General features: G+C 46.1%; 110 protein-coding genes and 2 tRNA genes (2 of these 112 running past the window's edge). 17 read left to right on the forward strand and 95 right to left on the reverse strand.

All coding sequences use genetic code 11. The annotated features are described in order from the left end of the window. The 3 genes in view from DVG79_RS08675 to DVG79_RS08685 are tightly spaced (at most 59 nt apart) and all read right to left on the reverse strand, a layout consistent with a single transcriptional unit that may run on beyond the window. Positions 1-392 carry the 5' end (the start) of a type II secretion system F family protein gene (locus DVG79_RS08675; RefSeq protein ID WP_114596364.1) on the reverse strand. 535 nt of this gene lie to the left of the window's left edge, so 392 of the gene's 927 nt are visible here — the first part of the coding sequence; its start codon is at positions 390-392; the stop codon falls past the left edge of the window. 29 nt (positions 393-421) lie between these two features. After that, complete coding sequence (locus tag DVG79_RS08680) at positions 422-1,264, reverse strand: ATPase, T2SS/T4P/T4SS family (RefSeq protein WP_114596365.1); 843 nt, start codon at positions 1,262-1,264, stop codon at positions 422-424. A gap of 59 nt (positions 1,265-1,323) precedes the next feature. Then, complete coding sequence (locus DVG79_RS08685) at positions 1,324-1,710, reverse strand: Spx/MgsR family RNA polymerase-binding regulatory protein (protein WP_012369783.1); 387 nt, start codon at positions 1,708-1,710, stop codon at positions 1,324-1,326. A gap of 225 nt (positions 1,711-1,935) precedes the next feature. On the opposite strand from DVG79_RS08685, the gene DVG79_RS08690 reads away from it, so the two are divergent. After that, the gene (locus tag DVG79_RS08690; RefSeq protein ID WP_012369782.1) at positions 1,936-2,199 is read left to right on the forward strand and encodes a DUF2626 family protein; all 264 of its coding nucleotides are present in this window, start codon (positions 1,936-1,938) and stop codon (positions 2,197-2,199) included. Positions 2,200-2,251: 52 nt separating this feature from the next. Here the strand turns inward: DVG79_RS08690 and DVG79_RS08695 are convergent, their stop codons facing one another. After that, on the reverse strand, positions 2,252-2,869 hold the full coding sequence (locus DVG79_RS08695; protein WP_114596366.1) for an MBL fold metallo-hydrolase: 618 nt from the start codon (positions 2,867-2,869) through the stop codon (positions 2,252-2,254). Between the two features lie 165 nt (positions 2,870-3,034). Between DVG79_RS08695 and DVG79_RS08700 the strand changes: the two genes are divergently transcribed. Continuing rightward, entirely contained in the window at positions 3,035-3,214 is a 180-nt protein-coding gene (locus DVG79_RS08700) for a DUF2759 domain-containing protein (protein WP_012369780.1), read from the forward strand. Positions 3,215-3,321: 107 nt separating this feature from the next. On the opposite strand, the gene DVG79_RS08705 is transcribed toward DVG79_RS08700, so the two are convergent. The 22 genes from DVG79_RS08705 to DVG79_RS08810 all read right to left on the reverse strand — a co-directional run bounded on the left by DVG79_RS08705 (position 3,322) and on the right by DVG79_RS08810 (position 25,538). Next, the gene (locus DVG79_RS08705) at positions 3,322-5,247 is read right to left on the reverse strand and encodes an LTA synthase family protein (protein ID WP_114596367.1); all 1,926 of its coding nucleotides are present in this window, start codon (positions 5,245-5,247) and stop codon (positions 3,322-3,324) included. A 219-nt stretch (positions 5,248-5,466) separates the two neighbouring features. Continuing rightward, positions 5,467-6,423: an ROK family glucokinase gene (locus DVG79_RS08710; RefSeq protein WP_114596368.1), complete on the reverse strand. Its 957-nt coding sequence runs from the start codon at positions 6,421-6,423 to the stop codon at positions 5,467-5,469. A 77-nt stretch (positions 6,424-6,500) separates the two neighbouring features. Next, positions 6,501-6,698: a YqgQ family protein gene (locus DVG79_RS08715; protein WP_012369777.1), complete on the reverse strand. Its 198-nt coding sequence runs from the start codon at positions 6,696-6,698 to the stop codon at positions 6,501-6,503. After that, on the reverse strand, positions 6,682-7,719 hold the full coding sequence (locus DVG79_RS08720) for a M42 family metallopeptidase (protein ID WP_114596369.1): 1,038 nt from the start codon (positions 7,717-7,719) through the stop codon (positions 6,682-6,684). The genes DVG79_RS08715 and DVG79_RS08720 overlap by 17 nt, the downstream gene beginning before the upstream one ends. A 201-nt stretch (positions 7,720-7,920) precedes the next feature. After that, complete coding sequence (locus DVG79_RS08725; RefSeq protein WP_114596370.1) at positions 7,921-8,430, reverse strand: GNAT family N-acetyltransferase; 510 nt, start codon at positions 8,428-8,430, stop codon at positions 7,921-7,923. A gap of 192 nt (positions 8,431-8,622) precedes the next feature. Next, positions 8,623-9,576 carry an L-lactate dehydrogenase gene (locus DVG79_RS08730; protein ID WP_114596371.1) on the reverse strand — a complete coding sequence of 318 codons (954 nt, stop codon included), beginning with the start codon at positions 9,574-9,576 and terminating at the stop codon, positions 8,623-8,625. Between the two features lie 167 nt (positions 9,577-9,743). Continuing rightward, complete coding sequence (locus DVG79_RS08735; RefSeq protein ID WP_114596372.1) at positions 9,744-10,523, reverse strand: DUF92 domain-containing protein; 780 nt, start codon at positions 10,521-10,523, stop codon at positions 9,744-9,746. Continuing rightward, a complete protein-coding gene (locus DVG79_RS08740) occupies positions 10,514-11,062 on the reverse strand; it encodes a 5-formyltetrahydrofolate cyclo-ligase (protein WP_114596373.1) in 549 nt (182 codons plus the stop codon). Before DVG79_RS08740 ends, DVG79_RS08735 begins: the two co-directional genes overlap by 10 nt. 61 nt (positions 11,063-11,123) lie before the next feature. Next, a complete protein-coding gene (rpmG, locus tag DVG79_RS08745; RefSeq protein ID WP_012369771.1) occupies positions 11,124-11,273 on the reverse strand; it encodes a 50S ribosomal protein L33 in 150 nt (49 codons plus the stop codon). A gap of 104 nt (positions 11,274-11,377) precedes the next feature. Further along, positions 11,378-13,561, reverse strand: a complete 2,184-nt coding sequence (locus DVG79_RS08750) for a 1,4-alpha-glucan branching protein domain-containing protein (protein WP_114596374.1) — start codon at positions 13,559-13,561, stop codon at positions 11,378-11,380. A gap of 39 nt (positions 13,562-13,600) precedes the next feature. Then, entirely contained in the window at positions 13,601-14,338 is a 738-nt protein-coding gene (locus DVG79_RS08755; protein WP_114596375.1) for a DUF4912 domain-containing protein, read from the reverse strand. Between the two features lie 106 nt (positions 14,339-14,444). Next, a complete protein-coding gene (gene phoU, locus DVG79_RS08760; protein ID WP_114596376.1) occupies positions 14,445-15,107 on the reverse strand; it encodes a phosphate signaling complex protein PhoU in 663 nt (220 codons plus the stop codon). 17 nt (positions 15,108-15,124) lie between these two features. After that, complete coding sequence (gene pstB, locus DVG79_RS08765; protein ID WP_051524104.1) at positions 15,125-15,901, reverse strand: phosphate ABC transporter ATP-binding protein PstB; 777 nt, start codon at positions 15,899-15,901, stop codon at positions 15,125-15,127. 100 nt (positions 15,902-16,001) lie between these two features. Continuing rightward, positions 16,002-16,910, reverse strand: a complete 909-nt coding sequence (gene pstA / locus DVG79_RS08770; protein ID WP_114596377.1) for a phosphate ABC transporter permease PstA — start codon at positions 16,908-16,910, stop codon at positions 16,002-16,004. Position 16,911: 1 nt separating this feature from the next. After that, positions 16,912-17,853, reverse strand: coding sequence for a phosphate ABC transporter permease subunit PstC (gene pstC / locus DVG79_RS08775; RefSeq protein WP_114596378.1), 942 nt, complete (start codon positions 17,851-17,853; stop codon positions 16,912-16,914). Positions 17,854-17,947: 94 nt separating this feature from the next. Continuing rightward, positions 17,948-18,892, reverse strand: coding sequence for a PstS family phosphate ABC transporter substrate-binding protein (locus DVG79_RS08780; RefSeq protein ID WP_114596379.1), 945 nt, complete (start codon positions 18,890-18,892; stop codon positions 17,948-17,950). 224 nt (positions 18,893-19,116) lie between these two features. After that, a complete protein-coding gene (locus tag DVG79_RS08785; protein ID WP_114596380.1) occupies positions 19,117-21,189 on the reverse strand; it encodes a peptidoglycan D,D-transpeptidase FtsI family protein in 2,073 nt (690 codons plus the stop codon). A 138-nt stretch (positions 21,190-21,327) separates the two neighbouring features. Next, positions 21,328-21,936 carry a superoxide dismutase gene (locus tag DVG79_RS08790; RefSeq protein WP_114596381.1) on the reverse strand — a complete coding sequence of 203 codons (609 nt, stop codon included), beginning with the start codon at positions 21,934-21,936 and terminating at the stop codon, positions 21,328-21,330. Between the two features lie 93 nt (positions 21,937-22,029). Next, entirely contained in the window at positions 22,030-23,490 is a 1,461-nt protein-coding gene (locus DVG79_RS08795) for an alpha-amylase (RefSeq protein ID WP_114596382.1), read from the reverse strand. Between the two features lie 129 nt (positions 23,491-23,619). Next, positions 23,620-23,693, reverse strand: a tRNA-Ile gene (locus DVG79_RS08800). An 11-nt stretch (positions 23,694-23,704) separates the two neighbouring features. Then, a tRNA-Met gene (locus DVG79_RS08805) sits at positions 23,705-23,778 on the reverse strand. A gap of 119 nt (positions 23,779-23,897) precedes the next feature. Then, positions 23,898-25,538: a Na/Pi cotransporter family protein gene (locus DVG79_RS08810; protein WP_114596383.1), complete on the reverse strand. Its 1,641-nt coding sequence runs from the start codon at positions 25,536-25,538 to the stop codon at positions 23,898-23,900. A gap of 211 nt (positions 25,539-25,749) precedes the next feature. Between DVG79_RS08810 and DVG79_RS08815 the strand changes: the two genes are divergently transcribed. From DVG79_RS08815 to DVG79_RS08825, 3 genes are all read left to right on the forward strand, one after another. Continuing rightward, positions 25,750-26,232 carry a hypothetical protein gene (locus DVG79_RS08815; protein WP_114596384.1) on the forward strand — a complete coding sequence of 161 codons (483 nt, stop codon included), beginning with the start codon at positions 25,750-25,752 and terminating at the stop codon, positions 26,230-26,232. A gap of 191 nt (positions 26,233-26,423) precedes the next feature. After that, positions 26,424-27,533: a flavodoxin-dependent (E)-4-hydroxy-3-methylbut-2-enyl-diphosphate synthase gene (gene ispG, locus DVG79_RS08820; protein ID WP_114596385.1), complete on the forward strand. Its 1,110-nt coding sequence runs from the start codon at positions 26,424-26,426 to the stop codon at positions 27,531-27,533. Between the two features lie 100 nt (positions 27,534-27,633). Continuing rightward, positions 27,634-28,203, forward strand: coding sequence for a 5' nucleotidase, NT5C type (locus DVG79_RS08825; RefSeq protein WP_114596386.1), 570 nt, complete (start codon positions 27,634-27,636; stop codon positions 28,201-28,203). A 22-nt stretch (positions 28,204-28,225) separates the two neighbouring features. On the opposite strand, the gene DVG79_RS08830 is transcribed toward DVG79_RS08825, so the two are convergent. Both DVG79_RS08830 and DVG79_RS08835 read right to left on the reverse strand, forming a co-directional pair. Further along, complete coding sequence (locus tag DVG79_RS08830; protein WP_114596387.1) at positions 28,226-30,070, reverse strand: EAL domain-containing protein; 1,845 nt, start codon at positions 30,068-30,070, stop codon at positions 28,226-28,228. Positions 30,071-30,218: 148 nt separating this feature from the next. After that, complete coding sequence (locus DVG79_RS08835) at positions 30,219-31,661, reverse strand: NAD(P)H-hydrate dehydratase (protein WP_114596388.1); 1,443 nt, start codon at positions 31,659-31,661, stop codon at positions 30,219-30,221. A 139-nt stretch (positions 31,662-31,800) separates the two neighbouring features. On the opposite strand from DVG79_RS08835, the gene tnpB reads away from it, so the two are divergent. Then, positions 31,801-32,973: an IS200/IS605 family element RNA-guided endonuclease TnpB gene (gene tnpB / locus DVG79_RS08840; protein ID WP_114596579.1), complete on the forward strand. Its 1,173-nt coding sequence runs from the start codon at positions 31,801-31,803 to the stop codon at positions 32,971-32,973. A 196-nt stretch (positions 32,974-33,169) separates the two neighbouring features. Here tnpB and DVG79_RS08845 read toward each other — a convergent pair whose 3' ends face one another. Genes DVG79_RS08845 through DVG79_RS08855 form a run of 3 tightly spaced genes read right to left on the reverse strand, consistent with a single transcriptional unit; the run spans position 33,170 to position 35,197 of the window. Continuing rightward, positions 33,170-33,592 (reverse strand): Fur family transcriptional regulator, encoded by a 423-nt coding sequence (locus DVG79_RS08845; protein WP_114596389.1) that lies wholly within the window; start codon positions 33,590-33,592, stop codon positions 33,170-33,172. After that, positions 33,564-34,433 carry a metal ABC transporter permease gene (locus DVG79_RS08850; RefSeq protein WP_114596390.1) on the reverse strand — a complete coding sequence of 290 codons (870 nt, stop codon included), beginning with the start codon at positions 34,431-34,433 and terminating at the stop codon, positions 33,564-33,566. Before DVG79_RS08850 ends, DVG79_RS08845 begins: the two co-directional genes overlap by 29 nt. Further along, positions 34,430-35,197 carry a metal ABC transporter ATP-binding protein gene (locus DVG79_RS08855; protein ID WP_114596391.1) on the reverse strand — a complete coding sequence of 256 codons (768 nt, stop codon included), beginning with the start codon at positions 35,195-35,197 and terminating at the stop codon, positions 34,430-34,432. The genes DVG79_RS08850 and DVG79_RS08855 overlap by 4 nt, the downstream gene beginning before the upstream one ends. Before the next feature lie 222 nt (positions 35,198-35,419). Between DVG79_RS08855 and DVG79_RS08860 the strand changes: the two genes are divergently transcribed. The 3 genes from DVG79_RS08860 (at position 35,420) to DVG79_RS08870 (ending at position 39,369) form a co-directional block, all read left to right on the forward strand. Continuing rightward, complete coding sequence (locus tag DVG79_RS08860) at positions 35,420-36,964, forward strand: Ppx/GppA family phosphatase (RefSeq protein WP_114596392.1); 1,545 nt, start codon at positions 35,420-35,422, stop codon at positions 36,962-36,964. Continuing rightward, positions 36,961-39,120: an RNA degradosome polyphosphate kinase gene (locus DVG79_RS08865; RefSeq protein ID WP_114596393.1), complete on the forward strand. Its 2,160-nt coding sequence runs from the start codon at positions 36,961-36,963 to the stop codon at positions 39,118-39,120. Before DVG79_RS08860 ends, DVG79_RS08865 begins: the two co-directional genes overlap by 4 nt. A 75-nt stretch (positions 39,121-39,195) precedes the next feature. Next, positions 39,196-39,369 (forward strand): XapX domain-containing protein, encoded by a 174-nt coding sequence (locus DVG79_RS08870; protein WP_012369749.1) that lies wholly within the window; start codon positions 39,196-39,198, stop codon positions 39,367-39,369. Positions 39,370-39,440: 71 nt separating this feature from the next. Here the strand turns inward: DVG79_RS08870 and DVG79_RS08875 are convergent, their stop codons facing one another. From DVG79_RS08875 to DVG79_RS08910, 8 genes are all read right to left on the reverse strand, one after another. Beyond that, the gene (locus tag DVG79_RS08875) at positions 39,441-39,623 is read right to left on the reverse strand and encodes a FeoB-associated Cys-rich membrane protein (RefSeq protein ID WP_114596394.1); all 183 of its coding nucleotides are present in this window, start codon (positions 39,621-39,623) and stop codon (positions 39,441-39,443) included. A gap of 15 nt (positions 39,624-39,638) precedes the next feature. After that, on the reverse strand, positions 39,639-41,621 hold the full coding sequence (gene feoB, locus DVG79_RS08880; RefSeq protein ID WP_114596395.1) for a ferrous iron transport protein B: 1,983 nt from the start codon (positions 41,619-41,621) through the stop codon (positions 39,639-39,641). After that, positions 41,618-41,854: a FeoA family protein gene (locus tag DVG79_RS08885; protein WP_026828966.1), complete on the reverse strand. Its 237-nt coding sequence runs from the start codon at positions 41,852-41,854 to the stop codon at positions 41,618-41,620. Before DVG79_RS08885 ends, feoB begins: the two co-directional genes overlap by 4 nt. A 113-nt stretch (positions 41,855-41,967) precedes the next feature. Then, positions 41,968-42,594, reverse strand: a complete 627-nt coding sequence (locus DVG79_RS08890) for a hypothetical protein (protein WP_114596396.1) — start codon at positions 42,592-42,594, stop codon at positions 41,968-41,970. Positions 42,595-42,614: 20 nt separating this feature from the next. Beyond that, entirely contained in the window at positions 42,615-43,514 is a 900-nt protein-coding gene (locus DVG79_RS08895) for a deoxyribonuclease IV (protein WP_114596397.1), read from the reverse strand. A gap of 141 nt (positions 43,515-43,655) precedes the next feature. Then, positions 43,656-45,008 carry a DEAD/DEAH box helicase gene (locus DVG79_RS08900; protein ID WP_026828969.1) on the reverse strand — a complete coding sequence of 451 codons (1,353 nt, stop codon included), beginning with the start codon at positions 45,006-45,008 and terminating at the stop codon, positions 43,656-43,658. A gap of 68 nt (positions 45,009-45,076) precedes the next feature. Continuing rightward, positions 45,077-46,030 carry a sugar ABC transporter substrate-binding protein gene (locus tag DVG79_RS08905; protein ID WP_114596398.1) on the reverse strand — a complete coding sequence of 318 codons (954 nt, stop codon included), beginning with the start codon at positions 46,028-46,030 and terminating at the stop codon, positions 45,077-45,079. Further along, positions 46,027-47,790, reverse strand: coding sequence for a sensor histidine kinase (locus DVG79_RS08910; RefSeq protein ID WP_114596399.1), 1,764 nt, complete (start codon positions 47,788-47,790; stop codon positions 46,027-46,029). Before DVG79_RS08910 ends, DVG79_RS08905 begins: the two co-directional genes overlap by 4 nt. A gap of 144 nt (positions 47,791-47,934) precedes the next feature. On the opposite strand from DVG79_RS08910, the gene DVG79_RS08915 reads away from it, so the two are divergent. Next, positions 47,935-48,882: a 4-hydroxy-3-methylbut-2-enyl diphosphate reductase gene (locus DVG79_RS08915; protein ID WP_114596400.1), complete on the forward strand. Its 948-nt coding sequence runs from the start codon at positions 47,935-47,937 to the stop codon at positions 48,880-48,882. A 44-nt stretch (positions 48,883-48,926) separates the two neighbouring features. On the opposite strand, the gene DVG79_RS08920 is transcribed toward DVG79_RS08915, so the two are convergent. The 21 genes from DVG79_RS08920 to rpsU form a co-directional block, all read right to left on the reverse strand. Then, positions 48,927-50,042: a Nif3-like dinuclear metal center hexameric protein gene (locus tag DVG79_RS08920; protein WP_114596401.1), complete on the reverse strand. Its 1,116-nt coding sequence runs from the start codon at positions 50,040-50,042 to the stop codon at positions 48,927-48,929. Beyond that, positions 50,042-50,758 carry a tRNA (adenine(22)-N(1))-methyltransferase gene (locus DVG79_RS08925; protein WP_114596402.1) on the reverse strand — a complete coding sequence of 239 codons (717 nt, stop codon included), beginning with the start codon at positions 50,756-50,758 and terminating at the stop codon, positions 50,042-50,044. Before DVG79_RS08925 ends, DVG79_RS08920 begins: the two co-directional genes overlap by 1 nt. Positions 50,759-50,886: 128 nt before the next feature. Beyond that, on the reverse strand, positions 50,887-51,228 hold the full coding sequence (gene cccA, locus DVG79_RS08930) for a cytochrome c550 (protein ID WP_026828975.1): 342 nt from the start codon (positions 51,226-51,228) through the stop codon (positions 50,887-50,889). A 153-nt stretch (positions 51,229-51,381) separates the two neighbouring features. After that, the gene (gene rpoD, locus DVG79_RS08935; RefSeq protein ID WP_012369736.1) at positions 51,382-52,467 is read right to left on the reverse strand and encodes an RNA polymerase sigma factor RpoD; all 1,086 of its coding nucleotides are present in this window, start codon (positions 52,465-52,467) and stop codon (positions 51,382-51,384) included. A 34-nt stretch (positions 52,468-52,501) separates the two neighbouring features. Then, entirely contained in the window at positions 52,502-54,295 is a 1,794-nt protein-coding gene (gene dnaG / locus DVG79_RS08940) for a DNA primase (protein ID WP_114596403.1), read from the reverse strand. 137 nt (positions 54,296-54,432) lie between these two features. Beyond that, on the reverse strand, positions 54,433-55,242 hold the full coding sequence (locus DVG79_RS08945) for a pyruvate, water dikinase regulatory protein (RefSeq protein ID WP_026828977.1): 810 nt from the start codon (positions 55,240-55,242) through the stop codon (positions 54,433-54,435). 14 nt (positions 55,243-55,256) lie between these two features. Next, positions 55,257-55,886 carry a transcriptional regulator CcpN gene (gene ccpN, locus DVG79_RS08950; RefSeq protein ID WP_114596404.1) on the reverse strand — a complete coding sequence of 210 codons (630 nt, stop codon included), beginning with the start codon at positions 55,884-55,886 and terminating at the stop codon, positions 55,257-55,259. Positions 55,887-55,905: 19 nt separating this feature from the next. Beyond that, on the reverse strand, positions 55,906-57,966 hold the full coding sequence (gene glyS, locus DVG79_RS08955; RefSeq protein ID WP_114596405.1) for a glycine--tRNA ligase subunit beta: 2,061 nt from the start codon (positions 57,964-57,966) through the stop codon (positions 55,906-55,908). Beyond that, entirely contained in the window at positions 57,959-58,849 is an 891-nt protein-coding gene (gene glyQ / locus DVG79_RS08960) for a glycine--tRNA ligase subunit alpha (RefSeq protein ID WP_012369731.1), read from the reverse strand. The genes glyS and glyQ overlap by 8 nt, the downstream gene beginning before the upstream one ends. A 286-nt stretch (positions 58,850-59,135) precedes the next feature. Beyond that, positions 59,136-59,885 carry a DNA repair protein RecO gene (recO, locus tag DVG79_RS08965; protein ID WP_114596406.1) on the reverse strand — a complete coding sequence of 250 codons (750 nt, stop codon included), beginning with the start codon at positions 59,883-59,885 and terminating at the stop codon, positions 59,136-59,138. A gap of 3 nt (positions 59,886-59,888) precedes the next feature. Beyond that, positions 59,889-60,797, reverse strand: coding sequence for a GTPase Era (era, locus tag DVG79_RS08970; protein WP_012369729.1), 909 nt, complete (start codon positions 60,795-60,797; stop codon positions 59,889-59,891). Further along, on the reverse strand, positions 60,790-61,188 hold the full coding sequence (locus DVG79_RS08975) for a cytidine deaminase (RefSeq protein WP_114596407.1): 399 nt from the start codon (positions 61,186-61,188) through the stop codon (positions 60,790-60,792). The genes era and DVG79_RS08975 overlap by 8 nt, the downstream gene beginning before the upstream one ends. 50 nt (positions 61,189-61,238) lie before the next feature. Further along, on the reverse strand, positions 61,239-61,589 hold the full coding sequence (locus tag DVG79_RS08980; protein WP_114596408.1) for a diacylglycerol kinase family protein: 351 nt from the start codon (positions 61,587-61,589) through the stop codon (positions 61,239-61,241). Then, on the reverse strand, positions 61,586-62,062 hold the full coding sequence (gene ybeY, locus DVG79_RS08985; RefSeq protein WP_114596409.1) for an rRNA maturation RNase YbeY: 477 nt from the start codon (positions 62,060-62,062) through the stop codon (positions 61,586-61,588). The genes DVG79_RS08980 and ybeY overlap by 4 nt, the downstream gene beginning before the upstream one ends. Further along, a complete protein-coding gene (locus DVG79_RS08990) occupies positions 62,059-64,116 on the reverse strand; it encodes an HD family phosphohydrolase (RefSeq protein WP_114596410.1) in 2,058 nt (685 codons plus the stop codon). The genes ybeY and DVG79_RS08990 overlap by 4 nt, the downstream gene beginning before the upstream one ends. A gap of 41 nt (positions 64,117-64,157) precedes the next feature. Continuing rightward, a complete protein-coding gene (locus DVG79_RS08995; protein ID WP_114596411.1) occupies positions 64,158-65,120 on the reverse strand; it encodes a PhoH family protein in 963 nt (320 codons plus the stop codon). A gap of 219 nt (positions 65,121-65,339) precedes the next feature. Beyond that, positions 65,340-65,810: a hypothetical protein gene (locus DVG79_RS09000; RefSeq protein ID WP_114596412.1), complete on the reverse strand. Its 471-nt coding sequence runs from the start codon at positions 65,808-65,810 to the stop codon at positions 65,340-65,342. 13 nt (positions 65,811-65,823) lie between these two features. Then, positions 65,824-66,807 (reverse strand): flotillin-like protein FloA, encoded by a 984-nt coding sequence (gene floA, locus DVG79_RS09005; RefSeq protein ID WP_071498508.1) that lies wholly within the window; start codon positions 66,805-66,807, stop codon positions 65,824-65,826. Continuing rightward, entirely contained in the window at positions 66,804-67,313 is a 510-nt protein-coding gene (locus DVG79_RS09010; protein WP_114596413.1) for an NfeD family protein, read from the reverse strand. Before DVG79_RS09010 ends, floA begins: the two co-directional genes overlap by 4 nt. Before the next feature lie 193 nt (positions 67,314-67,506). Continuing rightward, positions 67,507-67,953 (reverse strand): GatB/YqeY domain-containing protein, encoded by a 447-nt coding sequence (locus DVG79_RS09015; RefSeq protein ID WP_026828988.1) that lies wholly within the window; start codon positions 67,951-67,953, stop codon positions 67,507-67,509. A gap of 21 nt (positions 67,954-67,974) precedes the next feature. Beyond that, positions 67,975-68,148 carry a 30S ribosomal protein S21 gene (gene rpsU, locus DVG79_RS09020; RefSeq protein ID WP_012369719.1) on the reverse strand — a complete coding sequence of 58 codons (174 nt, stop codon included), beginning with the start codon at positions 68,146-68,148 and terminating at the stop codon, positions 67,975-67,977. A 308-nt stretch (positions 68,149-68,456) separates the two neighbouring features. On the opposite strand from rpsU, the gene DVG79_RS09025 reads away from it, so the two are divergent. Further along, the gene (locus DVG79_RS09025; protein ID WP_114596414.1) at positions 68,457-69,710 is read left to right on the forward strand and encodes a dicarboxylate/amino acid:cation symporter; all 1,254 of its coding nucleotides are present in this window, start codon (positions 68,457-68,459) and stop codon (positions 69,708-69,710) included. Between the two features lie 67 nt (positions 69,711-69,777). Here DVG79_RS09025 and pulA read toward each other — a convergent pair whose 3' ends face one another. From pulA to DVG79_RS09090, 13 genes are all read right to left on the reverse strand, one after another. After that, on the reverse strand, positions 69,778-72,690 hold the full coding sequence (gene pulA, locus DVG79_RS09030; RefSeq protein WP_114596415.1) for a type I pullulanase: 2,913 nt from the start codon (positions 72,688-72,690) through the stop codon (positions 69,778-69,780). A 169-nt stretch (positions 72,691-72,859) separates the two neighbouring features. Beyond that, complete coding sequence (locus tag DVG79_RS09035; RefSeq protein ID WP_026828991.1) at positions 72,860-73,792, reverse strand: LCP family protein; 933 nt, start codon at positions 73,790-73,792, stop codon at positions 72,860-72,862. Positions 73,793-73,803: 11 nt separating this feature from the next. After that, positions 73,804-74,985 carry a DHHW family protein gene (locus tag DVG79_RS09040; protein ID WP_114596416.1) on the reverse strand — a complete coding sequence of 394 codons (1,182 nt, stop codon included), beginning with the start codon at positions 74,983-74,985 and terminating at the stop codon, positions 73,804-73,806. A 15-nt stretch (positions 74,986-75,000) separates the two neighbouring features. After that, entirely contained in the window at positions 75,001-76,389 is a 1,389-nt protein-coding gene (locus DVG79_RS09045; protein WP_026828993.1) for an MBOAT family O-acyltransferase, read from the reverse strand. Continuing rightward, the gene (locus DVG79_RS09050; protein WP_114596417.1) at positions 76,379-76,873 is read right to left on the reverse strand and encodes a hypothetical protein; all 495 of its coding nucleotides are present in this window, start codon (positions 76,871-76,873) and stop codon (positions 76,379-76,381) included. Before DVG79_RS09050 ends, DVG79_RS09045 begins: the two co-directional genes overlap by 11 nt. After that, positions 76,870-77,979 (reverse strand): non-hydrolyzing UDP-N-acetylglucosamine 2-epimerase, encoded by a 1,110-nt coding sequence (gene wecB, locus DVG79_RS09055; protein WP_369835030.1) that lies wholly within the window; start codon positions 77,977-77,979, stop codon positions 76,870-76,872. The genes DVG79_RS09050 and wecB overlap by 4 nt, the downstream gene beginning before the upstream one ends. A gap of 14 nt (positions 77,980-77,993) precedes the next feature. Continuing rightward, entirely contained in the window at positions 77,994-78,824 is an 831-nt protein-coding gene (locus tag DVG79_RS09060; protein WP_114596419.1) for an ABC transporter ATP-binding protein, read from the reverse strand. Positions 78,825-78,835: 11 nt separating this feature from the next. Continuing rightward, the gene (locus DVG79_RS09065; protein ID WP_114596420.1) at positions 78,836-79,636 is read right to left on the reverse strand and encodes an ABC transporter permease; all 801 of its coding nucleotides are present in this window, start codon (positions 79,634-79,636) and stop codon (positions 78,836-78,838) included. Then, complete coding sequence (locus tag DVG79_RS09070; protein WP_114596421.1) at positions 79,633-80,925, reverse strand: nucleotide sugar dehydrogenase; 1,293 nt, start codon at positions 80,923-80,925, stop codon at positions 79,633-79,635. The genes DVG79_RS09065 and DVG79_RS09070 overlap by 4 nt, the downstream gene beginning before the upstream one ends. Before the next feature lie 302 nt (positions 80,926-81,227). Continuing rightward, positions 81,228-82,466, reverse strand: coding sequence for a glycosyltransferase (locus DVG79_RS09075; RefSeq protein ID WP_114596422.1), 1,239 nt, complete (start codon positions 82,464-82,466; stop codon positions 81,228-81,230). Then, positions 82,463-83,785, reverse strand: a complete 1,323-nt coding sequence (locus DVG79_RS09080; RefSeq protein ID WP_233494564.1) for a glycosyltransferase family 4 protein — start codon at positions 83,783-83,785, stop codon at positions 82,463-82,465. The genes DVG79_RS09075 and DVG79_RS09080 overlap by 4 nt, the downstream gene beginning before the upstream one ends. After that, positions 83,680-84,681, reverse strand: coding sequence for a methyltransferase domain-containing protein (locus tag DVG79_RS09085; protein ID WP_114596423.1), 1,002 nt, complete (start codon positions 84,679-84,681; stop codon positions 83,680-83,682). The genes DVG79_RS09080 and DVG79_RS09085 overlap by 106 nt, the downstream gene beginning before the upstream one ends. Continuing rightward, positions 84,681-87,323, reverse strand: a complete 2,643-nt coding sequence (locus DVG79_RS09090; protein ID WP_114596424.1) for a glycosyltransferase — start codon at positions 87,321-87,323, stop codon at positions 84,681-84,683. Before DVG79_RS09090 ends, DVG79_RS09085 begins: the two co-directional genes overlap by 1 nt. A gap of 274 nt (positions 87,324-87,597) precedes the next feature. On the opposite strand from DVG79_RS09090, the gene DVG79_RS16185 reads away from it, so the two are divergent. Continuing rightward, positions 87,598-87,759, forward strand: a complete 162-nt coding sequence (locus DVG79_RS16185; RefSeq protein WP_165871660.1) for a hypothetical protein — start codon at positions 87,598-87,600, stop codon at positions 87,757-87,759. A 68-nt stretch (positions 87,760-87,827) separates the two neighbouring features. Here the strand turns inward: DVG79_RS16185 and DVG79_RS09100 are convergent, their stop codons facing one another. Further along, on the reverse strand, positions 87,828-88,820 hold the full coding sequence (locus DVG79_RS09100) for an NADP-dependent oxidoreductase (RefSeq protein ID WP_114596426.1): 993 nt from the start codon (positions 88,818-88,820) through the stop codon (positions 87,828-87,830). Positions 88,821-89,010: 190 nt separating this feature from the next. Between DVG79_RS09100 and DVG79_RS09105 the strand changes: the two genes are divergently transcribed. Further along, positions 89,011-90,072 carry a PTS sugar transporter subunit IIC gene (locus DVG79_RS09105; RefSeq protein WP_114596427.1) on the forward strand — a complete coding sequence of 354 codons (1,062 nt, stop codon included), beginning with the start codon at positions 89,011-89,013 and terminating at the stop codon, positions 90,070-90,072. A 49-nt stretch (positions 90,073-90,121) separates the two neighbouring features. Here DVG79_RS09105 and DVG79_RS09110 read toward each other — a convergent pair whose 3' ends face one another. From DVG79_RS09110 to DVG79_RS09120, 3 genes are all read right to left on the reverse strand, one after another. Continuing rightward, positions 90,122-90,748 carry an HAD family hydrolase gene (locus DVG79_RS09110; RefSeq protein ID WP_114596428.1) on the reverse strand — a complete coding sequence of 209 codons (627 nt, stop codon included), beginning with the start codon at positions 90,746-90,748 and terminating at the stop codon, positions 90,122-90,124. A 12-nt stretch (positions 90,749-90,760) separates the two neighbouring features. Continuing rightward, a complete protein-coding gene (locus DVG79_RS09115; RefSeq protein ID WP_114596429.1) occupies positions 90,761-91,345 on the reverse strand; it encodes a DedA family protein in 585 nt (194 codons plus the stop codon). Positions 91,346-91,489: 144 nt separating this feature from the next. After that, positions 91,490-91,924: a YkvA family protein gene (locus tag DVG79_RS09120; RefSeq protein ID WP_026829007.1), complete on the reverse strand. Its 435-nt coding sequence runs from the start codon at positions 91,922-91,924 to the stop codon at positions 91,490-91,492. Between the two features lie 168 nt (positions 91,925-92,092). Between DVG79_RS09120 and DVG79_RS09125 the strand changes: the two genes are divergently transcribed. After that, positions 92,093-92,842 (forward strand): SDR family NAD(P)-dependent oxidoreductase, encoded by a 750-nt coding sequence (locus tag DVG79_RS09125; RefSeq protein WP_114596430.1) that lies wholly within the window; start codon positions 92,093-92,095, stop codon positions 92,840-92,842. 320 nt (positions 92,843-93,162) lie between these two features. After that, positions 93,163-94,419, forward strand: coding sequence for a murein hydrolase activator EnvC family protein (locus DVG79_RS09130; RefSeq protein WP_114596431.1), 1,257 nt, complete (start codon positions 93,163-93,165; stop codon positions 94,417-94,419). Positions 94,420-94,488: 69 nt separating this feature from the next. On the opposite strand, the gene DVG79_RS09135 is transcribed toward DVG79_RS09130, so the two are convergent. The 15 genes from DVG79_RS09135 to lepA all read right to left on the reverse strand — a co-directional run bounded on the left by DVG79_RS09135 (position 94,489) and on the right by lepA (position 111,839). Then, positions 94,489-96,138, reverse strand: a complete 1,650-nt coding sequence (locus DVG79_RS09135; protein ID WP_114596432.1) for a methyl-accepting chemotaxis protein — start codon at positions 96,136-96,138, stop codon at positions 94,489-94,491. Beyond that, entirely contained in the window at positions 96,135-97,112 is a 978-nt protein-coding gene (locus tag DVG79_RS09140) for a BMP family lipoprotein (RefSeq protein ID WP_114596433.1), read from the reverse strand. Before DVG79_RS09140 ends, DVG79_RS09135 begins: the two co-directional genes overlap by 4 nt. A gap of 153 nt (positions 97,113-97,265) precedes the next feature. After that, on the reverse strand, positions 97,266-97,931 hold the full coding sequence (gene deoC / locus DVG79_RS09145) for a deoxyribose-phosphate aldolase (protein WP_012369694.1): 666 nt from the start codon (positions 97,929-97,931) through the stop codon (positions 97,266-97,268). A gap of 76 nt (positions 97,932-98,007) precedes the next feature. After that, positions 98,008-98,892, reverse strand: coding sequence for an EamA family transporter RarD (gene rarD / locus DVG79_RS09150; RefSeq protein WP_114596434.1), 885 nt, complete (start codon positions 98,890-98,892; stop codon positions 98,008-98,010). A 22-nt stretch (positions 98,893-98,914) separates the two neighbouring features. Then, entirely contained in the window at positions 98,915-99,790 is an 876-nt protein-coding gene (rarD, locus tag DVG79_RS09155) for an EamA family transporter RarD (protein WP_114596435.1), read from the reverse strand. Between the two features lie 58 nt (positions 99,791-99,848). Then, a complete protein-coding gene (gene rluF, locus DVG79_RS09160) occupies positions 99,849-100,544 on the reverse strand; it encodes a 23S rRNA pseudouridine(2604) synthase RluF (protein WP_114596436.1) in 696 nt (231 codons plus the stop codon). A 125-nt stretch (positions 100,545-100,669) separates the two neighbouring features. Further along, positions 100,670-102,004, reverse strand: coding sequence for a tRNA (N(6)-L-threonylcarbamoyladenosine(37)-C(2))-methylthiotransferase MtaB (mtaB, locus tag DVG79_RS09165; protein WP_114596437.1), 1,335 nt, complete (start codon positions 102,002-102,004; stop codon positions 100,670-100,672). Positions 102,005-102,009: 5 nt separating this feature from the next. Beyond that, complete coding sequence (locus DVG79_RS09170; protein WP_114596438.1) at positions 102,010-102,756, reverse strand: 16S rRNA (uracil(1498)-N(3))-methyltransferase; 747 nt, start codon at positions 102,754-102,756, stop codon at positions 102,010-102,012. 4 nt (positions 102,757-102,760) lie between these two features. Then, positions 102,761-103,708 (reverse strand): 50S ribosomal protein L11 methyltransferase, encoded by a 948-nt coding sequence (gene prmA / locus DVG79_RS09175; RefSeq protein ID WP_114596439.1) that lies wholly within the window; start codon positions 103,706-103,708, stop codon positions 102,761-102,763. Between the two features lie 23 nt (positions 103,709-103,731). Continuing rightward, positions 103,732-104,838, reverse strand: coding sequence for a molecular chaperone DnaJ (gene dnaJ, locus DVG79_RS09180; RefSeq protein WP_012369687.1), 1,107 nt, complete (start codon positions 104,836-104,838; stop codon positions 103,732-103,734). Between the two features lie 133 nt (positions 104,839-104,971). Continuing rightward, entirely contained in the window at positions 104,972-106,798 is a 1,827-nt protein-coding gene (gene dnaK / locus DVG79_RS09185) for a molecular chaperone DnaK (protein WP_012369686.1), read from the reverse strand. A 55-nt stretch (positions 106,799-106,853) separates the two neighbouring features. Next, positions 106,854-107,420 (reverse strand): nucleotide exchange factor GrpE, encoded by a 567-nt coding sequence (grpE, locus tag DVG79_RS09190; RefSeq protein WP_114596440.1) that lies wholly within the window; start codon positions 107,418-107,420, stop codon positions 106,854-106,856. A gap of 24 nt (positions 107,421-107,444) precedes the next feature. Then, complete coding sequence (hrcA, locus tag DVG79_RS09195; RefSeq protein WP_026829021.1) at positions 107,445-108,482, reverse strand: heat-inducible transcriptional repressor HrcA; 1,038 nt, start codon at positions 108,480-108,482, stop codon at positions 107,445-107,447. A 317-nt stretch (positions 108,483-108,799) separates the two neighbouring features. Then, on the reverse strand, positions 108,800-109,948 hold the full coding sequence (hemW, locus tag DVG79_RS09200) for a radical SAM family heme chaperone HemW (protein ID WP_114596441.1): 1,149 nt from the start codon (positions 109,946-109,948) through the stop codon (positions 108,800-108,802). 67 nt (positions 109,949-110,015) lie between these two features. Next, entirely contained in the window at positions 110,016-111,839 is a 1,824-nt protein-coding gene (gene lepA, locus DVG79_RS09205) for a translation elongation factor 4 (protein WP_114596442.1), read from the reverse strand. Between the two features lie 233 nt (positions 111,840-112,072). On the opposite strand from lepA, the gene rpsT reads away from it, so the two are divergent. Then, positions 112,073-112,333: a 30S ribosomal protein S20 gene (gene rpsT, locus DVG79_RS09210; RefSeq protein WP_012369681.1), complete on the forward strand. Its 261-nt coding sequence runs from the start codon at positions 112,073-112,075 to the stop codon at positions 112,331-112,333. Positions 112,334-112,444: 111 nt separating this feature from the next. Here the strand turns inward: rpsT and DVG79_RS09215 are convergent, their stop codons facing one another. Then, the gene (locus DVG79_RS09215) at positions 112,445-112,876 is read right to left on the reverse strand and encodes a GNAT family N-acetyltransferase (protein ID WP_114596443.1); all 432 of its coding nucleotides are present in this window, start codon (positions 112,874-112,876) and stop codon (positions 112,445-112,447) included. A gap of 12 nt (positions 112,877-112,888) precedes the next feature. Beyond that, complete coding sequence (gene holA / locus DVG79_RS09220; protein WP_114596444.1) at positions 112,889-113,890, reverse strand: DNA polymerase III subunit delta; 1,002 nt, start codon at positions 113,888-113,890, stop codon at positions 112,889-112,891. Between the two features lie 102 nt (positions 113,891-113,992). Here holA and DVG79_RS09225 point away from each other — a divergent pair, with 102 nt between their 5' ends. Further along, positions 113,993-114,154, forward strand: coding sequence for a YqzM family protein (locus DVG79_RS09225; protein ID WP_012369678.1), 162 nt, complete (start codon positions 113,993-113,995; stop codon positions 114,152-114,154). Positions 114,155-114,189: 35 nt separating this feature from the next. Here DVG79_RS09225 and DVG79_RS09230 read toward each other — a convergent pair whose 3' ends face one another. Continuing rightward, positions 114,190-115,343, reverse strand: partial view of a DNA internalization-related competence protein ComEC/Rec2 gene (locus DVG79_RS09230; protein WP_233494565.1) — the 3' portion only. Its footprint extends 928 nt past the window's final position; 1,154 of the gene's 2,082 nt are visible here — the last part of the coding sequence; its start codon lies off the right edge, out of view; it ends in the stop codon at positions 114,190-114,192.

Here is a 115,343-nt window from a genome sequence, read left to right on the forward strand (position 1 = left end):
GAAGGATGAAGGAGGGGGCGGACGAATAGCGGTAAGGTAGCCGGATTCGACATCTCCAATAAGGAAGGAAACACATAAAGGGCATAAAACATGAACAGTAGCAACAGACTGGCTGCCAAGACAATCGGATAACGGGCCATCTTCCAAAATTTCTTTTTCATCTGGCTTTCGAGTTCAAGTAACCGAATGACTTGTCGTAAAATCATCAACGGACGTTCCGTCTGATCTCCTACTGTAAGTAATTGTTGTAACGCTGTCGGCAATTTTAACGGTTCAAGGGAAAAAGAGAGTCGATTGCCTTGTTGCAGTCGGTCTTGAATCTCATGAATCACCGGAATGAGTAACGGATCTTCAAAACGGACCAATATATCCAGTGCCTCTTTTGTCGAGATTCCTTTAGATAAGAGACGATGAAATCGATTTAAGAACCGACATTTACTAGCGCTTGTAAGTTTTCGACGGTACAGCGAACGTCTCCCTCCTCCCGGTACAAGTGGATGATTTTTTTACAGACGGACAATTCTTCATTCGTTACTCCTAACGTTCTTAATCGCAACAAGGCCTCTTCAATCGACCCTGCATGCAAGGTAAACAAAACGACATGACCGCTCAATGCCGCATTAATCGTCAACCGTGCCGCCTCGGCTGTTCTCACTTCGCCGAAAGCAATCCAGTCTGGGTCGGCCCGGAGAATTTCTTCAAAACAACGGGTTGCGTCAAAACCAGCCTTTGCATTTAACTCCAGTTGTAAAATCCCTGGTACGCTACATTCGATTGGATCCTCGACCGAAATGATCCTCTTCCCTTCCATTGAGGCCATTAATGAGTACAACATCGTCGTCTTCCCTGCGCCTGTCGTTCCGGAAATGATGATGCATCCATGTGTTTGCTGTTTTAACCAGATCAAATCCTGTTCGGGATCGAGCAAGCTTGCCGCAACCTCATCCGAAACAACCGCCCGATAAAAACGCCAGGACATGGCATCACCATATCGACTCGGTAAGATGGAGACACGCATCCCGCTCTCATCAAGAGGATAGAGACCACTTTGAGGGATTCGTTCATTTTGCTCCTTTAAGTTGGCTTCATAACGAATGTGACTGACAATCGTCCGATACTGTTCAATTGATATCGAGGATTGTTCTTCCAACCCTCCATTCGCCCGACAAATGACTTGAGCCGACCGGTCACCCGGAATAAAGTGGACATCGGTCGCACCCACTGCTTCAAATTGATGAATCAATCGACTGATCTCTTTTCTCAATCCAACACCTCCTTATTCAGAAAATACAAAAAAAAAGAAGCCGAAACAAATCGGCTTCTTTAAGATACTTGAGCAATAATTCGGTTTTTACGTTTCGCAAGTGTTTCGAGTCCTGGTTTATCATACCCGATTACAAGTTGTTTCCCGTCAGTAATGATTGGGCGACGCAATAATTTAGGATTGTCACTCATCAAGCGAAGCAATTCGCTTAGTTTCATGTCATCAACATCGATTCCTAAATCTTTAAAGGCCTGACTGCGCGTCGCCAGTAAACTTTCGATTCCATCCGTTGAAAGTTTTAGTAATTCCATCAATTCATCTACTGTTGGAGCATTTCTGAACAGATGACGTTCCTCTACATCAACATGTTCCTCTTTTAACCATGATTTCGTTTTACGACAAGATGTACAGCTTGGATATGTGAAAAATATCAACTCATTCGCCATTATTGCTCCTCCTCTCAAAATCTACGCTTCTCATTACAGAAACTATACCATGCCCTTTTCTTTTTGTACACCTTTTGTACAACTATTGTATAAGTTTTTTTCAAACTTCATCTTTTGTTCACAGTTATTCCTTAACAAACACTAGAACATGATGGACGGATGATTGTTTGCTTGGTAAAATAAGTACGTATATTGACTATCTGTCGGATTTAGGGGGTTATATGAATGGGGAGAATGTACCGCGTACTCGGATTTTGGACTGGAATCATTGCAGTCATGGCATTTATCGGCGCTCTAGGTGGAGATGCTAGCTCAAGTGAACATACGGATTCATTTTTAGTTATGGGCTTCGTCTTCTTGGCACAAACAGTATTCTTTGCAGCATTAGGCTATCTTCGCCTAACTGAAAAAACGTATGTCTACATTTTTGCAGCGTACTTAACAGTATTCTTTATCGTCTTCACGTATTGGTCCAATTTCCAAATGTGAACAAAAAAGCCCCTCGCCTTCGAATGAAGACGAGGGGCTTTTTTCTATTTCCTTAAAAAAATGGATTGTGTTTGATTTCCTGCCGTAACGTCGTTTCCGGTCCGTGCCCCGGATAAAACATCGTATCGTGTGGAATCTCTGCAATGACACGATCGATGGACCGCGTCAGTACTTCTTGATCGCCGCCTTCGAGATCAGTTCGACCGACACTGCGCTTGAAAATCAAATCACCTGCAAAGGCGACCTGCTCTTTTTTAAAATAAAACGTGACACTGCCCGGTGAATGCCCCGGTGTTTCCATGACATGAAACTGGAATGGTCCAATTTCCAACGGACCGCTTGCCAGTAACTGTTCGGCCGGTTTTACCTTTAAAGGCGGCATATTGAACTTGATGGACCCGTTGAGGTTCGGATTCGATAACCATTTCATTTCCTTTGGATGAATATAGGCAGGTGCAGACGTAAAACGTCGCAACATATCTACACCACCAATATGATCAAAATGAGCATGCGTCAAAAGGATTGCTTCGACCTTTGCTCCACGCTTTTCAATTTCGTCGAAAAAACGCATATCTTCAGTCCCCGGATCAATGACGAGGCATTTCCCGTCTTTAAAAAGAAGATAACCGTTTTCCGAAGCCATACCTGAAGTAATACTTACGATTTCCATCTCATCAAACTCCTTTGTTGATATTCTTCTCTACTATACACGAAATTGTCGAAAGTTCGTCGTCCCCCCTCTCGACTTTATTCGCTCAGTCGGCTAAACTAAAAAGTGAGATTTAAGTGAAATCTTCGTGAACTTCATAACGTGATTTTTAAGGGGGAGTACGTCATGCATTTGGATCAACCAATCGGTTGGCTTTTCTTTATCGTTGCACTCGTCGGTGTTTGGGCCGTCTTGCGTTCACTTAAGAAACGTCAAATGTTTCCACTCGTATTTGCTGGACTGACTGTAATCTTATTCGGTTGGTTTGGTATTGCGACATTGATTTTCGGCGGAATTCCGTCATAATCATGTTTTACAAAAAAAGTCGGCTTTCCACAACGGAAAGCCGGCTTTTTTTGTCCGCATCTCTCCAAAAAAACGGGAACGATTTAATATCGTCCCCGCCTTTTTGGTTATTTAGAGGTTTGTAAGAAACGCAACAAGTCGCCATAAATGATTTTATCCGATAAACCTAGTTCTTTCTCAGATTGTTTGACAGACTCTTTACAGATTGCGCCGTCTTTCTCATCTGTGACTTCTTCACCGGTTTTACGGTCATAACATGTCTCTTGTGTGTAGACTGTCTTATCAGTTACGACAGAACCGTCTCGGAACAACGCATAATCTTTATGTTCTTTCGAGAACAGATCCGTTCCGAACAATACTTCATCCTTGAAGTTGTAACCAAGCAGATTTAACAATGTTGGCTTGATGTCAATTTGACTTGCGACATCATCATGTTTGACACCTTTGTCTTGTCCAGGCAAGTGGATGACAAACGGTACACGTTGCAATTGAGCAACATCATACGGTGTTAATTCATCTTTTTTCAACAATTCTGCCATCGCAGCATTGTGATTCGTCGAGATTCCGTAATGATCGCCGTACAGCATGAAAATCGTATCATCCCATGTGCCGTCTTTCTTTAGTCCTTCGATAAACTTACCGAGTGCCATGTCTTGGTATGCGAGTGCTTGAACATAATGATTTAATGTCGTCGAACTCGTTTCAAGTGGTGGTACGAGCTCATCTTCCGGTTTCGGCATTTCGAACGGATAATGGTTCGTCAACGTAATGAATTTCGAGTAGAACGGGCGCGGAAGATCTTTTAGCATCGGTAACGATTGCTCAAAGAACTTGTCGTCCAGTAATCCCCACTCTGTTAAATCTTCCGGATTACCTAAATCATAATCAGTTTCCGAGAAGAAACGGTCGACTCCGAAACTGTTGTACACGATATCCCGGTTCCAGAATGATTTGTTGTTTGCATGGAACACAGCTGAATAATAGCCGTCTTCTTTTAACATTTCAGGTGTGGCACGGAATTCATTTTCTCCATTTGTAAAGAATGCTGATCCGCGACCAAGTGGATAAATCGAGTTTTCCAAGATAAACTCGGCATCCGAAGTTTTCCCCTGTCCTGTATTGTGATAGAAATTATCCCAATAGTGCGAGTCTTTGATCAGTTTATTGAGGTTCGGTGTGACTTCCTGCCCGTTCGGTGCTTTTAAACCGACAGCAAACGATTGAGCCGACTCAAATGAAACGACGATGACGTTTTTCCCTTTGTACTTCCCAAACATCGCCGGATTTGGTGTAGCATACTTTGAATCTGCAAAGTTTTGAACTTCAGAAAGCTCAGAACTGTCGGCCATTGCCTTTTGCGCTGATGTTTTCGATTGAATCAACGCATCGTACATATGGAAGTTAAACGTTCCGATATTTTTGACGAGCAGTTCGCGGTCAAACGCACGTGTTAGTAATTCTGGGCGTTCTGTTTCCGCAAGTGCCAAGTTTCCTAAGAATACAGCTGTTGCTGCAACGAAAGCGAGAATCGCACGTCCACGCGAAGCGATATTTTTCGACATATCCATTTTCCGTAAGAAGAACGGAAGAATCAATAAGTCGCCGACAATCAGAAGATCCGCCCATGATAACAAAGAACCGAGCGACGCTGAAACCGTCTCTGCATTCGATGTTTGGAACAGAACCGGTAATGTCAGGTAATCATTAAAGAAACGGAAGAAAATGATATCCGCATACAGGACGAGTGTCGCCACGACAAGGGTCCCGTAGATGAACCATTTTTGAACGTTCCCACGGAAGAAGAAACTGAATCCAAACATAAACAGTGCCGAACTGATTGGGTTAATCAGTAAGATGAATGCCTGTGCCGAGTTGGTGACCGGCACATTGAAAAAGAGCGTATACGCTAAATATGTTTTTAACCAAATCAGAAGTGTCGCAATCCAAAAGAGCTTGTGCTCCTTATATGTGCTGCGTACACCTTGACCCACCTTTAGCCGCATACGCGACCAGATGCTTGAGTCTTGCTGCATAAAAACCTGCCTCCTAATATACGTGTGTCCTTTTTAATCGAACTTTTACACGTCTTACATGTCATATTCTATTTATACCCGTATCACGTGAAAATTTTACGCTTACTTTTACAAAAATGCAACCGGAATCCGGTCGATACTTTACAATCACATACTTTTATTACGTATGTAAACAAAAAAAGATTCGATTTCTCGAATCTTCTAGAAAAAATCAGATGATTACTTTTTTAAAAACATCTGCTTAGCTAGCCATGCGCAACCAATGACCCCGGCATCGTTACCAAGTTCCGCGATTTTGAAGGTCGTTGATCCAAAGACACGAGGTAAAGCAAATCGTTCAAATGATTCCTTCAAAGGAGTCATCAATGCATCTCCGGCTTTTGAAACACCGCCGCCGATGACGATGATTTCGGGATTAAAGCTGTTTGCCAAATTCGAAATGGCAAGTCCAAGATGGAATGTCACTTCTTCGACAACTTCTGTCGCTACCGCATCCCCTTGCGAATAGGCTTCAAATACATCTTTTGCCGTAACCGCTTTGATATTATTCAAAGAAGTATTTTGTCCTTTTCGTTTTTCAAGACCCAGTCGGGCGACACCCGTTGCAGAAGCAATCGTTTCCAAACAACCTTTACGGCCGCAACCACACATGACGCCACCTTCCGGCAACATCGTGATATGACCGATTTCACCGGCCATACCGACTGTTCCGTGAACGATTTGTCCGTTGGTGATTAAGCCACCACCAACGCCTGTCCCCAGTGTCACGGCAAGCAGCTCTGTCGCTCCGCTCCCTGCCCCTTTCCACATCTCACCGATTGCCGCTGCATTCGCGTCGTTTTCAATCACAGCCGGCAATCCCGTTAAACGTTCAAACTCTCCGACGAGTTCAAAATTGTTCCAACCGATATTGACCGCTTTTTCGACGACACCCGTATTAAAGTCGATGAATCCCGGCGCACCGATTCCAGCGCCGACAAAGTCTTCGACCCGCTTGTTGCTTTGCTGACATTTTTCAAAGAAAGAACGAGCGATGTCTCCAGGAATTTGTTCGCCATCATTTAAGATGACCGTTTCAATTTCCCATTTTTCTACGATGATTCCTTGTAAATCTAGAATCGCCATCTTGACCGTCGTTCCACCGATATCTACACCCAGTAACCACTTCATCGTCATAGCTCCCTCATGATAAAAGATTCTTCCCTTTTATTTTAGCCGATTCATCCGCTTGTGCAAAGGGTTGCACAAGCTTTTCATGATTTTCTCGATTGTTGTAGTTCGTATGCTAAAATCACTTTTGCGGAATCGTATTGTTTTTTTTCCAGTACACCTGCCTGCTCCAGTTCATCCAGTTCAAGCATCATCATCGCAATATCCGATTCCCGGTCACCGAGGTATACGATCGTTCCATATGATTTGAGCAATTGCTGGACATCATAAAGTGTTTTCATCGTTCATCGGCTCCTTTACAAATACATCGAGTAGATCGTATGTGGCTTGAAGAGATGTTTCGTGTGTCCGTTCGTAAGAATGACTCGATTCAATCCCGGGACCGAGTAGTCCGTGTCGGACGTCATGTCCGGCATGGACGGCCGCTGAAGCATCCGAACTGTAATAGGGATAGATATCCACTTTGTACGGGATCGTATGCTGTTGCGCTAAACGTGTGAACTGATGACGTAACGCAAGATCGTACGGACCTGAACCATCTTTCGCACAAATTGATACGGTGTACTCATCCGAATGTTGTCCTTCTCCGAGTGCTCCCATATCAACTGCGATGTATTCGGCGACATCTTCTGAAAAACCAGCATTTCCTCCAAAGCCGACTTCTTCATAATTGGAGATGAGAATATGGACAGGATGTGGCAGCGTCAAGGTTTTCCATTTTTTGACGAGCTCCAGTAATAAAGCGACGGACGCTTTGTCATCAAGGTGACGTGATTTGACGAATCCTGTCTCAGTGTGGACGAATCGCGGATCGAACGTCACGATATCCCCTACTTCAATTCCGGCAACCCGTGTTTCTTCTGCCGTCGTCGACCGGATGTCGAGTCGGACCTCGATATTGGTCGCACTCCGTTCTTCTGTATTCGTCACACGTGACGTGTGGACACTTGAATGATGGAAGACAATCGTTCCGGAAACCGTCTGTCCGTCCATCTTATGAACTAAACAGTTTTCCCCCTCGATTGCTGTCCACGCATAGCCGCCAAGCTGCGAAAGACTGAGACGACCGGTTGGTAAGATTTCCTTCACCATCGCCCCTAACGTATCGACATGTGCTGTCAGTAACCGAATCCGCGACGACTTCCCCGGCAACATGGCAAGCAAAGCCCCTTTCTCTAATTTTTTATATGTAATCCCTTCTTCTTTGAACCGGTTTTCTACATATGTAAGTGCATGAACGGTGAATCCCGTCGGACTAGGAATCTCCACTAAGTCACGAATCGTCTGAACAACTGCCTGCATGTGTGTCACTCCTTTTTTCGAATGTTTTTTCCCTCTATAATGATACCAAAAGATGGAACGGGCGGGTACTCATTCACTGCCTCGATTGCCTTCCTGCTCAATAAAAAAAGTCGTAGATTCAATTTACATTGACTCTACGACTTTTCATACGTCTAATCTTCCCTTCGAACCAACGCTCAAAAGGAATTGATTCATCCTCCATCAGACGTATTTTTTCATCCAGATATCATCGCGGTATGTTCCATCTTCCAGTTTAACGGAGTCCGGATCTTCCGCATATACTTCAAAGCCCAGTGATTCATACAGATTCTGAGCGGCCTCGTTTCCGGAAAGCACTGCCAGGATGACTTGTTCGACATCAGGAAGTTGTTTTGCCTCTTCAATCAACGCTTCCATTAGAGCACGTCCTGTTCCGCCTCGATAATCCGGTGACACATATACACCAGAAATCATCGCTTTATGCGACTCACGTGATAATTCGTACGGCTTGACCTGACCAAATCCAAATAACTTTTCACCGTCAAATATTCCGAGCCATACTTCATCCGAATCCGGATCGCCTTCCAGCCCTTCTTGAACATCTTTAATTGGTGTTTGTTGTTCATCATCAAACGAATGACCAAACGCATCTGGATGATTTTTTAATCCTTCCAGTCGAAGACTCCAATACTGTTCTGCATCTTCTTTCGTTAACTTCCGAAATGTATACATGACTGTCTTTCTCCCCTTTATGCGTTTTTACTATTAGACAATATGACATGAGAAACTCTTCTATCCTTTACATAACCTTTTTCTAGTAAAATAAAACCTAGTTTAATCCGGAATTTTCAGCACAAAAAAAATCACTCCTTTTCGACTTGTCGAAAAAGAATGATTTGTTCGCTTCAGGCGGTCGGCTCAATCTTAACGGAGAACAGGTTCCATCGTTTGACGCAACACTTCTGCTGAATGATGGAATTTTTTAAGTTCTTCTTCCGTTAAGGAAACCTCGATGATTTCCCGGACGCCTTGGCGGTTGATGATGGCGGGTACACCGATATGGATACCGGAAATCCCGTACTGTCCGTCGACATGTGCTCCGACCGTCAAGAGACAGTTCTCATTTCCGAGAATCGCCCGGACGATCCGGACAAGTCCGAGACCAATCGCATAATAGGTCGCCCCTTTCCGTTCGATGATGTGATATGCTGCGTCCCGGACATTGATATAAATTTGATCAAGATCCGCTTGAGAGTAACGATCATCTTCCGCTAATAATTCATCAATCGTTTTACCATAGATCCGCGAGTTGCTCCAGGCTGCAAATTCCGTGTCCCCGTGCTCTCCAAGAATATAGGCATGTGCGTTACGGGAATCGATATGGAAGTATTCACCGAGCATTTGACGCAAACGGGCGGTATCGAGAACCGTACCTGATCCAAAGACACGGGATTTTGGAAGACCGGAATATTTCCATGCCAGATGGGCCATGATGTCAACCGGATTAGAGGCCACGACGATGATGCCGTCAAAACCGGATTCCATGATTTGACGCACCATTTCTTTCATGATCAATGCATTTTTAGCAACAAGATCGAGTCGGGTTTCACCCGGTTTTTGTGGCGCCCCTGCCGTGATGACGATCACTTCCGCATCTTTACAGTCTGCGTAATCCCCTGCCCAGATACGCATCGGAGAAGAACTGAACGGTGTCCCGTGATTTAAGTCCATCGCTTCGCCCTCTGCTTTGGCTTTATTCACATCGATGATCACCAATTCTTCACACAATCCTGCTGTTGACATCTGATAGGCAAAACTTGAACCGACCGCCCCCGCACCAATTAACGCTACACGTGTCACTTTCGCATGTAATTCCATCCTTTATATCCACCCTTCTGAAGGTAATTTAAAAGTTTGTTAACTATCTCACAATTAGATTGTAACATCTTTCACAAAGTTTGAGTATTTATGAAACCGTTCACATCTTGTCTAATTTGTGTCAATAATATCCTAACATAAGGAAAAGCGACATCTTCCATTTCCACTTACCACATTCGATCCACAATAAAACCAATCATTCCGGCGGATGTACTCGACAAAAAGTTGACTCCGTCATTCCCAAGCCATTTCCACCCCTTTATATAAAGAGTCGGTTGATTGTGGTGAAGACGTTTTTCTGTTTCTTTGAGGCAAACCACACATCGAAATTTCCGCTGAACCGTCCCGCCGAACAATGTATCAAACAAACTTCCCATGATGCCGCCTAACGTCACCAACAACCAGATGTCCGTCGATAAGTCGAACAGGAGATCGCCTGCTGTCGCTATGAACAAGGCGCCGACAATCGTTGCGGTCGTCCCAAGGATTGAAATTGCGCCGCTCGTTCCAGCCGGTACACGCCGTCCCGTTAAGAGAAAAGGATCTTTTTTTGACAAAGGACCAATTTCAGAAGCCCATGTGTCGGCATTTGACGCAGCCAGTACGATCAAAAATAAGACAAGAAACGATGTGTGTTCTGTCCAGAGAAATCCTATCGAAGCCAACGCTGCGATCCCTCCGTTCGCAAGAACCTGCCAGCCGTCACGCGGTCCGTCTTTTTCGACGATTTGATTCACCGACTGTTTTCTTCGTTTCCCAAGTTTCGACAACAGACTGGAACTGCCGAAAAAAAGCAATAACATCAGAAGCCCGGGGTAACCGAATCCGGACAGGACAAGCGCCCCGACGACAAGCGTCCAGATACTGCCGCTGATGGTCAGCAAACGCAGCCGGTATCCGATATAGCCGAGGAAAAAACAAAATACGACACCGTATATTACCGACATACGATGACCTTAGTCTCGGTTACGATTTTCTGGACCGGTTGATCAAACGGTTCCACCTCAAAATCAGAAACGAGCTGACAGTCAAACGTAACCGCTACCGTATGCCCTGGGTAATCAGTCAATACCCGGTCATAAAAACCGCCGCCCCACCCTACACGGTAGCCTTGACGTGTGAACGCCCGTCCCGGAACAAGGCAAAGGTCCACTGCACTCAAAGACCTCTCTACCGCCCGGTCATCCGGTTCCCGAATACCCATCTTTGTTTCGATTAACGGACTGTTCGGTAAGTATTCAAAAAATCGCATCTCCTGTTGCATGACTTTCGGAATGATAACCTGTTTCCCCAGTTGCCAGGCTTTTAAAATAATCGGATCTGTCGCACATTCGTTGCGAAAGGAAAGTGTGACAGCAATCGATTGAGCATTTTTCCACTCCGGTAAAGCGAACAGATGATCATAAATCTGCTGTTCTTTTTGTTCACGATGCTCTAACTGATTTAACTGCTCGGTAATAAATCGCCGGATTTCCTGTTTTTCCATCTTGCGAATCCCCCTTATTCAACAAAAAAGCCATCACACAAGGTGACGGCTTCCATCTCAATTATTTTACTTCACGGTGAAGTGTGTGCTTACGGAGACGTGGGTTGTATTTCTTCAACTCAAGACGCTCTGGGTTGTTACGCTTGTTCTTCTTAGTGATATAAGTACGGTCACCAGTTTCAGTGCAAGCCAAAGTAATTTTAACGCGCATGGGATTCCCTCCTATCTAGCTCTCGATGTATCAAGTATTTTTGCTTTACATAAGGTTAAGCATACTCAAGTATCGTACCAAGAAAGGAAGTGAATTGCAACTGTTCATCCGTTCTTTTTTGGATTCATTACATGCTGGTATGGATTTTCAAGGTCCACCTGGAATGTACGCAGTTCTTTTGCGACATGATAATCATGTTCGATCCCGTTTCTCGCTTCTTCCCGCTCGAGATAAATGACGTCTGAATGACGTAATGCTTCTCCTTCGAGTCGCTTGATTGCTACGACAAGTCCACCTGTTCCTGACGGAGAACGTTCGCTTTCCAAGTCATACACATTGCTGACAAGTGGTAAGCCATTCATTTCAGCAAAGGATTGAGCCGCTGAAGCCGTCTCCATATTAAAGTTATGAACAAGCCGGAACTCGACGATCTTATTCAATGCCTGTGCTTGACGCAAGACTGCCAGATTTAAGCCGGCCAATTGATTATATGTCTGAACGAGCGGTAGACCGTTGACCTCGACCTGATAGACATGCACGCCGTCTTGATGCTCGTAACCGGCTGTCCCTGATGTAATGACATAAACATTTTCACCAGATGCAGCTAATCGTTTCGCATATTCCGCAACGGGACGGTTCGGATCATCGTATTGCGTCGTCACAAGTAAAATAGCTTCGCTGTTCCACGATGCCTCACGTTGAACGGCCACATAATAATCGTGCGGTGTCAGGAAGACATCCGGTTCAATATCTGTATCGGCGAGGAACGGATATTCTGCATACCGTTCTTCTAGCCAATCAAGTGTCAGCTCTTGTGCATCGAGACGACGTTCCGTTTCTTCAAATCGTTTAATATGTTCACGGAACCGGTTCGCTGCATATTGTGCCGTCGTCTGTCCATCGAGAATAAACGGCCAGTCACTTGAGACAGCAAGCAGATACTCACGAATCAATTGACGTTTGGCTTTCACAGTCAATTCATCCTGATGACGATTACGGGCAACGACGCCTGCCAATCGTTTTTCAAGTTGATGTAAGTGACGGATCATCCAATCGTTGCGTTCATTGATCCAAACATCAGCATAACCTTTGCGTCCCCACGTTCCCATCGCAATGTGAACCGTTTCGATATCCTGGAAGTGGCGTTCTAAGAACATCGCCGGAGAAATCGACTCAATCCCGTAATCTTCGAATCGTTCCATCGTTTTTCCGAGGAAGTCCGGACCTTCGAACCACCAATGTCCAAATAACTCGGCATCGAACGGTGCCGTCACGAGGAATGGCGGAAAATCTTGTCCGCTCTGCTCATCTAAATGGTTGGCAAGTGCTTCCGCAAAATCAGTCGCATGGACATCTGTCCGTTTCCAAGCCCAATCCCGGACATAATATTCTTTTTGATCCGACTCGCCCGTCACCCGGTGAAGTTTTAATCCTGTATCGTAACGAAGCCCTTCCGGATGCATGAATTCGGCGATTTGATCCCATTCGCGGTCATATGCAAGGTCGCGGTAAAACTCACGATAATCCGGATGCCCGGGATAACCGATGACCGAACTCCAAATCCGTCCCGAGATGATTTGATCACGCGGGAACAGGGCAACACCATGCGGTGAATAGACAGGTGCCCCGATCCCGTGTTTTGGGGCAGGATCCGCGTTCAGGATCGAATGTTCGTCAACAAACGTATACCGGATTCCTTCCTCGTACATGATTTTATCAAGACCTGGCGTATAGGCACATTCAGGCATCCAAAGACCGGTCGGACGATAGCCGTAATGGCGTTCGAAACAGTTTAATCCGGTTTGGATTTCAGAACGTGCTGCTTGTTCCGACAACATGTGCGGACTGAATCCGTGTGTCGCGGTACATGTCATCAACTCAAGATACCCTTGTTCTTTATAATGTCGGAAGGCACTGTTTAAGTTCCGGCCCCAATGCTCAAATGTCACTTTTAAGTCGTGGTACCGTTCTTTATAAAAGAGTAAGGCATCACGTTCCTCATTCACTAAATCGCGTTGTAACTCCTGTTCAATCAATCGTAACGTATCGTCCAGGTGCTCCACATAACGATCTTGGATGAGTGAATCTGCTAACATCTCAATGACCGGTGGTGAGATACTGATTGTCCAACCAAGCGGACGCTCCAGACGATCGATTTCCCACAATAGTGGAATATACGTTTCGGAGATGGCTTCGTACATCCATCTCTCTTCTAGACGATGGGCTTCCTGATGTCGGATGTATGGTAAATGGGCATGTAAAACTAATGAAAAATAACCTTTGCGCATGTCTGTTCTTCCTCTCCTTCTGCTTTCTATCTATTATCTTCAGCGAACGCGATCAAAATAAGAATACGGACGTAAGACCTCGACCCATTCCGGTTGTTCCAGTTCTCCATATTGCCAATGAGCAACGACCTCTGCAAAACGTCCGTCTACGACAGGCTCGTCTCGTGGTGTCTCGATTGGTTTTGAGCGGAGGACAGGCAGAAAATCTCCGTCGATGGTTTGAATACCCCATTCGATGATGTATGTAGTGTTCGGCATCAACGGACGGACAAACCATGTATTCGTCATTTCCGGCAATTCAAATTGATACGAACGATTCGCTTCACCTTTTTCGTAATCGCGTAACGTCACATCAATGATCCGCATTTCTTTTCGGAATGAATCGAACGATGCGTGGTAGTGTGTCTCAAGCATCTTTCGAGACAATTCAGACAATTCCCAGTAAACATAGACAGATGTCGGAGATTGGACGATTGCATGGATGATGTCATCTTCATAATGAGTCGCCATTCCAAACGCATCCCGCTCTAATGAAGGGACAGCTGTTAATGCAGGTACGATTTCATTTTGTTTCGGAGCACTCACGGTTACGCCTGCCTTCTTCTTGTTAGGTTTAGCGACCGGAGTCGTCTCTGTTGAAGCTGCTTTATTTTCCGTTAATGACTTCCGATATTTACTCCAGGCATATTTGACCTTACCTTCTGTCGATTCGATCTTTTCCGCAATTTGTTTAATGGTTAGTCCTTGTTCTTTTAATTTTATGATTTTTTCAAGCATTACCTATCACCTCTTTCTCTTTATTCACTTCTTTCTTATTCTACAAACTTGTTTCAAAATCCTTTACAAAAAAGTAGGCCGAGGATTTCCCTCCAGCCTACTGTACTTAGCTATTTAAATCATAGTGCTTTCCTTTTGCCATGTAAATCAAATGCTCGCCGACGTTCGTTAAATGATCGCCCATTCGTTCGATATACCGGCAAATATTTGTGAATTGCATGATTTCATCCACCACAACTGGTTGCAGGGACATATGCCGCATATACTGGCGCAACGCTTTATAGGTCGTGTCATCAATGATGTTATCGAGATCGGACAGCGCCTTCGCTTTTTCAATATCGCCGTCACGATACGCGACGATTGCCGTCTCCGTCATATCGAGTAATGTTTCGAATGCTTCTTTTAATAACGAGATGTCAATCACGTAAGGGAACGTCTCGACACGTAAAACGGCTTTCGAGATATTTCCCGCGTAGTCCGCAATCCGCTCTAAATCCGTCGCAATCTTCATCGCCGTCACCAACCGTCGTAAATCGGTCGCGACCGGTTGTTGTTTCGCAATCAGTAAAATCGCATCGTCGTTGATTTCAAGTTCGAGTGCATCGAGCTCATTATCATTTTCGATGACTTTAAGGGCAATCTCACGGTCATACTTTTCGAGTGCTTCCGCTGTCGTTGCAATCTGTTGCATCGTCTTCCGGGCTAACAAAAATACCTTTTGATCGAGTACTGCCAGGTTTTCTCCAAAAATCGTCCGATTTGCTGCCATTGAAAAGTTCCTCCTCGTTATCCGAATCGTCCTGAGATATAGTCTTCTGTCCGTTTATCACTCGGATTTGAGAAAATTCGATCCGTCTGGTCGAATTCAACGACTTCACCGTTCAAGAAGAAAGCGGTTTTATCAGAGACACGTGCTGCTTGTTGCATGTTATGCGTCACGATGATGATCGAGTAATCTTTTTTTAGTTCCTGTACCAGTTCTTCAACTTTTAGCGTCGAGATCGGGTCGAGAGCGGATGTCGGTTCATCCATCAGGATGACGTCCGGCTCGATTGCCAGACAACGGGCGATACAGAGACGTTGTTGTTGTCCGCCTGACAGTCCATAAGCATTTTCGTTCAGACGATCCTTGACTTCGTCCCAAATCGCTGCTCCGCGTAAGCTTCGTTCAACGATTTCATCCAAGATTTTTTTGTTCTTCACCCCATGAACACGTGGTCCATAAGCGATGTTGTCATAAATCGATTTCGGGAATGGGTTTGGCTGCTGAAAGACCATTCCGACTGATGTCCGTAATTCTTCGACTTCATAATCCTTATCGAAGATATTACGACCATGGTATTCAATGACACCATTCGTCCGTACGATCGGAACGAGTTCGACCATTCGGTTCAAGGTCTTGATGAATGTCGACTTCCCGCATCCTGACGGTCCGATGATTGCCGTTACTTCATTTTGCTTAATATCAAGATTGACATCTTTTAAAGCATGATCATCGCCGTACCATAGGTTCAAATCATTTACACGGTATACACTTTGTCGCGCAGCTACTGGTTGATTCATTGTTTTTACCCCTTCTTTGGCTGGTTTCGTCGTCAGCTTCGTATCCATCATCTGTGTTCCTCCTTAGTGGTTCAGAACGTAATTCGTTATATCCAGTTGATTAGTATCGTTTTGAAAAACGGTTTCGAATCCAAATCGCAAGTGAGTTCATCGTTAAGAGGATGACCATCAGGACGATGATTCCGGCAGCAGCAAGACCTTGGAAGTCAGCTTGCGGACGGCTTGTCCAGTTGTAGATTTGAATCGGTAAGGCCGTAAACTCTGAGAAAATACCTTCCGGCGCCCGTGCGATAAAGATGGCTGCTCCGACCATGATGAGCGGTGCTGTTTCTCCAATTGCCCGTGAAACGGCAAGGATGATTCCTGTGATGACTCCTGGAAGGGATGCGGGTAAGACAACTTTGAATGTCGTCTGCCATTTTGAAGCACCCAGTGCCAGCGAGGCATGACGCATTGCCTGTGGTACGGCGCGAATCGCTTCTTGCGATGACACGATGACAACCGGCAAACTCATCAGTGCAAGCGTTAATGCTCCTGCAATCAATGTTGAGCCGAAGCCCATGTTACGGACGAAAAATGTGAGTCCGAGTAATCCGAAAACGATTGACGGAACACCGGCCAGGTTTGAGATGTTGACTTCGATGAAAGAAGTCATCCGGCTTTTTTTAGCGTATTCCTCTAAATAGATAGCCGCTCCGACACCAAGGATGAAGATCATCGGAATGATCAAAAGCATCAGGAAGATCGATCCCATTAACGCTGGGTAGACACCCGCATTTGCCGGTCGACGGGACGGTGCATTTTGCAGGAAGTCGAGTGATAACCAGGCCGCTCCGTCACGAATGACACCAAAGAGCAGAATACCAAGAACGACTAAACCGAATAACAGTCCGATCAGGAAAAGGATTTTCGTGACATTATTGACGACAAGACGTTGGCTGATTGATTTTTTTACAGCAGCAGGGTCAATAAACTTTTTTTGTACAGGTTGTTTTTCTGGTAAGGCCATCTTAATACTCCTCTCTGAAACGACGCGTGATCCAGTTCGCGAGTAAGTTCATCAAAAGAGTAAAGACGAACAACAACGTACCGACAGCGTAGATACTATAGTATTCGATCGTACCGAATCCGGCATCACCGAGTGCAACCTGGACGATATAAGCCGTCATCGTTTGAACCGGCTCTAATGGATTGACTGTAGCCGTCGGGTTGGATCCCCCGGCAATCGTCACGATCATTGTTTCACCGATTGCACGTGACATACCAAGAACGATGGAAGCAATGATTCCGGAAAGTGCAGCCGGGACAACCACTTTCAAAGCGACTTCAAGACGTGTTGAACCCAGTGCCAATGCGCCGTCCCGAATTTTTTTCGGAACCGAACTCATTGCATCCTCTGAAATCGAGGCAATCATCGGAATAATCATGATTCCGACAACAATCCCTGGACTTAATGCATTATAAATCGCAAGACCCGGAATGAGCTTCACGAGTAACGGTGTAACAAACGTCAAGGCAAAAAATCCGAAGACGATGGTCGGAACACCGGCTAAAACTTCAAGAATCGGTTTGAGAACACGACGGGCGCGTTCTGATGCATACTCACTTAAATAAATCGCAGAAGTGAGTCCGATCGGCACGGCAACCAGCATCGCAATCACGGTAATTTCAAGGGTTCCGACGACAAGCGGCCAAATTCCGTACTCCGGTTGAGAGTTCAGCGGATACCAGCTTGTGCTGCCGAAGAATTCTTTGATTGAGACGACTTCAAAGAAATGACGTGTTTCGATGACTAACGTGAGAATGATGCCGATGGTCGTAACGACTGAAACGAACGCACAGAGAAATAATACGATCGGCATGAAACGTTCCATGATGTTTTTCATACTGAATTTTTGTTGTCGGTTCTGTTGAATCAGCTCGCGAACCGATTTGTTTGATGATGGATTCATCCTTCTTCGCTCCCTACTTCATCATGCTTACATAAGAACGGGACCCAAAAAGGGAGAATACTCCCCATTTTGGGCCGTCCTCGTGTGATGATGTTTATTTCAATGCATCTTCAATCGCTTTTTCATTTTCATCATAACGGTCTTGTTTCATCTTGATGTAACCGACTTCTTCCGCTAAATCGCCTGCATTTTCATTAGTGAACTTAACGAAGTCCGCCACTTGTTTTTTGTCTTTTAACGACTTGTTATTCACATACGTGTAAATTTCACGTGAAAGTGGATACGAGAGGTCGTTGATCGTTTCTGGTGTCGGATCAACTGCATCTTTTCCTTCAGCTGAAAGCGGTACTTCTTTTAACTTATCTTTGTTTTCCGCGTAGTAAGCGTAACCGAAGTAGCCGATTGCACCTTTTGTTCCTTCGACACCTTTAACAAGAACGTTATCATCTTCCGAAAGTTGAACATCTTTACGCATGTCTTTTTCATCTAAGACTTCTTCATCGAAATAATCGAATGTTCCGGAATCTTTACCCGGGCTGAAGAATTTGATTGGTTCTGCCGGGTAAGATGGATCAACATCTTTCCATGTCTTAACGTTTGGATCGAGCCACATTTTGTTGAGTTGATCGAGCGTCAATTCTTTGACCCATGTATTTTGTTTGCTGACAGCAACTGTCAAACCGTCAAGAGCAAGTGATAAGCGTGTATATTCAATGTTATTTTTTTCAGCTTCTGCTGCTTCTTCGTCTTTAATTTCACGTGATGCGTTTGAAAGGTCTGTTTCACCAACAACAAAACGTTTGAATCCGCCGCCTGTACCTGATACTCCGACCGTAACGTCGACATCTGGTTGTTCGATTGAATATTCTTCACCGACTGCTTCCATGATCGGGAAGACTGTTGAAGATCCATCTACAGCGATCTTTCCTGAAAGATCAGAAGAACTTGAAGAGCCGCCTTTGTCATTTCCGCAAGCCGCACCGACTACTGCGATTGAAGCTACCGTTGTAATAAGAGCTGTTTTTTTCATCCAAGACATGATTAATTTTCCTCCTCGAAGTATGTCGCTGGTAACGCTACGACTTTATATCCGTTTTCCTTACAAGACTTATACTACTGATGAACTATTAAACCAAAATGAATCCAACGTAAAAGAATTGTAAAGGCGTGTATTTCTACGTTTACAAACTCAACTTCATTAGAAAAACAGGTCAATCCATACAAAAAAAGCGAAGATGAGTTTCCTCACCTTCGCTTTACTAGTTAATTTGGCTTAGTCTGCCACGGAACATCTTTTACATTAAAGTATGCCTTCACTAAATCATGACCAATTTTTGAGTTGACGGTTTCCTGCTCCATATATGGAAGGAACACGGCCCATGCCATCTCTGGATTATCATACGGTGCCCAACCGACTAAGTTCGAGTTCAACGAGCGAACCGGTTGTCCACTTCCGTCCCGAAGTGCAATTCCGTCTTCGCCGTAAACACTGACCTGCGCCGTTCCTGTTTTCGCTGCCGCATCGATCCCGGTTTGGGCAATGATTTTCGCAGTCCCGCGTTCTCCTTTGACAACACGATGGAATCCTTCACGGACATGATCAATGTTCGCTTGACTAACTTCAATCCGGTTTAAATAGTTTGTTTTAAAACTGTAATCAACTTTCTTCGTTTCGTCTTCAATCGAGTTTGAAGCCAACACTTCTTTTAAGAAATGCGGTTGTACACGGTACCCGCCATTCGCGAGTGTCGAAACATACTGTGCCACTTGAAGTGGTGTAAAGGCATCATATTGACCGATCACGCGGTCCATCAAGAGCGTGACGCGGTCCGGTGTACCTTGTACCCCTTTTGCTTCATACGGAAGATCAATTCCCGTTGTCACACCGAGACCAAATTGACTGTAATAATTCTGCATGATCGCTGCAGCCGCATCGACGCTCGCGCCAGCGACACCGTTACTCGGGTATTTCGCCATCCGCATTGCGATGTTAAACATGTAGACGTTTGACGAACGTTCGAGTGCCGTCAGGTCCGTAATCGGTCCCATGTTGACGTACGATCCTTTTTTCGTACCACCAATTGTGATTGGTGCATCATTGATGACCTCGTTTTGACGGATGACGCCTTCTTCGAGCCCCATCGCAACTGTTGCCCCTTTAATCGTTGAACCGATTTGCAGAGAAGTCAACACGTTATTGATGGCAACATCACTGAATTTATTCGTCGCAGTGTCAAGCTTCTGACCGGACATTGCCAAAATTTCACCGGTTTTCGGATTCATGACAACGGCGTATCCTTCTTTCAGATAACCGCTTCCCATGCCGCGCCCCATCTTGATGGCTTGCTGCAAGATCTGGTCAACTTGTTTGTTGTATTCTGCATCAACCGTCAAGACGAGATCTTTCCCGGATTCGCCCTCTTCACGATTCGGTTCACCGACCGGTTCACCGTTAAACGTTTCATAGACATCGTAAGCCGGTTTTCCGCGCAACAGATCTTCATACTGTTGCTCGAGGAATGATGTTCCGACACGGTCATTCAGGCTGTATCCTTTTGCCTTGAATTCCGCTTGTTGTTCTGCCGGAATTTTCGAGTACTTCCCGAAGATATTTCGTAACGTTCCTTCATATGGATAGGAGCGTTCATAAAACGGCTCAACCGATACCCCTTTTAGATCTTCAAGGTTTTCATCGATAATCGCCATTTCTTTCGCATTCGCTCCTAATTTAACGAGCTGTGGATCCAGGGCATAACCGACTTCCATGTTGTGTTTGATGGCGATGATTTCCATCGTCTTATCATCAAAGTCGATATCTTTTTTCGTAATCGTATCGAGGCGAATTTGATCCTGCTCCGAAATGGACAATTTGTTCTGTTCTTCAGCGTTTGGATAACGCTTTTCCACTGCCTGCTTATACCGTCGATCTGATTCTTCACTGTTGACGGCTACCCAGTAATCCTTCATGTCACGTTCCGTGACTTTCCAGTCGTCTTTCGGAAGATTGATGATTGCCGCAAGACGCGACGCAATTTCAATCCGTTCGTCGACTTTCGTATTCTGGGAACGACGATAGACAATCGAGTATTTCGAAATCGTATCGACTAACAACCGGCCATCCCGGTCATAAATCTTCCCACGCGGAACTTCGTATTTCGAAGCAATCATTTCCGTTTTTTGAACTTCCCGTGAAATTTTCTCACCGTTTACAATCTGGACGACACCTAAGCGAAAAATTAAAATCGCAAACAATAAAAATACTACAAAAAACATTAAGTTAAGGCGAAGCGGCAGATGATTCCGCCGTTTTCCCTTCACCGTGATTCGTTTCGCCATGGCGTACTCCCCTATCGTTCAAAAAGTCATCTTGTTTCATTATATAGAAGGAAACTTTCCATAACAACCTATCCCATCATTTTCCGCATTAAAAAAACATCGATTCCCGAAATGGAAATCGATGTTTGGATATACAAATTATTTTGCGTCAGCGTAAAGTTTTGCCACATGATCCCAGTCAACGACATTAAAGAATGCGTTGATGTAATCAGGACGACGGTTTTGATAGTTGAGGTAATACGCATGCTCCCAAACATCAAGTCCGAGAATCGGCGTTTTCCCTTCCATGACTGGTGTGTCTTGGTTTGGTGTTGAAACGACTGCTAATTTTCCGCCGTCAACGATGAGCCAAGCCCAACCTGAACCAAAACGTGTTGTAGCTGCTTTTGCAAACTCGTCTTTGAACGCGTCAAACGAACCGAATGATTCGTCGATGGCTGAAGCAAGTTCACCAGTTGGTGTTGCGCCGTCGTTCTTTTTCAAGAGTTTCCAGAAGAACGAGTGGTTCCAATGACCGCCACCGTTGTTACGGACAGCTGTTTGAATGTTTGCAGGAAGTGAATCCAGGTTTTGAAGTAATTCTTCAAGTGATTTCCCTTCGTGCTCTGACCCTTCAAGTGCTGCATTGACGTTCGTGACATACGTGTTGTGGTGTTTAGAGTGGTGAATCTCCATCGTACGAGCATCGATATGTGGCTCTAGCGCATCATAAGCGTAGCCGAGTTCTGGTAATTCAAATTTTGACATTTTCATGTCCCCCTTTATCCTATTTTCGGAATTTCAGTACTCTTTAAGACTAGCAAAAATAGTTGGTCAGGCGCAAGCAATGACCCTCGAAAATTACTGTTCGTCGCGCGGGGCAAATACAGAAACACCGCCGCCCGGAACCGGGAAAACGCCGAATCCTTCTTCATCGATCACAACCGGCTCTTCCTGGTGGTTCGTATAATCAAACCATTCTTCTCCGGCACGCGTCTCTCCGACGAACATCCGTTTTTCGCACATGTCCGCATTCGAAAGTAAAACAGCACATCCTGAGTTCGGGAATTCTTCGACACCACGACGGACCCAGCCGACGCAATGTGCATCATCCAGATAGTCTTCCTGTTCGCCGTAGGCTTTGTGGTAACGCGTATATAACAACGCATCGATCATCTCTTTTTTACCTTCTACCGGATGTGGTCCTTGAACACCATAATAGTCTCCGTAGAACACACATGGATAACCATCTTTACGTAATAAAACAGAAGCATAGGCATGCTGTTTGAACCAGTCATCAATCCATGACTCAAGGGATTCGCCCGGTTGTGAATCATGATTATCAACAAATGTCACGGCATTCGTCGGGTGGGATTCAACAAGTGTATCCGCAAACAACGTCGTTAAATCGAAGTCCTGTCCTTGTTGTGATGCTTCGTGGAATTTATAGTGAAGCGGTACGTCAAATAAATCAATCGTATAGTCGACACTGTCTAAAAATTGACGGCAATCATCTAAATCTGATTTCCAGAACTCTCCGACCATGTAGAAACCATCCGGATCATCTCCAATCATCGATTTAGCGAACTCGTTGACGAATTCGTAGTTGATGTGTTTGATCGCGTCTAAACGGAAACCTTGGCAATTGATTGTCTCTTTAAACCAGTTTCCCCAGTTGATCATCTCTTCACGCACTTCCGGATGGTTATAATCAATGTTAGCGAACATCAAATAGTCATAGTTTCCGAATTCGTTGTCGACTTGATCGTTCCAATCTTTATTTTTACCGGAAATCTTAAAGACACCTGTTTTTTCTTCCCGGGCATCAAAATCTGTTCCGTTGAAGAATTCATGTGTCCAGATGAAATCCGAGTATTTACCGTTTCGACCGGGGAACGTAAACTTCGTCCAGGCATCAATTTCAAATTCTTCTGAAATTTCTTGCGAACGGTCTTCCGGATGGACCTCAACGACTTTAATCGTTTCGAGTTCATCAGCTGCTGCTTTATGGTTCATGACGACATCGGCATAAATCGCGATATCATTTTCGTGTGCGACTTGAATGGCTTCGATCAGTTCGTCTTTTGTCCCATACTTCGTGCGGACCGTCCCTTTTTGATTAAACTCTCCTAAATCATAGACATCGTAAATGCCATACCCTGTATCTTCATCTGATTGTCCCTTTGAAGCGGGCGGAATCCAAACAGATGTGATGCCTGCAGCACGCAGTTCCGGCGCTCTCTCTTTTAAGCGTTGCCAATGCTTCCCATCATTCTCTACATGCCACTCAAAAAACTGCATCATCGTATGGTTACGTTCCATCTCTCTTCGCTCTCCCTTAAATTGCCATAGTATGAATATTATTGTATGAACATTATTACAATATCTTTAATATTCCCCAAGCAACCAAAAATAAACGCACACTCTAAAAAAGAGTGTGCGTTTATGCAATGGACCCTGCAGGACTCGAACCTGCGACCGGACGGTTATGAGCCGTCAGCTCTAACCAGCTGAGCTAAGGGTCCTTAAGTAATAGTAGCGGCGGAGGGAGTCGAACCCACGACCTCACGGGTATGAACCGTACGCTCTAGCCAGCTGAGCTACACCGCCATGATGATTAAAAACAACTAATATCAGATTACTAAAATCATTCTGGAATGTCAATAAATTATCTTGAAAAAATAAAGAGGAATTTCTATTCAGAAATTCCTCTTTATTCATTAGTTTGTTCACGCTGTTCCAGAACGTTGTTCAAGTACCAAATCCGTAATATTGACGGCGTGGTCGCCAATCCGTTCTAAGTTCGACAACAAATCGACAAAGATCATACCGGCTTGACCTGTACATTCGCCTGCATTGACCCGTAAGACATGATGTTTCCGGAATGATCGTTCGAGTGAATCAAGCTTCCCTTCCAGTTCAAGCACTTGCCGCGCCAGCGAAACATCGTCCAGTTCAACGGCTTTAATGGCTGTCTCGACGATTTTTTGCGTCAAGATATACATTTCATCCAATTCTTTTTTAGCCTTCTCGGTAAACGTAATCCGATTGACGATCTGGAAGTCGACCAGTTCGATGACGTTTTCGACATGATCACCGATCCGTTCAAAATCGTTGACCGCGTGCATGAGAAGCGAGTGATCATTTGATTCCCGTTCCGATAAGTCATGTGCTGCGACCTTAACAAGATAGCTTGTGACTTCCGTATTCAGATGATTGATGGCATACTCGATCTGACCGGCATCCGAAACATCTTTTTTATCGTGCGATTGCGTATAACGATGTGCTTTCCCGAGTGCATCTTTCGAGAATTCTCCCATCCGCAAGACTTCAAGCTTCGCCTGGCTCAAAGCAAGTGATGACGACTGGTTTAAGATGTTTTGATCAAGGTGCCGAGGTTTTGAATCGACGGTCGCATCCGTTCCCGGTACGACTTTTTGAACGAGCCAAGCAATTTGCGCGATAAACCAGCACTGAATCAACGTATTGACAATGTTAAACGTCCCGTGGGCAAAGGCAATCTGCATTTTTGGTTCAAGATTAAGCACCCCTGTGATCCACGTGATGAAACTCGAGAACAGTGGTAAAGCAAGCAAGAAGATAACTGTTCCGATGATATTAAAAATGACGTGTGCTGCCGCCGTCCGTTTTGCAGCGATTGAAGCACCGAGTGCTGCCAGCACGGCCGTAATTGTTGTTCCGATGTTATCACCAAACAAGACCGGTAATGCGGCTTTAATGTCGATCATTCCGCCATCATACAATTCTTGCAAGATTCCAATCGTCGCAGAGGAGGACTGAACGAGTATTGTAAAGACTGTTCCTACGAACACACCGAGCAACGGACTATCCGACATGGAAACCGTTAAGTCACGGAACCATTCGCTGGATTCGAGCGGTGCCATTCCGTCCCCCATTAATGTCAATCCATAGAAGAGTGCTCCAAATCCAAAGAAGATTTGTCCGATGTATTGAATCCGTTCTTTATTGAAGAAGAAAATCAAGAATGCTCCAAGCGCAATCGCCGGGAGTGCCGCTTCCTTCACATTAAAGCCGATGATAAAGGCAGTGATTGTCGTTCCGATGTTCGCCCCCATGACAACACCGATAGCTTGACGTAAGTTCATCAAACCGGCACTGACTAAACCGACGACGATGACAGTTGTTCCGGATGATGACTGGATCAAGACCGTAACGACGATACCAGCCAAAATCCCGAGAAACGGGTTGGAGGTATATTTATCTAAAATGTACCGCAAACGGTCTCCCGCTGTTTTTTGAAGACCATCTCCCATATACTTAATACCGAATAGGAAAATACCGAGTCCACCGATAAAGGTGAAAATCATTTCCTGTAAATCATAGTTCATCTTGTCATCTCCTCATATACAAAGTGGAATTGATTTGTTGTTAAGAATTCATTTTTTCAACCTCCCCTATTATGTAAAGGTCTGGTGAACTTGTAAATAGTTTTTCAGATATTCAATTGTTAAGGTTTTATTAATCTGTACCAAAACAGATTAACGCTTTAAATACAGGGTTTATCACCGATTCATTTATTGTTATAAAACAGAAGAAAGAGTGATTGCATTGCATTTTTTAAGTCAACTGATTAATTACTTACAAACTACCCTAATTCCAAACCGGGGATTTTTAAAGACTCGTCTTGCCGATGTCTCCCTTTATTTTTGTGGATTGGCATGGATTTCCCTGTGGTCGACAATCATCGACAGTATTTTTCTTCAGCAATCGATTCCGTTCATCATTTGGTTTATTCTGCATTTCATCTTCATTACGATTGCGATTTTGTTATACCTCTTATTCGTCTCTTATTTGAACCGCTGGTTCATTCAGTGGATTTTGCCAAGACCCTGGGCGTATCGCCAAGTGTTTCCTTATACTGTCGCCGCAAACATCTGGACTTTCCCGATTGGAGTTTTCCTTTACCAATTCGGATATCCGACTTTAGGAGCTGCATTCATTATCATCGGCCATCTCGTTTATTCGCTGACACCACTTCTGCTTGTTCGAAAAAAGAAAAAATCGTCCCGTCCATCTTCTTGAAATCAGATGAATCACTGGATTTAAGAAAAAAACGTCCGCCCGGCGACGGATTGACTTTCCACCATTCGTGTTAAACAATTGTAAATGTTCAATTTTCGTTCTTGTTTCTCGATTTTTAGGGAATAGTTCGATATGATAGTACAAGTAGTCATAAACAATCTGGCGTTATGCCACAAAAGGAGATTTTCGATATGCCGAAAATGGTCCATCGCTCTAAGACTCGTCCCGTTCGTGTTGGGGACCTTGTCATTGGTGGAAGTAATGAAGTCATCATTCAAAGTATGACGACAACAAAAACACACGACGTCGAAGCGACTGTCGCTGAAATTTTACGTCTAGAAGAAGCAGGATGCCAAATCGTCCGCGTTGCTTGTCCGGAAGAACGTGATGCGCTCGCACTTGCTGAAATCAAAAGCCGGATCAATATCCCGCTTGTCGTAGATATTCATTTCAACTATAAACTTGCTCTCATGGCGATCGAAGCGGGTGTCGATAAAATCCGAATCAACCCGGGTAACATCGGACGTCGCGAGAAAGTCGAAGCGGTCGTTACGGCAGCAAAAGCGAAAAACATTCCGATCCGGATTGGCGTTAATGCCGGTTCGCTCGAGAAACACATTCTTGAGAAATACGGTTATCCGACAGCTCGCGGGATGGTCGAAAGTGCTTTGCACCACATTAAGATTCTCGAGGATCTTGATTTCCACGATATCATCGTTTCCCTGAAAGCATCTGACGTTCAATTGGCGCTTGAAGCGTATCAGCTCGCTTCTGAATCATTTGATTACCCGCTGCACGTTGGAATCACGGAATCGGGTCCTTTACGGACAGGTTCATTAAAATCAGCTGCCGGTCTCGGTGCGATTCTATCACGTGGTATCGGTAACACAGTCCGTGTCTCCCTTTCTGCCGATCCGGTTGAAGAAGTCAAAGTCGCAAAAGAAGTCTTGAAATCATTTGGTCTTGCTGCAAACGCTGCAACGTTGATTTCTTGCCCAACATGCGGACGGATTGAAATCGACTTAATGGCAATTGCCGCAGAAATCGAAGACTATATCGATAAAATTCAAGTCAACATCAAAGTTGCTGTTCTTGGCTGTGCCGTTAACGGTCCAGGAGAAGCCCGCGAAGCCGATATCGGAATTGCCGGTGCACGTAACGAAGGATTGTTATTCCGTCACGGAGAAATCATCCGAAAAGTTCCAGAAGCGACGATGGTTGAAGAATTGAAAAAAGAAATCGATGCGATCGTTCTTGAAAAAGAAGCGGAAAAAGAAGCCGCAAAAACAAGCCAAGCCTAAGTCAAAAGAGCCCTCTTCCCGGAGCGGCTCTTTTTTTCGTCTCCGCTTTTCGATTGTGTTATACTAGTGGCAGAAAATTTATAGAATGTTGGTGATGTAAGTGAAAATCGGAATTGATATTGATGGAACAATCACTCATCCTTCTTCGTGCTTTAACTATATGAATAAATACCTCGGGACATCGATTGATTTTGAGATGGCCTCTGAATACGAACTTCATACCTATACGGATATGGAGCAAATCGAGTTTTGGGAATTCATGGTCAAATCAGGTCATGAACTTGGCATCTATCGTGAATCGATCCCTCAAGAACTCGTCAAACAACATCTATGGGCGTTACGTAAACAGTATGATCTTCACTATGTGACGGCACGGTCGGAAATCGTCCGCCCCGTGACGGAAGAATGGATCAAACAGCACGAGTTGCCACTTGATTCGTTAATCATGACCGGCTCACATGATAAAGTACAAGTCGTCCGTGATTTGTCACTCGACCTCTTCATGGAGGACCGGCTTGAAAATGCGATTCAAATTGCGGAAGATACGTCGATTCCCGTTATTTTGTTTGATGCTCCTTACAACCGTCGACCTGTCCCTGACAACATCGTCCGTGTCTCATCTTGGAATGAGGCCGTTCAACAAATTCATAAGTTTGCTCCCATTCGTTAAACAACAAAAAACGGAAACGACGTCACTCTGTCGTTTCCGTTTGTTTTGTTTCCAGCAAACAAATGATTTCTTCCAGCAGAACAGGTTTTGCAAAAAAATAACCTTGGAATAAATGAATACCGATGTCTTTTGCAATTTGAACCTCTTCTCCTGTCTCAACTCCTTCGACGATACATTCCACATGCATCGACTGACTCAGTTGAAAAATTGATTCCAAGATGAACTGTCGCTTTTCAGACTCTTCGACTTGTTCAATGAATTGTTTTGGTACCTTAAGCTGACGAAGCGGTAATAAACGTTCGAGAACATGATAAGAGGCATGTCCCGTACCAAAATCATCCAGCGAGACCGGGAAATCCAATGTTTTAATCCGACGCAAAGCCCGAAGAATCGGTTGACTTTCAAAATCCAAAGACTGACTTTCTGTAATTTCAATCTTAATTTGTTTTGGTTTTAAGCTGTACTGTAACAACATCCGTTCAATAAACGGCATAAAGGAATCATGTGTCAATTGCCGGGGAGATACGTTGACGGACAGACTAAAATCGTCCGGAACCAGACCAATCAGTCGTTTTCTCGTTTTACATCCCTCTTCAAAAATCCACTCGCCTAGCCGGATGATTAAATCACTTTTTTCTGCAATCGGAATGAAGACGGTCGGACGTCCCGCTCCTGGGATCGTCGTATTCCAGCGAATCAAAGCCTCTAATCCAATGAAGCGGTCCTGATTGGAGTCATACTGTAATTGATAAACGAGATAAAAATCGCGATTCACATCGGCTCGTGATAAGGCTTTTGCTGCTGCTACGCGAAGTGACTGTTCATGCCGCCATTCTTGATTCAAGCACATCACTTTTTCTGAATCCCGGATACTCTCCGAGAAGGCGGACGTGATTTGTTGAATCCGCTTCGTCATACCAGTTTGATCCACTTCTCCATCATCGATGACAATATACAGGTTCACATAAATCTGATGGTGTTCGACTTGATATGGAGTGGACATCTGCTGACTGAGACGTGTCATTTCTTCCCGGCACGATACTCCAGGCGGCTTCTTCATGACGACCACCAGTGTTCCTCCCTCGACTCGAACCATTGTCAAATAAGGCGGTAACAATGTCTTTAATCGTTCGATACAATCAAATAAGACCTGTTGCTGAATTTCCTCTCCAAAATACCGCGCGAGTTCATGATAGTTTTCCAAATGAACACCGACTAAGATAAGATCTGTTTGATTCGTGTTCATAAATCGTTCTTCGAGTCCCCGGACATTCAGTAATTGTGTCTGTAAATCATGACGAGCGGACTCATGTAATTGATCGGCCAGTTGCTGAAGACGACTGAGATTACGAAGGTGCAGATGATTGATAATTAAGGCGATACAGATTGCAATCCCAATCATCCCTAGTCGGGCATAATGATCTGTCGGATCGATTTCAACAAGTATCGTATTCGAGCGAACCATGATAAATACGTTAGTCGCGACGATGATGACAATGGCGTACCAAATCATAATCCGGTCATAGGCAATTAAGGCAATCATTAAAAATAAAAAACAATTAGCCCAAACAGTGACTGCCACATAGGGCAACATGCTGATGGATGCAATCGGGATGCTCAGTAACATGATGGACAAAAAATGTGATTTATAGTGAGTGGACAACTGACTCCGGCTGATTAAAAATGTCGCTATCCCGATACAAAATAAAACGGCCACTGTCGCCGATTGATTTAAGTACGCGTTTTGAATCGTTTGATCTGTCGTCCCTAAAAAAATCAGGGCCCCGACACTCATTAAGAACAACGCAAAATTCCCAATCCACCGTTGCTGATTGCGGACAATTTCATCTACTGTTTTAACAGGCATCTGTTTCCTCCTTTCTTAAAAATTCAGGCTGTCATAGCCATTCGGCGTCACTTCATCATACTCCTGCCCTTCCATTACTAGCAATTATTTCCTTTAAAAATAGGTATGTTTCTTCTGTGCTGAAGAAACATACCTATACTTGACGCTTTTACTGATGCTTTACTCGTCCGAGCTGATCAATCACATCAGTCGCGACAATACTACTGGGATGAAGCTGTTGTTCCACCTGTTTAGACGCTTGCGCATACCAAGAAGCACCAAGTGCAATCAATTGTTCGACCGAAATATGTTTAAAATAATCTTTTTGACCAATCAGACTTGTGAGGATACCAAACAATGTATCACCACTGCCTCCTTTCGCTAACCCACTCGATGCCCCGTTAATCACATAACCGCCACCCTCCGGCGTCGCGACAAGAATCACGTGGGCTTTCAAGACAACAATTACTTGATGTAAGACAGCATATTCGCTTGCTTGTCCAAATAAATCATCCTGAACCTCTTGGACAGTTTGATTTGTCATCCGTGCGAATTCACCGATGTGTGGTGTAACAACGATCGCTTCTTTCCGTTCCGGATAGCTGTCGCGAATCAAGGCACCTGCATCGAGGATTACCGGAACGTCTTGTGCGAGCAGGAACTCCACCCAGTCAGCAGTCGAATCCGAGGTAAGTCCTGGTCCGATTCCAACGACATCGACCTGCTTCATCATTTCTTGGATTGCTGTCATCGTCTGTTCGAGAACCATCGCTTCCGGCGCGTTAACGATGAGTCCGCTCTGAGCTACTGGTACCGTCGCAACTTGTAACTTCCCCACTCCTGACCGAAGTGCTGCACGGGCAGCCAGTTGAATCGATCCCGGCATCGTCTCGCTTCCGCCAATCAGTAATGCCGTTCCATAGGTTCCTTTGTGCCCGTAAGGATCGCGGGTCAACAACGGAGCAATCGATTCGGTCATTAATTGCCATCCGCCAAAGGCCGGCAACCCCAAATCAATCTGTTCCAGTTTTCCAAAAAACGGTGCTGTTTTCAACAAAAAGGCGGAACGTTTAAAGGCATGAAGTAAAAACGTCACGTCTGCTTTTAGTGCTTGTCCGGAAAAATCGGTCGTTTGGTCGGACGGCACGCCGCTTGGTATGTCGATTGCATACAATTTCGCCCCTTGCTGTTGTTGTTCACTGACCCACTCAAATAAATCACGTATTGTTTCCGTCAGCCGGGTTTCATCAAACCCGGTTCCAAAGACACCATCTACAATCAAGTCATATTGTCCGCAGACTGCTTCTGCCACGAGTCCGAAGTTTTCCGCATAATGCTGATGAAGTAGAGCCGTCGTGGTCTTCGCCTTACCGAATGGCGCATGTATCGTAATATCGTATCCATCACGAACGAGTTCACGGCCAATCACATAACCGTCTCCGCCATTGTTCCCCGTCCCACAAATGATTAGAATCCGTTCTTTATTCGTATGCATGCTCTTGATTCGCTTCGCGATTTCACTACCTGCTCGTTCCATCAAAACTTCCAGCGGCAGACCCGATGTCTTGGCCCATTCATCAATTTGACGTGCTTCCTGTGCATCATAAATCATTTTTATCACCTCTGTTCGTCCTATTCCCGTTTTATCAAAAATTAGGCGAGAATACTCCCACTTCTAAACGAAGTGAAAGTGGGAGATGAATCGCCAACCTCCCTTTCGGGTATATTTCCTTTAAAGGAGGTGAAACATGGTGTTGAAGCACAAAGCCTACAAATTCAGAATCCACCCCACAAAAGAGCAGGAAATACTGATTGCGAAGACAATCGGGTGTTCGCGCTTCGTCTTCAACCACTTCCTGGCGAAGTGGGAGGAATTGTACAAGACCACTGGGAAAGGACTGTCCTACGGTTCTTGTTCCAAAGGGCTTCCTTTGTTAAAGCAGGAGTTCGACTGGTTGAAGGAAGTCGATAGCACATCTGTTCAGATCAGCGTCAAACATCTTGCCGATGCGTTTGACCGCTTCTTCAACAAGCAGAACAAACGTCCTCGATTCAAGTCGAAGCGTAATCCCGTCCAGTCGTACAAGACCAACATCCAAGGTAAAAACCAGCTTCCTGAAGTGTCAATCGTCGGAAACAAGCTCAAACTTCCGAAGCTGAAATGGGTTCGTTTCGCCCATTCGAAACAGATCACAGGCCGTATCTTGAACGCCACGATCCGACGTAACGCTTCAGGGAAATACTTCGTCTCCCTGCTCGTCGAGCAGGAAATCCACGAACTGCCGAAGACCGGTTCATCCGTCGGCGTCGATGTCGGACTCAAGAACTTCGCCATCCTGTCGGATGGCACGATCTATAAGAACGACCGTTACTTCCGTTCGCTTGAGAAGAAACTGGTGCGCGAACAGCGTAAGCTCTCCCGCCGTCAACGCATTGCTCTGAATAAGAAAGTAAAACTTTCCGAGTCGAGGAACTACCAAAAGCAGAAGCGGAAGGTTGCGCGTATCCACGAAAAGATCGCCAACAAGCGCACTGACTTCCTGCACAAGGTATCGACCGAGATCGTCCAAAACCACGACATCATCGGGATCGAGACTTTGCAGGTGAAGAACATGCAGAAGAATCGTAAGTGGAGCAAGTCCATCTCTGACGTCAGCTGGTCGGAATTCTTCCGCATGTTGGAATACAAGGCGGACTGGTACGGGAAGATTGTCGTGAAGGTCAGCAAGACCTTTGCTTCGAGCCAACTGTGCTCGAGTTGCGGTCATCAACACAAGGACGTGAAACATCTCGGCTTGCGAGAATGGACATGCCCGAAATGCGGGATCCACCACGACCGGGATGTGAACGCAGGACTGAATCTCAAACGAGAAGCGGAACGTATCTTCGCTTCTTCAACCGTCGGGACGACGGGGTTAGCCTGATCATTTTTCGACCGATAGGTCGGATAACTCAGGAATCCTCCACCTCTTAGCGTAGCGTAGGTGGAGGTAGTTCAATTCATTTCAAGCCAGGACGAACCGAGAAGCGTCAATCAAAAAAAGAGGAACGGATATCGATCTCCGTTCCCCCTCTCTTGCGTTGAATAATGCTTTCACTTGGAATACACCGGGTAACTCCTTATTTCTGACAGGCGGCACAACGGCCATAGATCTCAAATTTATGATCTTCGACCTCAAATCCTGAATCTTTAATCGGTGACACCCATTCCATCGGACAAACATCCAGTGTTTCCGTCTTTCCACACGTCCGGCAAATCAAATGATGATGGTGATGACCAGACTGACAGGCAGCGCGGAATTTCATTTCCCCGTCCAGTTCAGTTGTCTCTAAAATATCGATTTCCGCAAAATCATTTAAATTCCGGTAAATCGTATCATAACTGAGCGAAGGATGTGATGGGCGCAACTCTTCCGCGACTTCCCGCGCACTGACATACCGATTGGCTTCAAACAGATACGCCAATAAATCAAGACGCTTCGGTGTCATTTTGAATCCGGATGCTTTCATCCGTTCACGCGCTTGTTCGATGTTTTTTTTCATGCATTTTCCCTCCGATCCAAAACCGTTCAATCAGCATCACGAGAATAAGTTCTGCGACCGCCAGCATGACAATCATGCCGCCTGGCGCTAAATCAAATTGATACGCCAGAATCAAACCGCTAATCGTCGCCACTTCGCCAAATACGATGGCATAAAAAATTGTCGCCTTGAAACTTTTGGCAAGTCGAAGCGCCGCTGCGACAGGCAAGGTGATCAAACTGGACACCAGTAAAATCCCGACGACACGCATACTAATCGCAATCACCAGGGCAACAACGATCATGAACAAAATGTGCACCAGCCGAAGACGAATTCCGGACACCCGTGCCTGTTCCTCGTCAAACGATAAAAATAACAACTCTTTATAAAACGCAATCACAAATAAAATGACGACACCTGTAACAATCAAAATCGTATAAACATCCGTCAAAGTCACAGCCGAGACCGTCCCGAATAAAAAGGACACCAGATCCATTGAAAAGCCGTTCGCCAGACTGATGAAAATAGCACCGAGCCCCATTCCGGTCGCCATGATGATCGGGATGGCAAGCTCTTGAAAGTGTTTGTACTTCGCGCGCAGCCAATCGATCGTCAACGCCGCCATGACCGATGTCACGATTCCGAGATAGAGCGGATTTAAATCGGCCAGACTCGCAACCATGCCGGATATCAACAGGCTGAGGGCAATTCCGGCCAGTGTGACGTGTGATAACGCATCCGCAATCAAACTCATTCGCCGGACGACGACGAATGAGCCGATCAACGGAGCCGTAAAACCGATCAATACCGCCGCGACAAGCGCATATTGTAAGAACTTTAATGTCATGAACGCTTCAATCACTGGACGACCTCCCCTTGGTGGACAAGAACACGTCCCGGAACAGGATACAAGGACCGAATCGTCTGCTCGTCCAGTTCCCAGTACTCTTTAATACCGCAATTACACCCGAGTCGTCCGTCAACGAGATGAATCACATCCGTCACAAGCTTGCTGACGAAGTGGATATCATGTGTCACAAGGACGAAAGTCCGTTTTTTATCACGTCGCAGTTCTTCCAAGATTTCATAAAATTCTTTGACGTACCGCTGATCGACTCCGACCGTTGGTTCATCCAGTATCATCAAATCCGGATCATTGACGAGCGCCCGGGCGATAAAGACCCGCTGTTGCTGACCGCCTGACAAGTCACCGACTTTCGAATCGCGTCGATCCCACATGCCGACCGTTTCAAGCGCCGTTTTTACTTTTTGACGATCCTGCTTCGTCACACGCCGAAATAATCCTTTTTTCGCATACAACCCCATCTCGACGACTTCAGCGACCGTGACCGGAAAGCCTGAATTGAACGATGCTGCTTTTTGAGATACGTAACTGATCCGCCACCAGTCACTGAAGGCTGCTTGATCCTGTCCGAACAAACGAATCGAACCTTTAGGTTTTAATAAACCGAGCATACATTTGATTAACGTCGATTTGCCGGATCCATTTTCTCCGACGATGGCCAGGAATTGTCCCTGTTGTACATTAAACGTCACTTCATTCAAGACACGTCGATCCGGATAATCATATGTCAGTTGTTTAATTTCAATAATGGGTTCTGTCATGTTTATTCTCTCCTTCCGTCTCATGTTAAAACGGAATAGTTACGTCTTATCAACTGTCTTATTATAGCGCCAGCCTTCATTCGTTGCAACCGATGTATCTTTTTTGTGAATAGACGCTTTTAGGGAGAGGCACAAGGTACAATAAAAAGATACAAGCTGTCGTTTTCAGAATCCCTGATTCGGGAAAAGATGGATTGAGTACTCAAAGGGGGCGGATTTGTTTTGAAAAATGAATTAGCAGTCATCGATATCGGGTCCAACTCGATCCGGTATGTCGTTTTCCATCCAATCGATTCCGGTCGATACATCGAAAAAATCAACGTTAAGGTCGTCGCCCGCCTGTCCGCTCATATTGATGCGAATGGTGCTCTCGACTCAGTCGGCATCCGGTTATTGTGCGAAACGCTACAACGGTTTCACGAAATCGGCATTACCCACCACGTCGAAGAAACCATTTGCGTGGCGACAGCAGCCATTCGAAATGCGAGTAACCGGCAGGACATCGTCCAAGCTGTCGAACAGGAAACGCCTTTTACGATGCGGGTCCTGTCAGATGAACAAGAAGCTTACTACGGCTATTTCGCGATTATCAATTCCACTTTCCTGACCGATGGATATTCCGTTGATATCGGCGGCGGATCCATGGAAGTGACGTTGATTGAGAACCGGGAAATGATTGCTTATCATAGTTTTCCTTTTGGTGCTGTCACGTTGACTCGTCAATTTCTCTCCGGAGAAACCATGACGTCAGGTGAACAAAAGAAGCTGATTAAATTCCTGCGTGAACAATTCGACGAGATTCCTTGGATGAAAAATAAAAAACTTCCGTTGATCGGTGTCGGTGGATCCGCACGAAACTTCGTCCGCATTCATCAGTCTACACTCGACTATCCTTTGCATGGGATCCATCAATACCAAGTCCGCTCGAAAGAGTTAGGGAAACTGATTGACGAACTGGAGGACAAGGCGCCTAAACAGTTGATGAAAGTCGAAGGGTTGTCCAAGGACCGGGTCGATATCTTCTTACCAGCGTTAATCGCGATTCATGAGCTGGCACTACATATCGAGGCAGACCAGTTCGTGATGAGTAATTACGGGTTACGGGAAGGTCTTGTCTACGAATATGATTTACACGAACAGGAACAGCGGCGTATCGAGAATGTACGCGAAGAAAGTCTTTATCAGCTGGAAAGTGATTACAAAGTCAACCGTGACCGGATGAACTATCTCGGCACGATTGCCAAATCAATTTACCGCCAATTGGTGACACTCGAAATCATTCCGGAACGGGCCGCCGACTTACGATTACTGGATTCCGCCAGTCGCTTACTTTATTGCGGGCAATACATCAATCCGGATACCCGGTCGAATCAAACGTTTTATCTTTTGACGAATACCGATTTAAAAGGAATGACGCATAAAGACCGTTTAGCTTTGGCACTCGTCAGTTCATATTCGTCTTCGAAACGGATGCAACAGCTCTTAAAACCGTTTAAGGATTGGTTCACGGATAAATCGATCGAGCGGTTTGATTTACTCGGATCCATTCTGAAATTGACGGAAGCACTTGATGTGACAGAACGTCGTGCCGTCGACAGTCTTGAAGTGACTCTTGAAAAAGATAAAAAAGATATCCGGATCATTCTCGATACCGGTGATCATGATTACGGTTTTGAAGTCGAAAAAGCAGAGAAACAAAAAAAACACCTGGAACGTATCATTGATCGGTCCATTCAGTTTGACAATAAAGGAGGCGGCCTTACGTGAAGATTGACTCCCCAGAGTTTTTTAACAACCGGGAAATCAGCTGGTTACAATTCAATGAACGTGTCTTAGGAGAAGTGACGGATACACGAAATCCATTGATGGAACGATTTAAGTTTTTAGGTATCTTCAGTTCCAACCTCGATGAGTTTTATATGGTTCGTGTCGGTGGATTAAAGGATGAAGTACTGGCTGGATTCAATAAACCCGAAAACAAACAGCAACTCACACCGAAACAACAGTTACGTGCCATCGCTACGAAAACAAAAGAGCTTGTCGATCAACAATACGAAGCCTTTAAAGACGTCACCCAGGCGCTAAAAGCAGAAGGAATTTCTTTCCTGAAGAATGACGAGTTAAATGAAATGCAAGCAGAATATGTGAAAGCATTCTTCAGAGAACAAGTTTTTCCGGTTCTGACACCTGTCGCGGTCGATGCGTACCGTCCGTTTCCGATGCTGTCGTCTAAATCGTTGAACATTGCGACGGCCCTTGAAGCGGAAGACGGTTCAAAACGGAATCTGGCACTTGTTCAAGTGCCGGCCGTCCTGCCGCGTTTCGTTGATTTACCCGTAGAGGATGAGGAAACGACTGCTGTAATTCTACTGGAAGATGTCATCATTTCCTTCATTGACTCTTTGTTTAAAGGCTATCGTGTCTTATCAGCGATGCCGTTTCGGATTACACGAAACGCAGATTTACCGTTCCATGAAGAAGGAACACACGATTTATTGAAATTGATTGAAAAAGAACTGAAAAAACGGCGGTGGGGAGTCGGCATTCGACTTGAAATTCAGAAGAATGCCATCAACACGAACTTACTCAATATGTTACGCGATGTGCTCGACTTACAAGACCGGGACATTTATGCCGTCGATGGTCCGATTGATTTGACGTTCGCTTTTGCGTTTTACAGCCAGATCGGGGTCGAATACGACCATTTGATTTATCAGACGATCATGCCTGTCGAACCGCCGGCACTTGAAAAATCGAAGAATTTGTTTGATCAAATTCTGCAACAGGATTATTTGCTGCATCACCCGTATCATACGTTCGATCCGATCGTCCGTCTGATTGTACAGGCTGCTAACGATCCGAACGTTTTGGCGATTAAACAAACGTTATACCGCGTATCCGGCGACTCTCCGATTATCAAAGCATTGAAAACTGCTGCAGAGAACGGGAAACAGGTCACGGTGCTCGTTGAATTAAAAGCACGTTTTGACGAAGCGAAAAATATCGAATGGGCCAAACAGTTGGAAAAAGTAGGCGCTCACGTCATTTACGGTTACAGCGATTTAAAGACACACTCAAAAATTACATTGATCGTCCGGTTACAGGAAGGCCGGATTCAGCGGTTTGTCCATCTCGGAACAGGTAATTATAATGATTCCACGGCTAAATTATATACCGATATCGGTCTTTTGACGGCACGGGAACAAATTGCAGAAGATGCAACGAACTTCTTCAATTGGTTGTCGGGTTACGGGGAGCAGCCTAAATGGAATGCCCTTCACACCTCACCGAACTCGATGCTCGAGAAGTTTTTATCATTGATTGATGAAGAAATCAAGTACCATAAAAAACATGGTAATGGACGAATCGTCGCTAAAATGAACAGTTTGACGGAAAAAGATATTATCGTGAAACTGTATCAAGCGTCACGCGCAGGAGTCAGAATTGAATTGATTGTTCGCGGCGTCTGTTGCCTTCGCCCCCAAATCAAAGGTATCTCGGAAAATATCCGTGTCACGTCCGTCGTCGATCGTTATTTGGAGCATTCCCGTATTTTTTACTTCCACCATAATGGAGACGATTTGATTTATTGTTCCAGTGCCGACTGGATGACACGCAATATGCGGAAACGGATTGAAATTCTGTTCCCGATCATTGACGAGGAACAGAAAAACTATATCAAGGATTGTTTGGCTTTAACGATGGCGGATAACGTCAAAGCACGCGAACAGGATGAATTCGGCAACTATCATTATGTAACAAAAGGCAAACAAGCCTGTGAATCACAAATCCTGATTCAGCTTTATACGAACGGGAAATTAAAAGCAAAACCGTCTTTTGAGCATCCCCTTGAACAAAAATGGACACCGGTTGAACGTGCCGAAGAAAAGATCACCTTTGATCCAACTGCCGCTAAAAAATAATCGTTGTTTAACGTCAGACATCTTCATATAATAAGCTTGTAAGCGTTTTTTCATATGAAGAAAGGACTGGACCTCATGCTTCAACAAATTTTATTATCTTTGCTAGCAGGTATCATCTGTGGTGTCGTCTTTACTGCTCTTAAATTACCAATCCCTGCTCCACCCGTCTTTCCGGCCATCGTTGGAATTTTCGGTGTGTTCCTTGGGATGAAGGTATTTTTATTCCTCGCTGATCGCTGGCCGTTTTGATCGACAGAAGGATTCGTATTCCACATAAAAAGCGTTTTTCTTCTGTTATCGAGAAGAAAAACGCTTTTTTGTTATTTCTTTAGTGCTTCGGCAATGACTTTGTCCCAATTGACGTCATCACAAGCTGTTTGACACGTCGGTTCCACTTCACACGTCGCACATTTTCCTTTTTTCGCTTTTTTGGTGAAACGGATCAATGAAAAACCGGCATATCCAAAGACAAGCAGTCCAATTAAAATATCAATCATATGCATCCTGCTTTCCTCCTTTTACGAAAATCCGAGTGCGTGCCCCGTTTGATAAATCAAGAATGAAATACCATACGCAACAAACAATCCGTACAGACTGGCAATCCACGTCCATTTTGCACTGCCGACTTCCCGTCGAATCACAGCTACCGTCGCAAGGCACGGTACATAAAGCAGGACAAACGCCATGAAGCTATAGGCACTGAGCGGTGTGAACTGACCAGATAATTGGCGTCCAAGTTCTGATTCATTGACGGCGTAAATGATGGCCATCGTCGAGACAACGACTTCTTTTGCCAGGAAGCCTGTAATCAAGGCGGCTCCCGCCTGCCAGGTTCCGAACCCGAGTGGAATCAGCAACATCGCAATCAGACCACCAATCATGGCAAGAAAACTGTCGTTCATATTGACATCAAAACCGCCTGGTCCCGTATAAGCAAGCAACCAGATGACGACCGATCCTCCGAAAATGAATGTCCCTGCTTTCCTTACAAACCCTTTTCCTTTTTGCCATGTGCTACGCCATAACGTCAATCCTTGAGGAACCCGGTATGGCGGTTGTTCGACCAAGAACAAGCTTGTTGCTTCTTCAGCTGCCAAAACTTTTGAAAATACTTTTGCCGCAAGTAACGCCAGAACAATTCCTAAAATATAAAGCGACAAAACAATCATCGCTTGATTACTTGCAAAAAAACTGCCCGCGAATACGGCATAAATTGGTAACCGTGCCGAACACGACATGAACGGTGAGATGAAAATCGTCACGAGACGTTCGCGTTCTTCTTCTACCGAACGTGCGGCCATGATGCCCGGAACGTTACAACCGAACCCAATGATCATCGGGATAAAGCTTTTCCCGTTCAATCCGACCATCTGCATGAAACGGTCCATGACGATGGCGACACGTGCCATGTATCCAGAATCTTCAAGAAACGAGATGAAGAAGAACAGGACAAAGATTTGTGGAACAAAGACGAGGACACCACCGACACCTGCGATGACACCATCAATTAACAAGTCTCGGATGAAGCCGGATGCCCCAAGTTGTGTCAAAACAAAGACGACTCCCGACGAAATCGGACCTTCAATAAAGGCTCCTAACAAATCAGAGAGTGGTGCACCAATCCAGTTAAACGTGACGTGGAATAAAACGTATAAAACGGCAAAGAAGATCGGCAACCCCAAAATCGGATGCGTGACGACCGCGTCAATCCGGTCCGTCCATGTCTTCCGGTCTGATTTTTCTTCGACGACCGAGCCGGCACGAATCGCAACGGCCCAGTTCCGTCGGCACTCCGTAATGTGCGCATGGATAAACCGTCCAAGCTGGTGTTCCAACTGTTTTCGAACTTCAATGATACGGGGCGACTTTGTTTCCAGGTACTCCACGAAGACACGGTTCCCGGCTAAATACTGAACAGCCATCCAGCGTTCATGTTCCTGTAAATCGGCTAACTCGATGATGGTCGTAATCGCCTGTTCCGTTTTTTGTCCATAATCGATTCGTAAAGGTACATGTTTTTTTGCCGCTTCAGGAATCGATGACAACAACACTTCACAGCCATCTCCCGTCCGGGCGACAATCGGAAACACGTCGACACCAAGTTCACGTGCTAATGCCTCCGCATCAATCGTCGTACCACGATTCCGGGCGACATCCATCATATTTAATCCGATTTGAATCGGCTTTCCAATTTCCAAGAGTTGGGCTGTCAATTGTAAGTTTCGCTCCAACTGTGAAGCATCGATGATATTGATCATGCCATCAAACGATTCTTCCATCAGGAAACGGGCTACGACGGCTTCATCTGCAGATAACGGATCTAAATCATAGACACCGGGTAAATCAATCAGTTGTCCACGATTTCCGTGTAATTTACCGACTTTTTTATCGACCGTCACACCGGACCAATTACCAACATGAGCATAAGATCCTGTTAAACGGTTAAATAAAGAAGTTTTTCCGGTATTCGGATTTCCGAGTAAGGCAATTTTTTGTGTCATGGTAAGAACACCCCAATGTTTTTTGCGTCGCTTTTACGAATCGCAATCATTTGGTGGTGGTCACGTTGTTCTATCGTCAAAGGACCTTGAAAGCTGGCTCGTCTCCTGACGACGACGGGACACCCTTCATAAAATCCAAGAGCAAGCAGGCGTCTCCGGAGTCGATCTTCAATTTTATTTAAATCTGTCATCACTACAGGTTTACCAATCGGAATCATTGCTAAATCAGTCATGCACTTTCCTCCAGTTACTCCATTTTCACTGATAATAATTATCAGTCTTGATTATATCATGGAGACGCCATCTAAAAAACAGTAAGCGACTCAGGAATAACCCACTGAGACACTTACTGTTTGGGAGAAGCTTGATCCGACGTGGCCGCAACGTCTTCCATTTTTTCAATACTTTGATGTGCCAATCGATGACACGTCGGACAAAGTGTCTGAAAGTGACCGTGATGTTCGTGCCATTCGAGAATGGATTGCTGCGTGTTTCCACACATTTCGCAACACGCTTTTAGCGGCGCAAGATGATTTCGCTCACGAAAACGTTCCATCCGACGGTTTTTTGCTTGCTCGATTGTTGTCACATCCGACTCAAAATGTCCGGCTTGCCAGGCCTCCACCAACCACTGTCTGCCTTTCAAATCCGTTTGTCCGGGATTCACCTGTAATCCTGATAAGGGAGACCCTAACAGCGGATGCCGTAAATCCACGCTGATTAAATCGAGGCAGGCATACGTGCGTTCCTGTTCATCCCCTTCTGTCAGCCAATGAGGATCTGCCGGTCGTGTTGTGTACTCGCTGAACAAAACTTCCGCATACGCAACGATTCCATCTTTCGTCGCCAAAAATACTTCTTCCCCTTCGGCTAGCTCCGCCGGTAAATAAAACGGTTCTTTCGTTTCATAATATAAGACGACTGCTTGCCTTAAGGCAAATTCCGATTCTTCAACGACTAATAGATGGCACACGCGACAGACACCTCTCTCATTTAAATGGATGTACCGATCAGTGGCAAGCGCCACTCGGCGTCAAAGTTTCCAGAGCGTAACATGGCAATTTCTTCACGATAAGGGGCGACCTTCTTTTTTGGATCCAGTCCGATATACGGTGTTTCGAGGATTTTTGGTAAATGGGCCAAATCCTGATGATGGACGATTCGATGTAACGGATCAAAACCGATTTCACCAAACCCGATATTTTCGTGACGGTCTTTTTTGGCTCCGCGAATATTTTTCGAATCGTTGACATGGATCACGCCAAGACGGTCAATCCCGACAATACGATCGAACGATTCCAATACTCCGTCCAGGTCATGAATCAGGTCATAACCGGCATCATGGACGTGACACGTATCGAGACAGACGGACAGGCGGTCATTATGCGTCACACCGGCAATGATTTCTGCCAGTTCTTCAAATGTCTTACCGATTTCCGACCCCTTTCCGGCCATCGTTTCGAGAGCGATCTTTACTTTTTCATCTCCCGTTAATACTTCATTGAGTCCTTCAATAATTCGTTTGATTCCAATTTCTTCCCCGGCACCGACATGTGCACCTGGGTGAAGGACGATATGTTTTGCTTTTTCGAGAGCTTCCGCTCGCCGGATTTCTTCTCCTAAAAATGAGACGGCTAATTCAAACGTTTCCGGTTTCGTCGTATTGCCTAAATTGATGATATAAGGGGCATGGACGACGATTTCTTCAATCCCGTTTGCTTCCATATGCAACAAGGCTTCTGGAATCCGTAAATCCGAAATCGGTTTCCGTCTTGTATTTTGGGGTGCTCCCGTATAGACCATCATGGTCGTCGCACCATAAGAAGCTGCTTCTTCACTCGCACCGAGTAACATTTTTTTGCCTGAAAGAGACACATGTGAACCGATTTTCATTAAAAATTCCACCCTTCTTCTGCTTCTAGTGTACCAAATGTCAAAAAAAACAAGAACCTTTAGCGATACTAAAAAAAACAAAGTCTACGAATTCTGTCGTAGACTTTGCTCAAACCGTCCTCCTGAAATGCCGAGGACTGATTATTTTGTTTTACTGGCGTTTGCTTTACGCTCAGCACGCCCGATTCCGCGTTGTTCTTTGATTCGTTCGCGTTTTGCTGTTTCTTTCAGCTTATACTGGTGTTTCTTTTTATAACCTGGTTTGACACGTTTTTTCGCTTTTGCAGCTTCACCGGATAAACGGCTGTGAGCTGTTTTCGAAACCGCTGTCTTCATGTGTGGTTTTGCACGGCGTCGTTCTTTCACTTCGCTGACTTGACCACTCTTCACATCCACGTTAATGAATTCGATACCACGGTCCTCAAGACGGTTAATCGAACCGTTCTCATGATCTTCAAACAATGTGTAAGCCAATCCGTCCTGATCAACACGTCCTGTCCGACCGACACGGTGAACATAGAAGTCGAGGTCTTTCGGAATGCCGTGGTTGATGACGTGAGAAACACCTGAAATATCGATGCCGCGTGCAGCAAGATCCGTTACGATGACGTACTGGTATTTGGCTTCGTTGATTTCCTTGATGGCTTGTTTCCGGCGGCGGGCCGGCAAGTCACCATGAAGCGAACCGACATTGAGTCCCGCTTCAAGGAAGAGAGCTTCGAGTTCGATGGCTTCTGTTTTCGTATTCGTAAAGACAAGACAGATATACGGGTTGAGGGCTTTCGCCAGTTTCAACGTTAAATCAGAACGATCGCGGTGCTTGACCGGAACCGTATGGTGTACGATTTTTTTCGCTGTCTGTTGTTTCGGATCCACATGCGCATAACGTGGATTGTTCATATATTTTTTCAAGAACGGTTGCAGTTTTTCAGGAATCGTTGCCGAGAAGACCATCATCTGCAACTTTTCAGGAAGCGCTTGGGCAATCCGGTCGACTTCCGGTAGGAATCCCATGTCAAGCATTTGATCCGCTTCATCGATGATGTAATGTTTCACGAAATGCGGTTTCAATGCTTGTTCTTTAAAGAGATCCAAAATACGTCCAGGTGTTCCGATCACGATTTGCGGTGAGACTTTGACGCGTCCGATTTGACGTTCGCGATCCATTCCACCTGTGATAAGACTTGTCTTGATGTAATCCGGTTGTTTGACGAGAATTGATTTCAATTCCTCATGAATCTGCCAAGCCAGTTCGCGCGTCGGCGCAACGATGATGGCTTGCATTTCTTGAAGTTCCGGATTGACATTTTGAACGATCGGCAAGAGGAACGATAACGTTTTTCCTGTCCCTGTCTGTGATTGTCCAATGATATCCCGCCCTTTGAGCGCTGCCGGAATAATCCGTGATTGAATATCGGTTGGTTTTTTAATACGTGCGTCTTCGAGTGCTTCGACGACGAACGGGTGCAAATCGAAATGGGTAAATCCATTCATATTTGTCACCATCCTTTCTCTTTCTTTAACAATTAAAGGCGAATCGTCCGCCTTCACCATCTATTTCTTCAGTTCAACATGGGTATTGGTCTACTACCGTCATACAAATATGAATACGTATAGAAACGATCGGGAATTTTTTTGTTTTTCGTATGAAGCTTCAACGCGCTGAAGGCGACTTTCATCATCTCTTCAGCGGACTGGACGACCGTCGCGTCCATCGATTTCATGTCAACAGCTTCTAATATAGCACGATTCCCATCAATTCCGACAACTATTTTTCCGGAAATCTTCGCTTTTTTCAATGCTTCGAGTACGCCCATCGCAATATCATCATTGTGACAGTAGACCGCATCGAACGGAATTCCGGAGTCAATCACCTGCCGCATGACACGTTCGGATGTGACCGGATCATAGTTTCCGCTGGCTGAATCGACAATGGAGAGCGTCGACTCATTTTCGATTCCTTTTAAGAATCCCCGGTGCCGTTCGTTTGTCGTATAGACGTTTGCCGTACCCGTGATCTCGACGATGCGCCCTGTTGACTGACCGGTACGCTTGATTAACTCATTCTTAATATAGGAAGCCAATTGTTCCCCGATCACTTGATTATTGGATGTAATCGAACTCACGACAGCATCTGAGTGAATCATACGGTCAATCGCAAATACAGGAATCCCTGCTTTTTTCGCTTCTTCGATGGCACTGCCGATATAGACATCATCCAATGTCGTGATAAAGATAGCATCCACCTTCAATTTGACGAATTCCAAAATCTGTTCGCGTTCACTGATGCGGGAATTTTGTGACGTCGCCACCAACGCTTCATATTTATTCGCTTTCGCTTCCGCCTTGAAGGCATTGATCAACCGTTGTGCAAATTCATGTTTGTCATTGACAATCGTAAACCCCACGACATTCCGTTTAGGACTTGTTTCCTTTTGGACAAACATGTTGGAAATGACGAGGACGGATGCAATCCAAATGATCAAAACAAACAACCAGGACTTATTGAACCTCATGCCTGCTCCTCCCGTCTTGGGAAAAAGAGTTGCACCGTCGTGCCGACGCCGACTTTACTGTCGACTTCGATTCGTCCATTATGCTGACGGACAATTTGATTGGACATGAACAATCCCAACCCGTTGCCATTGATTTTAGATGTGTTAAACGCCTGACCCAGCATCAGAATTTGATTTTCATCCATTCCGATCCCGTTATCCTGGACAATGAATACAAACTGATCCGGATAGACGTGGAGGTGGACATGACAAATTCCGTCCGGTCCTTTTGATTCGACAGCGTCAAGCGCATTTCCGATACAATTCGACAGCACCTGCAACAAGCCGTTTTCCGAAGCATACAACGACGGCATATGTGCCGGTGTGTAGATTTTGCAGTCCGCTTCGTAAGGATGCGATTTCGATTCGAGAATGAACGTTAATTTCTCCATCATTTTTTTCATGTCAATCTGCGCCATCGCCAGCGTTGTTTTATCATTCTTGGATAAATCAAGCATCGTCTGAATTAATTGGTTGGCCCGGTCCAGTTCGGATAAGGCAATTTGCATCATATCCGGATTATTCTGTTTTTCTTCTGACAGCAATTGCAACGCCATCTTAACCGGCGTCAACGGATTCCGGATTTCGTGGGCAATTCCTGCCGCGAGTTGTCCGAGCGATGCCAGTTTTTCCTGATGTAAGATGACCTGTTGCTGACTCAACTGTTCGACCCGTGCATGTTCCATCCGTTGCGCATATTCATTGTAGGCGGAGACCAAGGTCTTGACTTCATTTGAGCCGGAACGTTCCAGGGTAATTGGTTGCGGCGTCGTACTTTTTTCGATTTTTTGAACAAGCTCCAGCAGCGGCGCCGTCAATTGCCGCGACATCAAATAACCGACAATCAGACTGAGCACCAGTGTAAGAGCCGCAATGACCAGATATTGTTGCCGTGTCGTATAGACCGGTTCGTAAAAGACGCTCCGCGGTGTCCGCACCAGGATTTTCCAATCAGTCACCTTCAAATCGCGTGCAAAATAGTACATATCTTTATTGGTACTGAAGATTTCATACGGTTTGCTGCTTTTGAAGGCCCGATCGACAACACTTTGACTCAAGAGGCGTTCTTGATCGGTTACGAGGTTTTTCGAGGTTGCGAGCGGTTCACCCTGGCTGTTAAATAAATAGGCCATCGTATCATCATCAAACGATTCCAGTGAATTTCGAAAAACGACGGAATTCATCAGACTGAGCCCGCCACCAAATACGCCGACCCGCTCATTGCCATTTCGAACCGAGACATACATATAGGTCAAAGAATCATTCGCTATATCATAACGTGGACTCATATGAAAATCCGTACTCGTCAAGGCTTGTATAAAAGAGTCATCACGACGAATCTTCGAATCCGAAATACGGCGATCCTCACTCGAAAACCAGGTGATCTCATCGGTTTTGCGATCATAATAAAAGAAGCTTTTGAATCCGGTATCGATATCCAGTAAATTCGAATCCCGGATCGCCCGATCGAGATTATTCATATTTGTAACATTCAATTGAAGACTCATGATTTTTTCGTGTAAGTTCCCGACGCTGTCACGCAATGCATTACTCGAGACTTCGACACTTTTTTCACTCTGTTTTTCTGTCTGCTGTTCGACTCGTGAAATCGTGACGCGGTCTGCTGTAAAAGCAAGTGCCGAGATGACAAGACAAATAAGAATGAACAAAACAGCCGTGATTTGGAAAAAATAGGACCGCATCATCTTTTTCGTCTCCATCTTTTCACCCCTTCCTCATTTCTAGACAACTCAATTAGTATATCATGATATTCTCTTTCGGCAGACTCCTCTATTTTCATTCAACTTGAATCAATGGTACACTCTAAATAATCATTCTTTCCATACAAAAGGAGAATTTAGACTATGCTTGTTAAAAAAATCAGTCCCCGTGGTTATTGTTACGGTGTTGTCGATGCGATGAAACTTGCTCAACAAGCTGCACTAAACGATAACTTACCACGACCAATCCATATCTTAGGCATGATTGTCCATAATGCACACGTCACACGCGAATTCGAGCGGATGGGTGTCTTGACCGTAGATGGTCCAGACCGTTTAGAAGCACTCGAAACGATCAAAGAAGGAACCGTCATCTTTACAGCACACGGGATTTCGCCGGCGGTCTATGCCCGCGCAGCCGAGAAAAAACTGACTGTCGTCGATGCAACATGCCCGGACGTCACCCGGACACACGATCTGATCCGGACTGTCGTCGCTGATGACTATGAAGTCATCTATGTTGGTAAACACGGTCATCCGGAACCTGAGGGAGCCGTAGGTGTGGCACCAGAACACGTCCACTTGATCGAAAAAGTCGAAGACATCGAAGCGTTGCCTGCTCATCTCGCCAATAAAAAAATCATCGTCACGAATCAAACGACGATGAGCCAATGGGATGTCCAAGCATTGATGGGGCATGTCCGCGAAAAATATCCGCATGTCGAAGTGCACAATGAAATTTGTAATGCGACGCAAGTCCGTCAGGAAGCTGTTGCAGAACAGGCCGGTGATTGCGACTTAGTCATCGTCGTCGGCGATCCACGTTCAAACAACTCGAACCGTCTGGCACAAGTTTCATTTGATATTGCCGCAACGCCGGCTCACCGGATTGGTGATTTAACGGAACTCGATCTATCATGGCTCGACGGTGTCAATCAGGTCGGTGTAACATCAGGTGCTTCAACGCCAACACCGATTACTAAAAAAGTCATCGACTTCTTACAACAGTATGATCCTGCTGATATCAGCACGCATGACAAGACGCCGTTCCTCGAATTGCGCCGTATCTTACCAAAAGTTAAAATACTTTAAACAAAATGATTCCTGACCATATTCGACGGTCAGGAATCATTTTTTTAAAGAAATTGAAACGGATTTGTATTCGTCTCTGAGACAAACAGTTTGACACCTTTGATGTTCTGTTTTTCAAATCGTTCTGCTAATAGATTAACGACGCCCTGTTTCATGACCGACTCAACGTGATGTCCGGGATCAACTACGGCGAGTCCAAGTGCCATCGCATCATGTGCGACATGGAAATATAAATCACCTGTCACTAATACATCTGCTCCGGCAAAGGCTGCTGTCGAAACATACTTGTTCCCGTCTCCGCCTAATACAGCGACTTTTTGAATCATTCGGTTTTCATCACCGACAAACCGTAAGTTCTCAACCCCAAAGGCTGACCGGACCTGTTCGGCAAACGTTTTTAAAGGAACGGCTTCTTTTAATCGGCCAATCCGCCCGAGACCAAGTGACGGCGATTCAATCTCTTGACGAATCACGTCGTACGCGACTTCTTCATACGGATGGGCTTTTATCATTGCCCGAATGACCTGCTTTTGGTTTAATTCCGTGACAATCGTTTCGATTCGTACTTCTTTTACCTGCTCCAGTTGTCCAGGTTGTCCTACATACGGATTCGCTTCCGTCGTTGCTTTAAATTGTCCGATTCCCGTCGTGTGGAACTGACAGTCACTGTATGCTCCAATATGCCCCGCTCCTGCTTTCCCTAACGCTTCCGAGACCTGTTGTACGGCAGATTCCGGAACGAAGACAACGAGTTTATACAGCGTATTTTCGAAAGACGGCACCAGAACCTTCGTATCCGTGATGCCTAATGCCGTTGCCATCAGGTCATTGACACCGCCTTCCGCAACATCTAAGTTCGTGTGGGCGGCATAAACGGCAATATCATGTTTGATGCATTTCATGACGATCCGTCCCGCAGCCGATTGATCCGTCACTTTGGGAAGTTTGCTGAAAATCGGCGGATGGTGGGCGATGATTAAATCGATTCGCTTTTCAATTGCTTCCTCCACGACGGACTCCAATACATCTAATGTGACAAGGACCCGTTTCACTTCTTTATGGAGTGTCCCGATTTGCAAGCCGATCGGATCTCCTTCAAAGGCAAATTTTTTCGGCGCAAATGCTTCGAACTGCTCAATGACTTGTTGACCGTTTGCCATCAGTTCGTCACCTCTTCCATTTTTTGAATCAACCGTTCGATGTTCGCAATTTTTCCCTGCAGGACATCCGAATCGTTCCCGCGCTGCATTTGTTCCAGGATATATTGTCTTTTTTGTTTTTCAGTCTGCCATTTTTCAATGAATGCCGGTGCCTTTTCCCGTGTCAATTGCGGACCAAAATACAGTTCCCACTCCCGTTGGTCGACATCCTCCGAATATAAGGATTCTTCTCCTTTTTCCGCAACAAGAATTTCATAAATCTTCTCATTCTCTTTGACGATCGCTTCCGATAACAAGGCATAATCATTAGCAAGCAGCCACTTCCGCACATCAACTGCATCGACGTTTGGTTGCAGAATCAGCCGTTCTTCTCCAGATAAATGAGTTTTGCCTTCTTCCAAAATCGAAGCGATTAACGTTCCACCCATTCCGGCAATCGTTACCGCCGTCACTTCACCCGGTGTCAAAACCGTCAGGCCACTTCCGAGGCGGACATCGACTTTATCTTCTAACTGAACAAGCGCAACCTGCCCTTGTGCTGCTTCCATCGGTCCCACGTTGACTTCACCGGCAATCGCACGTTCAATCAAGTTTTGTTGGATACAGTAACAAGGCACAAAAGCGTGGTCGGATCCGATGTCCGCGAGTACGGCTCCTTGTGGAATATAAGACACGACTTTTTGTAGGCGTTGATCAAGTATGACGTTTGTTTGCATCTGATTCATCCTTCCTCTGTTCACTCTCTTTTTAAAATAGCGGACTTGACGAAAAAAAGAAACAGTCGCTTCCTTAAAATTCGTCAAAAAAAACATCCATCTCGGAGAAGAGACGGATGTAAATTGACTTATTTCTTTGCAGCGAGCCATTTTGCTAAAGCAGCGGCTTCTTCGTCATTCGCAAGACCGCCAGGCATTTGCCCTTTACCGTTCATAGCGATTTCTTTAATTTCTTCTTCTTTCAGCTTCGCGCCGATCTTTGTTAAGTTCGGACCGACTCCACCTTCAAGATTTCCACCATGGCATCCTGTGCATCCTTTAGATGCAAACAGATCTTCCGGCTTCATTTCAGCTGTTGATGGACCTTTTTCAGCTTGTTTTACCTGATCGACCCCAAAGTATGACAATGAAATCATGGCGATGATGGCGATGATCGCAATCGATGCGAACGGTACTAACGGATTACGCATTTGGATTCCCCCCCATATTCTCTACCCAACCAAGTTGGTGACTGAATGGTATTCCCCGTTACTATTCTACTGTAAAAAAAACAGAGAAGGAAGAAAAAAACAAAACTTTTTCTCCCTTCTCACTAAAATTTCATATTTTCTTCACACTTTGAATTAATCGAGGAAATCTTTTAGACGTTTTGAACGACTTGGATGACGTAATTTACGTAACGCTTTCGCTTCAATCTGACGAATCCGTTCACGTGTGACGCCAAATACTTTCCCGACTTCTTCAAGTGTCCGCGTCCGGCCGTCGTCCAAACCAAAACGAAGGCGTAACACATTTTCTTCACGGTCCGTCAACGTATCGAGGACATCTTCAAGCTGTTCTTTTAACAACTCATACGCAGCCGCATCTTGAGGAGCTGTCGCATCTTGGTCTTCGATGAAGTCTCCGAGATGTGAATCATCCTCTTCCCCGATCGGCGTTTCGAGCGAAACCGGTTCTTGTGCAATCTTCAGAATCTCACGTACTTTTTCTGGAGTGATTTCCATTTCTTTTGAAATCTCTTCCGGAGTCGGTTCGCGTCCTAAATCCTGAAGCAATTGACGTTGGACACGAATCAGTTTGTTGATCGTTTCAACCATATGAACCGGAATCCGAATTGTCCGTGCTTGGTCGGCAATTGCACGTGTGATGGCCTGACGAATCCACCAGGTAGCGTAAGTCGAGAATTTATATCCTTTTGTATAGTCAAACTTTTCAACTGCTTTGATCAGTCCCATGTTTCCTTCTTGAATCAAATCAAGGAACAGCATGCCGCGACCGACGTAACGCTTCGCAATCGAAACGACCAACCGTAAGTTAGCTTCCGCTAAACGTTTCTTAGCTTCTTCGTCGTTTTGTTCAATTCGTTTCGCGAGTTCGACTTCGTCTTCGGCGTTCAATAGATCGACACGGCCGATTTCTTTCAAGTACATCCGGACAGGGTCATTGATTTTAACGCCCGGCGGGACCGAAAGATCGTTTAAATCCGCTTCTTCCTTGTCGTCACCCGTCCCATCGTTATTGACCTTGATGCCTTCTGTTTCGAGCAGTTGAAGGAATTCTTCGAATTGTTGCGCATCCATCGATTCAAACGAACTGAGTTTATCCTCGATTTTTTGATGCGATAGTTCACCATTCTTGTGTCCGAGCGCGATTAGTTCATCCTTCGCGAGACGGAGTATTTCTGCTTCTGATCTTGCTTTTTCTGCCATCGAACCATACACTCCTTCCACATCATGCAGCAGGTCATCGATCTTTCAAACGTCGTTTCCGTTCAATGATCGCCTGCATTAGCTCCGCTTGAGCACGGATATCTGTTTGTTGACTCAACTGTGACTTTTCCTCGTCCAGTGTCCGTCGTTGCCGTTCGTTTTGAACGGCACGAATATAATGACTCAATAAATCCGGATCATATTCCGGCATTAACATAAACTCCAGATCCGCTACGATTCGCTGAAGCGATGCATCGTGGAGCATCGTCAGAAAACGATCAGGATCCGCTGGGGTGTTTGTTCCGTAAAATTCATATAGTTTTCCTGCAATCAGTTGATGGGCTGGATCGTTAAACGCCACACCAAGCTGATCACGTACCTCAAGACCTACTTCCTCTGAACGGATCATATAAGCGAGCAGAAAACGTTCGGCTCGTTTCCAATTCGAGAAGGTACGGTCCTGAGGAGAAGATGTCACGACTTGTGTCTCCTGCCGTCGCTCTTGTTTCGGTTTAGCCTGTTGCGGTTGCAATGGCTTAACTTGCGACAACAGTGATTCTTTCGACAAGTGGAACTCTTCAGCCAGTTTCCCTAAATAGATATCGCGTAACAATGGATTGGCCGTTCGACCAATCTCCTCAAGCATAGTTTCAATATAACGGACCCGTTCTCCTTCTAATCGAAGGTTTTTTCCTTGCCGAAAATAAAAAGATTTGAATTCAAGGCTTGAAATCCGTTCCTGCTCAATTAAACGAAGGAAGGTCTCTTCCGACTGTGTCCCGATAAAAGAATCGGGATCTTCTCCATCCGGAAGACGAATCACAGAACAATCGACCGCAACATCCTCCAATAAGCGTAATGCTTTAAGGGTCGCGGCACGTCCCGCTTTGTCTCCGTCATAACAAACTATGACTTCATCGACGATTCTACCTAAATTTTGAGCATGGACCGGAGTCAGTGCCGTTCCAAGAGAAGCTACCGTATAGGGTATACCCGCTTGAGCGACACGTACAACATCCAAATTCCCTTCAACAAGCAAAACCTGCTTGTTTTTCCGCATGGCACCACGTGCCTGGGCGAAACCGAACAGCAACTCACTTTTATTAAAAAGAGGGGTTTCTGCTGTATTCACATATTTCGGGTCTCTTCCGTCAATGGAGCGACCACTGAATCCAACAATCGTGCCATCACGATCTGAAATTGGAAATACGACCCGTCCATTGAATCGATCGCGATAATCGCCATCTCTGCTTATTGAAATCAGACCTGCTTCTACCATCTCATCCAAGTCAAAGTTCCGCCGTGCCAATGAATCTACCGTAAACCGGTCCTGGTCCGGTGCGTATCCCAACTTAAATTCCCGCATCGCCGGTTCCTGGATGCCCCGTTGCTCGAGGTATTCTCTTCCGGCGTCACCGGCAGCTGTCTGTAACATGACTTCATGGTATAAATCCGCTACAATCCGGTGCGCTTCCCGCATCCGATATTTCTTTTCTTGATCGGGTGTGGACTCCGTTTGATCAGACCGTTCAAATTCTGGTAGTTTGATGTCTGTTCGATCCGCCAGCTTGACGACTGCTTCCGGAAAACTCATCCCTTCCGTCTCCATGACAAAAGTAATCGCGTTTCCCCCTGCCCCGCATCCAAAGCAGTAATACATGCCTTTATCCGGAGAAACAGAAAAAGAAGGGGATTTTTCAGAGTGAAAAGGACATAACCCTGAATAACGATTCCCTTGTTTTTTTAATTCTACACGTTCTGATATCAATTCAACGATATCCGTTGCTTGTCGGACTTGGTCAACCAATTCGTCAGGAAGCCGTTTCAATTGGTCACCTCTCCTTTCGAACGTTTATATACATATACCCGCAATGAAACGGAACGAATACTCGTTCCGTTTCATTAGAAAATTTGCATCATCTCATTAAGCAGCTAGATTAGTATACTACGTGAAAGCATACTTTACTAGTCATGTGATTTGCCGGAAATCCCTGTCAAGATGAGATTCGCCGTTTCCTCAACCGCTTTATTCGTCACATCGATGACTTGGCAACCAATCCGGTCATACAGATTTTTTGCATAATCAAGTTCACGGTTGATTCGATCCATCTGTGCATAAGCGGCTTCCGGTTTCAGTCCAAGCGAACGGAGACGTTCCATCCGGATGTCAATCAGCTTCTCGGGAGAAATCAATAATCCAAAACATTTTTCTTTTGGGATATCGAACAGTTCTTCCGGTGGAATCGATTCCGGGACGAGCGGTACATTCGCCACTTTGTAACGTTTTAACGCCAAGTATTGAGACAACGGCGTCTTCGAGGTACGTGATACACCAATCAATACGATATCCGCCCGTTTGATACCGCGCGGATCGCGACCGTCATCATATTTCACGGCAAATTCAACAGCTTCGATTTTCCGGAAATATTCTTCATCCAGCCGGTAAATCAGTCCCGGTTCTTCTTTCGGCTGCATCCCAAGACGTCCCTCCATTGTATCCAGTAACGGACCCAACAGATCAATCGCCTTGACTTCGTGCGCATGTGCCGTTTCTGCAAGAAGCCGGCGGTGTGTGGCATGAACGATGGTATAGACGATTGTCGCTTGCTCTTCTTTTGCATGTAACACTAAATCATAAATGACTTGATCGTCATCGACGAATGGTATCCGGACCGTTTCAATCGCTTGCTCCGGAAACTGAATCGCTGCTGCCCGCACGACCAATTCACATGTTTCACCGACCGAGTCACTCACTACATAAATACGTTGTCTCATCTGCGAACCTCCTCTTAAAGTTCCTCATCTCGTGCCAGCGCGACCAACACTTTTGTCATGTTTGTCTTCGTCATGCGTCCGACGACTTTTAAGATTCCGTCCACCTGCTCGACGACCGGCATGGAATCGATCTGTTTTTCGATGAGTTTCATCCCTGCCCCGATCAAGGTCTCTGATTTCTCACAAACCGTCAGATTCGGCATCCGTGTCATGATGATATTGACAGGTAACGAGTCCAGTTCCTGGTTCCCGATTGCTGCCCGTAAAAAGTCTTTCCGTGACAAGACACCGACTAACGCATGATCTTTGCCGACGACGAACAGCGAACCGACGTCTTCGAGGAACAGATGAACGATCGCATCGTAAACCGTCATCCCTTCATGAATGACTTTCGCAGAAGACATGAATTCGCCAACGGTCAACGTATCCAATTTTTCATGCAACATGGAGCTGTTTTTTTTACCAACATACATATAACCGACGCGTGGACGCGCTTCCAGCATACCGGTCATCGTCAAAATCGATAAATCCGGACGTAAGGTAGCACGCGTCAAGGAGAGTTCAGATGCAATCTGTTCTCCAGTGATCGGACCGTTTTCTTTGACGATTTGGAGTATTTTTTTCTGCCGTTCATTTAACTTCATCGGCTCATCCGTCCTTTATTCACGCTAAAGTGAGTGCATTGAATCGTGCGACTTGTTCGATTGCCGTCGCAAATCGTTTCATCTCGCTAAGACGATTCGTCCGAACTGCTTCGTCATCCGCCATGATCATCGTTCCATCAAAATAAGCAGTAATGGCCGGAACACTCGATTCGAGCACTTGAATCGCTTCGTTATAGTCAGAGGCTTGAACTGCCGCTTCGACTTTTGGAATCAGTTGCTCGATTTGTTCATGCAAGGCACGTTCCGCTTCATTTTCAAAGAGCGCTGGATTGACCGCAACAACCGCCTCTGCTTTTTTCGAGATATTCAAGACACGGCTGAGTTGTTCCACTGTCTTCTTAAAGGTGGGTTGTTGTGTTGCCTGTTCAAGCATCGCCGCGCGTTTTTCATTTGCTTCGACTGTTAACTTCGGCTCGAGTGCCGCTTCGATGACATCATGACGATATCCTTTTTCCGATAAGCGGAACTTCAGACGCTGATTGAAGAAGTCTTCCATTGCTGCTTTAACTGTTTCTGCATCCGCTTGATAAAGACCTGCTTTTAATTGAGCAGACACGACGAAATCGATTAACTCTGACAACGTCATCTCAATCTGACGGTCGGAAAGAATCTGAACGATTCCTTGTGCTTGGCGTCGTAACGCATACGGATCAGCCGAACCGCTTGGAATCATACCAACACCGAAGAATCCGGCCACGCTGTCCATCTTGTCGAGAACAGCTAATACCGTACCGGTTGGTGTGCCTGGACTTTCATCCCCGGCAAAACGTGGCAAGTAATGTTCCCGGATCGCCGCTGCGACTTCAGCGTCTTCCCCTTTCATGTTGGCGTAACGTTCACCCATCATACCTTGCAGTTCTGTGAACTCATACACCATCTGGCTCACAAGATCAAACTTATAAATCGTTCCGGCACGTTCGACTTTCGCTTTATCCGCATTGAATCGTTCCGCCAACTGTAGCGCCATCCCGCGCACACGACGGACTTTTTCACCTGTCGTTCCAAGTTTTTCATGGAAGACGATTTTATCAAGTCGTGCTGCTTGGGCATCGATATCCGCTTTTTTATCTTCTTCATAGAAAAATTGTGCATCGGCAAGACGTGCGCGAATGACTTTTTCGTTTCCGCGGGCTACGTTCTCGATATGTGCCGCATTCCCGTTACGGACAGTGACGAAGTAGTGCAGCAACGTCCCGTCTTTTTTAACCGGGAAATAGCGTTGGTGTTCCTTCATCGTCGTGATCAGTACTTCTTCCGGCAATTCGAGGTACGCTTCGTCAAATGCTCCGAATAACGCAGTCGGATATTCGACCAGATTCGTGACTTCCTCAAGTAACGTCGGATCAATCGGCACTTCAAAACTTTCTTGTGTGCTGAGTTTTTGAATTTGCTCCTCAATCAACCGGCGACGCTGTTCGTAACTGACGATGACATGTTCTCCGGCAAGTGCCTCCACATAGGCATTCGGTCGTAAAATCGTAATGTCCTGTCCAAGGAAACGGTGTCCGCGTGACGTCCGCCCGGTCGAAACATCTGCCACTTCAAACGGAATCACTTGATCATCCAGTAAGGCAATCATCCAACGAATCGGACGCATATAGCGTAATGACTGGGTGCTCCAACGCATATTTTTCGGGAACGACATCGCTTCAACGATTTGTTTGAGTCCCGGTAAAAGTGTTGCTGTTTCTTGTCCTGATTCTTTGCGGGTCGCAAAGATATATTCGATTCCCTTCTCTTCTTGAAGGAACAGATCTTCCGTCGTTAACCCTTTACCGCGTGCAAATCCTTGGGCGGCTTTTGTCCAGTTGCCGTCCGCGTCCACTGCAATCCGTTTCGCCGGTCCTTTAAGCGTCTCTTCCAAGTCAGCCTGACGTTCCGACATTCCGGTTACGAGAACGGCTAAACGACGCGGCGTCGAAAATGATTCAATCGCGTCGAACGTGATACGTGCCTCATTTAAGAATGTCGTCACACGTTCTTTTAACTGTGCCTCCGATTGTAAGACAAAACGGGCAGGCATTTCTTCAAGACCGATTTCAAGTAATAACTCATGCATGCGATTCACCAGCTTTCGATTTAATCAATGGGAAACCTAAACGTTCCCGTTCTTCGATGAAACTTTGGGCACAACGGCGCGACATGTTTCGGACACGGTGAATAAAGCCGGTTCGTTCCGTGACGGAAATCGCTCCTTTGGCATCCAGCAGGTTAAACGTATGGGAACATTTTAAAATATAGTCATAAGCCGGGAAGACGAGATTTTCATCGAGTGCCCGGTTGGCTTCTTTTTCGTATTGGTCGAACAATGTAAACAGGAGATCGACATCAGATGTCTCAAACGTATACTTCGAATGTTCGAATTCCGGTTGGTAGAAGATATCGCCGTATTTGAAGCCGTCTGTCCACACCAAATCAAAGACACTTTCGACATCTTGGATGTATGACGCGAGACGTTCGATCCCGTACGTAATTTCGACTGCAATCGGATTACATTCAATCCCGCCGACTTGTTGGAAGTATGTGAACTGCGTGATTTCCATCCCGTTCAACCAAACTTCCCATCCGAGTCCGGCGGCACCGAATGTCGGGTTTTCCCAGTTATCTTCGACGAAACGAATGTCATGTTCCAGCGGATTGATGCCGAGCAATTCAAGACTTTGTAAATACAGTTCCTGAATATTGTCCGGTGACGGTTTCATGATGACTTGGAACTGATGATGTTGATACAAGCGGTTCGGGTTTTCGCCGTAGCGTCCGTCCGCTGGTCGGCGTGATGGTTCTGTATAACAAACGTTCCAGGGTTCTGGTCCAAGACTTCGTAAAAACGTCATCGGATTCATTGTTCCGGCGCCTTTTTCCACGTCATAGGCTTGCATCGTCAAGCACCCTTGTTCAGCCCAAAATTTTTGCAGTGTTAAGATCATTTCCTGTACTGTCATCTTCAAGACTTCCACCTCCAAATTTATGCGGGAACGCAAAAACGTCCCTATGTACAACAAGGTTGTACATAGGGACGAGACGAGCCCGCGGTTCCACCCTACTTGCATGCGTCGGCATGCCACTCTTTGACCGGGAACACTCAAAAATGCCGTTCGCACCTGCTTCATTTCCGGCTCGCACTATCCCGAAATCGCTTGACTGAACATCAGGTGTTACTCCTTTTTCTCATCGTGTTCGTTTAGTTAGTTCTTCCGCACTTATTCTACCGAACGTACGGCGCATCTGTCAATCGTCTCCGAGATTCAATAATTGATCAAGAACCCGTTTCGAACGAAGACGGAGGCCGCTGTACCGTTCCATGTATGTATCCATGATTTGGCGCAACAATCGTTTCGTTTCCGGCTTCACTTCAACCTTGCCGATCCGGGAAAAGTCATAAACGGAAAAGACATACAACATCTTGGCGACAGACTCCGTCAAAGAAACGGCATGTTCATCTTCATGACGGTGTCGTCTGCAAAGTAAACCACCGTGATTCAACGAAAAGGCAAATGGTGCTTCGGCACTGCCGCAAATCGTACAGCCGTTTAAGTGCGGTGCAATTCCTAGATGACGCAGTAATCGGAGTTCCACGATGAAGGACACAACGTCTGGATCGAGCCCTTCATCCATTGCCTCAAGACCATCGACAAACAAATCATAGAGTGCCGGCTGCGGGACCCGTTCATCCAGTGCTTTATCTGCCAGTTCAAGAAGATACATCGCATAAGCCATCAAAAACACATCTTGACGAATTTTCGAATAACCTGTGATGACGTCTGCTGATTTTAATTGACCGAGACCACGCGAACGTGGATACACGTAAATGGCCCGGATAAACGGCTGGCTCGCCGCATTGAAACGGCTGCCGGGTTTTTTAGCACCACGGGCCATGACGGCGAGCTTGCCATATTCACGTGTCAACAGTGTAATGATTTTATTCGATTCACCATACACGACCGTCCGTAAGACAAGCCCTTCCGCCTTATCAATCATCGATTAATACTCGTCGTCGCGGAATCCGAGTTCACGCAATTGACCAGCTTTGTTCCGCCAGTCTTTTTGAACCTTCACCCAAAGGTTCAAGTAGACTTTTGTACCAAGCAGCATCTCGATGTCCGTCCGTGCTTCTGAACCGATTTCTTTTAACAGGGCCCCACGTTTCCCGATGATGATTCCTTTTTGTGAATCACGTTCAATCAAAATCGTTGCGTGAATATCGACCATGTTTCCGTCTTCACGTGTCTTGATCTGATCAATGGCGACAGCAATCGAGTGCGGCACTTCGTCACGTGTCTTCTGCAGGACTTTCTCACGAATCATTTCCGAGATAATGAATCGTTCCGGATGATCGGTGATTTGATCCGCCGGATAGTACATCGGACCTTCCGGTAAGATCTTCGAGATTTCTTGCAGAAGCGGTTCGACATTATTTCCTTGAAGAGCAGAAATCGGAACGACTGCTGCGAAGTTCAATTCGTTTTGATACGATTCGATGATTGGCGGGATATCGTTCGGATGAATCAAATCGACCTTATTCATGACAAGAATGATCGGTGTATCCAAATCCTTCAACTTCTCGATGATGAATTCGTCACCTTTACCTTTTGGTTCGGTCACGTTAATCATGAAGAGAATCGCATCAACTTCACGTAAGGCGTTTGTCGCAACCTTCATCATGAAGTCACCGAGTTTGTGTTTCGGTTTATGGATTCCCGGTGTATCGATGAAAATCGTTTGCACATCATCTGTCGTATAGACACCTTGAATCTTATTCCGTGTCGTTTGTGGTTTATCCGACATAATGGCGATTTTCTGTCCGATGACACGGTTCAAGAACGTTGATTTCCCAACGTTCGGACGACCGATAATCGAAACGAATCCTGATTTAAATCCTTCTTTAAACATGAAGATCTCCCTTCGTGAATGCACCCGGCAAGAGAGCACCAACTGTCGTTTCCGTGACGTCACCCGTCAGGTTCGTCAAGTAGACCGGCATATCCGCGTCACACATTTCAAACAACACTTGACGGCATTGTCCGCACGGGGCGACTGGCCCTTCCGTATCGGCTACGACAGCCATCGCTGCGTATTCACGTGCATCTTGTGCCCACGCCGAGAAGATAGCTGTCCGCTCAGCACAGTTGCAAAGACCATATGCCGCATTTTCGATATTACAGCCATGGAAAACCTGTCCGTCTTTCGTGAGCAAGGCAGCTCCGACTTGGAACTTGGAATAAGGAACATACGCTTTTTGGCGTGCAAGTTTAGCTTGTTCGAGTAATTGTTCTGTTTTCATGTCATTTTTCCCCTTTTAGGAACGGTATTGGCCAAAAAAAGGCCGGATTCTTATTGTACCAAATATGGGACGAAGATGCATAGTGCAATCGCAATTGATGTAAGCGCCAACACAAGGACAGCTCCGCTCGCAATATCCTTTGCTGCTTTTGCGAGTGGATGCCATTCTTCCGTGACGAGGTCAACGGTCCGTTCAAAGGCGGTATTGAACATCTCCGCACTGAGGACTACGCCGATCGTTAAACATAAAATCGCCCTTTCCGTCCATGTCAGCGGTAAATACAAGGCAACCGCCAGAACAATCAGTCCAATCGTAAAATGGACTTTCATATGCCGTTCTTCCTTCACCGCCTGACGGATCCCGTTCATCGCATGGGTGAATGGTAACCACCACGTCTTCACAATTTTCCTCGGTACAGTTCAAAGTGATGCAGGATTTCCTCCTGACGCTTCGTCATGATCTCTTCATCCGCCTTTTCGATGTGATCGTATCCGAGAAGATGCAGGAAGCCATGAACGGCCAGGAACCCAAGTTCCCGCTCGAAATGATTCCCGTATTCCGCCGCCTGTTCCCGGCAACGTTCCACGGAAATGATTAAATCTCCAAGCACAACCGGTTCATCTTCAAGCAATTCAAAATCAATCTCATCTTCTCCCAGTTCATCCATCGCAAACGAAATGACGTCCGTTGCTTGATCTTTCCCGCGCCATTCCCGGTTGATTTGCTGAATTTCATCATTTGTGACAAACGTGACGGATAATTCACTGTTCGTTTCAATCTTTTCTTCTGTTGCGGTATAGGCCAAAATCGCTTCCACTAATTTCAGTTGTTCTTCCGTCAACAATATACCTTCATCTGTCATGTAAATATTCATGTAAGTTCCTCTTTCTTTAATTCAGGATATTCAATCCGTTCATGGAATAACCCGGATAACGTATGGCAGGCGCTTTCACCGACCCTGTAAATGTCACGTGTCGTCAGTTCACAGTCCGAAAATTGATCATCCAACAATTTTTCGCGAATGATTTTTTTGACCAGTTCCTGAATGCCCGCTTCCGTCGGAGATTTCATGGATCGAACCGCCGCCTCGATGGAATCGACAATCATGATGACGGCCGCTTCGCGTGTTTGCGGTGTCGGACCCGAGTAACGGAAATCCGCTTCATTGACTTCCCCTTGTTCCGTTGCCTTGACGTAAAAATAACGGAGTAAGGACGTTCCGTGATGCTCCCGGCAAATATCGACGATGACACTCGGTATTTTTGCTTCTTCAAGCAATTCCACACCGTCATCCGTATGGGCAAGAATCACTCGAGCGGATTCTTCCGGTGTCAGACGGTCATGCGGATTAAGTCCATGCTGATTTTCAATGAAATAGAGCGGACGCCGCGTTTTCCCTAAATCATGATAGTATGCACCAACACGGGCGAGCAACCCGTCCGCGCCAATCGCTTCACAAGCCGTCTCAGCAAGATTTGCGACCATCATACTGTGATGATACGTTCCTGGAGCCTCGACCAATAGTTTTTTTAACAAGGGATGGGTCGGGTTTAACAATTCCAAGAGGCGGGTCGGAGCTAAAATACCGAACGTCATCTCAAGAAACGGTAATAATCCAATCGCCAAGATCGCACTGAAGACACCGCTGGCAACGGCAAACCCTAACAGAATCGACGTCTCTTTCACTTCCATTTGTCCACTACGCATGAGTACGAAAGCGAGGAAAACCGCTACGTTCGCTAAAGCAATCGTCAAACTGCTGACGAAAATCCGCCGGCGTGACAAGCTGGAACGCAGAAAATAGGTAGCCACTAACCCGCCGACCAATAAGTAAATCGCAATATTAAAGCTGAAATTCTGATTTGTGCTGTAAAAGAACGTACCTGCCAGAGCCATGAACAAGGTACTGGATAAAGCGATTCGCTCATTCAATAAATTACGCAAGACTAACGCTGAAAATGCAGTCGGCGTAAGTAAATACAAAGCCGGATTGATATCGTCTGCCAAGAAAGCCATCCCGTACGTCACGACAAGTTGCACTACCACAACTAAATACACCAAACTGAACAGCTTTACTCTGCCCATTTTTGCATAACGTAAGTTGGATCGACTGATGAATCCGAACAACAACAGTGTCATCAGCGCACTGACAATCAATGTTCCAAACAAAGGTTTAAGGGATTGCCGGTCAGAAATCAGACCGACGAGTTGCAGTTGACGGTAGGCATCCTGGGAAATGACTTCTCCCCGTTTGACGATGACTTCCCCTTCAGAAATCAAGACCGGTTCCACCTTATCGCTCGTCTGCTTACGCAACTGTTCTGTTTTTTCGGGATCGTACACATAGTTCGTGACGATCAACTGATCGGTCAGCGTTTTTCCGACAGCTTTCATCGAAAACGATAAAGCGGATCGTTCAATATCAAGCCGTGCGTTTTCACGTGCTTCCGCCACTTCACCGCCATCGGAAGAAATCCGTTGCCGCATCGCTTCCTCAATCGCTGTGATTACAACATCTCGTGTCGTTGTCCGCATTGCTGTAGATGATGTCGCAAGCAACCGCAACTCGTCATCTTGCAACAAATCTGCCGCTTCTGTGCCACGTAAACGCTGTTTGATCCGACCGATGTCTTCCGCTTCTTTGATTCCTTTAAGACTTGCGAAAAGTTGCTCGACTTTATCGATTTGCTGCGCGGCATATTCCTGCTTAATCGTGTATTGGCTATCAATCGCAGCTACTGTATTTTCTTTCAGTAGCCGGGTCGCTTCTCGATCTTCCATCGTCAATGGCGATCGAATATCTTCTTCTGCAATCGAAAATGGATCTGCTGACAGTGCTTCAGGCCGGACACTGACATACATCATCGTCGAGACGATGACGTAAAAGCCGAGCGTCAGCAGACTGATCCACATACCTACTTTGCGCATCCGTTCGTCTCCTTTCCACTTCAAGACTCACCTGTTGCGCTTTACTCGAGTTCTTGACTATACGCATCAATGATTTTTCGAACAAGTGGATGCCGGACGACATCAGCCGAACTAAAGTGTTCAAAATGAATTCCGCGGACATTTCCGAGTAGATTCAACGCTTCTTGCAAACCGGATGCTTTTCCTCGCGGTAAATCAACTTGCGTCAAATCACCTGTGACAATCATTTTCGAGTGAAAGCCGAGACGTGTCAAAAACATTTTCATTTGTTCTCTTGTCGTATTTTGCGCTTCATCCAAAATGACGAAAGCATGCTCCAGTGTCCGTCCCCGCATATAGGCAAGCGGTGCGATTTCAATCACACCCCGCTCTAACAAACGGGCTGTGTGTTCCACGCCAAGCACGTCATGTAACGCATCATAAAGCGGACGTAAATACGGATCGACTTTTTCTTTCAAATCCCCCGGTAAGAATCCGAGATTTTCTCCTGCCTCAACTGCAGGTCGTGTTAAGACTAACCGTTTGACATAACCTTCTTTTAAGGCCTTTGCTGCCATGACGACCGCCAAATACGTTTTCCCGGTTCCGGCCGGTCCGATTCCGAATGTTAAATCACATTTTTCAATTCCCCGGACGTAACGGGCTTGACCGAGTGTTTTTGCCCGGAGCGGTTTCCCCTTGTGATTCGTATGAATGACCGTATCGTATAATTCGAGTAATTCATCGACCCGGTCTTGTCGCGCCAACTGAATGGCGCTTGTTGCGTCACGTTCCGTCAAGACGGCTCCCCGATCAACCAGTTGCTTTAAGACAGCGACAACCTGTTTTGCTAACACGACAGACCGTTCTTCTTCCGCCTGCGCCAACAACTCATCACCACGATGGGTAAGTTGGACTTCAAGCTCCGCTTCCATCGTTTTTAGTACGGCATCGTTCGGTCCTACGAATGCTTGAATCTGTTCTGAATTCGAAAATACGAATGGGATTCTTTCATTGAATATCACGTTATGATTGGCCTCCTAATGATGGATAACAGTACGTCATCTCTATAAATCTGTTCTAGTCCACTTTATCATTTAAGAAGATTAGATGGAAAGAAAAACCCATCCTTAATGCGTGGTTTCCTCATTTTAACTGCTCGCATTCGTAATGCATTTTTTTGTTATTTAGTCTTTCATTCACAAAAAAAACCGGCTCTCATTCAAACGAGAGCCAGCCTATCCTTAACGATGAGGTGATTTTGATGAACGTTTCGAAACCGGCGGACCAAGAACCTCACTCCAGATGATTGCCTGTCGGATTTCCTCTTGTGTCGTATGCATTCCGTTTTCCCGGCTTCTTCTCTTGCCAATCTCGTCGTTTGCAATACTACCCGTGATTTTACCGATGTTCGACTTCGAGTGTTGTTTTTGTGCTTTCAGACGATCACGTTCATCCAATCGTTGTTGCAATTCGGTCCGTTGATGTTTGACCGGTTGTGTTTGTTTTTGTTGTTTCCGCTTGATTGCAGGAGGAAGATCACGTCCCTCCGGTAACTGGGTTTCAACTTGATCGACCATTTTTTTGACATAGTCGCCAAATTCCTTCGAGGGAACTCGTGTTGAAGAACTCGTTTTTTTCTGATCAGCTGCCTTGGAGATGACAGAGATGACACCGAAGGCGATCATCAATCCGACCCAAATTAAACTTTCCATCTTAGATCACCCTTTATTGTGAGTCATTCGGCGAAGATTGACCACCAATCGCTTGACGCATTTTCGTATCAGCTGTCACGTTCAAGTAGTTGGCATAATCCATTACACTGAAGTTGCCGTCACGTAATGCTTCTGCAATCGCGAGTGGGACTTCTGCTTCCGCCGCAACAACTTTTGCACGCATTTCTTCTACACGTGATTTCATTTCTTGTTCACTTGCAATCGCCATGGCACGACGTTCTTCCGCTTTCGCTTGGGCGATATTTTTGTCAGCTTCCGCCTGATCGGTCTGAAGAACCGCTCCGATGTTTTTACCGATATCAATGTCAGCGATATCAATCGAGAGGATTTCAAATGCTGTTCCTGAATCCAGACCTTTTGCAAGGACGGTCCGAGAAATCATTTCCGGATTTTCGAGTACTTCTTTTTGATCCTGACACGAACCAATCGTCGAGATGACACCTTCACCGACACGCGCGATGACCGTTTCTTCGCCCGCACCACCGACTAAACGGTCGATGTTGGCGCGAACCGTAATCCGCGCTTTCGCTTTTACTTCAATCCCGTTCATCGCAACACCTGCAATGAATGGTGTTTCGATGACTTTTGGATTAACGGACATCTGGACAGCCTCAAGGACGTTCCGCCCAGCTAAATCAATCGCGGCTGCTCGTTCGAAACTGAGTTCGATATTTGCCCGGTGTGCCGCAATCAAGGCGTTAACGACACGGTCAACGTTACCACCAGCCAAATAATGACTTTCCAGCTGGTTTGTATTGAGATCGATGCCGGCCTTGACGGCTTTGATTAAAGGATTGACGATTTTTGACGGAGTAACACGACGCAGTCGCATCCCGACTAGAGTGAAGATGGACACACGAACTCCAGCAGCGAGCGAACTAATCCACAATGGAATTGGGACAAGCGTAAAGAAGATTGCGAGGAAAATAAGTATTCCTCCCGATATGAGTAAAACGGTCAATAATTCAGGTGTCATGTGAGTGACTCCTCCTTCGTTTTTTGGACTCGAACGATGACTCGTCCGTGGGTGACCTCTTGAACGACTACTTGCTCACCGGAATTGATAAAATTCCCTTCAGTGACGGCATCGACTCGGTTCCCGTCGATTTCAATCGTTCCTGCAGGGCGAAGCTGGGTCAAACTAATTCCTACTTTACCGCGCAGTTGTTCTTTGTCTTGATGAGACAAGTATCCTCGTTCCGACGATGTCGAATCTGTCAAAATCAAACCTCTCCATAAGAGAGATTGATTCGACTTAATCCGACGATACGCCCAAAACCCAGCAGCGAGTGATAAAAAGACTGCTAATCCAATAGCCAGCCCCACTTGCCCTACCGATGCTCCCGCCATAATCAAACTTGCGAGGACAGCACCGATGCCAAGCACACCAAAAATACCGAATCCTGTCACGAATATTTCGATCAGCAACATGATGACACCGATCATGAAGACCGCTAAAATCACCCCTAAGCTAAAAGACATTACTTCGTTCACCCCTTTTTCATCGGAATCAGACGACGTACAATGTTTCTTCATTCTGAGCATGGTTCGTTGTTACTATTATTATATACGCTTTCATCTCAAAAAAGGTTTCAGAACTCTTTTAAATTCCGAACATTCCAAAAACTTTTCGGAAAAAGAAAAAAGGCATCCCGAAGGACACCTTCAAAACTGATTAATGGAGTTGTTGTTTCACAAGACGATTAATCAAGGCACCGTCCGCTTTACCCTTAAGTTGCGGCATGACGACACCCATTACTTTCCCCATATCAGAAGGAGCCGAAGCACCCGTCTGCGCAATGGCTGCGTTGACGATTTCTTGGACTTCTTCTTCCGAAAGTTGTTTTGGCATATAAGCTTCGAGCACGATTATCTCTGCTTGAATCTTCTCGACGAGGTCGTGACGATCAGCGCGTTCGAATTCTCGGAGGGAGTCGTTGCGCTGTTTCATCTCACGTGAGAGTATAGTTAGCTCTTCCTCATCAGTTAATTCTTGCTTACCGAGTTTAATCGCTTCATTTTGCAGGGACGACTTCACCATCCGAATCGTCGTAAGACGATCTTTCTCACGCGAACGCATGGCTTCCTTCATATCCACTGTCAAACGCTCTTGAAGACTCATGAGGATACACCCTCTCTTACGTTAGAACTTCTTACGCTTACGCGCAGCCTCCGATTTAAGCTTACGTTTTACACTTGGCTTTTCGTAGTGTTTACGTTTACGAACTTCAGCAAGCGTACCATCTTTTGAAACACCACGTTTGAAGCGACGAAGTGCGTCTTCAAGTGATTCATTTTTACGTACACGAGTTTCCACTAGTTTTCCCTCCCTCCGATATTACCGACTAAAGGAAACGTGTCAGACACGTCATACAACATTATAGTAGGAATATACAAAATGGTCAATAGTTGATTAACCAGTTTTGCTTCATCCCTGAGATGTTCCTTTTTGTTCTTTTCTATAGTCTCATGTTGCTCCCCCATTTACAACAAATTCATGATTATTCAACGAAAAAAACCAAAATGTTTTGTAAGCGTTTTCTAAAATTTTATGAAATGTTTTGTCAAAATGGTGAATGATGTGTCAAAATAGACACAGTTATCTGAAAAAGGAGTTGTTTTCATTTGAAAGAAGCCAAACGAATCATTTGGGGATTGATTTTAGGAGTTATCCTCGGAATCATTCTCGCAACGTTACCGGACAAATCAATCTATGAAGGATTGAATAAGTATGCGCTCCAGCCGATCGGCACGATCTTCTTGAACCTGATCAAAATGCTCGTCGTCCCAATCGTCTTCTTCTCGATTTCCCTTGGTGTCATGGGACTCGGAAATCCAAAAGAACTTGGCCGTGTCGGCGGAAAAGCCATCGGTTATTTTATGACGACGACGGCTGTTGCCATCGTCATCGCACTTGGTTTGTCGTTACTGATCAAACCGGGTACGTTCGGCAACTTTGCGACGGACAACTTGAAATATGACCAAGGAAACTTACCGGATACGAGTTTAATCAACACGATCGTCGGGATGTTCCCGACCAATCCGATTGCCTCGATGGCAGAAGGCAATATGCTACAACTGATTGTCTTCAGTGTCTTCATCGGTTTCGGCATCACGTTCCTTGGCAATAAGGCGTCAACGTTACGTTCGTTCATCGAACAAGGAAATGATTTGATGACGTATTTGATTGGTCTTGTCATGAAGATGGCCCCGCTCGGCGCATTTGCCTTGATTGCTTCCGCCGTCGGTGCACAAGGGTTTGATTCACTTAAAGCCATGTTTTTCTACATGATGGTCGTCGTCTTGTCTCTAGTCGTTCATTCTTTATTGACGTACGGGTCGACCGTCTCACTGCTCGGAAAGATGAATCCATTTTTCTTCTTTAAAAAGTTTGCTCCGGTCATGCTGTTCGCTTTTTCAACTTCATCATCGAATGCAACGTTACCGGTCGCCATGCAAACTGCGCAACGGGAATTGAAAGTCCCGCGTTCTGTATCGAGTTTCGTCCAACCGCTCGGTGCGACGATCAACATGGACGGTACAGCGATCATGCAGGGAGTCGCAACAGTCTTTATCGCTCAAGTGTATGCGGTTGATTTAACGCCTGCTCAACTCGCAACGGTTGTTTTGACTGCTGTTCTCGCTTCTGTCGGAACAGCCGGCGTACCGGGTGTCGGTCTCGTCATGCTGACGATGGTTCTCCAGTCCGTCAATCTACCTGTCGAAGGGATTGCCTTAATCATCGGGGTTGACCGCCTGCTTGATATGATGCGGACTGCCGTCAATATCACAGGTGATGCTGCTTGTGCTGTCATCGTCGCAAAATCGGAAGAAGGTAACCTCAAAGAGGAAGAGGAAGAAGACGAGCGTTACGCTTAATTTTTCCTTGATTCAAAAAACGAGCCGCCCCTGTGAATGACTTACAGGGCGGCTCGTTTTTTAGTCTTTATTTTTTTAATACGTAAGAGCTGAGCGGATCGACTGTAACGCTACCAGACACTTTTTTCAGTGTTTTCGTTCCGGCGGTTTTACCATCGACAATCACGTGCCACGTTCCTTTTGGTAACGTCATCTTGACCGCTTGCCGTTTCGCATTGTGGACGACGTAAAGATCCGTTTTTTGCTGCGGCGCATCATCTGACAATTGATACGCCACGACTTGCTCCGGTACATCCGTAAACGTAAGGTAACGGCGGATATCTTTTGCTGTTCCTAAGTGCAGAACAGGATTCGCTTTTCGGACTTGGATCAGTCCTTTCATGTAATCGACATCGTCTTGACGGTCCATTTTTCTTTTCCAGTCGAGCTGGTTGACAGAGTCCGGTGACTTGTACGAGTTGTGGTCGCCGCCTTTTGTCCGCATGAAATCTTGACCGGCATGGATGAATGTCGTTCCTTGTGACGTCAGCAGGATGCTTGACGCCAAACGGTGCATTTTTGTTTTCGTCGCATCCGTATCTGTCGGATTCGTTAAGTTCAACTTATCCCACAATGTGTGGTTATCATGGGCTTCGACGTACGTGATGGCTTGATTCGGCTCTGCTGCGAATCCAGTAATATCTTTGCTGTATGCAATCTCACCAACGATCCCGCGTTTAATGCGTGTTTCAAGACCTGTTTTACCGTTGATGAAACCGGCATCCGTGTCTTCAAAGACACTTCCTTTAAGCGCATCACGCAAGTTATCGTTGAAATGAGCGATTCCCGGCATCTGTTTCGCATTCGTCTGATTGGCCTTGTCTGCTTCCGGAAGTGGTGTGCTTAAACTCCATCCTTCACCAAAGACAAGGATTGACGGATCAATTTTTGCTGTCGTCCGTTTGACGGCATTCATCGTTTTGACATCGTGAATTCCCATCAAATCGAAGCGGAATCCATCCCAGCGGTATTCTTTTGCCCAGTAGTCAACCGAATCAACGATCAATTTGTGCATCATCTTCCGTTCAGAAGCCGTATCATTCCCGACACCTGTTCCGTTGGCGAGATCGCCGCCTTCTGTGTAGCGGTAGTAATACCCTGGGACGATTTTATCCAAGTTCGACGCTTTCGCATCAAACATATGGTTGTAGACAACGTCCATGACGGCACGTAATCCGTTGTCGTGTAAGCCTTGAATCATCTGTTTCATCTCTTTGATCCGGACCTTTGGATCATAGGCATTAGTTGCGTAAGAACCTTCCGGTGCATTGTAGTTTTTCGGATCATAACCCCAGTTATATGTTTTGAGCGGATTTGTCTCATCGACAGAAGCCGTATTGAAATCATAGACCGGAATGAACTGGACATGCGTGATGCCAAGCTCTTTCAAATGATCGAGTCCTGTTTTCGTTTTTGTTTTTTTACCGTTTTTCATCAAACGTGTGCCCGGTTCGACGACACCAAGATACTTCCCTTTTTGTTTGATGCCTGAATCGTATGTCGTACCTGTCACATCAAACATCGACAAATCACGGACATGCGTTTCATAAATGATGGCATCCGTTGCTTGCTTCAGCGGCATTTTTGATTTTGTCCAACGTTTTGGGTTCGTCTCTCTCAGGTCAACGACTACCCCTTGATCTCCGTTGACAGCGACGGCTGTTGCATAAGGGTCGACGGCGCGTGTCGTTTCTTTAGCGTGCTTGACTTCATATGTGTAGCCTGTTCCGTCAAGATCACCTTTGATTGTCACACTGAAGACCCCGCGGTCGCCACGGACCATCTTCACTTCACGGACGATGTTTTTTGTTGTCGCGGCTTGTGTTTTCGGTAATTTGTAGAGTTCCAGTTCGACGGCTTGCGCAGTCGGTGCCCAGACACGGAACGTCGTTTTTCCTTTTTGATAGACCGTCCCGAGTTTTCCGTCATATGCATATTTTTTGTCAAAAGCAGCTGAACGCAACACGTTCCCCGCTTCTAAAATCCCTTCCCCGAACACCGGGTGCGAGACAGTAATGACATCTGCCAAATCAATGTCCGTCGTGACGGTTACTTTTAACGTCTTCGCATCCACTTGTGTGACCAGCGGATTGACGAGTCCTTTGAATGTCAGCGTTTTCAAATCTTCTGCCGTAATCGGCGAGTTCGTTTTCAACGTCATCGTCTTAAAATCATCTGCCAGGAAGCTTGTGAATTTCGGCGTCCGATCAATATCCGGTTGGCTGTAATAAACCGTTTGATCACCTTCAATCAGCCAAATATCCTTCGCTCCCGCATAATAGAAGCGGTCCGCTCCGTCTTTTTCAGACCATCCTTCGATATGAGGAATGATTCCGACAAGACGTTCCTTCGTCTTATTATCCAGTGTGACGTTTGCTACAGCGCCAAATGCGTCTTGACCGTCAAATTCAAACCGTTTTCCGTCCTGAGCGTTCGGCCATGCCCACACGCCGTACTTCTCGTAGTCATTGTCATACCGGTAATAATGAATGTTCGTGTTGACGGACTCGACATCACTGCCGCCCGTCGGATTAACCGGTGAAACCTCTTTGCTGCCCGATTCAATCCAAACTTCGGCAACACCGTCTTTGATCATATCTTTTGTGATGAAGCGGTCATTTTCCGAACCGGCATCTTTGTTCCAGGAATCATCGCGGACGATAAAACCGATTTTCTCCGGTTGATCGACCGGAAATTCGTAAGCGGCAATTTTTCCGTAAGCATCTTGTCCGTTAAAGGCATGTGCCTTATTCGGGAAGTAATCTGGTCCATTTGCCCATAACCAAAGGTTCCATTCTTTTGGTGCTGTTTTATCTTCTTTGTAGTGAATGATGACGAGTGTCGATTTTCCTTTTTCCAGTGCCAAACCGTTTACCGGAAATAAACTAAAGATCAGTGCAAACGTTAGCACAACTGCACAGACTGATTTCCATCGATTCATGTCGTATCCTCCTTGGATTTATGTAATCGTTTTCATTTCCATTCTCCATTCGTTCGACTTATCTGTCAAAGCTTATTTTAGTTCGCTAAAGAAAATAAGACTTTTGGACCAACAGGGACGAATGACCACTAAAAAAAGAGGATGACTTCTCAGTCATCCTCTTACATACTCATTTTGATTGACGATCCGTCACTTCATTGATTGCCTGCTTCGTGACTTGCATCGAGTGATCCGAAGCAAAAAAGTACCAGACACCGTCACTTGCGATATATCCTTCGCCTTCGAGTTTTAACGGTTTTAAACGCTCGAATCCAGTCTGATTTTCTTGTGCGAGTTGGGATGCTTCGGAAAACGTGATATTTGTACTAAAGTTGTTTTTCAAGACCCGACTGACTTCTTCTAAGTTTGTCAAAATATCGGGTCCGGCAAGCTTCATACCAACAGCTTCGAGTACCTGCCGTTGACGGATTTGCCGCCCCATGTCGCCAAGCGGATCTTGTTTCCGCATGCGTGCATAACCGCTCGCCTCGAGTCCGGTCAGTTTGATCTTTCCTTCGGCATAGTTTTTTTGTAAACGCCGGTCGTTCCAACTAAAAGCGGACGGATTATCAACGGTCACTCCACCAACGGCATCCACCAGCTCAATCAGACCTTCCATATTGATTTTGGCATAATACGGAATCTTGACATCGAATGTCTGTTCGACGGTCTCAATTGTCTCTTCCACCCCACCATAGGCATAGGTATGATTGATTTTGGTCTTTGCACCATCTGCAAGTGTCACCTGCATATCACGCGGAATAGACAGTGAGGTCGCTTTTTGTGTTTTCGGGTTAAAAGACAATAACATGATGGCATCTGCCCGCCCCGGGTCGTTTTTTCGTTCATCAACACCAATCAATAAGACATTGACCGGTTGCATCACTTCAAGCGGGAGTTTTTTTTGCCCTTTTAGCGGAGTAATGAAACCGTCCGCCGTATGCTGTAATTTTAAAAAAGCATACCCGGTCGTAGCGCTGACAATCAAGATGCATGCTAATAACAATGCACTGATTACGCGCCACCCGATCCAAGGTCGCCTCTTTCGCAAACGTGATTTCACAGCGGTACCTCCTATAATTTCTGCTGATACGTCTTCATTAATCCGGCGATATTCGCATTGTGTAAAAAGACGATGGCATCAACGTTTTTTTGCTTCGCAAATTCAGAGGCATCAAAATCTTTGTTGACATAGCGGATATCGACGACCTCAAGATTGGCACTGTTCGCGAGAAACGGAAGGACGGGATTCGCAAACGAGTCTTTGAGGACAAGCAGCTTTGGTCCTTTCGTCTTCGATGACATTGATAAAATGCCATGGTTACCACGCATGAACACTTCATAACGATCAGCATAATCCCCCTCTTCTTTAATGAATTGCTCATCAATCAGCGGTTGACCGCATACGTTGTCGTAACAGACATCAATGCCGTTAAATTGATTGGCATCGTAGTATTCAATCTTGTCTCCTGCACTCGCATACGCAAGCGTTGTCTTACGGGCGAGTGAACCAAAATACGGATGTTCCGATGACCGTTTTGCCTGAGGATCCATTGCAACTTTTTTTAAGGTCGGCTCTGTTTTTCCAACCGTGCGAATGATCTCGTCATACGCTTGATAGGCACCATCTATGTTCCAGTGATGGTCTGTCTTAAAGTAATCCGTCAGCTTTAACGCATCAAGGGGAATCGATGTAATTCCTGCTTTCATAAAGCCGGCTTGCATCGTCTTGTACCGTTGCTCAGCGTTTGAGGCGACATAGTCCGGAATGATTCCATCCCGTTCCGCAATAACGGTCTTGGATGGTGCAAGTGCGAAGTAGACCGGCCGATCAACATCTTTCGTGAACTGTTGAAAAGCACTCGGAATGACCGGTTGTGCTGCTTGACTCGGTTCAATCATATAGCCGTTTTTAGCAGTGTAGATCCCATTTCGAAACGGCTGTTGAAAAAGATTTTTCGATAGACGTGCCTGCATTTCAACGAGAGTACCACGTAACAACAACTGATCCCCAAAATAGCTTTCCATCTTCAGCATATCCTCACCGGAAGCCACTCCTTGCATAGTCGGTTGAACGGATTGTGCAAGTGTTCGATTTTCAAGTTGGGAACTGACACGGTCGTCGCGAAGAATCGTTCCAATTCCGATTGTCAGCAAAATGACAAAAAAACTGATGATCGTCAGCCACATCATCTTTTTCTCAAATGTAGTTCCCGGTTGTGGCTGTTTCTGATTCTTTTCAATAGGTTGCGCCACTGGTGTTCCTCCTCTCTAAAAACGGAAATAAATGAAGGGATTGAATGTACTTGCAACCAGCGCAGATGTCGCGAGGAACAACAAAACCATCGCATACCCATATTGCAACGTCTGTCCGATTTTGCCCGATGACTGGACAAATCGTTCTCCAATCCATTTTGGAATTGGTGTTGCGGCAAGACATGCTAGTGCTAAGATGACACCGTTTTGGACAAGTTGGTAACTCGCACGGTCATCCCAAAGTACGTCCGGCATAAACATTGCCTGAATATACGTGATGGCTTCCGGGAACGTTTCCGATCTGAAAAAGACCCAACCGACCAGAACCAATACGAGTGTCCAGACCGTTGCCAGTACCGGGACTCGCGCCAATAATTTCCCGAGAAATGCTTTTTCAAGCATGATCCAAATCCCGTAATAGACGCCCCAGGCAACGAACGTCCAGCTCGCTCCATGCCAAAGTCCAGTCAACATCCAGACGATTCCGAGGTTCCGGTATTGTCTCCAGGGTGAAACCCGGTTCCCTCCAAGCGGAATGTACACATAATCCCGAAACCATGACCCAAGTGAAATGTGCCAGCGACGCCAAAATTCAGACACTGATTTCGAAATATACGGATAGTTGAAGTTTTCAAGAAAATGAAAGCCGAACATTAATGCAAGTCCGATTGCCATGTCACTGTATCCGGAAAAATCAAAATAGATCTGCAGGGCGTAAGCAATGATCCCAATCCATGCAAGCCCCATTGATAAATCCTTCATGTCAAAAATGGCATCTGCTACTTGACCGCAGCCATTTGCTAAAATCAACTTTTTTGATAATCCGATGATGAATCGGCGGACCCCTTTCGAGAAGTCCGACACGGTTTCTTGACGGGATTCAATCTGACTCGCAATCGTGTTGTAGCGGACGATCGGTCCTGCGACCAGTTGCGGGAAAAAGGCGATATACAATGCTAAATCAAGCGGATTTTTTTGCACGGCTTCCTTTTCCTTGTAAATATCGATGACATAACTCATCGCGTGAAATGTATAGAAGGAAATTCCGAGCGGTAAAACGATTTCCGGAACAAAAAAATCGGCATGAAACGTCTTATTGACAGACTGAACAAAAAAACCGCTGTACTTGAACCAGCCAAGTAATCCTAAATTGACAGCAATCATGCTGAACATGATCCACTTCACACCGATACGGTGACGGTAGACGTCTACGAATAATGCAAAGAAATAATTGATGCCGACACTTAACAGCATCAATAATGCAAATCGCGGTTCACCAAACGCATAAAAGAAAAGGCTTGCTACGAGGAGCCAGCCATTTCGAAAGCTTCTCGGCAACAGATAATAGACAATCAGTACCGTCGGCAGAAATAAAAATAGAAAAATCGTTGAACTAAATAACATGATAGGATTCCTCCTGTTTGAGCGGAACAAGCCGATTGATGTGTAACATCATCAACCGGACCCGCATGTCCCCTTCAAGTAAAAATTTGAATGCGATTTTGAAATAGTCCGCTCCTTTAACTCGATTCAGTTGAAAGGCACATGTAGTCGGACCGTTCACCGTCAACCACTCCGTTTCGGAATGCATCCGTTTTTTTTGTCCGTACTGCATCTTAAAGATTTGAATATCACACGGTTCGGTTGTTTCTAATTCACAAGTAAGTGTGATTGTCTCCGCTTGTTCAAAGGAAGCGTCTGACCGATACAATTTTGACGGAGGATACTGAAATCCTTGATCAAACAATTGGATGTACAATTTATCTGTCGGATCAGCTTCTTGAAAATCAAACCAGACCTCTTTTCCATCTTCTTCGAGTAAAATCTTTTCCCGGTTGCCTTGCGGGAAAAATTGATAACTCGCCAGTTCAAGTGGTCGTGAACTCATACCGGTACCTCACTTAAAATGGCATCGACAATCCGCTCTGCCGCATGCCCGTCTCCATAGGGATTCGCAGCTTGTGCCATCGCTTCGTACGCAATCGGATCTGTCAGCAATTGATGACCGGCTGTATAAATACGTTCTGGATCTGTTCCGACGAGCTTCAATGTACCGGCTTCCACACCTTCCGGACGTTCCGTCGTCTCACGTAATACGAGAACCGGAACACCTAACGAAGGGGCTTCTTCTTGAATGCCACCAGAATCAGTCAAGATCAACGTCGCCCGGGCTGCTAAGTTATGAAAATCGAAGACATCGAGTGGCTCAATCAATCGAATGCGCGGATGATTCTTCAATTGTTCGGCCGCTTCAAGTACAATCGGATTCGGATGGACCGGATAGATGATTTCGATATTCGGATGACTGTCTGCCAATCGTTCAATCGCATCAAAAATCTGTGGTAATTGCAGATGATTTTCCCGGCGGTGAACGGTCAACAGAATCAGCTTACGGCCACTTGTTGCAAGACTTTTCAAAACGGGATGCGTGTAATCAGCAGAAACCGTTGTTTTTAAAGCGTCGATGACCGTATTTCCTGTCACGATGATCGGACTTTGTTTGTTTTCCAAGCGTAAATTTTCCGCTGCCTGATCCGTCGGAGCAAAATGGTAATCAGCGAGTACACCTGTCAATTGACGATTCATCTCTTCCGGGAATGGGGCATACTTCTGATACGTCCGTAAACCGGCTTCGACATGCCCAACCGGAATCTGTTGGTAAAAAGCGGCCAGCGAGGCGGCGAATGTCGTTGTCGTATCCCCATGGACCAACACCAAATCCGGTTGCTCTTTTTCCAGGACACGGCGCATCGCATTTAAAATCCGTGCTGTCATCTCTTCGAGTGTCTGGCGTGGACGCATCAAATCTAAATCATGATCCGGAACGATTTGGAACAGTTCAAGGACTTGATCCAGCATCTCCCGGTGTTGTGCCGTCACGACGACAATCGGTTCGACTCCTTCTCGTTTCTCCAATGCTTTGACGACAGGTGCCATCTTGATTGCTTCCGGTCTCGTTCCGAACACTAACATGACTCGTTTCATTCGTTCCATCCCCTATCCGTTATTCATGACGACAATTCGATCGTTTCACCGCGTTCGGAACGCTCGATCTCATCACTTCGCCCTGTTCGTTTTTTCATGACATAATGTGCCGCTTGTTTTTTCGTAAGTTGCTTGTACCAGTAAAGGTACTTATTATACTCCGCCATCGTTTCCGTTGTTGGACCAAACATCCGGACTTCTCCATACTCGAGCCAAAGGACTTTCGTACAAAAACTTTTGACTTGATTTAAGGAATGGCTGACAAAAAAGATTGTTTTTCCTTGGTCACGAAACTCCCGCATCTTATCCAGACATTTTTCCGTAAACGTCTGGTCACCGACTGACAAGGCTTCATCGATAATCAAGATGTCCGGATTGATGTTAATCGAGATCGCAAAACCAAGCCGCGCCCGCATACCGCTCGAGTAAGTTTTGACCGCCTGATCGATGAAGTCCCCAATATCTGCGAACTCGAGAATTTCCGGTGTGATGGCTTGAATCTGTTTTTTATTCAATCCCATCATCAATCCTTTCAGTTCGATGTTATCCCGCCCGGTCAATTGGTTGTTCAGACCACTCGAAATCGCGATCAATGCTGATTTCCCACCAAGTGTCACCCGACCGTATGTCGGCGGCGTGACGTTCGCAAGCAGGTGAGACAATGTTGATTTACCACTCCCGTTAATTCCGACCACTCCGACAATTTCACCTTGCTTGACGGAAAACGAGACGTTTTTTAAGGCATAAAATGGTTTCCCGCTGACTTTACCGAACAACACTTCTTTTAATTTATCGATTGGGCGTGAATATAAGACGTAACGTTTTGAAACATTTTCAAATACGACGTGACTCATGTTTTCTCCTCCTAGACGTAATCAATGAAGTACCGGCGGAATCTCAGATGGACCGCTGCTCCGACTACCAACAGCACAGATGTCACCGTCCAAAAGTAGAGACCGTACCAGACATGATCGAGTAAATAACCGGTTCCGATCAGTGCCGAGCGGTATCCTTCAATCAAATAGACGAGAGGATTAATCATCAACAATGTCTTAAACAGACTGTGTTCCGGTGGTATCCACATGATGGGCGTCAAGTACATCAACATCCGGATTGCAGACGTCACCATGTTTTGGACATCGCGAATCATTGTCGCCAGTGCCGATAACAACAGCGAGACGGCATACAGGAAAATGACACCTGCGGGAACGATATAGAACAATTCAAACGTATGCCAGCCCGGAAAATAGCCGAATGCTATACCGAGAATAATCGTCAAGGCAATCATGGCAAGATGGCGATAGAACTGCGCCAAGATGACATACGCCGGGATTGTACTAAGCGGAAAGTGCATCTTCGAGACTAAGGCGACCCGACCGTAAATCGAACGTGAACCGCTCGGAATCGTACTACCGATGAAAAACCAGGCAATCAATCCACTGACCAACCAAAAGACAAATGGAATTCCGTCAACGGGATGTCCGCCGCGAATCCCGAAACCAAAGACAACCCAGTAAACGCCGATTTGTAGGAGCGGCGTCATGATTTCCCAAAACCAACCGAGATATTGCATGCTGTATAGACTTTTTGTCTCATAAAGTGAAAGACGAAAGATCAGATAAAAATGATCTTTCAACTCTTTCCCGATTGTACTAATCCCGTTCATATTGCTTTTGCGTCCACTTCCGTCGTTTGATGCGTATGCAGGTTACCGAAGTTCAGGACTGTGACATCTTCAAGCGGCTGGACGATTCCTTTCGTATCAAATAAGAGCGGTGTCCGCATCTGGTTGGCGAGACGGCGTGAGTCAAAACGTTTGAACTCATCATGGTCGACTAAGACAAGGGCAAGATCCGCTCCTTGAATGGCTTCAATCTCATCGACCAGGTCAAAGCGTGAAGAAATCGAACGTTCGACATGCGGATCGCAAACTGCGACATCCAGTCCACGGTCAATCAATTGTTCAATCACATCAACAGCTGGACTCTCCCGCATATCATCAACATTTCCTTTATACGTGACGCCAAAGACAGCAATTTTCGGCCGAACACGCGAAGAAACAAGGCGCTCTGCCTGCTCTGCGACGAAGTGCGGCATGTTGACATTCGTTTCCCGCGCCGTATGGATGATCCGTGCAAGGGATGGGGCTTTGGCGACAATGAAGTAAGGGTCGACTGCCAGGCAGTGTCCCCCGACGCCCGGTCCCGGATGATGCAAGTTGACACGGGGATGCATGTTCGCCATCTCAATCACGTCCAGCACGTTGATTTCGAGCTTATGGCAGACTTGCGTCAGTTCGTTGGCTAACGCGATGTTGACATCGCGGAACGTATTTTCCATCAGCTTCGACATTTCTGCCGTCTTCGCATCCGTCTTGACGATTTCACCTTGGACAAACGTCTCGTAGACCGCTGCTCCGGCATCCGCACAAGCCGGTGTCAAGCCGCCGACAATTCGGTTGTTGTGAATGAGTTCATGGAGGATTTGTCCCGGAAGGACACGTTCCGGACAATGAACGACGAAGACGTCTTTCCCGATGACGAAACCGGCTGCTTCAATCAACGGACGGACATGATCATCCATCGTCCTTGGCGCGATCGTCGATTCAACGATGATGACATTTCCTTTTTGAACGTGCGGCAACATGTTCCGAACTGCTGCTATCACGTACTTCAAGTCACACGACTTGTATGTGTCATTTAAATTTGGTGTCGGTACGGCAATCAAAAAGACATCTGCCGGTTCCGGTGTCAATGTCGCCCGAAATTTTCCGTTTGCGACGACACGTTTGATAACTTCCTCAAGTCCCGGCTCTTCGATGTGAATATCTCCCGCATTCAACATCTTGACGATGCGCGGGTCAATATCTACCCCGACGACGTCCGTTCCGTGATCTGCAAACATGGCTGAAGAAGGTAATCCAATATATCCGAGTCCGATTGTACAAAGTTTCATTTTGTCATTCCTCCATCTAGGTACGAGTTAGTCCTTCACGTCAGAAAAAAACTGACTGTGTCGTGGCTGTACCTAGACCATAACGACAATTGCTTGTGTTTCCAATGGTTCTAACCATCTCTTAAAGCATTCTTCACAGACCTTACATTCCACCCTTTTCCTATGCTTTTTGTAAAGCTTGTAAATAAACAACGAACTTTTGTTGCATTCGCGAGAGAAACAACACAATCCGGTCCATTCCATTGTTCTTCAGCGTGGAATTACCTGCATCTTTGTTGTTTCCTGCCTCTGTTCTCGTTCATTCACTTCATTAATTCATGATAGACAGTCAATAATCGGTCTTTTTCTTTATCCCAGTTGTATTTCTGCCGTGCCTGCTTTGTTCGTTCTTTCATCGCCTGGCGTAACCCGTCCTCCTCGACGATTTGATTGACGGCAGCGGCAATCGCTTGCGGCGATTCAACGTCAACGAGCAGTCCGACGGCCTCTGCCTCGACGACACGACGGATTTCCGGTAAATCGGCTGCCACGACCGGCACAAGAGCTGACATGTATTCAAATAACTTATTCGAAGATGCCGAATAATGGTTAAAGCACACGTTTTGTAACACTTGAAACCCGACCGTCGCCGCTGCTGTATAGCTCGGTAACTGATCAAGCGGCACCTTATCAATAAAATAAATACGTTCTCGTTCTGAGGATTGAGACGCTAGCCGTTGAAGCTCCGGCTTGATTTTCCCGTCGCCAATGAACAGCAGTGTGCCGTTTCGGATCAAAGGCATCGCAGCAATCAACCGCTCGAGCCCCCGTCCTTCCTGAATACCGCCTTGATACAATAAAATCGGTTCTTTTTCTTCAATCCCAAGTTCTTCATGTAGCGGGCGTGCTTCTGGTACCGTTTCTTGATAGAACGGATAATTGTGCAACACGGCCGGACGCTCTCCATAAAGTGCTTCGTGATAGTCGGCCCGTGTCTCATTTTCAACCATCGTCCGATCCACAAATCGTAATAAGTGACGTTCCAATCCGCCTTGTCCTCTTCCATATCCCGTCCGATCCGTCTGGACTTCATGCGAATCGTAGACGATTTTCGCACCTTTCGCCGCTAAAATCGCTTGCGGTAATGTATTTAAATCGTTGGCATGCATGATATCGTAGTTTCGCTTACGTGCTGCCCGTGTCATCCGGACAATGCCGAAGCTGTTATAAAGCGCATAGCGGATAAACCGACTTTTCTGCAACACGTACAGAATCACTACAATCGGAATCAGCCAGGGAATGAACAAGAACAATCCTGCGCCAGCCAGAAGCGTAACCGGGTTACGCTTCTTCAGACGACGAAGGATTGTTTCAAAAGGAGGTGTCCTTTCAATTCGGATGATTCGAAAGCCGCCCGGATGATACTCCATTGCTGGTAATGTGCCATCATTGAGGCAATATAAATCGACGTGATTCCCTGCTTCCGCGAGCGCTGTACACTCCCGTAAAACACGTGCATCATTCGTAAACGTATTCCAAACAAACATCCCGACCCGTCTCATTTACTCACCCCTACTGCTTGGAAATTGGTTTTTCGAATGGCTTCAAACAATCGTTCCTGATTTTGTTCCCAGTCAAAATGGGTCTGGACGTACGCTACACCCGATTGACCCATTTCTTCACGCGCTTCCGGATGTTCTGCGAGATAACGGATTTGTCCGACGATTGTCTCGCGACAACGCTCCCGTGAGACGAATCCTGCTCCGGCCTCTTCAATCACTTTCGCAGCATGTCCTGAAACGGCTCCGACAATCGCACAGCCCATTGCCATATAGTCGATGATTTTTCCTGGCGTCACTGTATCGAATGCTGTACTCTCGACTAATGTCGCAAAGGCGATATCACTTTTGGCAAGTTGTTTCAGCGCGTCCCATCTCGGCATCGCATTCATGAAATGAATATTCGTCAGTCCGCGTTTTAAGACATGTTCTTCAAATTTTTCTTTATGATAGCCGTATCCGACGACATGAAATTCAATTTTTGAATCCTCTTTTAATCGCTCCGCTACATCAAGTAATAAGAATACGTCCTGCGCCAACCCGATATTTCCGGTATAGACGACGCGGACTTGCTCCGATACTTTCCGCCGTTTAATCAACCATTCGTTTTCTTCGATTGAATTCGGAATGTAATGAATTTTCTCCGGGGCAATTCCTTTGCTTTCGATATACGAACGAAATCCTTCACTGTTGATGACAATTTGATTGGCTCGATGATACATCCATTTTTCAAGCCAGTAGAGCGGCGCGAGCAGCAAGCGTGACTTCGTGATTCCGACACCGACCAATGATTCCGGCCACAAATCGCGGACGTCTAACACGAGTGGTGCTTTTTTGATGAACTTGGCAACGACTCCAACCAGTCCCATGAAGATGGAAGGCGTCGTCGCATAGATGTAGCTGTACTGTTTTTTATCCTGTCGTACTTCCCGGACCGCCAAGACAAACTGTTCTAAAAACAACCGGAGCCGTCGCCATAAGTTTGTCGTCGCCCGTAGATCCCGTGGTTGAATCCGGGTAATGTTAGCCGCATCCAAACTTGGTTCGTCCCAAAACATCGCATCCGTATACAATTCCGCCGTCGGGTACAGTGGTTCTGATGTCAGGACATGCACGTCACTGCCTTGTTGTTCCATCCGTTTAAAGATGTTTTTCATCCGGTTGGCGGCACTGCCGATTTCAGGATAAAAATTCTGACAGATCATCAAGACATTCATCATCTCCGGGCCCGTCTTTGTTTGAGCTTTCGTCGGAACTTCCAGTAACGGACGGCGATTTTTCCTAGCTTTGAATTTGCCAGTGATCGGTATTTTAATTTCCATTGTGTATTCGCCTCCAAGACATCCAGATTCGACACAAGTGCTCCTTCATACCGTTCGAGGACCAACTGATACTGTTGTGCCAACAGTGCAATCGTTTCTTCTTGTTCGGTCACTTGTTGTAACAGCCGTTCATGTTCTGATGATAACTCCGCATATTCCTGCTCATTGACCTGCTGTTTCAACTGTTTCTGCTCCCATTTCTTTTGCTGGTTTTTTAATCGAACGATTTCAGTCAAATGCATCCGCTCGATCGCTTCAAAAGCTGTTTCCAACCAGTCGATTTCTTGATTCGTCATACTGCGGATCGGTTGTTTTCCCTCATGAAGCGTCACAATCACGCCTAACCACTTGTCCATCCGCTCCAATCGATCAATCGTTCCATAGGGTGTCAATTGCTCTAACAAATGACGTAAATAATAAGTCCGCTTATGGTCGGCATAGTCATTGACACCAAACGGAACCGTTACGACAAGCCGTCCACCCGGTTTCAGGAATGAACATGCTTTTCGGACAAACCGTTCTGGTTCGCCGATATGCTCGAGAACTTCCGTCATCAAGACCGTGTCAAAACGTTGGCTGGTCGAAAACGTCATCAGATTTTCTTCTTCAAACTGAATCAATTCTTTGACCGAACGTGCTTCTTTCTCCAGTGCATTCCTCGACTCTGTGATGGCTTCCGGTGAGACATCGATTCCCACAACCTGTTTCCCTTCACGACCGAGTAAGATCGGCACGAGCCCTCCTGAACAACCGATATCGAGAATCTGACTGCCCTTTGTCTCACGAATAATCCAGTGAATCCGTGAGCGGACTTTTTTTCCGAACTGGACTCCGAGTTGGTCATAATAAGCGGCACGGATTTCATCTTTTGGTCGTATCATCTGTTTTGTCGGCATCACCGTACCTCCTCTAATAACAATGCTTGAATAGCATCAGTCTGTTTTTTATCCGCCAATTCAACGAATCGGCGGATCAACGGATTCGTCAATGTCACCGGTTCATAAAATGCGACAATCATTCGGAGGAGCGCGACGCTCGGACCAAAATCTTTATCACTGCAGTAACGTAGTTTCACCAGATACCAATGTTCAAAAAAGTGTTCGAAACGGGTTTCTTTGTACGCATCGAGGACACCATAACGTGCAAACTTTTCAGCCCGCGCCTTTTCCCGGACGACACTGCGTTCAAAGAAACGAACGGTCAGGGAGTTGACGGTCGAACCTGCTACTGCGGCGTAGTAATAATGAATGACCCGGTTGACGAGCAAGACACGGTCCGCATGCAACATCATTTCCTGGAAAAACAAGGAGTCTTGTCCGACGGCTCCGACGACTTGCTCCAGATGATGATTCTGCAAAAAGCTTTTCTTGACGACTAACGCTTGAATACTTTGGACGGAAAAACGGTTCTCGAGTAAATACGTTTTAGGTTGATCGCAAACCATCCGTCCTTCTTTCCGAACTTTCGGTAAAGCGATGATACTTGTTTTTTCAGCCAGCTTTTTCATATGTCCGACTGCAAAATCGAGTGTCGGGTCTTGATCGAGTTCAGTCAACAATTCGGCATACCGGTCACTCAATACCTCGTTATCAGGATCCAGGAACGCAATCCGTTCGGCACGCGCCAGTTCAACACCCTTATTACGCGGACGTGACGCACTGCCGCTTCCGCCTGTCGGGAACAGATAGGTTACGACGTTGCCGTGTCGTCGCGCAAGACGATTAATCGCTTGTAACGTCATCCGGTCTGTTGACCCATCATCCACTAAGATAATTTCCGTCTCGGCAAATCGATCCATTCGTTTTAAACTGGCAAAGCATTTATACGTGAGATGATATCCATTATTAAAAATCGGAACGACGACGGACAGTATCGGTGTTTCAACAGCAGATGACTTCCCTTGTTCGTTCCACTCGAGTGCATCAAGAAGCAGTGTTTTGCCTGCCATCTTCCCTTCACTGAACTGTTCATAGGAAAAGTCAGCACGCCAAATCATACTGCCGCCCGGCCGGCCTTGTTCGTCCTGAATGACGAACGGCACCTCATCTTGAGCTGTTTTACGGACAATGCTTGCGTCACTGTATTTAAACCCGTTCACTAAATCTTCAAGGTAGTACTCTCCGTATGACTCCATCCCATCAAGTACAGCGACTAAATCGGTCTGCTCATATAATTCTTTTGTCAGGTCTTCTTCGCGGTAAATCCAATCCGGTGTTACGGTTTGCTGTTCTAGCATCCGGTTTAGCTCCGGTGTCACTTGGCGTAAGACAACCAGGAGTTTCCGTCGCAACGGCTGGACCGGTAACTTCAGCAAACGGGTCATCTGATCAATCCGGTCATAGACGGTATGGGATGACATGACGGAACGAATGCCTTCTGCCCGGAGTCGCTTGACGTCGTCCTCGGTCGTCCGTTCTAAAATCGCTTGCGCCTCTTGATGATCATGAACGGTAAACACGTTCGGAAAATCATTGTTGACGGCGATGCTGTAATTCGACAAAATCAGATTTCCGAGTGCTTGGGATTCATAGATTCGTCGTGCACACATCGTTTTACTATATTTAATGCTGTTTAAATTCAACACCCAGTCATAACACTTACTGACTTGTTGCAATGTCTCATAAGGAATCGATGGTGCGACGCGCGAGACGTAACGTTGCGGAAAATGATAATCCGGTAAGTTCAACTGATAGTTGCGGTCAACGATATCGAGTGTATGATCGGAACGTAAGACACCATCAAACAACATCTCGGTGTCTTTGACACGCTCCGGATACTTTGCCATCCAGCTGCCGGCAAACAACACGTGTTTGTTTCGACTGCGTGTCGCACCAATCGGATTATGGATGATGGGATTGACCCCGAACGTTGTCGCTTCAATCCGGTCATGCCCGCATAACACCTGATATTCCGGAATCATCGCTTCGTCTGACGTTAAAATATAATCCGCTTCCTTTGCCACCCCACTAAAACGGTCAAAGTTGCTTGGATCCTCTGTCGATTGAAAAACAACAGGTATTTCTTTCCCCTTCACCTGACGAATCATTTCCATCAGACGGGCCCGTTTTTTGGAGGTCGGTGTGGCGACGCCTTTCCAGTCGTCTCCTTGCAGTCCTTTCCATGAGGATACGACCAGGAACAGGTCAATCGGTTTTTCAAATACCTCTTCAAACGTTGCCGGATTGACGTAGTGTAAGTGGAGTGCATCTTGATAGTAGGCATACATGAATTCGGAACAGACGATAGCAACTTCCAGTGGTCGCTGCTCAAAATAACGTGTTCCGCTGTGCAGGGGAATATCTGCATATGCAATCTCCTGTAACAATCCGCTGTTACTTTGTTCGTGATAAGTCGTTGTTGTTGAAGGACGTCCGGAAGTATTTGGTCGGATTCCGGTCTTCATCGTCAGTACCGGGAGTTTCTGTAAACGTTCAATGGAAGCAACACTTGCCTTTGATTCCAATCGAAGCCGTTGCTTCTCCTCGCGTACCCATTGAAGTTGTTTCATGACTGCTTTTTTAAATTGTTGTCCACTCACGCGTATACACCCTTCCTTCTTTCATCTCCCTATCAGTCTACGAGTCCAGTTCAAAGGAGACTTAAAGGATCTGCAAGGTTTTTGTAAAGACTTGGTGAAGCCATTAACGGTTTCCCGGACATTCGTCATGAAATCAGGACAAAAATGCGTGGAGTCGTTTTGGTTCACAACGTCTTTCGCACAAAACAATGAACTCAAACCTGTCGCTTTTCGTTTTAGAACAATCAATTGGGGTAAATGTAAAAGTATTGATGATAAGGGAGATGACAGAATCATGACGGATAAAAAACAAGACTTGCCAAACAAAACAGCAGATGTCGGCTTACACCCGGATCCGGAACCTGCGGAAACATCTGATCCCGGTATCAAACCGGCTGAAACACAGCATCCGGATCCAGATTTGGAAGAATTAAAAAAAGATCCCGCTGATCAATAATAGGATTTCCCATAAAAAAAAGGTTTTGCTCTCCCATAAAGGAAAGCAAAACCTTTTTTGACGTCTTCTTATAACTTGACCAACAATTTTCCGGTATTCGACCCATCAAACAGTCCGAGAAACGCATCCGGTACTTGATCAAACCCTTCAAAAATCGTTTCTTCATACTTTAATTCACCGTTACTAACCCATTGTCCGAGCTGTTCCGCGGCCTCTTTAAAACGTTTTCCGTAATCTCCGACTAAGAAACCTTGCATCCGGGCGCGGGCGATAATGAGTTTGGATTGCACACGTGGACCAATGTCTTCTTTTTCATTGTAACCGGAAATTGCTCCACAGACTGGGATACGGGCAAATGGATTTAAACGGTTGAGTACTGCATCACCGATCTCCCCGCCGACATTTTCAAAATAAACGTCGATGCCGTCCGGACACGTCCGATCGAGTGCTTCTCCGATTTGCTCCGTTTTGTAATTGATGACTTCATCAAATCCGAGTTCTTCTGTGAGATACTGAATTTTTTCATCACTTCCCGCAATACCGACGACCCGTGCACCTTTGATTTTAGCAATTTGTCCGACAATCGATCCGACTGCTCCGGCTGCTGCCGAGACGACAACCGTTTCACCGGGCTGTGGATTCCCGATATCCAGTAATCCGAAATAAGCCGTCATGCCGGTCATCCCAAGTACACCAAGTGCTGTTGAGACAGGTGCCAGTGATGCATCAATTTTACGGACTTGTTTGGCATCCACGACTAATTTTGTTGCCCAATCAAGCATTCCAACGACGATGTCGCCGACTACGAGTGTATCCGCTTTTGATTCGATGACACGTGCGACTACGCCTCCTTGAATCGGTGCATCCAATTCAAATGGCTGAGAGTAAGAGCGGGAATCGTTCATTCGTCCCCGCATGTATGGATCAACTGAAATATAAAGCGTCTCTAACAGGACTTGATCCGTTTGCAACTCATTCAGTTCAATCTTTTCGTACCGGAACGTCTCCCGTGTCGGACGTCCATCTGGTCTTTTGGCTAATACGATTTGTTGTTCTGACATAACTGTTCCCTCCCCGATTTTTACTCTTTCACTCTAGCAGTCCTATTCCGGAAGTGCGAATACTTCGCCTTTCATTTTTCAGAAAATTCCATTTTTGTCTTGACGTTCGAAAAAGTCTTTCGTATGATTAAACACAATTCATCGCTTTTATACTGTTGTGCATAAAAGCAATACATAGGGAGTGATTTTTATGAAGACGACTTCGAAACGGTTCGATCGCCAATTCGGAATCCATGTGTTAAACGGTCTTAGTATCGGAATTTTAGTTGCACTTATCCCCGGAGCTTTGCTTGGCGAACTTGCCAAAGCTTTGCTGCCTTACTTTTCCCCTGCCCAACATATCATCGACTCGACTGCGCTGGCGATGCGTCTGTTACCGATGGTGATTGGTGTCGCTGTAGCGATGCAATTTAAGACATCCCCCATCGAAACCACCTCGATTGGTTTGGCGACCGTCGTCGGATCAGGTGTCGCAAGCCGGACCGATACAGCCGGCTACCTATTCGTCGGGACCGGTGATGTCATCAACGCCGGATTGACAGCAGCCATTGCAACGGCTCTCGTTCTGTGGATCGGCAATCGGTTTAAAACGTATACTGTCCTCGTCATTCCGACTTTAATTATTGTCGGAGCAGGCGGGATCGGTGTCCTGACCTATCCGTTTGTCACACAAATCACTGCCAGTATCGGTCAGTTGATTACACATTTTACGGTCCTTCAACCTGTGTTGATGGGAATCACGTTAGCCGTCACCTTCTCTGTCCTGATTGTCTCTCCCTTGTCGACCGTCGGTATCGCAACTGCCATCAGCTTATCCGGTATTGCCGCCGGTGCTGCCAACTTAGGTGTCTGTGCCGCCGGATTCGGACTTGCGATTGCCGGCTGGCAAGCCAACTCACGTGGAACGTCGATTGCACACTTTTTGGGATCTCCTAAAATTCAGATGGCAAATTTCATCCGAAATCCTATCATGATTTTACCTGTCATGTGCAGTGCAGCAGTTCTCGGCGGACTGGCTGGTGTTCTTGGAGTTGAAGGAACACCGTTCAGCGCCGGATTCGGTATGTCGGGGCTGATTGGTCCGATCAATGCCTTACATTTGATGGCCGGTGGTTGGACATGGGGCAATATCTCGATTGTCTTCGGTCTGTTCATTGCTTTGCCAATCCTTCTTTGTCTGTTTTTCCATCACGTATTCCGCCGTTTCCGTCCATGGACGAATCACGAACAATACCGTCTTGATTTTGATTGATACAAAAAAGAAGCGACGCTGTCAGCATCGCTTCTTTTTTGTATCTTTATTATACGTATTTCAATACGTCCATCGGTGTCTCTAACTGATAATCAGCCGAATTCCATTCCTGTTCCGTTCCGAAACCGAACCGGCAAATGGCAACAGGCATCTGTTGGATTCGTGCGGCTTCGACGTCCGATGAACGGTCTCCGACCATCAAATATTCGACCGCTCCGAATTCTTCTCGATGGGCTGCTAGAATATCGGCTTTTTGTTTACCTTGAACCGACTCCAGACATTTTGGACTTGTAAAATACGAGCGAATGTTTTGACTGTCGAGCACTAGATTCAAATAGTGAACGCCGCAATTGCTTGCTGTCGAAACGATGTGTCCTTGTTTGTTCAACGCTTCTAACGTCTCACGAATCCCGTCAAACAAAACATCCTGTCCCGCCATCGTCTGTTCAAGATGATGGTGACGTTTTTTTCGAATCGCGCGAATGTCTTCTTCTGAAGCATCCGGAATCGCTTTTCTCCAAAAAGCATCCCCTGCCAAACCATAACTGGACTGCACACTCTCTTTTGATGGTTTGACAAGATGCGGCATATCTTCCATCGCCAGATGAATTGCCTCCGTCATTTGATTGGTTGAATCAATCAATGTTCCATCGATATCAAATAAAATCACTGCCATGTGAACACTCCTCTATTTTTTTAAAGCGTTTTGTTTTTTCATAAGCGTTTTCTTCCGGAAATAAACATATCCGGCTCCGAATACGAGTAACCCGATGAGCCAAGGTGTATAGTGATGGAGTTCATGATGCCGTCCCATCATACCATGCCCCAGTTTTTTCCCGCCCCAAATGAAAAAGGCCGACCAGGCGAAAAAGGAGATTGTCGTGGCAATCGTGAACGTCAACCGTGAAACACCTGTCAATCCGGCCCCGATGGCAAATCCCATCCGCCACATCGGCGACAACAACAAGATAAAACGTCCGCGTGTGTCCATTTGACGTTGAAACTGATTCATCTTCGTTTCAGAAATCCGAAACCATTTAAATACACGGGCCAGTAAGCGGTCACTTCCGAGCCGACCAATCGTAAAGAAAATGTTTTGACTGACCACAAAACTGAGTACTGCGACGATCAACATAATGATGAGATTAAATTGCGTCGTATGTACCAGGTAACCCGCATAAGCTAAAGGGACTTCACTCGGTAAAAATGGAAACATCAACGTCAACATCATTCCGAAATAGCCATACGATTCAATCCACGAATGCCAAGCCATGATCCCCCCCCTTTCACTGGATTTTTCTTCTAACTCCAGTGTAACGAACTTTTGAGGTAGCGTACAGAAATCGTGTTCGGCTTCACGACTAAAAACCCTGCCGCTGACTCCATGTCAGTGGCAGGGCAGAATCAATTCATGCGATTAATACGCATCTTCACTTTGGAGCGGTTGTGTGCTTGCTTTTTGTTGCTCATCTTGCCAGTCACTAAAACGTGTCAATTCTTCAAACACCGTTTTTGTCACGAACAGAACGATGGCGATATCATCCGCAAAACCAAATCCAAGTACAAAATCAGGGACCAGATCAATTGGAGAAACGAGATAGATCAAAGCACCGATCACTTTCAAAATCGTCGTCCGGCGAATATTTCGATATTCACCTGACTGGTAAGAACGAACCATGTCGACAAACAAGCGAACTGGTGAGAAAACAACTGATAAACTTGAATTTTTATTTATTTTATCAATTGCTCGTTTTAGCATCGAATTGGTTTTTTTAGGTTGATTAATATACGCTTTAGCTTCATCTGCATATTTTTCTTGTTCTGTTTCGAGCTTTTGATTTGATAAATCCATCAAAAATCCCCCATTCAACATAATAATAGCGTTAGCTATTCTCTATGTTCCCTAATGCCTATCTGGATAATCCTTTCTTCAAGGATCCAGTATGTTTTAATCGATTCGTTTTCGGCTATCTGATTATAGCAGTCTACTTAACTACACATTCCCCAGGAGGAATTTACAATGAATCATATCAATCATACTGTCATCATCACAGGTGCTGCTAATGGCATCGGAGCTACACTTGCCAAGAGTTATGCCAAGGAAGGCGCATCGGTCATTCTGGCCGACATTGATCAAATGACCGGTGACGACCTTGCATCGGAAATCGAAGCTGACGGCGGAACCGCTTATTTTTATCATCTGGATGTTCAAGATGAACAAGACGTCAACCTATTGATTGATAAAGCGATCGAACATACCGGCCGGATTGATATCCTGATTAACAATGCCGGCATCATGGTTCGTAAACCGTTACTTGAATTATCATTGGAGGAATGGGACCGTGTTCAACATACCAACCTGCGGAGCATCTTTTTAACGACAAAAGCCGCCACCCCTTATCTGAAGAAAAACCCGGCCGGTGGACGGATTGTCAATTTGGCCTCCACCCGTGCCTTTATGTCCGAGCCGGATACGGAATCTTACGCGGCTACGAAAGGCGGGATTGTCGCATTGACGCATGCTTTGGCCGTCTCTTTAGGACCCGACCGGATTTTAGTCAATGCGATTGCCCCCGGCTGGATTGAAACCGGAAATTATCATGAACTTTCACCAGAAGATCATAGCCAGCATCCGGCTGGACGAGTCGGAAAACCTGAAGATGTCGCCCGGGCTGCTTTGTTCTTAACGAATCCTGATAACGACTTCTTAACGGGAGAAACATTGGTTCTCGACGGCGGAATGACACGAAAAATGATTTACGAAGAATAAGGCAAAACTAATCTATATAACCTTTTTGTTGATGCATCAAACGCTTCTTTTTTCAGTTCTTCTTAATATTACAAAAACATATCATCCCTTTTTTAAAAGTGAATCCTCGTATTCACTTTTTTTATTTTTTCTTCTTTCCTGTTTTGCCAATAGCTTTCTCTCTTTTTTGAAAGAGTTCAAAGAATGATTTACAGAAAGGAATGTTACTCCCTGATAATTTCCATATAATATTTTTAATGAAACTGTAACGGAGACTTGACCTATTTCTTGTTAGAGTAGAACAGGTAACATTTTAAAACATGTATCTGATTTAGGAAGGAATGATTGATTCAACTATGAAATCATCTTTAAAGCAAACACTCGGTCTGTCCCTCATGACGATGACATTACTCTTCAGTCCACTTGTCCATCCGGTCGGAGCGGCAAGTTCTTATAAAGAAAAACAACAGCAAAACCATAAGCAGCAGTCAAAACAAAAACAAGCTCTCTCGAAAACGACAGCTCAATTGTCCAAAGCCCAGCAAAAGGTCTATGCCCTTGATCAACAAATCAATGGATTGACGTTGCAGGTCGTTGAGAATCAGCAAAAAATTGATCGAAACCGTAAGCAGATTAAACGATTGGAACAAAAAATTGATGCCTTGCGCGAAAAGATCAACAAGCAGGAAAAAATGCTCGGAGACCGGTTAGCAGTCCGCCAGTCAAAAGCAGATGAGGATCCGCTTCTCGAAGCCGTTTTCGGTGCCAAGGATGTCGGCGATATGATCAGCCGGTTTAATGCTTTTAATACGATTGCTGAAAGCGATGCTTCTTTATTAAAAGATTACGAACAAAATAAACATCAATTGGCACTTGCTCAAAAAGAATTGAAGCAAACCCGTGTCGATTTGATTGATGATCGCACGCTTCTAAAAAAGAAACAGCGTGAATTAAAAGCAGAAAAGATTAAACGAGCGACGTTGCTGAAGCGCTTGAAGACAGAAAAACGTTCCATCGAAACAAATATCCTGAGCTTAAAAGATGCAGCTGCTCAATTAAAAGCACAGGAAGTTGCTGCCCGTTCAGCTGCCCGAGCTGCACGACTAGCAGAAAAACAAGCAGCCGCGCAATCGGCGCAACCTGCTTCTGTTACAAAAGCAAGTACAAAAGTCCTGTCAAAAGCAACAGGAAAGTTCATTAAACCGGCTGCCGGTTCCATTTCACAAGGAATGGGTGCTGCCAGCGGAAGTAACGGCTATGCGTACCATAACGGGGTTGATTTTGCGGGTCCACTGAATTCGCCAGTCGTTGCTTCTGCGAGTGGAACTGTCATTCAGGCAAGCTCCGGCGGTCCTTACGGTAATCACGTCTATCTGTCACACAGCATCGGCGGAAAAACGTATACGACCGTTTATGCGCACATGAATTCTCTGACCGTCAAACAAGGGCAACAGGTGAAACAAGGGCAACAAATCGGTAACCTTGGAAGTACCGGAAATTCAACCGGTCCCCACCTTCATTTTGAGATTCATGACGGCGGTTATCAATACAATGCCAATGGCCGGACAAACGAACTGAATCCAAGTGACTTCTTTTAACTCACTGTTGATGCAAAATCCCTCACCGGAATAACTCCGATGAGGGATTTTTGGATGTTTCTTTTTGAATTATAGTTTAAACTGACTGGTTTGTTGATCGAGTGAAGTCGTCGTTTGTTCCAGTTCCAGCATAAGTTGATGAATTTGTTCGAATGATGCTTGTTGGTCACGCATCGATGCCGCGACCTCTTCGTTCCCCGCAGCCAGTTCTTCCATCACTCCACTGACTGAGCTGACCTGATTGACCACTTGATTGGCCTGGTCTTTCGATTGTAGTAACTGTGTCGTCATAAACTGGACGGCTTCCGTTACATCCGTCACGTGACCACGGGTTTCTTCGAATGCTGCTGTCACCTCAGCAAAGTTTTGGACCTGATGTGCTTGTTCTTTTTCAGATTGAAGTAACGCTTCCTGCAAAATCGCTCCGTCTGCCCGAATTGAACGAACGAGTGAGAAAATAGAGCGGGTTGCTTGATGTGTTTCATCCGCCAGCTTTTTCACTTCACTCGCCACGACAGCAAAACCACGTCCTGCTTCTCCTGCCCGTGCCGCTTCGATCGCAGCATTTAACGATAGTAAATTCGTTTGTGCCGAGACACTTGAGACGAGTTGCGCCATCTGTTCGATTTGCTGTGTTTGTTGCAAGAATCCAGCCAACTTGCGACCGAGTTCCTGATTTTGAAGAGTAGCCGTCGCCAGTGATTCCGCTTGTTCCTGCATGATGGTGGCACTTTTCCCCATCGTCGTATCGGCGAGTTGTCCTTGACTCAACGCCTGTTGTGCCCGTTGTTCACTTTGTTCAAACAATGTACTCATATCCGTGATTGTACTGACTGTCGTTTGTAAGTCATCCGAGACGGTTTGCGTACCACTGGCCATTTCATTGATGGCATGTGTCATGTTTCCGGATACTTCGACGATATTGGCATTTTCAGTTGTCGCTTGTTCGCTCATCTGATTAATGGTCGTCGACGTTTGGCTGATTGTTCCGATGACGCCATGTAATGTCCCTTGCATTTGGGCGATTGCTGATTCGAGACGGCCAATTTCATCCGTCCGTCCTGATACCTGCAGTTGTTGTGAGACATCCCCTTGCGAAATCTGTTCCGCCGTTTTAACGACCCGGCTGATCGGACGTGTGATGCTCCGCGCAAAGTACCAGTTGTAGAGTGCTAATGCAATCAGAAGGATGAATGTCGCGATTAAAACTGAACGTGTCAGATTCAACGTTTTGTCTTTCGCTTCTTGTTGCAGTACATCGTAAAATTCACCGTTCTTCGTATGTAACGTGTATAAATCGCTGAGTACCCCTTCCACCTGGGCCGCATGGGAACGGATCGCGATTGGATCAAGCGCATTTAATAATGTCGTCCGTTTCTCCGCTAAGACCGTATACTTCATTTTGGCACGATTCAAATCAGGTTTAAACCGATCAATCAAATAAGTTTTTTGTAATGAATCAACAGCTTTTTCATTTTTTTCACTCAAGGCAAGTGCCTGCTCTTTTTGATTTTCTGACGGCTGGCTGGCTAACCGGTTCCAGGCTGCCTGCTCATACAGTAGTTTAGTCTCCAGTTCTGAAATCTCGACTAACTGTTTTCCGTAATCCTCATTGTAGGACTGGATTTGCCGCAACTCGAATAATGTCCAACCCATCAGGGCGACGACACTGACAATCGTCACGAGTGTCGAAATTAAAAATCGTTTTCGTAACGTCATTGGACCTTCACCTTGCCTTCCAGTATTTCTTGTTTCAATTGTTCGAGTCGTTGCAGTTCCTTCGCTGTAAAGTTGGCATTACGAATCGGTGCTAATTGAATGGCTCCATCTTTGACCCCTAACACGATTTGACCGGATTGAAGACCGGGCTCTTTGACGCTGTCGCCAATTTTCGTAATCGCAAGATCGACCTGTTTTAACATCGATGTCATGACGGCATCCGGGGCAATTGCCGTTTGATCACTGTCGACACCAATTGCCTTATTGCCTTTTTCTTCTGCCGCTTCCAGAACACCGCTTCCGGTCAGTCCTGCTGCCGCATATAACACATCCGCTTCTTTTTTCATTTGAGCGTTTGCCAGTTCCCGTCCTTTGTCCGGTGCAGCAAAGTCTTCCGCATAATCGACAAGGACACGGATATCCGGATTGACGGCTGTTGCACCGGCCCGGTAGCCTTTTTCAAACTTTTCAATGAGCGGCGACTTCATACCGCCGATGAAACCAATCGTTTCACTGTCAGATTGGATTGCTGCCGCTGCCCCCGCCAGATAACTGCCTTCATCCTCTTTAAATGTGACGGATAATACATTCGGTAGTTCTGACACGGCATCAATCAATGCAAACTGCTGTTTTGGATACTGTTTAGCAACTTTCTCTAAGTCCGCCTGTCCCATGAAACCGAGACCGACGACAACGGTCGGCTGTTGTTTCGCTAATGTGGCAAATGCCGCTTCATATGATTTTGTTTCGCTCAATTCTCTATAATCAATGAACCAGTCTTCTTTTTCACGCAGTAAGGACATGCCGCTCATGGCTGCATCACTGAATGATTGATCCCCTAATCCGACATCGGATAAGACGACTGCCATTTTTCGACGCTCCTTCACTGCTTGTTGCGGATCATCGATGACACTTCCACAACCCGCCAGACCGATTGTCAATGCTAGTATGGACAAACTGAATCGTTTTGACATATTTCCACTTCCCTCCACTGTTCTACAATGGATTATCGGAAAGGTTGTCTGACTTCTTAACCTAAAAATAAAATTCAGAATTGTTTTAAAACAAAAACGTGTCCTTCCCGCAACAACAGTTGCAAAAAGAACACGTCGGTCTATCAGATTAAATTAGTAATCGCTGTCTGAAGTTCCACCTGTAACGATGGCAATTCCGGCAGAAGCACCGATACGTGTTGCGCCAGCATCGATCATTGCTTTTGCGCCTTCGAAATCACGAACGCCGCCTGAAGCTTTAACACCGATGTCAGGTCCGACTGTTTCACGCATGAGACGGATATCTTCTACCGTTGCGCCGCCTGTCGAGAAACCAGTTGACGTCTTGACAAAATCTGCACCTGCTTTGACTGATAACTCAGCAGCTGTTTTAATTTCTTCTTTTGTTAAGAGACAGTTCTCGAAGATGACTTTGACGAGTGTCCCGTTTGCTGCTTCGACAACCGCACGAATGTCGCGTTCAACAAGTGAAAGATCGCCGTCTTTTAATGCGCCGATATTTAAGACCATATCGATTTCTGTTGCTCCGTTTTTGATGGCATCTTGTGTTTCAAATGCTTTTACTTCTGGTGTGTTTGCACCAAGTGGGAAGCCGATGACTGTACAGACTTTAACTGCGTCGTCTGATTTCAAAAGTTCTGCTGCGAGTGCTACGTTTGTCGGGTTGACACAGACGCTTGCAAATTTGTATTCGAGTGCTTCCTTACAAAGTGTTTCGATTTGAGCACGTGACGTTTCTGCTTTTAAAGCGGTATGGTCGATCATTCCTGCTAAATTCATGATTCATTTCCTCCTTAAGGATATCCCTTAGACTCTGTTTCCATTCTATCACGCAAGAGGTCAGACTTCTATCTTTTTACGCGACTTTTCGCAACTGTTTTTTCCGAATCAATAAACCATTCAAGGTAAAGACAAGGGCAGCCGACCAAATGAATGTAAACGCAATCAAGTGCGTTCTCGTAAAGGGTTCATCGTACAGAAGAACTCCGATGGCAAGCGACAACGTCGGAGCTACGAATTGCAGAAAACCGACGACTGTAAACGGAATCCGCTGCGCTCCAAATCCGAACAATAATAACGGAACAGCGGTAATGATCCCCGTCAAAAAGAGTCCGATCATCACAAAGGGAGACGACGTAAATGTCTCTTGCCCACTGATCCCCATATATCCTAAGAACAGGATGGCGATCGGTAACGGAGCCAGTGTTTCAATCGTCAAACTGACCGTTGACTCAAGCGGCCGTTGTTTTTTGACGACCCCGTAAAAACCAAAGCTGAAGGCGAGCGCCAACGAAATCCAAGGAAACTTTCCGTAGCCGATCGTCAGAATCAAGACGCCAATCGTCGCAAGGAGAATCGCAAGCCATTCAATCCGTGACAGTTTTTCCCGGAAAAAGAACACCCCGAAAACGATGCTGACAATCGGATTGATGTAATACCCAAGCGATGCTTCGACAATAAAATTATGATTGACCGCCCAGATGTAGATGAACCAGTTCATGCTGATGATCAGCCCGTTCAGGAAAAAAAGACGACGGGTAAACGGGTTTTTCAATGCCCCCGTAAACTTCGGCAATGCTTTTTGAAGGGATAATAATAACAGTAAGAAAATAAACGACCAAACGATCCGGTGGGCTAAAATCTCTTCGCTCGAGACGGTCGCAAGTAATTTCCAATAGATTGGCAACAAACCCCAAATGACATAGGCCGATAATGTTGCGATAAAACCTGATTTATTCATAAATAATTTCCTCTTTTCTCAATCACGATACTTTTTTCATCTTCATCCGTCCGCTTGATATCCCACTGATTGTAAAGACCGCGACGGCCAACCAAATAAACAGGAACGCGATGAAGTGAATCGGTGTAAAGATGTCATTGAATAAAAAGACACCGAGAATCAAGGTCAAGGTCGGAGCGATATATTGTAAAATCCCGACATAAACGAACGGAATCTTCGGCATTCCGTATCCAAACAACATCAATTGAATCGCCGTCGCCACCCCTAACATGACGATGGCTAACAGCGCTTCCGTCGGCAAGGCGAGCGGATTCGCTCCGGTCAGACCAAGCGTCAACAAAGCAAACGGCAGCGTGACCAGTGTTTCAAGAAACAGACCGGATAACGGTTCTGCCGCCGCCTTCTTTTTAAGAACGCCGTAAAAAGCAAATGAGATGGCGAGCGAAAACGCGATGATCGGAAACTTTCCGTACCCGAACGTTAAAATCAGGACACCCGTGACGGCACTCACGATTGCGAGCAACTGGGCCCGGTTCAAACGTTCACCGAAAAATAATAAGCCGAACAAGACACTGACCAGTGGATTAATATAATAGCCGAGTGACGACTCGACGAGATACCCTTCACCGATTGCGTATAAATACAAGGTCCAGTTTCCCCCAAGGACAAGTCCTGCCGTTAAAACGGTATTCCGTTGACGTTTGCTTCGCCAAAGTTGCTTGACGTGCTTAAACTTCCCTGTCAGTCGCAGTAACAACGTGACAAAGATAAAAGCACTGATGATGCGAATCGAGACGACCGTCCAGGCCGGTACCTCATCCGCAAACAGTTTGTAAATCGGTAACAATCCTCCGATCACATAGGCGACGAACGTCGCACTCATTCCCCGTTTATCCACGATGAACCCCCTTCAATGTATACAAGTAAAGCCGCCATCATCATGGCGACTTTTCAGCTTATTGTTGATCGAGAATCTGGAACAATGTCTTCATTTCCGACTCCGTCAAATCACGCCATTCCCCGATCGGTAAATCACCGAGTTCGACGTTCATGATCCGGACGCGTTGCAGGCGTTTGACACGGTACCCGAACTCTTTACACATACGGCGAATTTGCCGGTTCAATCCTTGTGTCAAAACGATTCGGAACGTCCGCGACTCGAGCTGTTCGACGACACATTCCTTCGTCGTCGTTCCCAGAATGTCGACGCCGCTTGCCATCCCTTCAATAAATGTTTCCGTAATCGGTGCATCGACCGTCACGATATACTCTTTATCATGATTGTTTTCTGCCCGTAAAATCCGATTGACGATATCCCCGTCGTTCGTCAGGATAATCAATCCGTCCGAGTCTTTGTCGAGTCGTCCGATCGGGAAAATCCGTTTCGGATGATTGACGAAATCAATGATATTCCCTTCGATGTCACGTTCTGTCGTACATGTGATGCCGACCGGTTTGTTTAAAATCAAATACTCGAGTTCCGGCTTTGCCTGAAGCGGCTGTCCGTCAATTTCGACGGCGTCCGTTTTTTCGACCTGCGAGCCGAGCTCAGCTACATTTCCGTTAATGGTCACACGTCCGGCATCGATGAGCTTATCTGCTGCCCGGCGGGAACAAAATCCTGTTTCACTAATAAATTTATTGATTCGCATAAGTGGATGTCCTCTTTCTCTTTTGTAATCTTTACTCAGTGTAGCGTATCCGTTACCTGAAAACAAAATAATTTATCGGCAGGAAAACAAAATTCGCCTTCCTGTAATCAGAAGGCGAATTCCTTTTAGATGGCTTGCTCTTTTAACGTCTCCATGACGCGAACGAATTGCCCATCGTTCATCGGGTAACCTGCTTTTATGATTTTGACGCGAACGAGTTGACCAATCAAAGATTCGTCTCCTTCAATCGCGACACGTAAGTAATTATCTGTATAACCGACGAGACGGCCACCTGCTTCTTCCGAAAATTCTTCCGGTATGATTTCAAGCAGTTCTCCTTCATACTTCGATGCATATTCTTTTGCCAGCTGATCCGACAAGGCAATCAAGCGGGCGACACGTTGTTCTTTGATGTGCTCCTCCACCTGATCGTCCATCATCGCAGCTGGTGTCCCCGTCCGTTTGGAATACGGGAAAACATGCAGTTCACTGAACTTATGGTCGTTGATGAAGTTAAACGTCTCCATGAACTCTTCTTCCGTCTCTCCCGGGAAACCGACGATGACGTCAGACGTGATTGCACAATCCGGTAAAACTTCTTTTAAACGCGTGATCCGTTCACCGAACTCCGCCATCGTATACTTCCGGCGCATCCGGCGCAAGACGGTATCCGATGCCGATTGAATCGGAACATGGAGATGGCGGACGACGATTGGCGAATCTTTAAGAACGTCGAGCACTTCATCCGTGATTTGACTTGCTTCAATCGACGAAATCCGAAGCCGTTCGAGACCTGCCACGGACTCGAGCGCTTTTAACAATTTCGCCAAATTGTAGTCTTTTAAGTCTTCTCCGTAACCGCCTGTATGAATACCGGTCAGGACAATTTCTTTGTATCCTGCGTCGACAAGCTGTTGCGCCTGCTTGAGGACATCTTCCGGTTGACGCGAACGCATCAGACCGCGTGCCCAGGGAATGATACAAAACGTGCAGAAGTTGTTGCATCCTTCTTGAATTTTCAAGGAAGCCCGTGTCCGGTCAGTAAAGGCCGGCACGTCGAGTTCTTCGTACACTTTCGCTTTCATGATATTACCGACGGCATTGATCGGCATCCGTTCTTCCCGGAACTGTTCAATATAACCGATCATCTTATGGCGGTCCTGTGTTCCGACGACGACATCGACTCCTGGAATCGCCATGATTTCAGCCGGTGACGTCTGCGCATAACACCCGGTGACACAGATGACGCTGTCCGGATTTTGACGGATCGCCCGTCGAATGACTTGCCGGCTCTTTTTATCGCCCGTATTCGTTACTGTACATGTATTGACGACGTAGACGTCGGCATGATCTGCAAAGTCGACACGTCCATATCCCGCATCCTTGAACAGTTGCCAGACGGCTTCTGTCTCGTAATGATTGACTTTACAACCAAGCGTTTGAAAGGCTACCGTTGCCATTTCACTCACCCTTTCAATTCAAAATGATACGATACGGCGGACAGGACATAGAGTGGTGCCGTTTCCGTCCGTAAAATCCGTCGTCCGAGTGATGCCGGCACGAAACCGCCGGCGGTTAACCGCGATACTTCTGTTTCCGTCAGTCCACCTTCCGGACCAATCACAACCAACAAGGAGTCCCCGGACTGAAGCCGGGACAGCGTAGAAGCGAAGGCAGCCGCCTCCCCTTCTTTCGCCGATTCTTCATAAGCGATCAAACACGCGGTATAGTCAGCAGCACGTTGTAGGACTTCATCATACGTCACATACTCAATCGTCGGCAAGTGTGCCCGGTACGATTGTTCCGCTGCTTCTTTACTGATTTTTTGGAGGCGTTCCAGTTTTTTCGGAATTTTTTTAGCATCCCATTTCGAGACCGAACGGGCCGATTCGAACACAAGCAGACGGCTGATCCCAAGCTCCGTCGCTTTTTGGGCAACGAGTTCTACTTTATCCCCTTTTGGTAAGGCATAAGCAATCGTCACGTGAATAGGAAGTTCCGTCTCAATCGGCAATTCTTCAAGCATTTCTGCGACGGCAGTTTGCTTATCAAGTTGCTCGAGTCGGCAACGGAACAGTCCTGTGCCGTCTAACACTAAAATTTCATCCCCGACATCCATCCGCATGACATTTTTCATATGATGCGCGTCGTCTTTTGACAGGGTAAAGGTATTTCCTGCACGTGCGGTCTGATCGACGAAATATCGTTGCATCGGCTTAAGCCTCACGTTTCGCGATAATGGCGACCCAGTCCTCAAGCTTCGTCGTCTCGACGATAGTAAATCCGGCGGCTACCATTGCGTCACGCACCATGTCTTTTTTCTGACCGATGATGCCCGATGCGATGAAGTGACCGCCCGGCAAAGTCAGTTCATAGGCATCGTTGACGAACAGCAAGATGACTTCGGCTAAGATGTTCGCGACGATCAACTCAACCGGTTCTTTCAGTTCTTTCATTAAATCGCCCTGGCAGACCGTCACTTGCTGACTGACCTGGTTCAATGCCACATTGTCCGTCGCGGAACGAACAGCGACTTCATCCAAATCAAGGGCAAAGACGTCTTTTGCTCCGAGTTTAGCTGCTGCAATCGCCAGCACACCGGAACCGGTTCCGACATCGACGACACGATCATTTTCTTGAAGATAGTTTTCGATTGCCTGGATACAGAGAACTGTCGTCGGATGTGTTCCGGTTCCGAATGCCATCCCAGGATCGAGTTCGATGATTTTTTCATCCGGTTGCGGTGTGTAGTCTTCCCACATCGGTACAACCGTTAAATGACGGCTGATTTTAACCGGTTTATAAAACTGCTTCCACGAATGGGCCCAGTCTTCCTCATCGACTTGTGTCAGCGTGACAGTTCCTGCACCAATCGTCAGACCGAATTTCGTCAGCATCTGAATGTCGCGTTCGATTCCTTTGATCGTATCCGTCAAATCACTGCTTTCCGCAAGATATGCTTTGACGAGTACACCGCTGTCCGGATATTCATCGCGCTTCTTCTCATCCCAAATCTCACCGAAGTTATCTTCACGGTGTGACATCATCTCGAAATCTTCGACGTCCTCGATGACGACACCGCTTGCTCCCGCCTCATGTAAGATGTTCGAGACTGCTTCGATTGCTTCTTGTGTCGTATGGACACAGACTTCCGACCATTTCATTTCCTGTCACGCTCCTTTAGTGATCACCCTGTAAAGAATGTTTTGATGCGGCTGAATACGCCTTCGTGTTGTTCTTCGACACCTTTTTCATCACTGATTTCGTTGAACTCACGAAGCAGTTCTTTTTGACGGTCCGTCAGATTTTTTGGTGTGATGATGACGACATTGACATACTGATCCCCGTGATGGCCTGAACGGACGTTTGGCATCCCTTTGCCACGCAGACGGAACCGTGAACCGGTTTGTGTACCGGCCGGAATTTTCAAGCTGACTTTCCCGTGAACAGTCGGTACTTCGATTTCATCTCCAAGCGTCGCTTGTGCGAACGTGAGCGGCATATCCATGACAATATGGTCATCAACGCGTTCAAATAATTCATGTTCCCGAACACGGACGACGACATACAGATCACCGAATGGTCCGCCGTTCACACCGGCTTCCCCTTTACCTGCTAGACGAATCTGTTGACCATTGTCGATCCCGGCTGGAATCTTGACGCGGACATCTTTATTTTTACGGACACGACCGGCTCCGCGGCATGTTTCACATGGTTCTTTGACGATTTGTCCACGACCGTGGCATGTCGAACACGTCGTTTGATTGACGACACGTCCAAACATCGTATTTTGCTCGACATTGATGTGTCCTGATCCACCACAACGTTTACATGTTTCCGGATGTGTTCCCGGTTTAGCACCTGAACCGTGACACGTTCCGCAGTCTTCTTCGACTGGAATCGTAATGACTTTCTCGACACCAGAGAAAGCTTCCATGAAGTCGATTTCTTCGACATATTGTAAATCCTGCCCTTTACGCGGGGCATTCGGATCTTGACGGCGTCCGCCACCGAAGAACATATCAAAGATGTCGCCGAACCCTTCTGCTCCACCAAAGCCACCGCCGCCTTGCGATGGATCCTGGTGACCAAACTGGTCGTAACGGGCACGTTGATTGTCGTCTGACAAGACTTCATAGGCTTCCGACAACTCTTTGAATTTTTGATCGGCATCCGCCTCTTTATTGACATCCGGATGGTAGGTCCGGGCAAGTTTCCGGTAAGCTCGTTTAATCTCTGCTGCTGAGGCATCGCGCGCGACGCCTAACACTTCATAATAATCGCGTTTTTCCACGTGCATTCTTCCTCTCTTTAGGTCCGATTCATTTCATACTGTTTGATTTTACCGAACTTCAGGCGACATGGAAAGAGCCAAAGCGCGGATTACGCTTTGGCTCTCTCTAGCGCCCGAAAAATCGGTCGGTTACTTATTTGTTGTCTTTGTCGTCGACTTCTTCAAATTCAGCGTCCATGACATTGTCATCTTGTCCGCCTGCTTGCGCACCTTCAGCGCCCGCTTGTTGTTGAGCCATGTTTTCGTAGACTTTTTGTGTCAATTCTTGAACAACCGTTGACAATTCGTCTTTTGCAGAACGAATCGCTTCGACGTCTGTTCCTGCGAGTGCAGTTGTGACTTTTTCTTTTGCCGCTTCAGCTTTTTCTTTATCTGCTGCGTCAATTTGCTCGCCAAGATCTTTGACTGCTTTATCTGTTGCGAAGACGAGTTGATCCGCTTCGTTGCGAAGTTCTACTTCTTCTTTACGTTTGTTATCAGCATCTGCGTTTGCTTCTGCATCTTTGACCATTTGGTCGATGTCCGCTTCAGTCAAGCCGCTTGATGATTGGATTGTAATCGATTGTTCTTTGTTCGTACCAAGATCTTTCGCTGATACGTTAACGATTCCGTTTGCATCGATATCGAATTTAACTTCGATTTGCGGCACACCGCGTTGTGCTGGCGGAATGTCCGTCAATTGGAAACGACCAAGCGTTTTGTTGTCTGACGCCATTGGACGTTCACCTTGAAGAACATGAATGTCAACGGCTGGTTGGTTGTCAGCAGCAGTTGAGAAGACTTGTGATTTCGAAGTCGGGATCGTCGTGTTACGGTCGATCAGTTTCGTCATCACGCTACCCATTGTTTCGATTCCGAGTGAGAGTGGTGTGACGTCGAGAAGGACAACGTCTTTGACGTCCCCTGTTAATACGCCACCTTGAACAGCTGCTCCGAGGGCAACGACTTCATCCGGGTTAACCCCTTTGAACGATTCTTTGCCTGTGAAGTCTTGAACAGCTTTTTGAACCGCAGGGATACGTGTTGATCCACCAACGAGGATGATTTTGTCAATTTTGTCCGGTGTCATGCCAGCATCGCTGAGGGCACGACGTGTTGGTGCCATCGTCCGTTCTACGAGATCAGCTGTCAAATCGTCGAACTTCGCACGTGACAATGTCATTTCAAGGTGAAGTGGACCTGCTGCGCCGGCCGTGATGAACGGAAGACTGATTTGTGTCGAAGAGACACCTGAGAGATCTTTCTTCGCTTTTTCAGCAGCGTCTTTCAAACGTTGAAGCGCCATTTTATCTTGGGCAAGATCGATGCCGTTGTCTTTTTTGAATTCTGCAACCAAGTGATCGATGATTTTTTGGTCAAAGTCATCTCCACCAAGACGGCTGTCACCGGCAGTTGAAACTACTTCGAAAACACCATCTCCGAGTTCGAGAATCGAAACGTCGAATGTACCGCCACCTAAGTCATAGATGAGGATTGTGTGGTCTTCGCCTTTTTCAAGACCGTAAGCAAGTGCTGCTGCCGTCGGCTCGTTGATGATCCGTTTGACGTCAAGACCAGCGATTGTTCCTGCATCTTTTGTTGCTTGGCGTTCTGCATCGTTGAAGTAAGCAGGAACCGTGATGACCGCTTCCGTTACTTTTTCACCGAGGTAGTCTTCTGCTTGTGCTTTCAATTTTTGAAGAATGATCGCAGATACTTCTTGTGGTGTGTAGTCTTTGCCTTCGACTTCCACTTTATAGTCTGTACCCATGTGACGTTTGATCGACATGATTGTGTTCGGGTTTGTGATAGCTTGACGTTTTGCGACTTCTCCGACTTGACGCTCGCCGTTTTTGAAAGCAACGACAGATGGTGTCGTACGGTTTCCTTCAGCGTTTGCGATAACGACAGGCTCTCCGCCTTCCATTACTGCGACACATGAGTTTGTTGTTCCTAAGTCAATACCAATGATTTTTGCCATGATAAATTCCTCACCTTCGAATAGTTAGTAGTGTTAAATCAGATCGAAACGTAAATTATTCTGCGACTTTGACCATACTTGGACGAATGACACGATCGTGTAATTTGTATCCTTTTTGGAATTCCGCTGTGACGACACCTGATTCATGTTCTTCACTCGGCTCCTGAACGACTGCCTGGTGCAGGTTCGGATCAAAGGCTTCCCCGACTGCAGGAATCTCGATGACGCCTTCGTTTTGAAGTGTTTCCACTAATTGACGTTTGACCATCTCAACACCGGCAAGAACAGACTGTGTTTCTTCGTTGTCCGATTCAATCTGCAACGCACGGTCAAGATTATCGACTAATGGGAGTAACTTTTCGACGATGGTCTGAGACGAGTACTTTGCACGGTTTTCGGCTTCAATCCGGTTCCGACGTTTGAAGTTGTCGAAATCCGCACGGAGGCGTAATTCTGATGCTTTCGCTTCTGCGAGTTGTGCTTCGAAGTCGGGTGCCGCCGGTTCTTCAACGAGATCCGCCTGGACGACCTCTTCTTCTGTTACTTCAACTGTTTCTGCTTCTGTTTGTTGCTCGGTTGTTTCGTCAGTATTGAGGTTTTGATTCTGCTTATTTTCTTCCACTCTGAATCGAGCCCCTTTCTATATTCAATCCAAGTTGTTTTTACGCAACTCGGTTTGGAATGCTTGTAAAAGATGAATGATCGAATTGATGCCTCGATTATAATCCATCCGTTTCGGCCCAATCAGGGCGAGTGTACCGAGTGAGACGCCGTCAACGGAGTAATGGGCACGAATCACACTGCAGTCTTTTAAGGCATCGACGTTATTTTCGCTGCCGATTGTAATCAAAATCTGATTATCAAGACTCGGACTCAAGAAATCGAACAAGGCTTCCTGTTGCTCGATCAACTCGAGGACCGGACGCAGTTTCGCGACATCCTGAAACTCAGGTTGATCAAACATGTTCGCTTTCCCCCCCAGATAAATCAAAGGGCGTTCCTCATGCTGATCCGTCAAGACGATATCGAGTGCTTTTGACAGCAGGGTCGTCTGCTCCGAATGTTCGGAACGGAACCGTCTGATTTCTTCGAGCAGACGGAGACGCAATTGACTGAGCGGCGTTCCGCGTAACGTTTGGTTCAACCGTTCCATCAGGCGGCTTGCCGCCTCACGTGAGAGGGCTTCCGCGAGCTGAAGTGTCTTATGTTCGACGTGACCGGTTTCTGTCACGAGAACGATAACGACACGTCCTTCCGCTAAGGGAATCAGTTCTAAATGATGGAGACGTTGTCCTTCTTCTTTTGGACCTAATACAAGCGTCGTATAATGTGTCAATTCGCTCAACAAGTCCGCTGTATGTCGGATCAACCGATCATTTTCATTCACGGAATGGGCAAATAACGATTTTAACGCTTTTGCCTCTTGCGGTGAGATGCTTTCCGGACGAATCAGATGATCGACATAAAATCGATATCCAAGCTCGGATGGAATTCGGCCGGCAGAAGTATGCGGCTTTTCAATCAATCCCATTTCTTCGAGGTCCGCCATCTCATTTCGAATGGTCGCGGAACTGAACGTCACGTCACTCCGTTTCGAGAGCGTCCGTGAGCCGACGGGTTGAGCGGTTTTGATATAATCATCGACGATTGCACGTAAAATCAACAATTGGCGATCCGTCAGCACCTTCTTCACCACCTTATTTTGTTAGCACTCACTTTTAACGAGTGCTAATTACATCTTTACTATAAGGAATCCTGGAAATGATGTCAACCAATTTGCTGAACCCTTTGAAGACTTTCCCATTCTGCGATACAGTGAAACAAACGACGCAAAGGATGAGGTCTATGCTCGAACTGTTTGCCATGGCCGGTGTATTCGTTTGGGTGTTCATCGCGATCATCGGAACGACCGCCTATTTTTTACGAAAACCGAAAAAATAAAACGGCGTCCACATACTTTCGTATGGACGCCGTTTTCATTCGTACGGTCTTACTGTTCTGTTACCCTTCGATTTCCGCTTCTCCGATGAACTCGGCAAATACTTCGTTTGCGAGCGGTACACCCGCGTCCGTTAAACGGAGATGGGTCGTCGTCCGCTCGACGAGTCCGCGCGGCAACAGTTTCCCGATCGTCTGTCCGAACACTTGATCAAGCGAATGCCCGTATTTTTCTTCAAAGTGTCGTTCCGACACCCCTTCTTTCATTCGTAACCCGAGAAACATCTCTTCTTCCATCCGTTCGACTTCCGTCAACGGCGTCTCATTGCGGACCGGTAAACCCTCCGCTTTGATATAGTGCGGAATCGGTGCGATGTTCGCCCGCCGTGTTTTGTTGATGTAACTGTGTGAGCCGGCACCAAATCCGTAATATTCATCGTTTTCCCAGTAGACCCGGTTATGCCGGCTTTCCCGACCCGGTAAGGAAAAGTTTGAAATCTCATATTGATGCAAACCGCCGGCTTCAATCGTTTCAATCATTAAGCGGTACATATCCGCTTCTAAATCCTGTGTCGGTAACGGCAACTTCCCTTTTCGTTCCTGAATCGCAAAAACAGTATGCGGCTCAAGAATCAACGAATACGACGAGATATGGGTGATCGGTAAACGTAACGCCCGTTCGACATCGTATTTGACCTGGTCGAGCGTTTGATTCGGCAAACCAAACATCAAGTCAACCGAAATGTTGTCAAACCGTTTTGCAGCATGATCGAGCGTCTCGGCGACTTTGGCTTCCCGGTGCGTCCGGCCGATCCGCTCGAGTAATCCGTCGTCAAACGACTGGACCCCAAAGCTGACTCGATTGACGCCGCCCGCTTTCATGATGTCGAGTTTTTCCGGTGAGACGCCGTCCGGATTCGATTCGACCGTATATTCGAGTCCTGCGTCCGTCAGCGGGAGAAGATGCTTCGCGATGATATCCATCAGACGTTGCATCTGACCTTCGTTTAAAGCGGTCGGTGTGCCTCCACCGATAAAGATTGTTTCGAGCCGATCGGTCGGATACTGCTGTAACGTCAGTTCGATTTCCCGTTCTAACGCATCGAGATATTCAGCGACCGGCTGATTTTTTAAAAAGACTTTATTAAAGTCACAGTAATAACAAATATGCTCACAAAACGGAATGTGGACATATGCGGCGCGTGGAGTCATTTCGCCTCATCCTTTCTTCACTTAAACAGAAAAAGGGTGCGCCAGAAACGCCCCCTTTGTGTCTTCCTTAATCTTCATCCATCGACAGAACCGACATGAAGGCTTCTTGCGGTACCTCTACCGAGCCTACCATCTTCATGCGTTTCTTACCTTCTTTTTGCTTCTCGAGCAATTTACGTTTACGCGAGATGTCTCCTCCGTAACACTTGGCGAGAACGTTTTTCCGTAACGCTTTGATTGTCGAACGGGCGACAATCTTCGTTCCGACGGCCGCTTGAATCGGTACTTCGAACTGCATCCGCGGAATGAGTGCTTTTAATTTATCAACGATGACTTTCCCACGTTCGTACGCAAAATCACGGTGAACGATGAAACTCAAGGCATCGACGTTTTCATTGTTGAGTAAGATATCCATCTTAACAAGACGCGATTGCTGATAGCCGATTAATTCATAATCCAGCGACGCATATCCTTTTGTGCTTGATTTCAACTGATCAAAGAAATCATAGACGATTTCCGATAACGGGAGTTCATACGTGATTTTAACACGTGCCGTATCGATGTATTCCATATCGATGAACGTCCCGCGTTTCTTTTGACAGAGCTCCATGATGGCACCGACATAGTCGTTTGGCGTCATAACGGCTGCTTTAACGTACGGCTCTTCGATGAACTCGACTTTTTGTTGTTCCGGCATCTTCGACGGGTTATCGACATGAAGTACTTCTCCGGCCGTCGTCGTCACATGATAGATAACCGATGGGGCCGTCGTGATCATATCGATGTTGAATTCGCGTTCGATCCGTTCCTGAATGATTTCCATGTGAAGCATACCAAGGAATCCGCAACGGAAACCGAATCCGAGTGCCTGTGATGTTTCCGGCTCGAATTCAAGTGCGGCGTCACTCAATTGAAGACGTTCGAGCGCTTCACGTAAATCATTATAGCGTGCTGCATCAATCGGATACAGACCGCAGTATACCATCGGGTTCATCTTCCGGTATCCTGGTAAAGCTTCTGTCGCCGGCTGTTTCGCCAAGGTAATCGTATCCCCAACGCGAACATCACCAACTGTTTTAATCGAAGCCGATAACGTACCGACATCTCCTACCGTCAATTCTTTTTGGCGGAGCGGTTTCGGTGTCGAGACCGCGAGTTCCAAGACTTCAAAGTCTTTTCCGGTCGACATCATCCGAATCTTGTCACCGACTTTAACCGTCCCGTTGACAACACGAATCGACGCAACGACACCACGGTAGGCATCATAATACGAATCGAAAATCAACGCTTCGAGCGGTGCTTCCGGATCACCCGTCGGTGCCGGAACTTTCGCAACGATTTGCTCAAGGATTTCTTCAATCCCGATACCGGCTTTCGCGGATGTCGGAACCGCTTCAGAAGCATCCAGTCCAATTACGTCTTCAATCTCTTGACGAACACGTTCGACGTCTGCTGAAGGCAAATCAATCTTATTGATGATCGGCAAGATTTCCAAGTCGTTATCCAGTGCCAAATACACGTTAGCCAGTGTTTGTGCTTCGATGCCTTGCGCCGCATCAACGACGAGGACAGCTCCTTCACAAGCTGCGAGGGAACGGGAAACTTCGTATGTGAAGTCGACGTGTCCCGGTGTATCAATCAGATGGAGGATATATTCCTCACCATCTTTTGCCGTATACTTCAATTGAACAGCATTCAACTTAATGGTAATCCCACGTTCACGTTCCAAGTCCATCGCATCCAGTGTCTGATCTTTCATCTCACGTGATGTCAAAGCACCTGTTTTTTCTAAAATACGGTCAGCAAGTGTCGATTTCCCGTGGTCGATATGGGCGATGATAGAGAAATTACGAATACTTTTTTGCCGCTTTAAACGATCTGCATTATTCATGTTTATAGTCACCTTACCTTATAGTCAAACGTACATACGCTTCATTATACCAAAAATCACACGGGGTGCACCATCTCGTTTTGTTTTCCAAAAAAACAAAAATCGAAAGAAACCCTAGAGCTGTTATTGCTTTTAAGAAAAACGTTTGCTACAATTGTGTTTGTTCTGTTGAACGATAAATGCAGATATGCGAATATAAATCTCGAATGAGTTTTCTTGGAGGTGAATCATCCATGGCTAACATTAAATCAGCAATCAAGCGTGTTAAAACAGCTGAAAAACGCCGCGTCGCTAACGTACAACGTAAATCGTCTATGCGTTCAGCTATCAAAGCAGTCGAAACTTTCGCTACTGAAGGCAACAAAGAGCAAGCGCTCGTAGCTTTCAACACAGCATCTAAGAAAATCGACAAAGCTGCTGCTAAAGGTCTTATCCACAGCAACAAAGCTGGTCGTGACAAATCACGTCTCGCTCGTCTCGTAAACGCACTTTAATTCTTCTTTGAAGGATACAGTGATCGATCACCTCTCGGAGCCCGCTCCGGTGGTGATTTTTTTGCATCTAAAAACCATCTGACTGTCTTGTCAGATGGTTTTTCTTTTTTCTCAGAAACGATCTACCATGACATGATGCGGACCGATTCCTTCAATTTCGAATGACTCGCTTGCAACCGTCAAACCTAATCGTTCGTAAAAAGGAACGGCATTGAGTCGGGCGTTACACCACCAACCGTCTGCATCTTTTGCTTTCAGTCGGTTTCGTGCCTCTTCTAACAATGCTTTGCCATATCCTTCTCCACGGACAGCAGGACTCGATGCCATTCCGCGTAATTGATAGGTCAATTCCGGATACACCTCATGAGGACGATTGGAGAAAGTACCGATAGCTACAATCCGCCCGTCTTTGACGGCTCCTAAATGAAAAGTGGACTCGAGATCATCGTCCGGATAGACACACATTTCAATCGGCTGGTTGGGACGTAATACTTCTTTTCGAAGTGGAATGACCTCTGTTGCTGAAATGATTCGAATCTCCATCTGCTCTGCCTCCTATAATGTAGCGAGCCGGACAATCAGGGCATCAAACAATATCCGCTTGTCCCCTCGGCCTGTCTTCATACCCTCGTCTGTCGTCGTGATTGCGACCAATGCCTGTTCGAGCTGCGCGAACGTAAATCGTTTACCAGCCTGTAGGGCGAGTTTGATTGCATATGGATGTGCCCCGACTTTGGACGCGATTTGCCGTTCCCCGTACCCTTGTTCCGCCAGACGTTTGGACAGCAGCATCATCCGGTACTGTCGTGCCATCAATCCAAGTAACGCCAACACTTCCTGTCCCTGCTTTTCGAGATCACGAATCAATCGAATCGCCGGTTCAAGTTGACGTTTCATCAGATAATCCGTCAGTTGGAACACATTATCCTCTAACGTCCGCGGCACAAGTAAATTAACATCTTCCAGTTCAATCGTTGGATGATCTCCGGCATAGAGCATGAGTTTATCCAGTTCACGTGTCAGTGTCGCCCACATCTCACCCGTCAGGAAAATCAATCGTTCGATGGCAGGGCGTTCCATCCGGTATCCTTTGTCGTTGACAGCATCCATCACGAAACGAAACAGTTCTTCCGTCGTCGGTTTTTTTGCTTCGAGTATGACAGCCCGGTCTTTTAACCGTTTGACAATCGTTTTTCGCTCATCCAGTTTTTCCGCCTCGACAATCAAAACGACAACCGCGTAATCCGCAGGTTGGACGATGTATTCAGTCAACCGCTCTACGTTATGTGTTTTCTTGTCCTTTGCACCGGTCAAAAAAGTAGCCGGTTTAGCGATGACGACACGGTAATCACTTAAAAAAGGGACCGTTTCCGCTTCATCGAGTACCGCATCGAGCGGTTGATCGTTTAAATCAATCTTCATGTAATCAAAGCGTTCGCCGTCCGGCAATGCGGCTTTAACGATTTCACGTTCCCATTCTTCCAAAAGATGTCGTTCCGTTCCATATAATAAATAAAGGTTCGCCAGTTTTCCGTTGACAAGCCAAGGTGTTTTCATCTTCCCCACCACATTTCACAGTTTGTTCTTAACTTCATCATAGATAATCCTCTTTTATTCCGCTATACTAGAAGCGGAATCTATTTTTAGGGGGAATGCAGCATGGCACATTCAGTACGTCCACCAAGTGAGAATGCGTTTGAAAACGACATTCAGTCAAAACGTAATGACGCGCTTGACTCAGCGGTCGGTTTTGGCGCATCGTTCGGTTTTTTCGCAGTCTTGTTCATCATTGGCGTCGTCATTAAATTCTTAAGCCTATAATCAGTAAAACAGCAACCTTGGGGGGTTGCTGTTTTTTATTTTAGCATAGGTTCACAGCCTGTTGCAGAACAAGTTATCATTCCCGATTGATCGGTCCGCATGACATCCCGATTCCTCGTCCGCTCCAATACTTCTGCATGAGGATGACCATACCGGTTATTTCGTCCTGCTGAAATGATGACCAGTTCCGGATCCGTTTTCTGCAAAAGCTGTTCTCCAGTTGACGTTTTTGAACCGTGATGCCCCGCTTTTAAAATGTCGACTTTGGGGACGGACCATGTTTCCTCTTGATCGATACTCGCATCTCCCGTCAATAAGACACGTTTCCCGGCAACGTCAGCAAGTAAGACGACCGACCGGTCATTTTCTTCTTCCTCGTTCGCTGCAGGAGCCACTACCTTGAGCCAGGGACGAATCCGTTGTCCTGAGCGAATGTATTCAATGCGGGTTCCGGTCGCTTCAATCTGTTCGATCAACGCGTGCCGTTTCGGATCTTGATTGTCGAACTGTCCCATATAAATCGTATCAACTTGAATTTTTCGCAAGACCCCCGGCAACCCGCCGATATGATCATGGTCCGCATGCGTGACGACCAGCCCTTCAATCCGCGTTTCTCCCCGCGTATGTAAAAACGGGGCTACGATTTGCCCTCCCGGATCAAACGGACGTAACGGAGGGCGAATTGATAAGGAAAATGCTCCCCCTGTATCAATGACAAACGTTTCTCCTGCTTTTTCGATGATGGTGCTGTCTCCCTGTCCGACGTCAAGAAAGGTGATTCGTTCCGGCGTTTGCTGATCCATATAAAGACTCGCTACGAGCAGCCCGATCAGCGGGACCAGATGACCGAACCATTTGCGCTCAGCCAACCACCAGCCTGTGAGGACCACTCCTGTCACAATCAGAAACACAGGAAGCGAAAAAAGATGAACCGCAACGGTTGGGACGGGGAGTTTCTCCGCCCACGTCAATGCTTGATCCAAAAAAGAAGTAGCCTGACCATGCAGACCGATCAGATTATCAGACGACGGAATCAGCACAGTTGCACTGACCAGGAAAGACAGCGGGAGAATCACCCACTCAATCCATCCCCCGACAATCAAATTCAACAGCGGGGACCAAAAGGAAACTTCTGTCTGTTGGGCCAATTGCAGGACTAGACTTGTCATGATTTGCGCCCAAAAGCTAA

The sequence above is a fragment of the Exiguobacterium sp. RIT594 genome (assembly GCF_003339585.1).
Lineage (GTDB): Bacteria > Bacillota > Bacilli > Exiguobacteriales > Exiguobacteriaceae > Exiguobacterium_A.

Excerpts from the sequence above, each read along its gene's own strand:
- DVG79_RS08685 (WP_012369783.1), bottom strand. The coding sequence starts at position 1,710 with ATGGCGAATGAGTTGATATTTTTCACATATCCAAGCTGTACATCTTGT.
- DVG79_RS08690 (WP_012369782.1), top strand. The coding sequence starts at position 1,936 with ATGGGGAGAATGTACCGCGTACTCGGATTTTGGACTGGAATCATTGCA.
- DVG79_RS08695 (WP_114596366.1), bottom strand. The coding sequence starts at position 2,869 with ATGGAAATCGTAAGTATTACTTCAGGTATGGCTTCGGAAAACGGTTAT.
- DVG79_RS08700 (WP_012369780.1), top strand. The coding sequence starts at position 3,035 with ATGCATTTGGATCAACCAATCGGTTGGCTTTTCTTTATCGTTGCACTC.
- DVG79_RS08705 (WP_114596367.1), bottom strand. The coding sequence starts at position 5,247 with ATGCAGCAAGACTCAAGCATCTGGTCGCGTATGCGGCTAAAGGTGGGT.
- DVG79_RS08710 (WP_114596368.1), bottom strand. The coding sequence starts at position 6,423 with ATGACGATGAAGTGGTTACTGGGTGTAGATATCGGTGGAACGACGGTC.
- DVG79_RS08715 (WP_012369777.1), bottom strand. The coding sequence starts at position 6,698 with ATGAAAACACTTTATGATGTCCAGCAATTGCTCAAATCATATGGAACG.
- DVG79_RS08720 (WP_114596369.1), bottom strand. The coding sequence starts at position 7,719 with ATGCAGGCAGTTGTTCAGACGATTCGTGACTTAGTGGAGATTCCTAGT.
- DVG79_RS08725 (WP_114596370.1), bottom strand. The coding sequence starts at position 8,430 with ATGTATACATTTCGGAAGTTAACGAAAGAAGATGCAGAACAGTATTGG.
- DVG79_RS08730 (WP_114596371.1), bottom strand. The coding sequence starts at position 9,576 with ATGGAATTACATGCGAAAGTGACACGTGTAGCGTTAATTGGTGCGGGG.
- DVG79_RS08735 (WP_114596372.1), bottom strand. The coding sequence starts at position 10,523 with ATGTCGGTAATATACGGTGTCGTATTTTGTTTTTTCCTCGGCTATATC.
- DVG79_RS08740 (WP_114596373.1), bottom strand. The coding sequence starts at position 11,062 with ATGGAAAAACAGGAAATCCGGCGATTTATTACCGAGCAGTTAAATCAG.
- rpmG (WP_012369771.1), bottom strand. The coding sequence starts at position 11,273 with ATGCGCGTTAAAATTACTTTGGCTTGCACTGAAACTGGTGACCGTACT.
- DVG79_RS08750 (WP_114596374.1), bottom strand. The coding sequence starts at position 13,561 with ATGCGCAAAGGTTATTTTTCATTAGTTTTACATGCCCATTTACCATAC.
- DVG79_RS08755 (WP_114596375.1), bottom strand. The coding sequence starts at position 14,338 with ATGCTTGAAAAAATCATAAAATTAAAAGAACAAGGACTAACCATTAAA.
- phoU (WP_114596376.1), bottom strand. The coding sequence starts at position 15,107 with ATGGCAGCAAATCGGACGATTTTTGGAGAAAACCTGGCAGTACTCGAT.
- pstB (WP_051524104.1), bottom strand. The coding sequence starts at position 15,901 with ATGAATCAACCAGTAGCTGCGCGACAAAGTGTATACCGTGTAAATGAT.
- pstA (WP_114596377.1), bottom strand. The coding sequence starts at position 16,910 with ATGGCCTTACCAGAAAAACAACCTGTACAAAAAAAGTTTATTGACCCT.
- pstC (WP_114596378.1), bottom strand. The coding sequence starts at position 17,853 with ATGAATCCATCATCAAACAAATCGGTTCGCGAGCTGATTCAACAGAAC.
- DVG79_RS08780 (WP_114596379.1), bottom strand. The coding sequence starts at position 18,892 with ATGTCTTGGATGAAAAAAACAGCTCTTATTACAACGGTAGCTTCAATC.
- DVG79_RS08785 (WP_114596380.1), bottom strand. The coding sequence starts at position 21,189 with ATGGCGAAACGAATCACGGTGAAGGGAAAACGGCGGAATCATCTGCCG.
- DVG79_RS08790 (WP_114596381.1), bottom strand. The coding sequence starts at position 21,936 with ATGTCAAAATTTGAATTACCAGAACTCGGCTACGCTTATGATGCGCTA.
- DVG79_RS08795 (WP_114596382.1), bottom strand. The coding sequence starts at position 23,490 with ATGGAACGTAACCATACGATGATGCAGTTTTTTGAGTGGCATGTAGAG.
- DVG79_RS08810 (WP_114596383.1), bottom strand. The coding sequence starts at position 25,538 with ATGAACTATGATTTACAGGAAATGATTTTCACCTTTATCGGTGGACTC.
- ispG (WP_114596385.1), top strand. The coding sequence starts at position 26,424 with ATGCCGAAAATGGTCCATCGCTCTAAGACTCGTCCCGTTCGTGTTGGG.
- DVG79_RS08830 (WP_114596387.1), bottom strand. The coding sequence starts at position 30,070 with ATGCCTGTTAAAACAGTAGATGAAATTGTCCGCAATCAGCAACGGTGG.
- DVG79_RS08835 (WP_114596388.1), bottom strand. The coding sequence starts at position 31,661 with ATGATTTATGATGCACAGGAAGCACGTCAAATTGATGAATGGGCCAAG.
- DVG79_RS08845 (WP_114596389.1), bottom strand. The coding sequence starts at position 33,592 with ATGAAAAAAAACATCGAACAAGCGCGTGAACGGATGAAAGCATCCGGA.
- DVG79_RS08855 (WP_114596391.1), bottom strand. The coding sequence starts at position 35,197 with ATGACAGAACCCATTATTGAAATTAAACAACTGACATATGATTATCCG.
- DVG79_RS08870 (WP_012369749.1), top strand. The coding sequence starts at position 39,196 with ATGCTTCAACAAATTTTATTATCTTTGCTAGCAGGTATCATCTGTGGT.
- DVG79_RS08875 (WP_114596394.1), bottom strand. The coding sequence starts at position 39,623 with ATGCATATGATTGATATTTTAATTGGACTGCTTGTCTTTGGATATGCC.
- feoB (WP_114596395.1), bottom strand. The coding sequence starts at position 41,621 with ATGACACAAAAAATTGCCTTACTCGGAAATCCGAATACCGGAAAAACT.
- DVG79_RS08885 (WP_026828966.1), bottom strand. The coding sequence starts at position 41,854 with ATGACTGATTTAGCAATGATTCCGATTGGTAAACCTGTAGTGATGACA.
- DVG79_RS08895 (WP_114596397.1), bottom strand. The coding sequence starts at position 43,514 with ATGAAAATCGGTTCACATGTGTCTCTTTCAGGCAAAAAAATGTTACTC.
- DVG79_RS08900 (WP_026828969.1), bottom strand. The coding sequence starts at position 45,008 with ATGAATGGATTTACCCATTTCGATTTGCACCCGTTCGTCGTCGAAGCA.
- DVG79_RS08905 (WP_114596398.1), bottom strand. The coding sequence starts at position 46,030 with ATGAGGTTCAATAAGTCCTGGTTGTTTGTTTTGATCATTTGGATTGCA.
- DVG79_RS08910 (WP_114596399.1), bottom strand. The coding sequence starts at position 47,790 with ATGGAGACGAAAAAGATGATGCGGTCCTATTTTTTCCAAATCACGGCT.
- DVG79_RS08915 (WP_114596400.1), top strand. The coding sequence starts at position 47,935 with ATGCTTGTTAAAAAAATCAGTCCCCGTGGTTATTGTTACGGTGTTGTC.
- DVG79_RS08920 (WP_114596401.1), bottom strand. The coding sequence starts at position 50,042 with ATGGCAAACGGTCAACAAGTCATTGAGCAGTTCGAAGCATTTGCGCCG.
- DVG79_RS08925 (WP_114596402.1), bottom strand. The coding sequence starts at position 50,758 with ATGCAAACAAACGTCATACTTGATCAACGCCTACAAAAAGTCGTGTCT.
- cccA (WP_026828975.1), bottom strand. The coding sequence starts at position 51,228 with ATGCGTAATCCGTTAGTACCGTTCGCATCGATTGCGATCATCGCCATC.
- rpoD (WP_012369736.1), bottom strand. The coding sequence starts at position 52,467 with ATGGCAGAAAAAGCAAGATCAGAAGCAGAAATACTCCGTCTCGCGAAG.
- DVG79_RS08945 (WP_026828977.1), bottom strand. The coding sequence starts at position 55,242 with ATGAGACAACGTATTTATGTAGTGAGTGACTCGGTCGGTGAAACATGT.
- ccpN (WP_114596404.1), bottom strand. The coding sequence starts at position 55,886 with ATGAAGTTAAATGAACGGCAGAAAAAAATACTCCAAATCGTCAAAGAA.
- glyS (WP_114596405.1), bottom strand. The coding sequence starts at position 57,966 with ATGCATGAGTTATTACTTGAAATCGGTCTTGAAGAAATGCCTGCCCGT.
- glyQ (WP_012369731.1), bottom strand. The coding sequence starts at position 58,849 with ATGACAGTACAGGAAATGATCTTAACACTGCAAAAATTTTGGGCTGAA.
- recO (WP_114596406.1), bottom strand. The coding sequence starts at position 59,885 with ATGATTGATAAGGCGGAAGGGCTTGTCTTACGGACGGTCGTGTATGGT.
- era (WP_012369729.1), bottom strand. The coding sequence starts at position 60,797 with ATGTTTAAAGAAGGATTTAAATCAGGATTCGTTTCGATTATCGGTCGT.
- DVG79_RS08975 (WP_114596407.1), bottom strand. The coding sequence starts at position 61,188 with ATGAAAACAGAACAATTACTCGAACAAGCTAAACTTGCACGCCAAAAA.
- ybeY (WP_114596409.1), bottom strand. The coding sequence starts at position 62,062 with ATGAATATTTACATGACAGATGAAGGTATATTGTTGACGGAAGAACAA.
- DVG79_RS08990 (WP_114596410.1), bottom strand. The coding sequence starts at position 64,116 with ATGCGCAAAGTAGGTATGTGGATCAGTCTGCTGACGCTCGGCTTTTAC.
- DVG79_RS09000 (WP_114596412.1), bottom strand. The coding sequence starts at position 65,810 with ATGGAAAGTTTAATTTGGGTCGGATTGATGATCGCCTTCGGTGTCATC.
- floA (WP_071498508.1), bottom strand. The coding sequence starts at position 66,807 with ATGACACCTGAATTATTGACCGTTTTACTCATATCGGGAGGAATACTT.
- DVG79_RS09010 (WP_114596413.1), bottom strand. The coding sequence starts at position 67,313 with ATGTCTTTTAGCTTAGGGGTGATTTTAGCGGTCTTCATGATCGGTGTC.
- DVG79_RS09015 (WP_026828988.1), bottom strand. The coding sequence starts at position 67,953 with ATGAGTCTTCAAGAGCGTTTGACAGTGGATATGAAGGAAGCCATGCGT.
- pulA (WP_114596415.1), bottom strand. The coding sequence starts at position 72,690 with ATGAATCGATGGAAATCAGTCTGTGCAGTTGTGCTAACGTTTGCACTG.
- DVG79_RS09045 (WP_026828993.1), bottom strand. The coding sequence starts at position 76,389 with ATGTTATTTAGTTCAACGATTTTTCTATTTTTATTTCTGCCGACGGTA.
- DVG79_RS09050 (WP_114596417.1), bottom strand. The coding sequence starts at position 76,873 with ATGAGTTCACGACCACTTGAACTGGCGAGTTATCAATTTTTCCCGCAA.
- wecB (WP_369835030.1), bottom strand. The coding sequence starts at position 77,979 with ATGGAACGAATGAAACGAGTCATGTTAGTGTTCGGAACGAGACCGGAA.
- DVG79_RS09060 (WP_114596419.1), bottom strand. The coding sequence starts at position 78,824 with ATGAGTCACGTCGTATTTGAAAATGTTTCAAAACGTTACGTCTTATAT.
- DVG79_RS09065 (WP_114596420.1), bottom strand. The coding sequence starts at position 79,636 with ATGAACGGGATTAGTACAATCGGGAAAGAGTTGAAAGATCATTTTTAT.
- DVG79_RS09070 (WP_114596421.1), bottom strand. The coding sequence starts at position 80,925 with ATGAAACTTTGTACAATCGGACTCGGATATATTGGATTACCTTCTTCA.
- DVG79_RS09075 (WP_114596422.1), bottom strand. The coding sequence starts at position 82,466 with ATGAGACGGGTCGGGATGTTTGTTTGGAATACGTTTACGAATGATGCA.
- DVG79_RS09080 (WP_233494564.1), bottom strand. The coding sequence starts at position 83,785 with ATGGAAATTAAAATACCGATCACTGGCAAATTCAAAGCTAGGAAAAAT.
- DVG79_RS09085 (WP_114596423.1), bottom strand. The coding sequence starts at position 84,681 with ATGCCGACAAAACAGATGATACGACCAAAAGATGAAATCCGTGCCGCT.
- DVG79_RS16185 (WP_165871660.1), top strand. The coding sequence starts at position 87,598 with ATGACGGATAAAAAACAAGACTTGCCAAACAAAACAGCAGATGTCGGC.
- DVG79_RS09100 (WP_114596426.1), bottom strand. The coding sequence starts at position 88,820 with ATGTCAGAACAACAAATCGTATTAGCCAAAAGACCAGATGGACGTCCG.
- DVG79_RS09105 (WP_114596427.1), top strand. The coding sequence starts at position 89,011 with ATGAAGACGACTTCGAAACGGTTCGATCGCCAATTCGGAATCCATGTG.
- DVG79_RS09110 (WP_114596428.1), bottom strand. The coding sequence starts at position 90,748 with ATGGCAGTGATTTTATTTGATATCGATGGAACATTGATTGATTCAACC.
- DVG79_RS09115 (WP_114596429.1), bottom strand. The coding sequence starts at position 91,345 with ATGGCTTGGCATTCGTGGATTGAATCGTATGGCTATTTCGGAATGATG.
- DVG79_RS09120 (WP_026829007.1), bottom strand. The coding sequence starts at position 91,924 with ATGGATTTATCAAATCAAAAGCTCGAAACAGAACAAGAAAAATATGCA.
- DVG79_RS09125 (WP_114596430.1), top strand. The coding sequence starts at position 92,093 with ATGAATCATATCAATCATACTGTCATCATCACAGGTGCTGCTAATGGC.
- DVG79_RS09130 (WP_114596431.1), top strand. The coding sequence starts at position 93,163 with ATGATTGATTCAACTATGAAATCATCTTTAAAGCAAACACTCGGTCTG.
- DVG79_RS09135 (WP_114596432.1), bottom strand. The coding sequence starts at position 96,138 with ATGACGTTACGAAAACGATTTTTAATTTCGACACTCGTGACGATTGTC.
- DVG79_RS09140 (WP_114596433.1), bottom strand. The coding sequence starts at position 97,112 with ATGTCAAAACGATTCAGTTTGTCCATACTAGCATTGACAATCGGTCTG.
- deoC (WP_012369694.1), bottom strand. The coding sequence starts at position 97,931 with ATGAATTTAGCAGGAATGATCGACCATACCGCTTTAAAAGCAGAAACG.
- rarD (WP_114596434.1), bottom strand. The coding sequence starts at position 98,892 with ATGAATAAATCAGGTTTTATCGCAACATTATCGGCCTATGTCATTTGG.
- rluF (WP_114596436.1), bottom strand. The coding sequence starts at position 100,544 with ATGCGAATCAATAAATTTATTAGTGAAACAGGATTTTGTTCCCGCCGG.
- mtaB (WP_114596437.1), bottom strand. The coding sequence starts at position 102,004 with ATGGCAACGGTAGCCTTTCAAACGCTTGGTTGTAAAGTCAATCATTAC.
- DVG79_RS09170 (WP_114596438.1), bottom strand. The coding sequence starts at position 102,756 with ATGCAACGATATTTCGTCGATCAGACCGCACGTGCAGGAAATACCTTT.
- prmA (WP_114596439.1), bottom strand. The coding sequence starts at position 103,708 with ATGAAATGGTCGGAAGTCTGTGTCCATACGACACAAGAAGCAATCGAA.
- dnaK (WP_012369686.1), bottom strand. The coding sequence starts at position 106,798 with ATGGCAAAAATCATTGGTATTGACTTAGGAACAACAAACTCATGTGTC.
- hemW (WP_114596441.1), bottom strand. The coding sequence starts at position 109,948 with ATGACTCCACGCGCCGCATATGTCCACATTCCGTTTTGTGAGCATATT.
- lepA (WP_114596442.1), bottom strand. The coding sequence starts at position 111,839 with ATGAATAATGCAGATCGTTTAAAGCGGCAAAAAAGTATTCGTAATTTC.
- rpsT (WP_012369681.1), top strand. The coding sequence starts at position 112,073 with ATGGCTAACATTAAATCAGCAATCAAGCGTGTTAAAACAGCTGAAAAA.
- DVG79_RS09215 (WP_114596443.1), bottom strand. The coding sequence starts at position 112,876 with ATGGAGATTCGAATCATTTCAGCAACAGAGGTCATTCCACTTCGAAAA.
- holA (WP_114596444.1), bottom strand. The coding sequence starts at position 113,890 with ATGAAAACACCTTGGCTTGTCAACGGAAAACTGGCGAACCTTTATTTA.
- DVG79_RS09225 (WP_012369678.1), top strand. The coding sequence starts at position 113,993 with ATGGCACATTCAGTACGTCCACCAAGTGAGAATGCGTTTGAAAACGAC.